This window comes from Nocardiopsis suaedae, assembly GCF_027706745.1.
GTDB classification, from domain to species: domain Bacteria; phylum Actinomycetota; class Actinomycetes; order Streptosporangiales; family Streptosporangiaceae; genus Nocardiopsis_A; species Nocardiopsis_A suaedae.
The window spans coordinates 1-84,750 of the sequence record NZ_JAQFWP010000026.1 but is presented as its reverse complement, the minus strand read 5'-3'; the positions used below and the strand labels follow the sequence as shown (position 1 = coordinate 84,750).

Annotated in this window: 73 protein-coding genes and 1 riboswitch; of the genes, 36 read left to right on the top strand and 37 right to left on the bottom strand. The window is 72.7% G+C overall.

Annotated elements, in window-relative coordinates:
* Positions 1–70: 70 nt before the first annotated feature.
* Together O4U47_RS15450 and O4U47_RS15445 are read right to left on the bottom strand one after the other, a co-directional pair.
* Complete coding sequence (locus O4U47_RS15450) at positions 71–712, bottom strand: hypothetical protein (protein WP_270678561.1); 642 nt, start codon at positions 710–712, stop codon at positions 71–73.
* Positions 713–745: 33 nt separating this feature from the next.
* A complete protein-coding gene (locus O4U47_RS15445; RefSeq protein WP_270678560.1) occupies positions 746–1,414 on the bottom strand; it encodes a hypothetical protein in 669 nt (222 codons plus the stop codon).
* Between the two features lie 267 nt (positions 1,415–1,681).
* On the opposite strand from O4U47_RS15445, the gene O4U47_RS15440 reads away from it, so the two are divergent.
* Positions 1,682–2,746, top strand: coding sequence for a glycerophosphodiester phosphodiesterase family protein (locus tag O4U47_RS15440; RefSeq protein ID WP_270678559.1), 1,065 nt, complete (start codon positions 1,682–1,684; stop codon positions 2,744–2,746).
* On the opposite strand, the gene O4U47_RS15435 is transcribed toward O4U47_RS15440, so the two are convergent.
* On the bottom strand, positions 2,709–3,947 hold the full coding sequence (locus O4U47_RS15435; protein ID WP_270678558.1) for an MFS transporter: 1,239 nt from the start codon (positions 3,945–3,947) through the stop codon (positions 2,709–2,711). The two genes, O4U47_RS15440 and O4U47_RS15435, sit on opposite strands and share 38 nt — an antisense overlap.
* 188 nt (positions 3,948–4,135) lie before the next feature.
* Between O4U47_RS15435 and O4U47_RS15430 the strand changes: the two genes are divergently transcribed.
* Together O4U47_RS15430 and O4U47_RS15425 are read left to right on the top strand one after the other, a co-directional pair.
* On the top strand, positions 4,136–4,603 hold the full coding sequence (locus O4U47_RS15430; RefSeq protein WP_270678557.1) for a MarR family winged helix-turn-helix transcriptional regulator: 468 nt from the start codon (positions 4,136–4,138) through the stop codon (positions 4,601–4,603).
* Positions 4,604–4,667: 64 nt separating this feature from the next.
* The gene (locus tag O4U47_RS15425) at positions 4,668–5,186 is read left to right on the top strand and encodes a GNAT family N-acetyltransferase (RefSeq protein WP_270678563.1); all 519 of its coding nucleotides are present in this window, start codon (positions 4,668–4,670) and stop codon (positions 5,184–5,186) included.
* Positions 5,187–5,229: 43 nt separating this feature from the next.
* Here the strand turns inward: O4U47_RS15425 and O4U47_RS15420 are convergent, their stop codons facing one another.
* The 6 genes from O4U47_RS15420 to O4U47_RS15395 form a co-directional block, all read right to left on the bottom strand.
* Positions 5,230–5,742: a hypothetical protein gene (locus O4U47_RS15420; RefSeq protein ID WP_270678556.1), complete on the bottom strand. Its 513-nt coding sequence runs from the start codon at positions 5,740–5,742 to the stop codon at positions 5,230–5,232.
* A 1,132-nt stretch (positions 5,743–6,874) separates the two neighbouring features.
* Positions 6,875–7,786, bottom strand: a complete 912-nt coding sequence (locus O4U47_RS15415) for a MinD/ParA family ATP-binding protein (RefSeq protein WP_270678555.1) — start codon at positions 7,784–7,786, stop codon at positions 6,875–6,877.
* 48 nt (positions 7,787–7,834) lie between these two features.
* Positions 7,835–9,160, bottom strand: a complete 1,326-nt coding sequence (locus O4U47_RS15410; RefSeq protein ID WP_270678554.1) for an EsaB/YukD family protein — start codon at positions 9,158–9,160, stop codon at positions 7,835–7,837.
* Between the two features lie 69 nt (positions 9,161–9,229).
* The gene (locus O4U47_RS15405) at positions 9,230–10,201 is read right to left on the bottom strand and encodes a TNT domain-containing protein (RefSeq protein ID WP_270678553.1); all 972 of its coding nucleotides are present in this window, start codon (positions 10,199–10,201) and stop codon (positions 9,230–9,232) included.
* 184 nt (positions 10,202–10,385) lie between these two features.
* On the bottom strand, positions 10,386–10,691 hold the full coding sequence (locus tag O4U47_RS15400; RefSeq protein ID WP_270678552.1) for a pore-forming ESAT-6 family protein: 306 nt from the start codon (positions 10,689–10,691) through the stop codon (positions 10,386–10,388).
* Positions 10,692–10,812: 121 nt separating this feature from the next.
* Positions 10,813–11,142, bottom strand: coding sequence for a WXG100 family type VII secretion target (locus O4U47_RS15395; RefSeq protein ID WP_270678551.1), 330 nt, complete (start codon positions 11,140–11,142; stop codon positions 10,813–10,815).
* A 554-nt stretch (positions 11,143–11,696) separates the two neighbouring features.
* Between O4U47_RS15395 and O4U47_RS15390 the strand changes: the two genes are divergently transcribed.
* From O4U47_RS15390 to O4U47_RS15380, 3 genes are read left to right on the top strand one after another with little or no spacing between them, the layout of a single operon-like run.
* Positions 11,697–12,035 carry a DUF6507 family protein gene (locus O4U47_RS15390; protein ID WP_270678550.1) on the top strand — a complete coding sequence of 113 codons (339 nt, stop codon included), beginning with the start codon at positions 11,697–11,699 and terminating at the stop codon, positions 12,033–12,035.
* Positions 12,036–12,079: 44 nt separating this feature from the next.
* Complete coding sequence (locus tag O4U47_RS15385; protein WP_270678549.1) at positions 12,080–15,070, top strand: DNA/RNA non-specific endonuclease; 2,991 nt, start codon at positions 12,080–12,082, stop codon at positions 15,068–15,070.
* Positions 15,071–15,080: 10 nt separating this feature from the next.
* The gene (locus O4U47_RS15380) at positions 15,081–15,533 is read left to right on the top strand and encodes a hypothetical protein (protein WP_270678548.1); all 453 of its coding nucleotides are present in this window, start codon (positions 15,081–15,083) and stop codon (positions 15,531–15,533) included.
* A 546-nt stretch (positions 15,534–16,079) separates the two neighbouring features.
* On the opposite strand, the gene O4U47_RS15375 is transcribed toward O4U47_RS15380, so the two are convergent.
* The 3 genes from O4U47_RS15375 to eccCa are packed head-to-tail and all read right to left on the bottom strand — an operon-like array spanning position 16,080 to position 21,535.
* The gene (locus tag O4U47_RS15375; RefSeq protein WP_270678547.1) at positions 16,080–17,165 is read right to left on the bottom strand and encodes a DUF6177 family protein; all 1,086 of its coding nucleotides are present in this window, start codon (positions 17,163–17,165) and stop codon (positions 16,080–16,082) included.
* A complete protein-coding gene (locus tag O4U47_RS15370) occupies positions 17,162–17,551 on the bottom strand; it encodes a hypothetical protein (RefSeq protein ID WP_270678546.1) in 390 nt (129 codons plus the stop codon). Before O4U47_RS15370 ends, O4U47_RS15375 begins: the two co-directional genes overlap by 4 nt.
* A gap of 30 nt (positions 17,552–17,581) precedes the next feature.
* Positions 17,582–21,535 (bottom strand): type VII secretion protein EccCa, encoded by a 3,954-nt coding sequence (gene eccCa / locus O4U47_RS15365; protein WP_270678545.1) that lies wholly within the window; start codon positions 21,533–21,535, stop codon positions 17,582–17,584.
* A gap of 110 nt (positions 21,536–21,645) precedes the next feature.
* On the opposite strand from eccCa, the gene O4U47_RS15360 reads away from it, so the two are divergent.
* Complete coding sequence (locus O4U47_RS15360; RefSeq protein ID WP_270678544.1) at positions 21,646–22,596, top strand: hypothetical protein; 951 nt, start codon at positions 21,646–21,648, stop codon at positions 22,594–22,596.
* 28 nt (positions 22,597–22,624) lie between these two features.
* On the opposite strand, the gene O4U47_RS15355 is transcribed toward O4U47_RS15360, so the two are convergent.
* On the bottom strand, positions 22,625–23,755 hold the full coding sequence (locus O4U47_RS15355) for a tetratricopeptide repeat protein (protein ID WP_270678543.1): 1,131 nt from the start codon (positions 23,753–23,755) through the stop codon (positions 22,625–22,627).
* A 144-nt stretch (positions 23,756–23,899) separates the two neighbouring features.
* On the opposite strand from O4U47_RS15355, the gene O4U47_RS15350 reads away from it, so the two are divergent.
* Both O4U47_RS15350 and O4U47_RS15345 read left to right on the top strand, forming a co-directional pair.
* Positions 23,900–24,922 carry a serine hydrolase domain-containing protein gene (locus O4U47_RS15350; RefSeq protein ID WP_270678542.1) on the top strand — a complete coding sequence of 341 codons (1,023 nt, stop codon included), beginning with the start codon at positions 23,900–23,902 and terminating at the stop codon, positions 24,920–24,922.
* A gap of 21 nt (positions 24,923–24,943) precedes the next feature.
* Positions 24,944–25,387, top strand: coding sequence for a DUF3592 domain-containing protein (locus tag O4U47_RS15345; RefSeq protein ID WP_270678541.1), 444 nt, complete (start codon positions 24,944–24,946; stop codon positions 25,385–25,387).
* 7 nt (positions 25,388–25,394) lie between these two features.
* On the opposite strand, the gene otsB is transcribed toward O4U47_RS15345, so the two are convergent.
* Together otsB and O4U47_RS15335 are read right to left on the bottom strand one after the other, a co-directional pair.
* On the bottom strand, positions 25,395–26,204 hold the full coding sequence (otsB, locus tag O4U47_RS15340) for a trehalose-phosphatase (protein ID WP_270678540.1): 810 nt from the start codon (positions 26,202–26,204) through the stop codon (positions 25,395–25,397).
* Positions 26,204–26,503, bottom strand: a complete 300-nt coding sequence (locus tag O4U47_RS15335) for a DUF3263 domain-containing protein (RefSeq protein ID WP_270678539.1) — start codon at positions 26,501–26,503, stop codon at positions 26,204–26,206. Before O4U47_RS15335 ends, otsB begins: the two co-directional genes overlap by 1 nt.
* Before the next feature lie 235 nt (positions 26,504–26,738).
* Here O4U47_RS15335 and O4U47_RS15330 point away from each other — a divergent pair, with 235 nt between their 5' ends.
* Positions 26,739–27,977 carry a S8 family serine peptidase gene (locus tag O4U47_RS15330; protein WP_270678538.1) on the top strand — a complete coding sequence of 413 codons (1,239 nt, stop codon included), beginning with the start codon at positions 26,739–26,741 and terminating at the stop codon, positions 27,975–27,977.
* 259 nt (positions 27,978–28,236) lie between these two features.
* Complete coding sequence (locus O4U47_RS15325) at positions 28,237–28,827, top strand: GrpB family protein (protein ID WP_270678537.1); 591 nt, start codon at positions 28,237–28,239, stop codon at positions 28,825–28,827.
* Here O4U47_RS15325 and O4U47_RS15320 read toward each other — a convergent pair.
* Positions 28,799–30,235, bottom strand: a complete 1,437-nt coding sequence (locus O4U47_RS15320) for an alpha,alpha-trehalose-phosphate synthase (UDP-forming) (protein WP_270678536.1) — start codon at positions 30,233–30,235, stop codon at positions 28,799–28,801. The two genes, O4U47_RS15325 and O4U47_RS15320, sit on opposite strands and share 29 nt — an antisense overlap.
* A gap of 234 nt (positions 30,236–30,469) precedes the next feature.
* Positions 30,470–30,612, top strand: a riboswitch (SAM riboswitch).
* A gap of 13 nt (positions 30,613–30,625) precedes the next feature.
* Here O4U47_RS15320 and thrC point away from each other — a divergent pair.
* The 5 genes from thrC to O4U47_RS15295 all read left to right on the top strand — a co-directional run bounded on the left by thrC (position 30,626) and on the right by O4U47_RS15295 (position 35,856).
* The gene (thrC, locus tag O4U47_RS15315; RefSeq protein WP_270678535.1) at positions 30,626–31,900 is read left to right on the top strand and encodes a threonine synthase; all 1,275 of its coding nucleotides are present in this window, start codon (positions 30,626–30,628) and stop codon (positions 31,898–31,900) included.
* An 88-nt stretch (positions 31,901–31,988) separates the two neighbouring features.
* Positions 31,989–32,264 (top strand): MoaD/ThiS family protein, encoded by a 276-nt coding sequence (locus tag O4U47_RS15310; RefSeq protein WP_270678534.1) that lies wholly within the window; start codon positions 31,989–31,991, stop codon positions 32,262–32,264.
* 297 nt (positions 32,265–32,561) lie between these two features.
* Positions 32,562–34,193, top strand: coding sequence for a chaperonin GroEL (gene groL / locus O4U47_RS15305; protein WP_270678533.1), 1,632 nt, complete (start codon positions 32,562–32,564; stop codon positions 34,191–34,193).
* 357 nt (positions 34,194–34,550) lie between these two features.
* Positions 34,551–35,141, top strand: coding sequence for a septum formation family protein (locus O4U47_RS15300; RefSeq protein WP_270678532.1), 591 nt, complete (start codon positions 34,551–34,553; stop codon positions 35,139–35,141).
* A 13-nt stretch (positions 35,142–35,154) separates the two neighbouring features.
* Complete coding sequence (locus tag O4U47_RS15295) at positions 35,155–35,856, top strand: maleylpyruvate isomerase family mycothiol-dependent enzyme (RefSeq protein ID WP_270678531.1); 702 nt, start codon at positions 35,155–35,157, stop codon at positions 35,854–35,856.
* A gap of 55 nt (positions 35,857–35,911) precedes the next feature.
* Here the strand turns inward: O4U47_RS15295 and O4U47_RS15290 are convergent, their stop codons facing one another.
* The gene (locus O4U47_RS15290) at positions 35,912–36,490 is read right to left on the bottom strand and encodes a dihydrofolate reductase family protein (protein WP_270678530.1); all 579 of its coding nucleotides are present in this window, start codon (positions 36,488–36,490) and stop codon (positions 35,912–35,914) included.
* A gap of 93 nt (positions 36,491–36,583) precedes the next feature.
* Between O4U47_RS15290 and O4U47_RS15285 the strand changes: the two genes are divergently transcribed.
* On the top strand, positions 36,584–37,168 hold the full coding sequence (locus O4U47_RS15285) for a TetR/AcrR family transcriptional regulator (RefSeq protein WP_270678529.1): 585 nt from the start codon (positions 36,584–36,586) through the stop codon (positions 37,166–37,168).
* A gap of 139 nt (positions 37,169–37,307) precedes the next feature.
* On the top strand, positions 37,308–37,898 hold the full coding sequence (locus O4U47_RS15280; RefSeq protein WP_270678528.1) for a phospholipid scramblase-related protein: 591 nt from the start codon (positions 37,308–37,310) through the stop codon (positions 37,896–37,898).
* A gap of 19 nt (positions 37,899–37,917) precedes the next feature.
* On the opposite strand, the gene O4U47_RS15275 is transcribed toward O4U47_RS15280, so the two are convergent.
* Positions 37,918–38,877, bottom strand: a complete 960-nt coding sequence (locus O4U47_RS15275; RefSeq protein ID WP_270678527.1) for a R2-like ligand-binding oxidase — start codon at positions 38,875–38,877, stop codon at positions 37,918–37,920.
* A gap of 137 nt (positions 38,878–39,014) precedes the next feature.
* Between O4U47_RS15275 and O4U47_RS15270 the strand changes: the two genes are divergently transcribed.
* Positions 39,015–39,251, top strand: a complete 237-nt coding sequence (locus O4U47_RS15270; RefSeq protein ID WP_270678526.1) for a hypothetical protein — start codon at positions 39,015–39,017, stop codon at positions 39,249–39,251.
* 28 nt (positions 39,252–39,279) lie between these two features.
* Here O4U47_RS15270 and O4U47_RS15265 read toward each other — a convergent pair whose 3' ends face one another.
* The 4 genes from O4U47_RS15265 to O4U47_RS15250 all read right to left on the bottom strand — a co-directional run bounded on the left by O4U47_RS15265 (position 39,280) and on the right by O4U47_RS15250 (position 41,257).
* On the bottom strand, positions 39,280–39,729 hold the full coding sequence (locus tag O4U47_RS15265; protein ID WP_270678525.1) for a hypothetical protein: 450 nt from the start codon (positions 39,727–39,729) through the stop codon (positions 39,280–39,282).
* A gap of 113 nt (positions 39,730–39,842) precedes the next feature.
* Complete coding sequence (locus O4U47_RS15260; RefSeq protein WP_270678524.1) at positions 39,843–40,097, bottom strand: hypothetical protein; 255 nt, start codon at positions 40,095–40,097, stop codon at positions 39,843–39,845.
* Positions 40,098–40,450: 353 nt separating this feature from the next.
* Complete coding sequence (locus O4U47_RS15255; RefSeq protein ID WP_270678523.1) at positions 40,451–40,825, bottom strand: CD225/dispanin family protein; 375 nt, start codon at positions 40,823–40,825, stop codon at positions 40,451–40,453.
* Between the two features lie 108 nt (positions 40,826–40,933).
* A complete protein-coding gene (locus O4U47_RS15250; protein WP_270678522.1) occupies positions 40,934–41,257 on the bottom strand; it encodes a hypothetical protein in 324 nt (107 codons plus the stop codon).
* 221 nt (positions 41,258–41,478) lie between these two features.
* Between O4U47_RS15250 and O4U47_RS15245 the strand changes: the two genes are divergently transcribed.
* The 4 genes from O4U47_RS15245 to O4U47_RS15230 all read left to right on the top strand — a co-directional run bounded on the left by O4U47_RS15245 (position 41,479) and on the right by O4U47_RS15230 (position 47,485).
* Entirely contained in the window at positions 41,479–42,345 is an 867-nt protein-coding gene (locus O4U47_RS15245; protein ID WP_270678521.1) for a hypothetical protein, read from the top strand.
* A gap of 436 nt (positions 42,346–42,781) precedes the next feature.
* Positions 42,782–43,165, top strand: coding sequence for a cold-shock protein (locus O4U47_RS15240; RefSeq protein WP_270678520.1), 384 nt, complete (start codon positions 42,782–42,784; stop codon positions 43,163–43,165).
* A 144-nt stretch (positions 43,166–43,309) separates the two neighbouring features.
* Positions 43,310–44,128 (top strand): DUF3027 domain-containing protein, encoded by an 819-nt coding sequence (locus O4U47_RS15235; protein ID WP_270678519.1) that lies wholly within the window; start codon positions 43,310–43,312, stop codon positions 44,126–44,128.
* A gap of 219 nt (positions 44,129–44,347) precedes the next feature.
* Positions 44,348–47,485, top strand: coding sequence for a sacsin N-terminal ATP-binding-like domain-containing protein (locus tag O4U47_RS15230; RefSeq protein WP_270678518.1), 3,138 nt, complete (start codon positions 44,348–44,350; stop codon positions 47,483–47,485).
* Between the two features lie 153 nt (positions 47,486–47,638).
* Here O4U47_RS15230 and O4U47_RS15225 read toward each other — a convergent pair whose 3' ends face one another.
* Both O4U47_RS15225 and O4U47_RS15220 read right to left on the bottom strand, forming a co-directional pair.
* On the bottom strand, positions 47,639–49,135 hold the full coding sequence (locus O4U47_RS15225) for a DUF7059 domain-containing protein (protein WP_270678517.1): 1,497 nt from the start codon (positions 49,133–49,135) through the stop codon (positions 47,639–47,641).
* Complete coding sequence (locus O4U47_RS15220; RefSeq protein ID WP_333563650.1) at positions 49,119–49,379, bottom strand: DUF2530 domain-containing protein; 261 nt, start codon at positions 49,377–49,379, stop codon at positions 49,119–49,121. Before O4U47_RS15220 ends, O4U47_RS15225 begins: the two co-directional genes overlap by 17 nt.
* A 303-nt stretch (positions 49,380–49,682) precedes the next feature.
* On the opposite strand from O4U47_RS15220, the gene O4U47_RS15215 reads away from it, so the two are divergent.
* From O4U47_RS15215 to thpR, 4 genes are all read left to right on the top strand, one after another.
* Positions 49,683–51,149 (top strand): NCS2 family permease, encoded by a 1,467-nt coding sequence (locus O4U47_RS15215; protein ID WP_270678515.1) that lies wholly within the window; start codon positions 49,683–49,685, stop codon positions 51,147–51,149.
* Between the two features lie 165 nt (positions 51,150–51,314).
* On the top strand, positions 51,315–51,830 hold the full coding sequence (locus O4U47_RS15210; RefSeq protein WP_270678514.1) for a MarR family winged helix-turn-helix transcriptional regulator: 516 nt from the start codon (positions 51,315–51,317) through the stop codon (positions 51,828–51,830).
* 146 nt (positions 51,831–51,976) lie between these two features.
* Positions 51,977–53,230 carry an MFS transporter gene (locus O4U47_RS15205; protein ID WP_270678513.1) on the top strand — a complete coding sequence of 418 codons (1,254 nt, stop codon included), beginning with the start codon at positions 51,977–51,979 and terminating at the stop codon, positions 53,228–53,230.
* Positions 53,231–53,271: 41 nt separating this feature from the next.
* A complete protein-coding gene (gene thpR, locus O4U47_RS15200) occupies positions 53,272–53,844 on the top strand; it encodes an RNA 2',3'-cyclic phosphodiesterase (RefSeq protein ID WP_270678512.1) in 573 nt (190 codons plus the stop codon).
* A gap of 83 nt (positions 53,845–53,927) precedes the next feature.
* On the opposite strand, the gene O4U47_RS15195 is transcribed toward thpR, so the two are convergent.
* Positions 53,928–54,659, bottom strand: a complete 732-nt coding sequence (locus tag O4U47_RS15195; RefSeq protein WP_270678511.1) for a 3-keto-5-aminohexanoate cleavage protein — start codon at positions 54,657–54,659, stop codon at positions 53,928–53,930.
* Between the two features lie 112 nt (positions 54,660–54,771).
* Between O4U47_RS15195 and O4U47_RS15190 the strand changes: the two genes are divergently transcribed.
* Positions 54,772–55,878, top strand: coding sequence for a hypothetical protein (locus O4U47_RS15190; RefSeq protein WP_270678510.1), 1,107 nt, complete (start codon positions 54,772–54,774; stop codon positions 55,876–55,878).
* Positions 55,879–57,651: 1,773 nt separating this feature from the next.
* Here the strand turns inward: O4U47_RS15190 and O4U47_RS15185 are convergent.
* The 3 genes from O4U47_RS15185 to O4U47_RS15175 all read right to left on the bottom strand — a co-directional run bounded on the left by O4U47_RS15185 (position 57,652) and on the right by O4U47_RS15175 (position 61,234).
* Positions 57,652–58,647, bottom strand: coding sequence for a glycerophosphodiester phosphodiesterase family protein (locus O4U47_RS15185; protein WP_270678509.1), 996 nt, complete (start codon positions 58,645–58,647; stop codon positions 57,652–57,654).
* A gap of 94 nt (positions 58,648–58,741) precedes the next feature.
* Positions 58,742–59,872, bottom strand: a complete 1,131-nt coding sequence (serC, locus tag O4U47_RS15180) for a phosphoserine transaminase (RefSeq protein WP_270678562.1) — start codon at positions 59,870–59,872, stop codon at positions 58,742–58,744.
* A 246-nt stretch (positions 59,873–60,118) separates the two neighbouring features.
* Complete coding sequence (locus tag O4U47_RS15175; protein ID WP_270678508.1) at positions 60,119–61,234, bottom strand: citrate synthase 2; 1,116 nt, start codon at positions 61,232–61,234, stop codon at positions 60,119–60,121.
* Positions 61,235–61,282: 48 nt separating this feature from the next.
* Between O4U47_RS15175 and pdxH the strand changes: the two genes are divergently transcribed.
* The 3 genes from pdxH to O4U47_RS15160 all read left to right on the top strand — a co-directional run bounded on the left by pdxH (position 61,283) and on the right by O4U47_RS15160 (position 65,247).
* Complete coding sequence (gene pdxH, locus O4U47_RS15170) at positions 61,283–61,945, top strand: pyridoxamine 5'-phosphate oxidase (RefSeq protein ID WP_270678507.1); 663 nt, start codon at positions 61,283–61,285, stop codon at positions 61,943–61,945.
* A 175-nt stretch (positions 61,946–62,120) separates the two neighbouring features.
* A complete protein-coding gene (locus tag O4U47_RS15165; protein ID WP_270678506.1) occupies positions 62,121–62,828 on the top strand; it encodes a metal-dependent transcriptional regulator in 708 nt (235 codons plus the stop codon).
* Between the two features lie 160 nt (positions 62,829–62,988).
* On the top strand, positions 62,989–65,247 hold the full coding sequence (locus O4U47_RS15160) for an ATP-binding SpoIIE family protein phosphatase (protein WP_270678505.1): 2,259 nt from the start codon (positions 62,989–62,991) through the stop codon (positions 65,245–65,247).
* A gap of 83 nt (positions 65,248–65,330) precedes the next feature.
* On the opposite strand, the gene O4U47_RS15155 is transcribed toward O4U47_RS15160, so the two are convergent.
* Together O4U47_RS15155 and O4U47_RS15150 are read right to left on the bottom strand one after the other, a co-directional pair.
* Positions 65,331–65,498: a hypothetical protein gene (locus O4U47_RS15155; protein WP_017622757.1), complete on the bottom strand. Its 168-nt coding sequence runs from the start codon at positions 65,496–65,498 to the stop codon at positions 65,331–65,333.
* Between the two features lie 42 nt (positions 65,499–65,540).
* The gene (locus O4U47_RS15150) at positions 65,541–66,683 is read right to left on the bottom strand and encodes an acyl-CoA dehydrogenase family protein (protein ID WP_270678504.1); all 1,143 of its coding nucleotides are present in this window, start codon (positions 66,681–66,683) and stop codon (positions 65,541–65,543) included.
* 312 nt (positions 66,684–66,995) lie between these two features.
* Here O4U47_RS15150 and O4U47_RS15145 point away from each other — a divergent pair, with 312 nt between their 5' ends.
* Together O4U47_RS15145 and O4U47_RS15140 are read left to right on the top strand one after the other, a co-directional pair.
* Complete coding sequence (locus O4U47_RS15145) at positions 66,996–69,050, top strand: MFS transporter (RefSeq protein WP_270678503.1); 2,055 nt, start codon at positions 66,996–66,998, stop codon at positions 69,048–69,050.
* Positions 69,051–69,180: 130 nt separating this feature from the next.
* Entirely contained in the window at positions 69,181–70,323 is a 1,143-nt protein-coding gene (locus O4U47_RS15140) for an acetyl-CoA C-acetyltransferase (protein ID WP_270678502.1), read from the top strand.
* Here the strand turns inward: O4U47_RS15140 and O4U47_RS15135 are convergent.
* The 4 genes from O4U47_RS15135 to O4U47_RS15120 all read right to left on the bottom strand — a co-directional run bounded on the left by O4U47_RS15135 (position 70,307) and on the right by O4U47_RS15120 (position 76,056).
* On the bottom strand, positions 70,307–71,521 hold the full coding sequence (locus O4U47_RS15135) for a winged helix-turn-helix domain-containing protein (RefSeq protein ID WP_270678501.1): 1,215 nt from the start codon (positions 71,519–71,521) through the stop codon (positions 70,307–70,309). The genes O4U47_RS15140 and O4U47_RS15135 overlap by 17 nt on opposite strands.
* A 246-nt stretch (positions 71,522–71,767) precedes the next feature.
* Positions 71,768–73,717 carry an acyl-CoA dehydrogenase family protein gene (locus O4U47_RS15130; protein ID WP_270678500.1) on the bottom strand — a complete coding sequence of 650 codons (1,950 nt, stop codon included), beginning with the start codon at positions 73,715–73,717 and terminating at the stop codon, positions 71,768–71,770.
* A 173-nt stretch (positions 73,718–73,890) separates the two neighbouring features.
* Positions 73,891–75,327 carry a sensor histidine kinase gene (locus tag O4U47_RS15125; protein ID WP_270678499.1) on the bottom strand — a complete coding sequence of 479 codons (1,437 nt, stop codon included), beginning with the start codon at positions 75,325–75,327 and terminating at the stop codon, positions 73,891–73,893.
* Entirely contained in the window at positions 75,328–76,056 is a 729-nt protein-coding gene (locus tag O4U47_RS15120) for a response regulator transcription factor (protein WP_270678498.1), read from the bottom strand.
* Between the two features lie 336 nt (positions 76,057–76,392).
* Here O4U47_RS15120 and O4U47_RS15115 point away from each other — a divergent pair, with 336 nt between their 5' ends.
* Positions 76,393–77,181 (top strand): exodeoxyribonuclease III, encoded by a 789-nt coding sequence (locus O4U47_RS15115; RefSeq protein WP_270678497.1) that lies wholly within the window; start codon positions 76,393–76,395, stop codon positions 77,179–77,181.
* Between the two features lie 36 nt (positions 77,182–77,217).
* Positions 77,218–78,138, top strand: coding sequence for a ribokinase (locus O4U47_RS15110; RefSeq protein ID WP_270678496.1), 921 nt, complete (start codon positions 77,218–77,220; stop codon positions 78,136–78,138).
* A gap of 186 nt (positions 78,139–78,324) precedes the next feature.
* On the opposite strand, the gene O4U47_RS15105 is transcribed toward O4U47_RS15110, so the two are convergent.
* Positions 78,325–78,951 (bottom strand): YceI family protein, encoded by a 627-nt coding sequence (locus O4U47_RS15105; RefSeq protein WP_270678495.1) that lies wholly within the window; start codon positions 78,949–78,951, stop codon positions 78,325–78,327.
* 1,017 nt (positions 78,952–79,968) lie between these two features.
* Here O4U47_RS15105 and O4U47_RS15100 point away from each other — a divergent pair.
* Positions 79,969–80,823 (top strand): hypothetical protein, encoded by an 855-nt coding sequence (locus O4U47_RS15100; RefSeq protein WP_270678494.1) that lies wholly within the window; start codon positions 79,969–79,971, stop codon positions 80,821–80,823.
* Between the two features lie 224 nt (positions 80,824–81,047).
* On the opposite strand, the gene argS is transcribed toward O4U47_RS15100, so the two are convergent.
* A complete protein-coding gene (gene argS, locus O4U47_RS15095; RefSeq protein ID WP_270678493.1) occupies positions 81,048–82,784 on the bottom strand; it encodes an arginine--tRNA ligase in 1,737 nt (578 codons plus the stop codon).
* Between the two features lie 22 nt (positions 82,785–82,806).
* On the bottom strand, positions 82,807–84,204 hold the full coding sequence (locus O4U47_RS15090; RefSeq protein ID WP_270678492.1) for a hypothetical protein: 1,398 nt from the start codon (positions 84,202–84,204) through the stop codon (positions 82,807–82,809).
* Positions 84,205–84,750 lie beyond the last annotated feature (546 nt).

Sequence of the window (84,750 nt, the reverse complement as noted above, 5' to 3'; positions counted from 1 at the left end):
CGGGGTTGTGAGCCACAGACCCGAGACTCAAGATCCAAGAAACACGCCCTAGGCGCCCGGCAAGGGCCCTCTACAACTGGTAGTAGGGGGCCCATCGGCCTTCGTAGAACAGCCTGCCGTTGCCGCTCACGGCGAGCGCGATGACGGCGATCGATGCCCCGAGCCCGGCCGGGTTCATGAGGATCAGGTTGAAGGGGATCGGAATGCAGGACACGACCACGAGGGTCCACATGAACACCTTGCCGGGCCTTCCGGCCCTGATACCCAGCCAGAGGTGGAAGAGGCCGACCGCCAGGATCACCGCGCCGAAGATCAGCATGACCGCTCGATCGTTCTCCATGTCCATCGACTCGGCGAAGTCGTAGGAGAAGAACACCCCGAGCCCGAGGCCGGTCAGGATGAGCCCGAACACCAGCGGGATGGCGGCCAGGACGTACATGATGATCTGGATCGCCGTGACCGCGCCGGGGCGCTTCTTCGGGGGAACGCTGTAGGCGCCATAGGGCGCGCCCTGCGGCGCGTACCCAGGGGCGTACTGGGCGCCCGGCGGGAGCCCGTACCCGGGAGGCAGGGCCGGAGCCGGGGGTGGGGCGAACCCCGGCCGCTGGTGCGGTGCGTACCCGGGCTGCGGCGTCGGCGCCTGGGATCCGTCGGGGCGGAGCGGCTCGTAGCCGCCCCCGGGCGGAGGGGGAGGCGAGGATGGGGGCTGCACCTGTCGTCCCTTCGTCAGCGGCGGTCGTGGTGGCTACGCCTGGTAGTAGGGGGCCCATCGGCCTTCGTAGAACTGCCTGCCGGTGCCGCTGACGGCGAAGCAGATGAGCATGATCTCCAGCCCGAGCGCGATCGGGTTGATGGAGATCAGGCTGAAGAACGCCCCGATCGCGTTGAGGACGACGACGGTCCACATGACCCACTTGCCGGGGTGGCCGGCCCTGAAGCCCATCCAGGTCCAGAAGGCCCCCATGGCCAGGACCACCACGCCGAAGCCGGCGACGAACGCGGGTGCCGAGCCCTCCATGTCCATCTCATCGGCGAAGTCCCCCGAGAGGAGGCTCCCGACGCCGATGCCCGTCATGGCCAGCCCGATGAGGAGGCTGAAGGCCGCGCTGATGAAGATGAACACCTGGATCGTCGTCACCGTTCCGGGGCGCTTCTTCAACGGGAGGCCGTTCGGCGCGCCATAGGCGTAACCGGCGCCGTACCCGGCACCCGGGTACTGCGCGCCGGGAGGAAGCCCGTACCCGGGCGGCGGAGGCGGGGGCTGCTGCGGCGGAGGGCCGTAGCCGGGCTGTGGGGGGCCGTACCCCGGCTGCGGCGGCGGCCCGTACCCGGGCGGGGGCGGGGGAGCCTGGGTGCCGTCGGGGCGGAGCGGCTCGTAGCCGCCGCCGGGCGGAGGTGAGGATGGGGGCTGCACCTGTCGTCCCTTCTGGAATCGCGGTGGGGGATGCAAAGGGTGGGATGGTCACGTGTGAGTGACCGGTTCGAATCTATCGGTGACCGCCGACGCCCTGGGCGCCCCACCGGCCCCGGGTCCGCAACCGGTCAGCGCCCGACGCCCGCCTCGGCTCGCTGCCACCCCCTTCGCCGTCCTCGTCTCCCTCCGCGGCCGGTCGCCGGGACTTCAGTCCCGCTTCACCAGAGGCCCATGCGCCGGTCGCGCACCGCGCCGACCATGTGCCCCATGTACGCACGCCTCCTCACGGCCGCCACGGCCATCGCATCAGCAGCGGTCCTCTCCGCCCCCGGCGCCGCCCAGGCGGCGCCCGGCCCACCCGCCTCCCACCGCCACTTCGACCTGCAGGCGCACCGCGGCGGGCTGGGGCTCGTCGTGGAGAGCACCCTGCCCGCCTTCGAGAACGCCCTGCGGATCGGTGTGAGCACGCTGGAACTGGACGTGCAGATCACCAAGGACGGTGAGGCCGTCGTCACGCACGACCGGCAGATCAGCGGGGACAAGTGCCAGGACACCGGGCCCGCGCGGCCCGGGGACCCGCAGTACCCCTACGTCGGGCGGTACATCAAGGACCTGACCCTGGAGCAGGTGCGGACCCTGGACTGCGGCTCGCAGACCCTTCCGCGGTTCCCGGAGCAGCGCGCCGCGCCGGGGGAGCCGATGCCGCTGCTGAGCGAGGTGTTCGACCTCGTCCACCGGTACAAGGCCTACAAGGTGGCCCTGAACGTCGAGACCAAGGTCGAGGCGGGCGCCCCGGAGGAGACCGCGCCCAGGGAGGAGTTCGTCCAGGTGGTCGCCTCCGAGGTGCGGTCGGCCCGGATGCTCCGGCAGGTGACGGTTCAGAGCTTCGACTGGGGCGCGCTGATGCGGATGCACGAGGTCGAGCCGCGGCTGCCGCTGGTCGCGCTCACCAACCGCGACTTCCTGGAGACCGGTGAGCCGGGGGCCTCGCCGTGGCTGGGCGGGATCGACATCGACGACTTCGGGGGCGACCCGATCGCCGCCGTCGACTCGTTCGGCGCGGACGCCTTCTCCCCGGTGCACGGGTTCCCGCAGGACGGGACGGTGGACGACCCGGACTACGAGCCCTACGTGACCGGGGAGATGGTCGACCGGGCCCACCGGCGCGGGATCGAGGTGATCCCGTGGACGGTGGACGACGAGGCCACCATGCACAAGCTGATCGACGACGGCGTGGACGGGCTGATCACCGACTACCCGGACCGGCTGCGGTCGGTCATGGCCGAGCGCGGGTTCAAACTCCCGAAGAGGTACCCCGCGCCGCGGCCGTGACCTGGGCGTCCTCCTCGGGCCGCCCCCGGGCGTCCGCCGGTGCGCCCGCTCCCCGCGCCTCCCTCCGGTCCATCCGGGCCGAGAGGGCCGCCAGGACCAGTGCTCCGGCGGGGAGCAGGGCGCCCGCCCAGTTCGGCGAGGTGTAGCCGAGCCCGAGGTCGATCACGAAGCCGCCGAGCAGGGCGCCGATGGCGTTGCCGAGGTTGAAGAAGCCGATGTTGATGGCCGAGGCCAGCGTCGGCGCGCCCGAGGCCTTGTCCATCACGCGCTTCTGCAGCGGCGGCACGGTCGCGAAGCCGAAGGCGCCGATCAGGAAGACGAACACGACCGAGGCCGCCATGCTGTGCGCGCCCCACGTGAACCCGAGGAGGGTGAGGCTCAGCGCCGTCAGGGAGGTGTACAGCAGCGGCATCAGGGCCTTGTCGGCGAAGCGGCCGCCGACCGTGTTGCCGGCCACCATCCCGACGCCGAAGGCGACCAGGACCCAGGTGACGGCGGCGGGGGCGAACCCGGCGACCTCGGTGAGCATGGGCGCGATGTAGGTGATCGACACGAAGACGCCGCCGAAGCCGAGCACCGTCATCGCCATGGCGAGCAGCACCTGGGGACTGCGCAGCGCCGCGACCTCGGGCATCAGGCGGGGGCCCACCGGCTTGGGCGTGCGCGGGACCAGGGCCAGGACCCCGGCGAGGCCGACCACGCCCAGCAGGGCGATGGCGCCGAAGGCGGCACGCCAGCCGACGGACTGGCCCAGCAGGGTGCCCGCGGGGACGCCCACCACGTTGGCCACGGTCAGGCCGGTGAACATGAACGCGATCGCGGCGGCCCGGCGGTGCGGGGCGACCAGGTCGGCGGCGACGACGGCGCCGATGCCGAAGAAGGCGCCGTGGGTGAGCGAGGCGACCACGCGGCCGGCCAGGAGCAGGCCGAAGGCGGGCGCGAGCGCGGAGATCAGGTTGCCCGCCACGAACAGAGCCATCAGTGCGGCGAGCATCGGCTTGCGGCCGATACGGGTGCCCAGGGCGGTGGTGAGGGGCGCGCCGAGGAAGACCCCGGTGGCGTAGACGGTGGCCATGTGGCCGGCGGTGGAGACGGGCACCCCGAAGTCCTCGGCGACGCCGGGGAGGAGCCCGGTGACGATGAACTCGGTGGTGCCGATTCCGAAGGCGCCGATGGCGAGCGCCCAGAGGGCGAGCGGCATGGTCGGGGTCCTTCCGGTGCGGATGCGCGGGCGGGCGGTGTGCCGTAGGGGGCACCCGACGACATTAGATGCACGCGCGGATTACTTGCAAGCGCGGACTAAATGAGTGCGCGCACCATCGGCCTGAGCCGTCAGTTGCCGACGGGGCTATCCTGGGGGGCGGTCACCGAACGCGCGGGAGGCAGGCGATGGGGAGCGAAGCCGTGGGGGCGGCCCTGAACGTCGGCGGGACGGCCCTGGCCCAGGGGTGGTGCGCGCTGTCGCTCCTGCACGGCACCATCGAGTCGCACGTGGAGAAGGCGCTCCAGGCGGGGCACGGACTGAGCGTGCGCGAGTTCTCGGTCCTCGCGACGATCAGCGAGCGCGGCGGGGCGAAGATGCGGATGAACGAAGTGTCGAACGCGGTCGTGCTGAGCCAGAGCGCGACCACGCGCCTGGTCAACCGCCTTGAGGACCGAGGGTTGCTGCAGCGGGTCATCTGCCCGGACGACCGGCGCGGCATCTACACGGCCATCACCGACGAGGGGCGGGAGCTCCTCGGGCAGGCGCGGCCGACCAATGAGGCGGCCCTGGAAGAGGTCTTGGCCGAGGCCGAGAAGAACCCTGAGCTGGCCCCGCTCGTCCAGGCCCTGCGTGCGCACCGGACCGGCCTCTGAGAGAGGATCGGCCCCCATGAGTCCGATGACCTCCGGCCCGAACCCGACGCCCCCTCAGAGACGAGTGACGCGGCTCCTCGAACCCGGGGACGCCGCCGCGCTGGCCGAGCACCTCACCGAGAGCCGCGCGTTCTTGGCGCCGTGGGACGCGCTCCGCGATGACCGCTACTTCACCCCCGAGGGGCAGCGCGCGCAGATCGAAGAGGCGCTGAAGGGGTACGGGGCGGGGACGGCGGCCCCGTTCGCGATCCTCGGGGACGACGGCTCGGCGGTCGGCAGGATCAACCTCAACGGGATCACACGCGGGGCGTTCCAGTCGGCGTCGATCGGTTACTGGGTGTCGAAGAGCCACAACGGCAGGGGACTGGCGACCAGGGCGGTGGCCGAGATGAAGGAGTACGCCTTCGGGGCACTGGACCTGCACCGCCTCCAGGCTGAGACGCTGCTGCGCAACACGCCGTCCCAGCGCGTGCTGAAGAACAACGGATTCACGCCGTACGGGGTGGCCCCGCAGTACTTGAAGATCGCAGGCGAATGGCAGGACCACGTCCTGTTCCAAGCGCTCAACCCGGAGGCGGTGTAGCGCGGCTAGCGCAGCGGCATTCGGGGGCGACGGGGCCGGTGCGTCAGAACCGCCCCGTGTAGTAGTCGCGGTGGGACCAGGTCGCGACGGCGATCGAGACGGCCAGTGCGGCTCCGACCAACTGCCCGCCGGTCGCTTCGCCCGTCCCGATGCTCAAGAAGAAGTTCAGCACGCCTGATGCGGCGGACAGGCCGTAGGTCACGACGATCGCCCACATGACCCACGGCCGACGCGTGGTGGCCTTGGCGCCGAGCACGAACTGCCACACGGCCCAGGCGGCGAGTACCACGGCGAGCATGAGGAACATCCCGGCCCAGGAGTCCCCCTGCGCCGTACTCGGGCCGCTGGACTCGAAGGAGAAGAGCAGGCCGAATGCCAGGGCACCGACCGAGGTGAGGCTGGCGAGGATGAAGATGACGACCCGTGCCGCCTTTAGCCGCCCGGGAACAGGCGGCTGGGAAGAAGCGTCGTACGGCGACCCGTAGTAGGGCGGATAGGCCCCGTTGTGCGGCGGCGCGGGGTAAGGCTGCCCAGGATGAGGCTGCTGCCCGTGCATGCCGCCCGGATACGGCTGCCCATGCGCGGCACCGGACTGATCCTGCGGGACGCCCTGTGGAGGCGCCATAGACGGCGGGGCCATCTGGGGAGGCTGCTGGCGGGGCGGCTGTTGCTGTGACCCGTGCTGCCACTGGGCACCTCCGCCGTTCGCGTCTCCACCAGGAGCGGGCGTGCCAGGGGGATGGGGATTCATGATGGTTCCTCGGTCACTCGCGTGCTTGCGGCCGACGAACGAACCTACATGCGTTGCGCCCGATACGCGCAGAACAACCATCGCCGAGCGTGACGTCCTCCAGGTCATGGACCGGGCCGGGCGCAATGGCCACAACCGGCAAGGCCGTCCGCCGCGTGATGGCACCCACGGATTCAACCGCCGCGCGAGCGCCTCTTCGCGACCACGCGGAACAACCTGACGGCCCCTCGCCCCACGCGTGATGAAGGGAGTTCGGCGAGAGCCATCAACTGCTCCTCATAGCCGCCTGCCACTCCAGCCGGACCACGCGTCGGAGGAGGGACGGACGCCGCCGGGGCAGGCGGTTCTGCTTCAGAGGGCTTGGCCTCCCGCTTCGCCTCTCTCCTCGCCTCCTTCTTCGCGTCCCGCTCCCGCTGCGCCTTCGCCTTGTCGGGCTTCGGGGCGGACTCCCGCCTCGCGCCTTTCGCGCTCCTCTTCTTCCGCTTCTCCTTCTTGCGGTCCGCCTGCTCACCATCGGCCGGGGGCGCGCTCGGCCCTTCCAGGAACGAGCGCGCGGCATCCGATCCCGCCACGACCGTGGGACGCGCAGGCGGGCGCGGCCCCGGCGGCCCTGACGGTCGCGGCGGCCCCGGCGGGTCGGGCGGTCCGGCCTGTGGGGCGGATGGCCTTTGCGGGGGCCGCTGTTGCCGGGCCGACGGCGAGGGCGGACCGGTCTGCGGAGGAGCGCCGTTGCGCGGGGGCCCTGCGGGCTGCCCGCGGCCTCCAGACGGGGGAGCGCTTTCCGGCGGCGTCGGCCGTTCCTGAGGGGGCTTCGGCCTCGACCTCCAGAGCGGCTCCGGTTCTGGCCGAGGCGCCGCCTGTGGCGGCGGGGCCTGGTGATTCTGTGCCTGGGACCGGTTCCACCCCTGTCGGGGGTCTCGCGGCGGGGGAGTGTCCGTCATCGCACGGCCCTCTTCAGTGCTTCGAGCGCGATCGTGGTCGCGGCCGCATGGGTGGACGCGGCGAGACGCCGCGGCTGCAGGCCGTCCGTATAGGCGAGGTGCCTGTCGTAGCCGATGCGCACGACCTCCGCACCGCTCTTGCGCAACACCTCCGCCGCGCCTTCGTGGTCGAAACGGGGATCTTCGTCAGGGGACTGCTCCACCAGCACCACGACGATCCTCTCCGGCAGAGACGCGTCCCCCTGGGTGGTCATCCAATCGAATCCGCGGCCGATGTCCGCGGCGCCCTCCGCCGTCGCCGGAGCGACGAGCACATGGGCGTGGGCGCTCGCCTGGGCCGCACGGTTGAAGCCGTCGAACACGTCGGCCCCGCGGTCGATCAGCGTTACCCCGAAGTAGCGGGTGATCGGCAGCAGGGTCTCCTGGAAGGCGTCGGCGTCCAGGGCCGTGGCGTCGGGGCCGCTGTGCACCGCGGGGAGCATCCACAACCGGTCCCGCACATGCGCCAGGTGCGGTGTCAGCTCCTCGAACGACGAAGCGGAGACGCGCCTGCGCGCGACCTCGCCCAGTGACGACGACGGGGTGACCCCCAGCCTCCGCGCCAGCGAGTTCGAGCCGGGCGTGATGTCGAGGGTGAGCACCCGGTCGTGCCGGTAGTGCGCGAAGACCGACGCGAGCAGCGCCGTCACCGTGGCCTCGTCCGCACCGGCGCGCGGTCGGGTGACCACGATCCGGCGTCCGGTGGTGATCGCCCGCTGCAGGGTCTCGCCCGTCGCGAGGTGGGCCGCCGCGTGGTCGGACGGCAGGAAGGGGAGCGCGAGCCCGCGGCCGATCCGGCGCAGGAACGGGTCGCCGTGGCGCCCAGGACGGGCTCCGGCCCCGCTCGGCGTCTCGGTGCGGGTGTTCACGGCGCTCCTCCGATCGGCTCCGGCCGGACTCTGTCCGGGCTGTTCGGGTCAGAAGGTCGACAACAGGCGTTCATAGGTGCCGAGCGCGCCGATCGCGACCGGGATGCACACCACCACCGCCACCGCCTCCAGGCGGCCCGCGTTGCGGCGCAGCATGGCGCGGGTGTGCTCGGCGGGGTCGGCCGCCAGCACCGCCACCGGGACGACGAGGGCGACGGCGATCAGCGCCACCCCCGGCAGCGGCGCCCAGGGCACCGCCTCGGTCAGGGCGGCGGCGAGCGCCACCGCGGCGGCCGTGCCCGCCGCCAGCAGCGGGGCCTTCTCCGTCACCAGGGGGAACATGCGGGACCGGCTGGCCAGCACGATCGCGAGCAGGGCGGAGAGCACCAGCGTCCACGGGGACGGGCCGCTCGCCAGGCCGTAGCCGGCCACCGCGGCGGCCACGCCGACGGCGGCGACGGCCACCACCATGCTGCGGTGCGTGTCGACGAGGGCGGTGCGCACGTCCTCGCGCGCGACCTCCTCGCCGCCGCTGCGGCGGTCGTCGAGCACGGTCAGACCCGAGAAGGCGAGGGCGGCCCGGAGCAGCACGCTCACCGCCACGACGCTCGCGACGGCGCCGATGGCCGACGCCTCGGCGAAGTCCAGGCCGAAGGCGAGGCAGCCGATCCACAGCGCGGACAGGGCGAGGGCGACCGCGCCGCCGACGATGCCCCCGCGCCCCAGGCCCGAGGTCAGGCCCAGGATCAGCAGGATCAGCGACGCGACGACCGCCGGGAGCGCCCACCACGCCCACTCGGGCAGGCCGTACTGGGCGACGGCGTTCCAGGCGGCGAGGGTCGTGAACACGCCGCCGCTGAGCGTCAGGGCCGTGCCGAGCGACGGCTTCGAGGCGGAGCCCAGGACGGCGCCGGAGCCCACGAGCAGGCCCGCCAGGACGGCGAGCACGGAGGTCGCCGCGACCGTCGGCAGGGACGCGCGCATGATCAGGCCCGCACCGGCGAACAGCACCACGACCGCCGCCGTCGCCGTCCAGCGGGCGGCCGCCGGGGACCAGTACGAGGGGTGGGCTTCGAGGGCGCGGCCCACCGCCTCGGGGACCTCGTGGACGATGGGCGCGGGCACCGGGTCGTCGGCGCGGATGAGGCGCAGGACCGCGCCGTCGGAGATGCCCCGCTCGGCCAGGGAGGCCCCGCCGTCCAGGAGGTCGCCGCCGACCGTGCTCAGGTGCCGGGGCAGGGCGGGACCGTCGGGGGCGTCGCCGAGCATGCGCAGGACGTCGGGCATGAGCGCGCCGATGGGCTCGTCGGCCGGCAGGACGGCGTCGACCCTGCGGCGCTCGCCCACGAGCGTCACGCGGCTCCACGTGGTCATCGCGGTCCTTCTCCACAGTTCTCGTCGGCGGTGGTCACGGCGTTGCCGCCCGGCGGTCGCGGCGCGCCGTCACGCGGGGACCTCCTCGGCCTCGACGCGCTCCAAGTAGCCGTTGCGGAGGAGCCAGCGGATGCTCGGCAGCTCGGGGGGCTCGGAGAAGCCGCCGGGGTCGATCCGGAAGCGCAGCCCGCCGCCGGGGCCGTCCTCCGAGCGGGGCGAGTGCGACGCCGAGACCTGGAAGGGGTAGGTGACACGGTAGCGGTGGTAGGTGTCGGGGGAGCCGTCGGCCCGGACGAAGTCGGGGAGCCCGCGCTCCTCGAAGGGCAGGCCGTCGGGGAACACGAGCGACCCGCTCTCGTGGCCGAACGCGTCGACGAGCTGGCCGCGCTCCAGGGTCACCTTGGTCGACTCGCCTCCGCCGGACAGGCCCTCCTCCGCGGTGGAGACGAGGGAGTCGCCGAGTTCCTGGGCCTCCTGCCGCTCCTGCGCCGAGAGCGTCCGGGGCGCGGAGTCCTGGATCACCAGCTCTTGGAACAGCCAGCGCGCGGCCTCGTCCTCGGACTGGAACTCCACGCCCGTGCGGCCCTGCTCGTACTCGACGATCCCGGCGGAGATGTAGCCCTCCTCCTCGGCGGTCAGGAGGAAGTAGGAGTCCACCTCGCCCGGGTCGGGGCGCGAGTCGCCGGGGAGCACGTACATGGCGGGCGGGATGTCGGAGGCGTCCAGCTCGGTGCGGAGCATGTCGAAGGTGACCTCGCTGCCGACCCAGTCGGCGGGGAAGGGGGCCGAACCGACGGCGGGGGGACCGGCCGCTTCGCGGGCCTGTTCCTCCTCCTGGGACTGGAGCTGGCTCTGCAGGTAGGACCAGCCGACCGAACCGGCGCACCCGACGGCGGTGAGGACCAGGCCGGTGATGAGCTTGGTGATGTGCTCGTCGAGGCGGCGCCTGCTGCGCTGGGGGCCGAAGACGACGGCCTCCCGGAGCCGTTTGCGGCGGACCGCGATGGACTCCAGGAGTTGGCTGTCGTAATCGCGCGCCACGGGGAGGGGTCCTTCTGTTCGTCGCGTCGGGCGGGGCGGAGGCGCATGCGGCGCTCACGGGGTGATGCGGGGGTGGAGACGCCGCTGCGGCCTCCCGCACCGTAGCGGAAGGCCGCGACAAGGAGCGATCCGCCCTTAAGGCTCGGTGGCCCGGGGGCCCTGGTCACCTTGGGCGGGCGGCGACTCAGATGGACTGCACGGCCGAGGATGCGCGGCCGAGCGCGGTCTGGGCGGTGCCGTCGTTCTCCTCCAGCGTCGTGCGGACGAGCCGGATGATGTCGCGGACCTCGTTGGCGGCGTTGTGCCACTTGAGCTCTTTGGCGCTGTACTCGTCGGAGACGCCGGTGGCCTCGAAGTCGGCCATGGCGCTGGAGACGTCGGTGTCGCGGTCGCCGATGATCTGCTCCAGGCGGGCCATCACGGTGTGGATGTTGCCCTGCGCCTCTTGGGAGGCGCCCATGTCGTAGCTGTTGCGTCCATTGCCGCTCATGGCGTGGTGCTCCTAGGCGAGGTCGGGATGGCGGTGGAGGGGGCGGGGCCGTCGAGTCCGCCGGTGAGGTGTCGTGTCCGTCGGCGCGGTGACCTGGTGGTCCTGGTGCCTGCTCGGACGCCTACTTGAACTTCGCGGCGTCGAAGTTGGCGGTGGACATGTTCCGGTTGGCGTCGTCGGCCATGCCCTGGGCACCCGTGCGGAAGGCGCCGTCCATGCCGCGCTGGCCTTCGTTGATGGAGCCGAGGCCGGCATTGAGGTCGGCGGTGATCTGCTCGGAGCGCGCCTTGAAGGAGTCGAAGGCGGCCTTGCCCGCACCGTTGAACTTCCCGGCCAGCGGTTCGGCGGCGGAGATCAGCTGCTGGATGAGCCCGCTCAGCTCGTCGGTCGAGGTGGAGGTACGGCTGGCCAAGGTCGTCAGGGTCTGGTCGCCGACGTCCCAACGTGACATGTGTTCGGTCGCTCCTCACGTCATCGCAGCTCATCGGGTCGATCCACACCGAGGACGAACCCACGGCCCCGAGTCGCGCACGTTTCGGGCATCCCGCATCCCGTAGGGGAGCCCTCACCTTTCGTGGTCAAGCATAGGCATAATGCGGGACGCGTGGCAGACGGGGGCACAGGCCGCATCAGGGACACAGTGGGGGCACTCGGGATGAAGTTTGAGCTGGTCGGGGAGGGCGAAGCGCACCGTGAAGCAACATCACCCGCTCCGCGGGAAGCCGACGAGCTTCCAGATGAGGAGCATCAGCCTCAACCTCCAGAGCAGCCGATTGTCTCTCGCGTTCCAGAACAGGTCCTGACCAGCATGAATGACGCCATAAGCGAGATGATGACCTCTCTCGCGCAGCTCGACGCGAGTGTGGCCCGGTACCAAGCGGGGTTGGCCGAAACCGGTCGGACGGAGCCTGCGCAGCCTCCGGCCGACTTCCGTGCGCACCGGTTCGGACGGCCGCGATCGAGGCCGGACGGCGGAGACGTCACCCCTGACACGGAGGTAACGCAATGAGCGGCTGGGACATCGATCCCGTCGGGGTCAGCACCGTCCTTGGCAAAGTCGGCGCGGTCATGGGAGACGGAAGCGGAGACGGGCTCACCGGCTCGACGAACAACGGCCTCACCTCGCTGTCCGACGCCATGAGCGCGTCCGGGAGCGGGGTCGTCAATACGGCGGTCAGCGAGCTCTTCGACCAGATCAGCAACCTGAGCCAGCAGATGACGTCGAAGACCGTCAGGGCGACCGTCGGATGCAGCGAAGCCGTACAGGCCTACATCGACGGAGACACGGAGATGGCCGAGCGGGCCCAGAGCCGTGTCGGCGGTACGACCGGCATCGAACTCTGACCGAGCCCCTCTCCCGCGCCCATCGACTGTTTACAGGGAAGGCCATGGAAGCACCCCCAACCTCCGGTACCAGCGGCTCCGGCACCACCACGATGCAGCACATGAACCTGGACCCTGGGACGCTGATCGTTCCGGAAGCGATTCCGATTCCGGGAACGGCCCCTGAGGTCTTGTCCGATGCGGCTTCCGGTACGGGCTCGGCTGGGGCGGGGATCGAGTCCGCAGGGCAGGACATCAAGAGCGTCTGGCAGGCCCTGGCGGGTGTGTACACCGCTCCGGAGTCGGATCGGCTCCTCAGGGCGGCGAATCCGATCGCGGACCTGGGGGGCGAGATCGGCGGAATGATGGCCGCCGCCGCGGGGGCCCTCCAGAAGTTCTCGGAGGAGGCGGATCGGCTCAAGGGGCAGTTGCTCGAACTGCGTGGGACGGCTCAGGAGTTCGTCGACGGTGCCGGTGATGACTGGAACGACGATAGTGACCTCGTCGACGAGAACGTCAACCTGAAGGTGCAGGCGAACCGCCTTGTGACCTCGTTCCAAGAGGCGGAGCGCGAATGCGCGAATGCGATTACGGGCTTGTTCGGGGGGACGACGTTCGTTCCCGTCGACGGCGATGCGCAGGAGAAGGACGGCGTCATCGAGTACGGCGTCACCATGGACTCCGCCTTGAACGAGGTTCCTGAGTACAGCGCCTTTGTCTATTCCGACACCTGGCAGTTCTTGGGCGGGTTGACGCGTGGTTTGTCGGAGACCGCCGGGCCCGGGATGGCGATGACCCTGGGCGCGACGTTTCTCGCTTCCACGGGTTACTACCACCCGGAGAACGGGTGGACGATGGACCACTGGGAGGCTTTGGGTAATAGGGGTGAATTCTACACGGACTTCGCCATCGAGGTCGGGACCAAAGCGGGTAACAGTTTGGGCATCGGGTTCGAAGAGGGAACCCTGTACCCGTCGCGTTGGGGCCTGGACGTCATGACCACGCATTATCGGGACCAGGCTCACGAGTTCTTTCCGTGGACGGAGTTGGACGACGATCCCGGTCATGCGGTCGGTGTTGGCCTGGGTAACACAGGCATGGCTGTGGCTGGTGCTGCTGCGGGGAGAGCGCTGTCGCTAGGAAAGGTGGCCTCCGTCGCTACGGGCGTCGGCAAGAAGATTCCGGGCGTGGATGTCGAACATATCCTGGGGACACGGCTCCAGGGGCGTGTACAGTCCCTGGTGCCCCAGCTGCGAAGTGGAACCACGCCGCCCACGTGGGGTGGTCAGACACAGTGGGAGAACGGGTCGACTTCGTCGTCCGGCAGCGGGCCGGGGAGCGGTCAGCAGCCCGGGGCGGAGAACATCTCGTCCTCGGTTAACCAGCTCGATAACAAGGTCGAAAACTCGCAGCCGAACGGGAACCAGCCGCAGAACCCCCTGCCCCAGGGGCAGGGGACTGCGGACCCGCAGCATAAGGGCACAGGTGCGGCACACAGCACTCCTGACTCTGCCGACGAACGGAGTGACCGCTCAGTCTCAGATGATCGCTCGCACATAGGTGCACCATCTCCTCAGACCTCCGTCGACAGGCCGTTCGTTGCGACGAGTGAAAGTCCCAAGAGTTCATTCAATGCTGATGATCAGGAGAGGGCGGATGTTCCGAGTGTTGAGGAACGCCAGTCGCCCGACCCTGTGTTCGGCGACCGAGAGGAGTTGGGAAGGAAGACTGATGACACCGTCAGCGTCGGAGATGTAGAGCGCTTCGAACAATATCGTCGGGAGACAGGTGACATTGTTCAGGCGATGAAGTACGAAGCGCAGGACAGTAAGGCGCAGGAGGCTGAGTCCAGCCAGGTTTTCGAGTATGACCATGAGCCATCTAAGGTCGCTGCCGATGCCCACGGAGTACAGGCTGTTGATGGAGGGAATGGTTATAATTATTCCAGTGCAGTAAATGAAGGCGGGGCAATCACGGGAAGGGGGGAACCGCCATATTCGTCCTCTGCTTCGGTATCATCGGCTGGATCTATCCCGCATTCATTCCACGAACCTGGTGATCAAGGTCCGAATCACTCTGCTTTCAGTGACGATGAGTGGGAGGATGATGGCGTCCGTCAGGCAACAGGTGAAGTGCGCCTTCTTGGCGCTCAGCCTGATGCGGAGAAGTTTGTGAGTGAGCAATGGGAATATGTGGACGAAGCTCGAACATCGGCAAGAGTGGATCAGTATGTTTCGGTTTCGTCGACTTCGGAAAGTCACCTCGCCCCGACTGCTCGGCAGGCGTTCGGGCAGATGCCATTGAAAACGAGATTGGATCCTTATACTTCATTTGAAGTACATGACAGAAGGGGGCGCTATCGAGGAACCTTTATCACCGCTGCGGAGGGGGAGATCGTTGAGGTGCATGCTCCTTCCGGAGTTAAAGGGAAACCATGGAACCCGGACTTGAAAAACCCTCTCCCCAACGTTAAATACGTCGTCGACGACACTAGGATCTATATTACTGGAGATAATGGCATTCCTGTATATACAACGGATGTGGGAGGGCTTGAGCGGATCAACAACGACCGTGGGCCTGAGCAGAGCAAGATTGGAAACGAAGGAGAAGGGGAATTTGAAGAACTGAATAGAAAAATCCTTTCCGATTTTGAAGAAGAGCATGGAAGGCGTCCTGTATCCGGTGAGGTGGAGCTCTACGAGATAGAAGAATTTGACGGGGGTCATCTTATTGCAACTGAATGGAATGGGGCTGGAGACAGAATCAACCAAGTTTCAATGCGATCGTCCCTTAATCGAATACTGGGGGGAGATGCCAATGCTTTGAATAACTATAGAAAACTCGAAATGCACTGGGAGGAGATCGTTGAAGCGGAGCCTGGTGCTAAAATCATCCCACACATCTTTTGCGAAGTGGGCGAGAAGAGCTTCACTGATCCAGCCCGAAGGGCGCGTGTACCTGATAGAATCTATGTGATGTACGAAGTAGAGATCAAGGGGGAGAAGCGGGTAGGCGGGCCCGTCTTGTACGTCAATACACCTCCGAAAGTGAAATAGGAGAAAGGGGTTGCCTGCAGTGGTCTATCGCGGACAGTTTGGCATTGGAGAAGAGAAGGAACTTGTTGAAGAGGCAGTCCGGGTTCTTGCTCGTGGTCTTCCTGAAGGATGGTCGGAGGTAAAATTTCGAGCGGACGCCCTGCATGGATACATGGAAACCTACGGCATCGTCACTATGGAAGATGGAGGCCAAAAAGAATTCAACGGTAACTTCGTAATTTTGAAAGTCCTTCATGATCTTCGCGTTGGAATGTACATGCAAGATAAGGGGACTTGGTATTCAATGAGAATCCTGCTTGATGGCAACGGAAAGTACAGCGTTAATTATAATTACAACTACGCCCCGCGGTTCAATGTGCCACCGACCAATCAGACCTACCTCGAAGACCTGAAGTACTTTCCGCGCGAAGAAGAGCAGATCCCTGGCTGGCTCAAAGAAATGCGAACTGAACGGAGTTCGTAGCCGAGGACGCCTGCAAAGTCCGCACGGGCCACGGGCCGACCAACCTCACCACGTTGCGCAGCCTGGCCGCGCTACTGCTCTCCACGCTGGGGCGTCCGACCATCCCTGATGCGATCTGGTGAGTCTCCTACGGATGCTTCACTCGCCCGCTCGATCTCATCGGGCTCGCCTGACCAGCGAAAACTAAGACGATCAACGACTTTGAATCAGCCCTGGGGGTATGCCGAAGGAGTTGGGAGGGTGATAAAGGCGAAAGGCGAAACAGAAATATTCCGGGGAAGTATACCCCTGGTTGCTAGATTGCATGATCTACGAAACGGTATGTATGAGGAAGGAAAGGGGGTATGGAATGGTAGTTGAAGTTAAGAATGATGGACGTTACTCAACTAAATATAATTATGAATTTAAGTCTAAATTTAATAATGAACCCGTCGTTGCGACATATCTGGAGGATCTCCAGCAGTACCCAAGGGATAATGATCTGATTCCGGATTGACTGCGGGAGATGTTGTAGGACTCTAGAAGTATTGATATATGAGTTAGCCCTCACCGTTTTCCGTCGCTGCTGAAGCTGGGAGCCATGAGGTGACTGGTCAGTTCTTGGAGTGAACTGAGCGCCCTCTTCGGATCGGTCTCGTTCAGGGGGTACCAGACGGCGGTACGATCCTCCGGGCCAAGCTTGATGCCTGGTACCGGAGCCGACATCGCGTGCTCTAGACCCATCTCCTCCACTGGCGCATGACCGATGGCCGTGCCGAACGGCTTCGGGGCTCCCATCCAGCGGGGTTCGTAGGTCAGGTCCGCCCGTCCTGGGAGGGTGTTCACCACCAGCGTCCTGATCAAGCGCTCCGCTGCAAGCAGCTCCACTGCCCGCATCAGGTCGTCGTGGGGGAACGGCTCACCCGGTGGCACTGCGACTGCTAGGGACAGGGTTTCGAGAAGCCCTGTCCGTGTGCGCTTCACCGTCAGCGGGCCGATGAACGGACGCTCTGCCCCATGTGGTCCCGCCACGAACAGTCGGGACGCCTTCGGCGCGCGCTTCTTGCACAGCTCGGTGACCGCTTCGCGGTCCCACGCCCTCACCGCTGGTTCGTTGGTGCTCCAGCCGGCGGGGAGGTCTCCCGTCAGGGTGGAGACGAGTGTTTCGGTCCCCCCACCGAGTACGAGGTCCTCGCTGGCCGGGTGTTCGACCGTCAGGTCAAGGAGGACGTGTGTTGCGTTGGAGTCAGAGGACTGGGCAGCATCGGTCTGGAAGCCTTCGACGGGGGTGACGGGGCCGGTCGTCTGGGAAATGGGCCTGAATCCCTTGGCCTCATCCCACTCCAGCGGCAGGCCGTTCACGCCGTCGAAGTGGCCCCGCTCCGGGTCTTCCACCACCCAACGTGCCCCTGGCCCGCTCAGCAGGGCCCACAACGGGTGCGTCAACCGGGACGTCGGCGGCGTCAGAACCTGGATCGCCTTTCGCTCCGCCCCGAACACCGCGATCGCGTCCGCGATCCACGACGTCAACGGCACCACCGGGCGCTCCATCTCGATCACCACGGCCTCCTCCGCCCTCCGGTCCACCGACGGGTGGTGCTCGGGTGCGTCGTCCTCGACCCTGGCGATCAGGTCGGCGGCGTTGAAGCTCACTGGTCGACTCCCGTCTCCTCAGAGGTCACGTCACTTCCGCTGGACATCCAGATCACCCCGCCCAGCCTCCGCGCGATTCCCTCGGCGAACGCGTCCGACAGCCACTTCGCCTCCGGCATCCTCGTCCGCGTCTCGATCCACCAGAAGGGGGAGGGAAGGCCGTCCGCGATGCCCTCTTTCAGGAGGCGGTCGGCCTCCCCGGCCACGTCCACCTGCTGTGTCGGCTCGAACGCCACCAGGGACCGGCCCTGCCGGTCCGCGATCTCGACGATCGTGCCCCCGCGCCGCGTCCGCAGCCGCAACTGCGGGTCGATATCGCTGATCGCCCCGAGGATGTCCCGGTTCTTCGGGAACTCGGGCACGAGAATGACCACGTCGTAGCTCATGGAGGACTGCTTCCTGATCGGGCACCGGACTCACTGGCCGTCGGCACGCAGTGCCGTCTGCATCAGCTGTGGGGACTTCCCCCGCCGGATCCACTTGCCCCGGCCCGGCGGCTGCGCCTCGGCGTAGATCCTCGGGAAGATCTGGCCCTCGCCCCTGTCGCCCGACATCAGCAGGGCGCTCGTGCCGATCTCCCGCATCGACTGGACGAGCGGGTCGTACATCCCCCTGGCCGCCCCCGCCACCCTGCGGGCCACCACGAAGTGCAGCCCGATGTCCCTCCCGTTCGACACGAACGGCACGAACGGCGCCAGCGGCTTCTGCCCGGCGGTGGTCAGCAGGTCGTAGTCGTCCACCAGGACGATGATCCTCGGGCCCTTAGGGCTGCTCTCCGCCTCCAGGTCGGCGTCGTCGGGGAGGCGCTCCTCCAGCTCCTTGGCGACGCCCCCGGCCAGCCCCGCACACACACGTGCGTTGCTCGCGTACCCGCCCATGTACGGCTCCGGCACCACGTTCTTGAGCGTCCGCCTCGGGTCCATCACCGCGAAGACCAGCTCCTCCGACGAGTACCGCTCCACGAGCCCCTCGGCGATGTGCCGCAGCAGGTTCGTCTTCCCGCACTCGCCGTCGCCCAGCGCCAGAAGGTTCTGGTCCTCGTTGAACAGGTCCAGCCCGACAGGGGAGAGGTGCTTCTCATCCAGGCCGATGGGGACGGTGCGGGGGAACTGCGAAGCGGAAGGCAGATCACGGGTGCGGAGGAGACGCGGCAGGACCCGCACGTCCGGAGCAACCGTGCCGCCCCACGCCCCCGCCACCTCGCGCGCCGTCTTCTCCACGGCCTCCCCGAGGTCGAAGGCGTCCATCTTCCCGTCGATGCGCGGCAGCGCCACCTGGCCGAACAGCTTGCCGTCGGTCAGCGCGCGCCCCGGAGTGTCCGCCGGGAACGTCTCCGCGAGCTTCCGGTCCACCGTGGAGTCCGACGGGTCGTTCAACCGCAGTTCGACCCGCTGCCCGAACGTCGACTGCACCGCCATCCGCACGTCGTTCCACCGCAGCATCGCCGCCACGACGTGCACGCCGTACCCGCCCCCGCGCTGCAGGAGCTCGTTCACCAGCTCGTCCAGCTCCTCGAAGTCCTTGCGGATCGTGCCGAAGCCGTCGATGACGAGCACGACGTCCGCGGCGGGCAGCTCCGGCACCTCGCCGCGCGCGTGCATGCGGCGGAACCGCTCCACCGAGTCGATCCCGCGCTCCCGGAACACCTCGGCCCGGTGCTCCAGCATCCCCCGCACCTCTTCGACGGTGCGCCGCACGCGCTCCCGGTCGAGGCGCCCGGCCACACCGCCCACGTGGGGCAGCTCCGCCAGCGCCTGGAGTCCGCCGCCGACCATGTCGAGGCAGTACACCGCGGCCTGCTGCGGCGTGTGGGTGAGGGCCAGGGACGTCACCAGTGTCCGCAACAGGTTCGTCTTGCCGGTCTGCGGCCCGCCGATGACGGCGATGTGGCCGCCCGCCGCCGTCAGGTCCAGGTTCCACACGCCCTGCCACTGCTTCGACGGGTCGTCGAGAAGGCCGATGGGCGGGTGCATCTGCTCGTGGGCGTCCGGCAGCCGCAACCCCTCGGGACCGGGCGCGGGCGCCCCTGAGAGCGCGTCCAACGGCGTCGCAGCGGGGAGCGGGGGAAGCCACACCCCGCGCACCGGCGTGCCGTGCCGGGACAGTTGCCCGACCATCACGTCGAGCAGGGACGGCCCCGTCGAGCGCTCGGGCATGGCGGGCGCGGACTCCACCGGGCCGGGGGCGTCGGCCGAAGCGGTGTTGTACGCCTCGAAGGGCTTGACCGTGGGCGCCTTGTCGTCGTCCTCCGAGGCGGAGGGCAGCGTCCCCTTGAACGGCCCCGAGACGTACCCCGCCTTGAAGCGCTGGTAGACGGTCGTGTCCACCTTCAAGTACCCGAAGCCGGGCAGCGCCGGCAGGTGGAAGGCGTCGGGGGCGTCGAGGACCGTGCGGCTCTCTTCCTCGGAGAAGGTCCGCAACCCCAGGCGGTAGGAGAGGTAGGTGTCCAGCCCCCGCAGCTTCCCTCCCTCGATGCGCTGGCTCGACAGGAGCAGGTGCACGCCGATGCTGCGGCCGATCCGCCCGATGGACAGGAACAGCTCGATGAAGTCCGGCCGCGCGGTCAGCAGCTCGCCGAACTCGTCGATGATGACGAACAGGTGCGGCAGCGGCGGCAGGTCCGGGTTCTTGGACCGCAGGAACGCGTAATCGCCGATGCCCGCCACGTTCCCCGCGTCCTTGAGCACCTGCTGGCGCCTTTGGACCTCGCCTGACAGGCTCGCGTAAGCGCGCTCGATCAGGGCGGTGTCGTCCTCCAGGTTGGTCATGATCCCGGCGACGTGCGGCAGGTCCTCGAAAGGCGCGAACGTCGCCCCGCCCTTGTAGTCCACCAGCACCATCGACAGGTCGTCCGGGGCGTGCGTGGACGCAAGCGCCAGCACGAGCGTGCGCAGCAGTTCGCTCTTGCCGGATCCGGTCGCCCCGACGCACAGCCCGTGCGGCCCCATGCCGAGCTGGGCCGCCTCCTTCAGGTCGAGCACGAGCGGCTGCCCCATGCCGTCGAAGCCGATCGGTACGCGGAGGAACGCGCGTTCGCTGCGGGACGCCCACAGCCTGGGGACGTCCATCGCCCCCGGGTCGCCGATCCCCAGCGCCCCGGTGTAGTCGACGGCCCCGGCGTCGGCCTCGGCCTCTTCGGCGGCCTCGGCCGAGAGCCGCAGCGGCGCGACCATCCGCGCCAGCCCGTTGAGCTGAGCGGGGCTGACCGGATCGACGGTTCCGGACGCGGACACCGGGGCGTCCGGCCGCAGGTCCGTGACGGTGGCCGTGTCGCCGTCGACGGTGATGCGCAGCGACACGTCCCCCGGCTCGTCCACCTGCCGCTCGACCAGGTGCAGCACGGTCGCCCCCAGCGCCGACGGAACGATCGCGTCGTCGGGCCGGGCGAGCTCGCGGGCCACCCCGCCGTGGGTGTCGTGCACGACCAGCAGCCTCCGCATGGACGCGTAGGCCTCCTTGCGGCCCATGCCCCGGCGGATCTCCCCCGCGAGGTCCGTGCGCGCGCGCAGCTCGTCGGCGAGCAGGGCCCCGAGCTCGGACGGGTCCGGTGCGATGAGCCGGGTGCCTCCGTCGGCGACGTGCGGGAGCCACTTGAGCCACGCCCAGTCGTCCGCCGCGTCGGACGGGTAGGCGGCGGCGATGACGAGGTCCTCCGGTGCGTGGAAGACCGCGGCCTGAACGCCCAGCGCGCGCACGACCCGCAGCACATCCTCGCGCTCCCCGACGATGCTGATGTTGCCCGCCCGGTCCAGGGGAACGGTCAGCGGCATGTCCGGCGCGGCCTCGAAGCGCCGGATGACCGCCGACGCCTCCGACGCCATGAACGGGTCGGTGGGGGTGAGGGCGCTCCCCCGGTCGGCGAGCTGCAGCGGCCGTGCCGGCACCTCGCCCGTCCCGAGCCGCACGCGGAGGAAGTCGCGGTCCCTGCGCCGCCGCTCCCACAGGCGGGCCGGGTCGCGCACGATGTCGTAGAGGGCCTCCGGCGGCGGCGCCAGGAGGCGGGCCTTGGTGCGGACGGAGCGCTCGGCGGCGCTGAGGTCGTCCCGCAGCTCCTCCAGGTATTCGAGGTACAGCTCGCGCTGGTTGCGCCGCTGGCGCCCGGCCTGGCCGCGGCGGGAGAAGAACATGCCCAGCGCCGCGATGAGGGCGACGACGAGGATGACGGCGCCGAAAACGATGAACGCCGGGTTCCGCATCACCATCATGATGGTGAGCGACGCCATCATCCCGACCATGGGCAGCACCGTCATGAGCGGGCTCTGCTGGGCGTTGCCGTCGGGAAGCGTCGGTGGCGCCTCGACCTCGCGCGGCTCCTCGGGAGCGGGCGGGTGCACGGTCCTGGCCGGGCGGTGCACGATGCGGGTCGTCACCGGCACTCCTCTCGAAACGGGCTCACCGCGCGCTTCTATCACGGTGTGAACATCCCTTGACGCAGCGGATCCTACGGGACGGGTCCCCCCATCTTGAGAAAGAGGAAGCCATGTCCGCTTGGGCGCTGAGGCCGGACCAGCAGCACGAGCTGCTGACGGAGATCGCATCGGAACTCGTGGCCGGGGCCCCTGGCGGGTGGGAGGCCGTCCGGCTGGTCTGCGGCGGGCTGGGGTACGCGGAAGAGGTGCGGGCCGACGCGGTGGTCGCGGGCGAGCGCGTGGAGGTGAAGGTGTCCGTGCTCGCCCAGCTGGATCTCCAGAAGCTCCGGCGCGGGATGCACCGTGACGGGCGCGGGACGTGGTTCACGCTGAAGCTCCGGGTCGTCCCGCCGGGCAGGTACGAGGCCACGTACGACTACGACTCGGCCCCGGCCCACTTCGATCCCCGGAGCGTTGAGGAACTCGCTCCTGAGGAGCTGCGGCGCTTCCCGCGCGACCCTGACCAGGTTCCCGTGTGGCTGGGCGGCCAGGCGGCGGAGGGCGCCGCCGTCCGGCGCGCCGCGCAGGGGCAGGCCGACCGGCTGCTGGTGGTCGACTGGGACGACGTGCGGCCGGAGTCGGCCGCGTCCAGGACCGGCCTCATGCGCGAATACCTGCGCCGCGCCGCGCTCTGGCGGCGGCTGCTCCAGGCCGGAACGTGGCCGTTCTTCGATGTGGCGGAGATCGTCGCCCCCGCGGTGGCCGTGGACGAGGACGTGCTCCTGCGCCTGGAGAGCGAGCTCATCGGGCGCGAGCTGCCGCCCCAGGTGGTGAAGACCGCCCTGTGGTCGGTGAAGTTCGAGGCCGTGCTGGCCTCCGGCGCGCCGACGCCCGGCCTGCCGCACATGTTCGCGCCCCTGACGGCCCTCTACGAGCGCGGCGGCGGCTTCACCCTGGACCCCACCGGCATGATCGACCTGGGCGGGCCCGCCGTCCGCCGCGGCACCCTGCTCGACCACCACTCGCACGAGCCGGTGATCACCGTCGACCCGGACGAACTGGACCGGGTCGACGGCGCCTGAAGGAGGGAAGGGCGGAGACGCCGGGGGCTCAGGAGCCGGGGTGGTCGGCGGGCGTCTTGTGCTCGGGCGGGAGCATGCCGTGCCAGTACTCCGCCTCGTCCCTCTCGCCGCATATGCGCAACGCCTGGACGAGGTACCGCACGGACTGCCAGTCGTACCGCCGCGCCAACGCGCGCAGGTGGGGGAGCGCCTCCGTCGCCTTGTCCTGCTTCAGCAGCGCGAACCCGAGCCCCTTCGTGCCACCGCGCATCCCTGCTTCATGGGCGCGGGTGAACCAGTGCTCGGCTTCCATGAAGCGGCCTTCCCGGAAGAGGTGGGCGCCGAGTACCAGCGCTGCCCGCTGGGCCCCTTTCCCCCAGGCCCACTCCAGCCAGTTCTCGGCCATATCGCCGTCGCCGAGGCGGATCAGCGCCTCGCCGAGACGGAGGCCCGCCCGTACGCCCCCCTGCCGGGCCGCCTTCTCCAACCATGGCTTCGCCGTCTCGGGGGCACCCCTTTTGAGCATGCTCTCGCCGAGGGCCGCCATCCCCTTGGCCCAGCCGCCCTCGGCGGAGACGCGGAAGTAGTACTCCGCCCGCTCGGGTTGGCCCAGGTGGTCGTCGAGCACCAACCCGAAGTGGAAGGCCGACGTCACATGGCCGGCTTCGGCGGCGGGAAGCAGCCAGTCGTGCGCCTCCCCGGGGCGCTTCATCCTGAGCAGGATCGCCCCCGCGTTGCTGTTGCCGTCGAAGTTGCCCGCATTCGCCGCGCGCTGGGCCCACTCGAGGGCCTCTTCCAAGCGCATGGTCTCCGTCAGCACCGAGCTCATATCGACCATCGCGGGGACGTCGCCGGCCTGTGCCGCGGGGAAGTACCACTGCTCGGCCTCGTCGAGCCGACCTAGGAACTGCAGGCACAGGCCGGTGTAGCGCAGCGCCTCAAGGGTGCCCGAGGTGGATGCTTCCCGGAGCCACGGGAGCGCCTCCTCGTAGCGCCGCTGGAAGAACAGGAACTTGCCCAAGGCCAGCTTGTAGAAGGCACTCGTGCCGTCGAGCTCCACCGCCTTGCGGAAATAGGGCTCGGCCTCGTCGTCGCGCCTCTCCTCGGAGAGCCGCACGCCTTCGGCGTGCGCCTCCCGGGCCGAGCGACCGTCGGGGATGGGGGGAGGGGATCGGTCCATTGGGACAGTCTGCCGGAAGCGCCGGGAACGGCGTCCTTCGTGGTTTCGGTCCAGGTCGGGAACGGATTCGGTGCCCTCGCGGGGTGACGGGCGTCCCACCAGGGGGTATCGCCTGACCTGGGGAGTGGGTACGAGGGGGGTCCTATGCGCGACGGCGATTGGGTGGCCGAGACCGGAGCCGACATCCGGGGAGTGCTCAAGGTGATGGTCGACGCCGGGTGGCTGCCCGGCGGCGCGGCCGTGGTCGGTACCGGGAGCATGTGGGAGTTCGTCGCCGTCGGCGGCGTGACTGAGGGCGGGGACAACGTGCAGGCCGCGCCCGACGTGCTGTACGACGTCGCCAGCCTCACCAAGGTGATGGCCGCCTGGCCGCTGGCCGGCAGCGCCGCGGCGGAGGGGATCCTCTCGCTGGACACGCCGCTGGGGAAGTACGTGGCCGGGGGGCCGTACGCGGGCGGGGAGGTCACCGCGCGGCAGATCCTCACGCACACCTCCCGCCTCAACCCGGTCGCGTGGCTGGAGTGCTATGTCGGCACCGACAGGGACCTCGCCGAGTCGATCCTGGCCGAACCCCTGGAGGAGGAGGGGTACCGCTATATCGACCGCGGCTTCATCCTCCTCGGGCTCATCCTCGAACGGCTCCTGGACACCCCGCTGGACCTGGCCGTCTCCACCCTGTGGAACGCCGCCGGCATGACCGCCACGACGTACGGCCCGCTGCCGCGCTCGCCCGCGGTCGCCCCCACCGAGTGCCGCATACCCGGCGCCGCCCCCGTCTGGGGTGTGGTGCACGACGAGGCGGCCGGGCTCATGGGCGGCGTCGCCGGGCACGCGGGGGTGTTCAGCACCGCCATCGATCTGGGCGCCTACGCGCGCGAGCTGCTGCGCAGCGCCGCAGGGGAGGAGGGCTGCCTGCTGCCGCCCCACTATGTGAGGCAGAGCTGGCGTCCGGCCGTGCGGGTCGCCGACGGCGTCTCCCGGGGCCTCGGCTGGCTGGTGGGTGACGACGGTGTGGTCTACCACCACGGCTATACGGGAACTAGCCTGTACCTCCAGCCCGAGACCGGAAGGTACGTGGGTCTGTTGACCAACTCCGTGCACTTCGGCCGCCGCCGCACCGGCCTCGACGACCTGCGCGCGGCGGTGCGTGCCTGTTTCGGGGAGTAGAGGAGGAGAAGGAGCGGGGATTTGGGCGGGAACGGCTCTGTCATCGGCGCACTGTTCATGGTCCTCTTCCCGCTCTTCTTCGCGGGCCTGGGGGCCTGGCTGCTCTACGACGTCCTGCGCGTGAGGCGTGACGGGGTCCGCGTTCCGGGCGTCGTCGGCGGCCACCGCATCCACCTGCATGTGCGCGCGGGCGAGAGCGGCGTCGGGGCGTCGGCGACGACGGCGGCCCGCTTCTCCTTCCGTACCCGGGAGGGGAAGGACATCGAGGCGGTGCAGCGGATCCGCGTCACCACCAACCTCATGCGCACCGGCCGCCAGGTCACCGTCGCCTACGACCCGGACAACCCCGCGCGCGCGGAGATCATCGAGGCGCGGTCGCAGATCCTCGGTGCGGCGCTGTTCCTGGTGGTGGGACTGTTCCTGTTGGCCGGGGCCCTGCTGTTCCTGCCGTCCTACCTGGGGTAGCCGCGGTTCAGGGCAGCAGGCCCTCCAGCAGCCCGGCGACGCCTTCTGGACCGTCGACCACGAGGTCGGCCTGCTCGGCCAGAGCCGGAGCCTCCGACGAGCCGCTGCACACCGTCACCCCGGGCACCCCCTGGGTGCGCAGGTCCCGGACGGCCGCGAAAGCGGGCAGGTCGCCCAAGTCGTCACCGGCGTACAGCACCGCGCCGGGCCGCACCCGGTCGGCGAGGGCGGTCAGCGCCGCCCCCTTGTCCATGCCCGGGGGCCGCAGTTCGATCACCATGCGCCCCGGCTCCACCGCGAGTCCCGCGCGCTCCGCGAGCAGGCGCAGCGGCTCGCGCAGGGCATCGAGCGCTTCGGCCGGACGGGCCGCGCGGCGGGTGTGCACGGCGACGGCCTTGCCCTTCTCCTCCACGTGCACCCCCTCGCCCAGGGGGCCGAGGTCCGCCAGCAGCTCTGGGAGCGCGGCGCGCGCCTCTTCCAGGCCCGGCACGGCTCCGGGGCCGGTGAGCCCCCCGTCCTCCCAGCGCTCCAGGCCGTAGTGGCCGAGCACCACGATTCCGGGCACACCGTCCAGGCCGCCGTACTCCACGGCGGTCTCCGCGGGTCGTCCGGTGACCACCGCCACACCGGCGACCCGGGGAGCGAGGGCGCGCAGCGCCGCCAGCGCGCGGGGGTGGGGACGCGCGTCGCGCGGGTCGGGCACGATCGGTGCCAGGGTCCCGTCGAAGTCGAAGGCGAGCAGTGCCGCGGACGGCCGGGCGGCGATCGCGCCGAGCGCGGCCGCGCCGTCGGAGGTGCGCGGGCGGGGCAGCACCATTACAGGCGGATGCCCAGGCGGCGGGCGGTGCGCTGGCGGCGCCGGTCGGCGCGCAGGCGGCGTACCCGCTTGACGGTCATGGGGTCGAAGGCGAGCGCCTCGGGGCGGTCCACCAGGCCGTTGAGCAGCTGGTAGTAGCGGGTGGGGGAGAAGCCGAACTCGTCGCGGATCGCCTGCTCCTTGGAGCCTTCGAGCTTCCACCACTGGCTCTCGAAGGCGAGGATGCGCCGGTCGCGCTCGGCGAGGGCCGGCGCGCCGTCGGTTGAGGGGTCGGATGGTTGTTCCCGGATTTCCGGCATTGCACGCCTCCTCTTCGGGATCGGCGCGAAACATCGTAGCGACTCCTCCCGGGCCCGACGCAGGGGACCGCGCAGGTTCGGCCTCGGGGGTAAGGAGCCTCTCACCGAAGGCCCATTCCGTTCGCATACACGTGCGAAGCTGGCAGAATTGCCCGTGTGCGCGGCCCTGACCAGCGCTTCGGCGGCGGAGCGCCGCGCCGGCCTCGCAACCGGACACGTCACGGGGGGACACTCCATGCGCACCAGCCACGCCGGCTCCGGCCTGTGCGCGCTGCTGCTGGCCGCCGGCGCGGTGGCCGCGCCGACCGCACCGCCAGCGTGGGGCGACGCGCTCATCGACCAGTGGGGGCTGGAGGCCCTGGGCGCCCGCGACGCCTGGGACGCGGCCGAGGAGCAGGACGAGGGCCGCGGGCGCGGCGCCACGGTCGCCGTGGTCGGCACCGGCGTCGACGCCGAGAACCCGAATCTCGGCGGCGAGGTGACCGTGGGCACCGACTTCTCCGGCGCCGACGGCGACGGCGCGGACGGGTCCTCCACCGCCGTGGCCGCCGTGGCCGCCGCCACCGGGTACGGCGTGGAGACCCACGCCCGGTTCATGGGCGTGGCCCCCGACGCGGACGTCCTGTCGGTGCGGGTGGCCCCCGAGGGCGGGAGTGCCGAGGACGGCGACGCCCTGGAGCGCGGCATCCGCTACGCCGCCGACGAGGGCGCCCAGGTCGTGGCGGTGGCCGACGGCGTCGCCGGGGGGCAGGACCTCGACGGCGTCGCCGAGGCGGTGGCCTACGCCGTGGGCGAGGGGACGATGGTGCTGCTCCCGGCGGGCGACCCGGCGGCCCAGGCGGCGTCGGCGTCCGAGGGGGCGCTGGCCGTGGGCGCGGTGGACCGCGACCTCGCCCCGGTACAGACGGCGCCGACGCAGGCCGCGGGGACCCAGGCCGCGGAGGGGCAGGGGCAGGGCGGCGCGCCGGACCTGTCCGCCCCGGGCGACGACGTGGAGGCCCCGGCGCCCGGAGGCGGCTATGAGCGGTACGGCGGGACGGGCGTCGCGGCCGGTTTCGCCGCCGGTGCGGCCGCGCTGGTGCGCGCGGACTTCCCGCAGCTCCGCCCCGAGCAGGTGGCCGAGGCGCTGACCGCGTCGGCGCGCGACGGGGTGGTGGACGCCCCCGCCGCCGTGGAGGAGGCGGACGCCGCCGCCGAGGACGTCCCGCTGTACAACGAGGACCTGGTCGCCGAGGACGAGGGCCTGCCGGTCCCCGGATGGGCGCTGTGGACCGTCGGCGGGGTGCTCGTGCTGGTCGTGCTCGTGGCGCTGACGCTGGTGCTGCGCCGCACCTCGAAGAACCCGTACGACCTGCCCCGGCGCGGGCGGGAGGCCGGTGGCGGGGGCGCCGGGGAGGGCGCGGAGGCCGAGCCCGCCGCGGCCGGACGCCCTGCGGGCCGCCGCCGCAAGGGCGCGGGCCGCCGGAGGAGGTAGGCGGTTCCACCCCCTCGAGACCCGGGCGCCTCGGGCGGTCCCGGGCGACGAGTGTGCGCCTCTGGCCACTCCCGTGCGCCCAGTGTGCACTTTCCTGCACGCTGGATGCCTGGCCCGGCGGCCGCCACGAACGCGGGTGACCCCCCGCCCATCCCCGCCGCGGGAGGGCTACCACGGATCCCGTCCCCGGCCGAACACGGTGCGTGGACCCGGGGGCGCCCGGGTTGACGATCACGGCGCAGGTCATGAGACTTCCGGCATGTCCCCCTCCCACGAATCCCCCGAACGGCTCCCTGTGCGCGGTGAAGCGCGCGGCAGCCACTTCGACCGCTCGTTCGGCCGCGGTGACGAGCGGGTCGTCCTGACCGCCCACGACCCCAAGTGGCCCTACCTGTTCCAGCGCGAGGCCGAACGGGTCCGCGAGGCCCTCGGGCCCGTCGCCGTGGCCGTGGAGCACGTCGGCTCCACGGCCGTGCCCGGCCTCGCCGCCCGGCCCTGTGTCGACCTGCTGCTCCTGGTCGGCGACCCCGCGGACGAGGGGGCCTACCGCCCTGCCCTGGAGAAGGCCGGGTACGTCCTGCACTACGCCGAGCCCGACTTCCACGACCACCACGTCTTCAAGGGGCCGGGCGTCAGCAGCACCCTGCACGTGTTCGCCGACGGCCCCGAGCCCCGGCGCATCCTGGCCCTGCGCGACCGGCTCCGCGCCGACACGGAGGACCGCGAACGCTACGAGCGGGCCAAGCGCGACCTCGCCGAGCGCCACGGGGACAGCGTCCAGGACTACGCCGAGGGCAAGACCGGGGTGATCGAGGAGATCCTCAGCCGAGCGCCCGAAGCTGGTCGGTGAACCACCGCTCGGGCGGGAGCGCCGACGCCCGCTCCACCAGGCGGGCGCAGCGCGCCGAGCGCTCCGCCTCCGGCATGGTCAGGGCGGTGTGCAGGGCCTCGGCCGTCTCGGTGACGTCGTAGGGGTTGACCATCAGGGCGTCGTCCGACAGTTCGTCGGCGGCGCCCGCCTCGGTCGAGAGCACCAGCGCGCACCCGTCCCGGGACACCGTCGGCCCCTCCTTGGCCACCAGGTTCATCCCGTCCCTGACGGGGTTGACCAGCAGCACGTCGGCCATGGTGAACGCGGCCAGGGAGCGCGGGAAGTCGTCCTGCACCTCCAGGATGAGCGGCGTCCAGTCGGCGGTGCCGAACTCGTCGCCGATCTCCTTGGCCAGCCTGCGGACCTCCTCGGTGTACTCGCGGTACTCCGGCACGTCGGTCCGGCTGGGGTAGGCGAACGCCAGGTGCGTGACGCGCCCGTGCCACTCCGGCCGGGTGCGCAGCAGCTCCCGGTAGGACTCCAGGCCGCGGACGATGTTCTTGGACAGCTCGGTGCGGTCGACCCGGACGATGAGCCGCCGGTCGCCGACCCGCTCGCGCAGCGCCGCCGCGCGCTCGGCCACGTCCGGCTCCGCCACGCGCTGCCGCAGCCCTTCGGCGTCGGCCCCCAGCGGGTGGACGCCCACACCGATGATCCGGCCGCCGTACTCGACGGTGCGCCGCACCATGTCGACCTCGGCGCGCAGGAACTCGGCGCAGCAGCGCAGGAAGGCGTCGGCCCAGCGCGCGCTGAGGAACCCGAGGTGGTCGGCGCCGAGCATGCCCTCCAGCACCTCGCGGCGGACCCCGGTGGGCAGCATGCGGAAGTACTCCGGCGGCGCCCAGGGGGTGTGCGAGAAGTGCGCGATCCGCAGGTCGGGCCGGCGTCCGCGGAGCATCCGCGGCAGCAGCGCCAGGTGGTAGTCCTGCACCGCCACGCGCGCGTTATCCGCCGACCCGGTCAGCAGCGCTTCGGCGAAGGCCGCGTTGTAGGCCCGGTAGTCCTCCCAGCGGCGCTGGAACGCCGCGTCGAAGACGGGCTTCGACGGCGTCTCGTAGAGCATGTGCTGGACGAACCACAGGGTGGAGTTGGCGATGCCCGTATAGGCGTTGTCGAAGACGTCCTGGGGGACGTCGATCATCGTGACCCGCAGCCCGCCCAGGTCGGTGGTGCGGTCGATGCGCCCCTCGGGGGCCTGGGCGGCGGCGGTCCGGTCGGCGTCGGACAGCGCCGCGCACACCCACAGGGTGTCGCCGTGCTCGGCGGCGGCGCTCAGACCGGAGACCAGCCCACCGCCCCCGCGCCGGTGCGTGAGCGCCCCGGCGTCGTCGACCGAGTAGGACACCGGTCCTCTGTTGGATGCGACGAGGATCTGTGCCTTGTCCACCAGAACGTTCACCTCTCGGGAAAGCCGGTTCGGGGTGATGGGGTGATGTAGGTGTCGCCGTGCGCGGCCGGGCGCAAACCCTCCGGCGGTCCTCCGGGGCGGTGCCGGTGTGTGGCGTGCGCCATGGGTGTAATCCGGGTCACCATGGATGGAAAACCGGTCGGACCGTCCGTTACAGTCGTGAGCGGATTCCCAACCGAATCCGTCGACAACCGTGTGACCACAACCGAATATCGCTCATCCAGAGGGGTGGAGGGACCGGCCCTGCGAAGCCCCGGCAACCATCCCGGCTCGATGCGCTCGTGAAATCCGCGAGGCGGCCGGGGCAGGTGCCAACTCCGGCCTGGGGCCAGATCGGTCGCCAGGGAAGATGAGAGGAGAAGCCTCGCAATGGCGATCAGCGCCCCGGAAGCCACGACTGCCGAGACCCCCGCCGCCCGCCCCTTCGGTCCCGCGGCCGCCCTGGCCTGCCGCGAGTGCGGCGAGCGCTACGAGCTCGGCCCCCGCTTCGCCTGCGAGTTCTGTTTCGGCCCCCTCGAGGTGGCCTACGAGTTCGGCGCCGTCACCCGCGAACGGATCGCGGAAGGCCCGAACAACATCTGGCGCTACGCGCCGCTGCTGCCGGTCCCCGGGAACGTGGCCGAGCTGCCCAACATGAACCCCGGCCTGACGCCGCTGGTGCGCGCCGACCGCCTCGCCGCCGAGCTGGGCATGGAGGCGCTGCACGTCAAGGACGACTCCGGCAACCCCACCCACTCCTTCAAGGACCGCGTGGTGGCGATGGCCGTCGAGGCCGCCCGCAACTTCGGGTTCACCACCCTGTCCTGCTCCTCCACCGGCAACCTCGCCGGCGCGGTCGGCGCGGCCTCGGCGCGCGCGGGCTTCCGGTCCTGCGTGTTCATCCCCGCCGGGCTGGAGGAGGCCAAGGTCGTCATGGCCGCCGTCTACGGCGGCCGCCTGGTCGCCATCGACGGCACCTACGACGACGTGAACCGGTTCTGCTCGGAGCTGATCGGCGACCCGGCGGGCGAGGGCTGGGGGTTCGTCAACGTCAACCTGCGGCCCTACTACGCCGAGGGCTCCAAGACGCTGGCCTACGAGATCGCCGAGCAGCTCGGCTGGCGGCTGCCCGAGCAGATCGTCATCCCGATCGCGTCCGGCTCCCAGCTCACCAAGATCGACAAGGGGTTCCGCGAGCTCATCGCGCTGGGCCTGGTGGAGGACCGCCCCTACCGGGTCTTCGGCGCCCAGGCCTCCGGCTGCTCCCCGGTCGCCCGCGCCTACGAGGAGGGCCACGACGTCATCCAGCCGGTCAAGCCGGACACCATCGCCAAGTCGCTGGCGATCGGCAACCCGGCCGACGGCCCCTACGTGCTGGACGTGTGCCGCCGCACCGGCGGCGCGGTCGGCCGCGTCGGCGACGACGAGGTGGTCGACTCCATCGCGCTGCTCGCCCGCACCGAGGGGGTCTTCGCCGAGACCGCCGGGGGCGTGACCACCGGCGTGCTGCGCAAGCTGCTCGCCGAGGGCGCGATCGACCCGGGCAAGGAGACGGTCGTGCTGAACACCGGCGACGGCCTCAAGACCCTGAACGCGGTGGACGCCGGCGTCACCGCCACCATCCGGCCGTCCCTGGACGCCTTCCGCGAGGCCGGGCTGGACTGAGACGGGTCCGACACCCGCCGACCCCGCCGCCCCGCCCGGCGCCCCGGGCGGGCCGGCCGCACCACCGACACCGAGGAGTACCCGCACCATGAGCGTGAGCGTTCGCGTCCCCACCATCCTGCGCACCTACACCAAGGACGCCGCCCAGGTGTCCGCCGAGGGCGCGACCCTGAAGGACGTCCTGGCCGACCTGGACGCCAACCACCCGGGCATCCGCGCCCGTATCCTGGACGACTCCGGCAAGATCCGCCGCTTCGTCAACGTCTACGTCGGCGACGAGGACGTGCGCTTCGCCGAGGGCCTGGACACCGCGACCAAGGACGGCGTCGAGGTCTCGATCATCCCGGCGGTCGCGGGCGGCTGACCCGCCCCCGCCCCCTGCGAACGGGCCGCGTCCGGCAGTGCCGGACGCGGCCCGTTCATGTGCGGTTTGACCTGGGGCTCATCGGGAGAGGATCCCTCTCCGGGGCCGTTTGCACTCGCCATGGGGGAGTGCTAAAAAGGGGATCGTTAGCACTCCGATGATCGGAGTGCTAACCAGGATCGAGACGATGAGGCCGCGGGCGCCGGCGGCCGGACAGCCGGCGGACCGCGGTCGTCCGTCGCGGGCGTCGTGCTCGTTCCTTCGCGTATCAGCCCGTCCCGGGAGGACAGGAAGTCTATGGCAGCCAAACTGATCGCGTTCGACGAGGAAGCCCGTCGCGGCCTTGAGCGCGGCATGAACACGCTCGCCGACGCGGTGAAGGTGACGCTCGGCCCCAAGGGCCGCAACGTCGTTCTGGAGAAGAAGTGGGGCGCCCCCACCATCACCAACGACGGTGTCTCCATCGCCAAGGAGATCGAGCTCGAGGAGTCGTACGAGAAGATCGGCGCCGAGCTCGTCAAGGAGGTCGCCAAGAAGACCGACGACGTCGCGGGTGACGGCACCACCACCGCCACCGTCCTCGCCCAGGCCATGGTCAGCGAGGGCCTGCGCAACGTCGCCGCGGGCGCCAACCCGATCGGCCTGAAGCGCGGCATCGAGTCCGCCGTCTCCCGCATCAGCGAGGAGCTGGCCAAGCTCTCCAAGGACGTGGAGACCAAGGAGCAGATCGCCTCCACCGCCTCCATCTCCGCCGGCGACGCCCAGATCGGCGAGGTCATCGCCGAGGCGATGGACAAGGTCGGCAAGGAAGGCGTCATCACGGTCGAGGAGGGCCAGACCTTCGGGCTGGAGCTCGAGCTCGCCGAGGGCATGCGCTTCGACAAGGGCTACATCTCGCCCTACTTCGCCACCGACCTGGAGCGGATGGAGACGGTCCTCGAGGACCCCTACATCCTCATCGTCAACTCCAAGATCTCCAACAACAACGAGTTCCTTCCGGTCGTCGAGAAGGTCCTCCAGGCGGGCAAGCCGCTGATGGTGATCGCCGAGGACGTCGAGAGCGCCGCCCTGCAGACGCTCATCGTCAACAAGATCCGCGGCACCTTCAAGTCGGTCGCCGTCAAGGCCCCCGGCTTCGGCGACCGCCGCAAGGCCCAGCTCAGCGACATCGCGGTGCTGACCGGCGGCCAGGTCGTCACCGAAGAGGTGGGCCTCAAGCTGGAGAACACCGAGCTGGAGATGCTCGGCCGCGCCCGCAAGGTCGTCGTCACCAAGGACGAGACCACCATCGTGGACGGCTCCGGCGACGCCACCGCGATCCAGGGCCGGGTCAACGAGATCCGCAGCGAGATCGAGCGCACGGACTCCGACTACGACCGCGAGAAGCTGCAGGAGCGCCTGGCCCGCCTGGCCGGCGGTGTCGCGGTCATCAAGGCCGGCGCCGCCACCGAGGTGGAGCTCAAGGAGCGCAAGCACCGCATCGAGGACGCCGTCCGCAACGCCAAGGCGGCCGTCGAGGAGGGCATCCTGCCCGGCGGCGGTGTGGCCCTGCTGCAGGCGGGCGTCCCGGCCTTCGAGAAGCTGGACCTGTCCGGCGACGAGGCGATCGGCGCCGACATCGTCCGCCGCGCCATCGAGGCCCCGCTGAAGCAGATCGCGATCAACTCCGGCCTCGAGGGCGGGGTCGTCGCGGAGAAGGTGAAGAACCTGGAGGCCGGCGTCGGCCTGAACGCCGCCACCGGGGAGTACACCGACCTGTTCAAGGACGGCGTCATCGACCCGACCAAGGTCACCCGCTCCGCCCTGCAGAACGCGGCCTCCATCGCCGGCCTGTTCCTGACCACCGAGGCCGTCATCGCCGACAAGCCGGAGAAGCCGGCCGCCGGCGGCGGCGACCCGACGGGCGGCATGGGCGGCATGGACTTCTGAGTCCCCGCCCCGGCCTTCCGGGTACGCGGCGAACAGCCTGCGACGAGAAGGGCGGTCTCCCGGCCACCGGGGGGCCGCCCTTTCGCGTGCCCGCCCTCAACCCCCCGATGATCTCGGCAAAAGTGCTGTCGAAACCGCAGGAATGACAGCACTTACGTCGAGATCATCGCGGGCTGCGCCCGAGTGCCGTCACCCTCTGCACCATCGCGGACACGGGGGGAAGTTCCCGGGTGGACCGGGGAACCCCGGGGCCCATCGGGGCGTCGGAGCGGTCGGTGCCCCGCAGGCGCAGGCCCTGGCCCCCGCCGCGCCCCTTCGGGGGCATCCCCCATCGATCACCCGATTTGGAGTACCCCCATGTCCATCCGTTTCGCTCCGACCGCCAAGAAGGCCGTCGCCGGGCTGGCGATCGCCGGTGCGGTCGTCTCGGCTTCCGGATGCGGCGCGATCCTGTCCAACCTGCAGGAGGCCACGCAGCGGGCCGAAGACCAGGGGAGCGACTCGGTCCCGTCGGAGCCCACCACCCCCGCCGAGGAGCCGGTGGAGGAGGACACCTCCCTGGAGTCCCCGCCGCCCGCCGAGGAGGAGGACGTGGCCGCCTTCGACATCGCCGTGGGCGACTGCCTGAACGACGAGTCCATCCAGGGCGAGGTCTCCGAGGTCCCCCTGACCGACTGCTCGGCGCCGCACGACTCCGAGGTGTACGCCTCCACCATCTCCGCCGAGTCGGAGTGGCCCGGCGACCAGGCCATCACGGACGAGGCCGACCAGTTCTGCCTGGACGAGTTCGCGACCTTCATCGGCGTGCCCTACGAGCAGTCGGTCTACGACTTCAGTTACTACACGCCCACCCGGGAGGCCTTCGAGCAGTTCGACCGGGAGATCTACTGTGTGGTCTACAGCCCCGGCGAGCAGACCACCGGCACCTTGAGCGGTGCCGCATCCTGAGGAGGCCTCCGGTATGGAGATGAAGGAGATCGAACAGGCCACCGAGCGCCTGGTGCGCACGGCCGAGCGGCTCTCCCCCGAGGAGATCGCCGCCCCGTCGCTGCTGCCCAGGTGGACCCGGGGCCACGTGCTGGCCCACGTGTCCCGGAGCGCCGACGCGGTCTCCGGCGTGCTCGAAGCGGCACGCGAGGGGCGCGAGGCGGCCTTGTACCCCAGCGAGGAGGCCCGGGAGGCCGACATCGACGCGGGGGCGCCGCGGCCCGGCCCCGAGCAGGCGGCGGACCTGCGCACCTCGTCCGACCGGTTCGCCGCCGCGGTGGCGGCGATGCCGCAGGAGCGGTGGGGCTTCGAGGTCCGGCACCGCTCGGGCCGGGTGTTCAGCGCCGCCGAACTGGCCGGGATGCGCATCCTGGAGCTGGAGTACCACCACGTCGACCTGGACACCGGGTACACGCCCGGCCACTGGCGGGAGGACTTCGTCGACCGCGAGCTGCGGTCGATGGTCGAGCGCCTGGCCGGAGCCGAGCTGCCGACGGTGGAGATCGCCGACGTGGGCACCATCGGCCGGGGCCCGGCCGGCCTGCGCGCCGACGGGCCGCACGCCGCCCTGCTGGCCTGGCTGGTCGGCCGGTCGGGCCCGGACGGGCTGACCGTGACCCGTGACGGCGAGCGTGTGGGCTCGGAGACCCTGCCCGAGCCGCCGCCCCTGGCCTGAGCGGCCGGAGCGGAGCACCTCAGAACAGCGCGCGGGCGCAGAGGGGGCAGCGAGGTCAGCCGCGCCGGAACAGGGTGTAGTCGGCGCCGCTGTCGAACACCTTGCGGAAGACGGGCCGGAATTCGGCGGGGGAGAACTCCGCGCCGGAGAAGAGCGGCTTGCCCGCCCCCGCCATCACCGGGTAGCGCTTGAGGAACACCGCGTCGATCTCCGGGTACAGGGCTCCGGCGAGCGTCGGCCCTCCGATGAGGCAGATGCCCAGTTCGCCGTCCTCCTCCTTGAGCTCGCGGACGGCCTCCCGCGGGTCGCCGGAGATGATCTGGACGTCCGGGTCGGGGCTCTCGGTGATCGTGGTCGAGGCGACGTACTGGCGCATGTGCGCGAAGGGGCTGGTGACCCCCTCGTCCAGGGCGAGGCGGTAGGAGCCGCGCCCCTGGAGCAGGGTGTCGAAGTGCCGGTTCCCCAGGCCGTCCCGGCCCAGCGCGGCCCGGACGTGCGTGGGAACCAGCTCCGGGTACGCGTCGAAGTGGAACGCCCCCGTGTCCTCGGCGGTGGGGAAGAAGCCGTAGGACCCGTCGGGGCCGCAGGCGAATCCGTCGGCGGTGGCGGCGACGAAGTAGGTCAGTTCACGCATGGGCGCTCCTCGGGACCGGACCGGACGATGACCACTCCATGTATAGTGCTCCAGATGTAGTGGTTGCAAGCCGGTTCTTCGAGGAGGCCCCGCATGGTCCGCAATCCCGAACGCCGCGCCGCGCTCCTGGACGGCGCCCTCGCCGTCCTCGCCGAGCAGGGCGCCCGCGGCCTGACGTTCCGCGCGGTCGACGCCGCCGCCGGGGTTCCGGCGGGCACCGCCTCCAACTACTTCTCCGACCGGGACGATCTGCTCACCCAGGCGGGGGGACACCTCTACGTGCGCTTCGCCCCCGACCCGGAGGAGGCCGAGCGCGCCATGGCGGGCGCCTCCACCGCCGAGGACGTCGCCGGGCTCATGCGGTGGCTCCTGGGGCGTATGCGCGACAACCGCACGGTGTACCTGGCCCTGCTGGAGCTGCGGCTGGAGGCCACCCGCCGCCCGGCCCTGCGCGAGACGCTGACCCGCCGCATCCGCCAGGACCTGGAGGAGAACGTGCGCGGGCACCAGGAGGCGGGCCTGCCGGGCGGGCGGAGCGAGGTCGTCATGCTCTACCTGGCGATGACCGGCCTGGTCGTCGAGCACCTCACGCTGCCGGGCGTGCTCGACGGAGAAGGGGACGTGGACGCGCTCGTCGGCGCCCTGGTCCACCGCATCCTGTCCGGCGCCGGGGAGTAGGGCAAAAGCGAGGGGGAGACGGGTGGGGGTGCGTGGCGGAGCCGCGGCGGTTGAGGGTGACGGGCGGGCCGCACGCGAATTGAGTGGATGTGCCGGATTCCTCGGAACCGGGTGGCCCGCGCGCGCGTCGAAACCCTTCGTGGACCTGTTCAACACTGTGCCGATCGTGGTGAAGCAGCCCAAGCGCTTCTTCGTCGACGAGTCGGAGTACTACTGCTACGACGCGCACGGGCGGCTCGCCGCCCACATCCACGAGGTGGGCCTCAGCGGCGGTATGAAGGCGCTGCGGTTCGTCGCGGAGAACACCGCCGGGTTCGCCCGCAAGCTCATGGTGAACGACGCCTGGGGGCAGCCGCGGCTGTACATCGAGAAGTCCTGGGCGATGTTCACCGCCACGACGACCATCGCCTACCCCGACGGTCGGCCGATCGGTTACATCGACCAGGACTTCAAGCTGTTCAAGGCCAGCTTCCGGCTGCTCGACGCCTGGAAGCAGCCGGTGGGCACGGTCCGGGGGAACTTCGGCGCCTTCGAGTTCCAGATCCTCGACAACAACGAGCACGAGGTCGGGCGCGTGGACCGCAACTTCCCCAACCTCGGCGAGTTCTTCACCGCCGCCGACAGCTACCAGGTCTGGCAGCGCTACCCGAGCCTTCCGGACCCGCTGAAGACGCTTGCGGTGGCGTCGGGCATCGCGATCGACCTGGTGCTGCTGGAGGGCAAGCGCTGATCCGGGGCCGTTCGGCGCCCTACTCCAGGCGCGCCATGGCCTGGCGGTCCTCCTCCCCGAACCGCTCCTCCAGCTCCTCGGGGGAGGCGTCCAGGTCGATCCGGGCCAGCGGTACCCCGCGCGCGGTCTCGATCGCCCCGAGCCGCCGCAGCGCCCGGTCGGTGGCGTACTCCAGGAGCTCGCCCTGGGGCAGCTGGTACTGCTGGTCCTCGTCGTCGGCCATGGGCTGGTCGTCGCGCTCCACGGTGGCCTTCAGGTGCGGGAGCAGCTCGTCCAGCCGCCCGGTGACCACCGGCCACAGGGAGTCGTCGGCGGCGACGTGGCGGCGGCAGGTGAAGGTCCCCCAGGCCATGTGGCGGCGCTCGTCGTCGCCGATGCGGCGGATGATCGCGCGCATCCCCGGGAAGATGCCGCGGGCGGTGCAGATGTGGTTCCAGGCGTAGTAGCCGGTCAGGGCCAGGGCGCCCTCGATGACGTGGTTGTAGGTGACCGAGGCGCGCACCTGGTTGTGCGGGCTGGGGTCGTCCAGGAGCGCGTTGAGGGAGGCCGGGAGCTCCTCGTAGAACAGGGCGCGGTAGCCCTCGTTGCGGTCGACGTGGGCGTGCAGGTCGTGGGTGACGCCCAGGGCGTCCAGCCAGAGCCGGAACGCCTGCACGTGCTTGGCCTCTTCGAAGGCGAACTGGGTCAGGTACATCTCGTCGCCCAGCCGCCCCTCGGCGGCCATGGCGCGCACGAACGGCTGGATGTCCTCGGTCACCGCCTCCTCCCCCGCGGCGAACTGGGCGCACAGCCGCAGGATGCGCTCCTGGGCCTCGTCGCTGAGGGACTTCCAGTCCTCGGCGTCCCGGGTGAGGTCGATGGCGGCGGGGTCCCAGAACTTCGCGTTCCCCTTGGCGAAGAGCCGGAGGGGGAAGGAGTCCCAGTTCAGACCGCCGCCGCCGATGGATCTGAAGCCGGTGCGCCCGGAGGGCTCGGCCATGGGGGTGCCTCCTGTGGTCGGGGTCACCCTCATGATTGGACGCGGCGCGGTCCCGTGTAAACCGTGCGCGGCGGATTTTCCCGGTCGGGAGCGGTACGGTGCTGGGGCACCCGACCTTTGGACCAGGAGACGACGACGTGTTCTGTGGCGACCCCGGGGCGCCGGGCTATGCGGCGTGCGAGCACCAGATGACGATCTTCGCCATCGCCTCCACGATCCCGGCGATGCTCGCGATGGTCCTGATGGTGGCCGCGTTCGCCACCCCGGCCATGCGTGTCGACCCCGCGCTGCGCACGCGCACCCTGACCTACGCGGTGATGGGCTGGGCCATCGCCGGCGGCACCCTGCTCATGGGGGCGCTCCCCTCGCTGTGAGGCGCCGGCGGCGCCGGGGCCCACGGCCTCACGCCGTCCCCGCCGCTCCCAGCGCGATCACGAACGGCACGATGAACAGCAGGGCGAAGAACAGCACCATCGCCACGATGCCGCCGATGGTGGCGATCCAGGAGTACTTGGTGAAGCGCCGTGCCTTCTCCGCGTCCTGCTTCTCCACCATGGCCAGGATGCCGAAGACGACGCCGACGATGCCGACGGGCGAGGCGCACAGCATCAGGCTGAGCGCGCCCGTGACGAGTGCGGCAATCGCCCCGCCCCGGGTCTCCTCGACCTCCGGGTTCACCATCGGCGGGCCATAGGGCACGGGCGGCGGCCCGACGGGCTGCTGGCCGTACCCGGGGGACTGCTGCCCGTAGGGGTATTGCGGCTGGCCGCCGGTCGCGTAGCCGGGCGGCGGTCCGTACCCGCCGGGGTGCTGCTGCGGGTCGTTCTCCTGGCCCGGCCATGGTGCGTTCATCGGGTGCCCCTCTCGGATCGGTCGTGCTCGGCGGTGCGGGCTCGTCTCCACTAGGACGGCGGGGACGGCCCAGACGGTTCACTGTTTCCGGTGAAGGCGGTCCGGGGGGAGCGTCAGGCGGTCAGCGCGGCCACCAGGGCGGCGACGGCCAGTGCGATGAAGGCGAGCAGCAGCAGGTAGCCGAGGTTGCAGGCCCAGGTCCGGGCGATGTTGCGCTCGACGGCCTCGGCGTCGCGGCGGCCGGCCAGGGCGAGCAGGCCGAAGACCAGGCCCGGGACGTTGGTCAGTACGGCCAGGATCGGGAACCCGAGCAGCAGCCCGAGCGCGGGGAAGGCCAGGGTGAGCATGGCGCACAGGAGTGCGGCCACGGCGGCGCCCGTGCGCGGCGGAGGGCCCGAGGGCGGTGCCGGGACCGGAGGGCCGGGCGGTGCTGCCGGGGCCGCCATGGGGGGCGCGGGCGGCGCCGTCACCGTGTGGGCCGGGCCGGGAGGCGGCGCCGACGGCGGGCCCGGCCGGGCCAGGGGCCCCGGGGCGGGCGGCGGGGCGTTCCCGGGTGCCGGGTTCGGCCCGGAGTCCTCCCAGAAGCGCTCGATCGCCGAGCGGTGTCCCTGCACGGCCGTTCCCCCTCCCCCGGTACGCCGTCGTGGCGGGCGGCGGTCTCCCCCCACGATAACCGCGGCGGCGGGTGGGCCCACGGCGTCCCGTCCCCGCGGGCCGTCGCTCAGTACCCGACCGGCACCGGGACGGCGTCCTGCACCCACGACCCCGCCTGGGTGAACAGCCACAGCGTCAGCACGGCCATGACGGTGAACATCACCGCGGCCGCGCCCAGGCAGTACCAGGAGTACCGGGTGAGGACCTCGGCCTGGTCGCCCCGGCCGCGGTCGCGCACGGCGAACACGATGCCGACGATCCCGAAGATCCAGTTGCCGCAGCACAGGAAGGTCAGCGCGTGCAGGATGAGCGCCATGGTGGAGCTGGAGCCGCCCCCGGTCGCCGGGGCGCCGTCCGCGGGGGAGTCGGCGGTCCGCTCGGCGGACGGGGCCCGTTCGTCACGGGGGGACGCGGCACCGGGCGGCAGCTGGGGTTCGCTCATGGCGGCCGGGCGATCCTCTCTGGCGTCGGGGGCGTCTGCAGCCTAGCCGCCGCCGCTCCCGGCGGCCATGCGGGCGCCCCCGTGCCCGGTGCCGCGCCCGAGGACCGGTCAGCCGAAACGCACGTCGACCGAGCGCACCCCGTACAGCGGCGGGATCCACTGGCTGTCGTCGCGGCCGGAGTCCAGCGGCACCCCCGTGCAGTCGGGGCCGGGGTAGAAGACGTAGTCGGCGGCGGGCTCGGCGTCGGCGAAGCTCACCATCCGCTTGTCGGGGAGGGTGTGGCAGCCCCCGCCTTCGAGCAGGGTGTGGCCCAGCCCCGGGGCCGAGTACAGCTCCAGGGCGCCGGTGCCGCCGTCCGCGGCCGCGGGGGCCGCGGTCGCCAGCAGCCCGGTCAGGGCGGCGGCCAGGACCGCCGTTCGGCGTGCGCGCATGCTCTGCCTCTCGGTGTCGCGGGTGGTGCCGGCGGGTCGGCGGCACCGCGGGTCCGCCCGTGCGCCCGGACGGGACGGGCGGGGCGCGGTCCCATCTATACCCTCCGGAGGGCGACCGTGTGGCCACTTTCGGTCACTGACTCGCCGCCGAAGTGCGCGGTCCTGAATCCGTTCTCCTCGGACGGGGCGCGTCCGGGGGCCGGGCGGTGCACCATGTGTCCATGATCGAGCGGCCCGAGCGCGTGGTGCTGGACTATCTGTCAGAGGTGGGGGACGCCGCCTACGGCGTGGTCCCCTCGCGGCGGCGTGCCGCGTTCCTGGGCGAGGTGCGCCACCGGGTGGACGAGGCCTGCCGGAAGGAGGGGGCCCACACCGTCGACGACGTGCGCCGAGTGCTGGAGGCCATCGGCGACCCCGTCGAGCTGGTGCGCGCCGAGGTCTCCTCCCGGGGCGGTGACGACGGTCCCGATGCGGAGGGCGGGGAGGAGCCGGACCCGGGCGGGGAGGAGCCGGACCCGGGCGGCGGGGAGGGCGGCGCCGCCTCGTCGGTGTTCCGCAGGCGCACGCCCCCGCCGTGGCGGGGCGGCCCCGACCGGGGGTGGCTGGGGGCGCGGGCCGGGACCGCCCGCGTGGTGTCCGTCCGGCCTGAACACGGCGCCCCGATCGCCACCCTCCGCGACTGGGGGACCCCCGGCCGGGGGCGGAGCCGGCGCTTCTCCGGCACGGTCGCGGCGTTCCGCGAACACCCGTCCGAGCTCCTCGTGCTCGTTCTGTACGCGGCGAGCGCGCTGGCGGACCAGTCCGCGTTCCTGTGGGTCGTCGGGGGAGTGATGGTGGTGCTGAGCCGGGTCTGGCCGCGCCGCGACAAGTGGGTGCTGGTCGGGGCGCCCCCGGCGGCCACCCTGGTCGCCATGGCGTTCTGGCGCGGCGACGCGCCCTACGTGGACCAGATCGTGCTGGAGTCGCTCACCTCGACGGGGGTGGTCGGGCTGCGGGCGGCCGCGGCGGCCTGCGCGGTGTACCTGGCGGCGCGGATCGGCCCGGCTGCGCACCGTTCGGGTCATCGCCGGTTAAATCCTCCGGAATAACCTCCTTGACCAGGGGTTTCGCGGGCGTGGCGGGTTCGGGGCGCGGGTAATTGTGAAGGTGCGCGCCCGGAGTCCGGCGCCGGTCGCAGGCCCGGGGCGCAGAGGGATTGACACCGCCCCGGTCCCGCCGGGTCCCGTCCTGAACTCCGCAACCAGCGGTGGCGGGGGCGGTCGTCAAGGAGAGGCCCGGAGATCCGCGTCCGGGCCTCTCGCATGGGGCCGGGCTTGGCCGGATATGGCCCAACGGGTTTATCGCCTTTTCGAGGAATGTGCGGCCTTCCGTCCCTGCCTCGACCGCTTCGTCGAGCACTAGCCTGGAAAGCCCCCTATGGAAGGATGGGCCCGAGAGGCCGAGCGGACTTTCGCCCCCACGAGGACGGGCGGGATTCCCCGGCCTCGCTCGTTAGGGTCCTACGGCGAGAGCGTGAGGTCACACGTGCCCACCGGCAAGGTCAAGTGGTACGACGGCGACAAGGGATTCGGCTTTCTCACCCGCGACGACGGCGGTGAGGTCTTCGTGCACTCTTCGGCGCTGCCCGCGGGGACCACGTCCCTGCGCGCCGGCCAGCGGGTGGAGTTCGGCGTCGTCGAGGGGCGCAAGGGCGCCCAGGCGCTGCAGGTCAAGCTGCTCGACGCGCCGCGCTCGGTGGCCAAGGCGATGCGCAAGAAGCCCGACGAGATGGTGGTCATCACCGAGGACCTGATCAAGCTCCTGGACGGCGTCTCGGCGACCTATCGGCGCGGCAAGCACCCCGACCGCAAGGAGGCCGCCAAGATCGCGCAGGTCCTGCGGGTGGTCGCCGACGACCTGGAGGCCTGAGCCGTTCCGCGGGCGCCGTACTGTGGCGCCCGCCACAGATCGCCGGGGTAGGGGGGAGGAAAGCCCCTGTACCTCCCCAATCCGACGTAACGGTCGTCTATCGAGTCGGTGTCGTGGCCTCGGCGGTGGTTCCCATCGGCGAAGATGGGGAGTGTGAGCCCTAGCCGTCGTAACCCCGCACCAGACAAGGCATGCATCGAGGCGGTCGACCTCGCGCGGGCCGCCGCCGTGGAGATCGCCCGTCCGGAGTGGGTCGGCGATCACCTGTCCGCGTACGTGGAGGGCGACCGCCTGGTCACCCACCTGTTCGAGAGCCGCGACCCCGCCTACCCGGGATGGCACTACGCCGTCACCGTGGTCCGCGCGGCGCGCGCCAAGGCCGTCACCGTCAACGAGGCCGTGCAGCTCCCGGGGCCCGAGGCGCTGCGTCCGCCGGAGTGGGTGCCGTGGAAGGAGCGCCTGCGCCCGGGTGACCTCGGGGTGGGCGACCTGCTGCCCACCTCCGCCGACGATGAGCGGCTGGAGCCCGGCTTCGCGCACGCCCCCGCGGACGCCCTCGAAGAGGAGGCCGACGACCGCACCGCCCCGTGGGAGCCGGGGCTGGGCCGCCCCCGGGTGCTGTCCCGGGAGGGCCGCGACGCCGCCGCCGACCGCTGGTACAACGGCGACGCCGGGCCGCGCAGCCCGATCGCGTCGGCCGCCCCGGCCACCTGCGCCACCTGCGGCTTCATGACGCCCCTGGCGGGCGGCCTGCGCCGGATGTTCGGCGTGTGCGCCAACGAGTTCGCCCCCGACGACGGCCGGGTCGTCTCCTACGACCACGGCTGCGGCGCCCACTCCGAGGCCGTCCGCGAGGCGGTCCGCACGGACCCCGCCCCCGCACCCGTCGTGGACGAGCTGGGCTACGACCACATCGTCTTCGACGACACCACCGAGCTGGAGCTGGTCTCCTCCGAGGGCTGACCGCCGCGGCCCGCCCCGCACCGTCGCCCCCTCGTTGATCTCGGGGGGAAAGGACCTTACAGGCGCGGTTTCAGCGTCTCTTTTCCCGAGATCAACGAGGATTTGGGCGTGCCCCGGATGAGGCGGTCGGGGGGCCCGGCGGGCATGCCCGTAAAACCCTTCCGACGGTCCTCCCGCGGTCGCGTACCGTAGTGCCGCACCCACTCGGGAGGAGTCCCCATGCCCGCCAGGCAGACCGATCCGTTCGGTACCGCGGAGCTGCGGCGCCGCGTGCTCGACGGCTGGGCGGCCGCGCCCGCGCGGTTCCGTGAGGACGCCAACGCCGAGGAGGACCACGCGCTCGGCGGCTACAAGGACCGGGCCGTCGTCGAGCTGGCCCAGAACGCCGCCGACGCCGCCGCGCGCGCGGGCGGCGCGGGACGCCTGCTGCTGCGCCTCGACGGGGACGTGCTGACCGCCGCCAACTCCGGGGCGCCGCTGACCGCCGACGGCGTGGAGTCGATGTCGACGCTGCGGGCCTCGGCCAAGCGCGACGGCGAAGGCGAGGGGGCCGTCGGACGCTTCGGCGTCGGCTTCTCCGCGGTCGCGGCCCTGTCCGACGACGTCACCGCCGCCTCGACGGACGGCGTGGTGCGCTGGTCGCGTGCGCTCGCCCTGGAAGAGGTGCGCGCCGGGCTCACCGGCCCCGGCCGTGCCGACCCCGGCCTGGAGGAGGAGGTGGAGCGGCGCGGCGGTGACCTGCCGCTGCTGCGCCTGCCCTTCGCCGCCGTACCCGAGGGGCCCGCGGCCGCCGTCCCGGAGGGGTACACCACCGCCGTCACGCTGCGCCTGCGCGACGACGACACCCGTCGGCGCGTCGCCGAGCTGCTGGACGGCACGGGGGAGGCCCTGCTGCTGGCCCTGCCCGCCCTGGCGGAGGTCCGCGTCGAGGCCGACGGCCGCCCCGTCCGGGTCCTGCGCAGAGCGGCCGCCGAGCCCTACGAGGCGCCGGACACCGTGGACGCCGAAGGCGCGGCCGGGTCCGCCGACGTCGTCACCACCGTCGAAGAGGGCGGTGCCGAACGCACCACCCGCTGGCGCACCGTCACCCGCACCGGCGTCTTCGAGCCCTCCCTGCTGGCCGACCGCCCCACCGAGGAGCGCTCCCGCCTGGGGTGGACGCTCACCTGGGCCACCGCCGTCGCCGACGACGGGTCCGCAGGGCTGCCCGACGGCGTTCCCCGGGTGGTGCACGCCCCCACCCCCAGCGACGCCGAACTGGCCCTGCCCGCCCTGCTCATCGGCTCCTTCCCGCTCACACCCGACCGGCGCCGGATCGCCGAGGGCCCCGCCGCCGAGGCGCTGGTGGCCGAGGCCGCCGAGGCCTACGCCGCGCTGCTGTGCGGGCTGGAGCCGCGCGCCGCCCTCGACCTGGTGCCGCTGCCCTCCCTGGGCCATGGGCCCTTCGACGGGCACTTCCGCGCCGCGGCGGCCAAGCCGCTGCAGGAGGCACCGTTCCTGCGCACCGTGTACGGCCGCCCCGTGCGCCCGCTGGACGCGGTGCTCGTCGAGCCGGGGCCGCCGGTCGCCGAGGTGCTGGCGGAGGCGCTGCCGACCGCGCTGGGGCCGGACGCCGACGCGGGCCACCCCGCGCTCGCCCAGCTCCGGGTGCGCCGTCTGGGACCGGCCGAACTCGTCGACCTGCTGGCCGACCGGGACGCCGAGCCCTCCTGGTGGGCGGGGCTGTACCGGGCGCTGCGCACCTCCGCCGGCCGCGGCACCGACCTGGACGAGCTGGGCGCGCTGCCGGTGCCGCTGGCCGACGGCCGCCTCGTCCGGGGGCCACGCGGTCTGCTGCTGCCCTCAGGCGGGGCCTTCGGGTCGGGGGCCCTGGACCCCGCCGCCCTCGCGCCGCTGGGCGTGAGGATCGTGCACGCCGCGGCGGCCGACTCGCTTCTGTCGCGGCTCGGGGCCGTCGAGGCCGGGGAGCAGGCGGTGCTGGACGACCCGGCCGTTCGGGCCGCGGTCGGCGAGTCCCTGGACGCCGACGACCCCGAGGCGGTGAGCGGACCGGTGCTGGAGCTGGTCGCGGCCGCCGGGGTGGGCACGGGGCCGGACGCCGACCGCCCCTGGCTGGCGGAACTGGCCCTGCGCGACGACGAAGGGGCCTACAGCGTCGCGGGGGAGCTGCTGCTCCCGGACAGCCCGCTGCGCGGGATCCTCGCCGACGACGCCCCCTTCGGCGTCGTCGCCCCGGAGCTGGTGGAGCGCCACGGCCGCGCGGTGCTGGCCGCGGTGGGCTGCCTGGACGGCTTCGCGGTGCTGCGCGCCGAGGACGTCACCCTCGGGGAGGCGCTGGAGGAGTCCCTCGACGAGTTGCCCGTCGACGGGCTGGAGGAGTGGGCCGAGGACGCCGTCCGCCGCGCGGGGGAGGAGGACCTGCCGCCGACCGTTCCGGAGCTGACGGCGGTGGCGGACCTGGAGTTCGTCCGCCCCGACCGCTGGGAGCGCGCGCTGGACCTGCTCGCGGGCTCCCCGGCGCGCCGCGCCGTCACCGAGCCCGCGCGGCTGCTGCTGGAGGGCGGCCGCGCCGCCGACGTCCCCTCCTACACGGCCTGGTGGCTGCGGACCGGGGCGAGCATCGGCGGGCACCGCCCCGGGGACCTGCGCCTGCCCGGCGCCGACCCGGTGCTGGAGGGGCTCTACGAGCCGGCGCCGGAGGGGCTCGACCCGGAGCTGGCGCGGGCGGTGGGCGTGCGCTCATCGCTGGAGGAGCTGGTGGCCGACCCGGACGGCCCGGACGACCTGCTGGAGCGGCTGGCCGACCCGGAGCGGCACGTGGAGCACACGGCGCTGCGGCGGATCTGGTCGGCGCTGGCCCGGGTTCCGGCGGACCGGGTGGTGCCGCCGGAGCGGGTCCGGGCGGTCGCGGGCGGCGCCATCGTGGTGGCCGACGCCGAGGACGCGGCCGTGGTGGACGCCCCCGACCTGCTGCCGCTGGCGGAGGGGCGGCCGCTGCTGCCCGCACCGGCCGCGTCCGCCGAGGCGCTGGCCGACGTGCTCGACCTGTCGCTGCTGTCGGAGGCGGTCGAGGGCCGGGTGGAGTCCTCGGGCCGGGTGCGCCCGGTGCCGGACGAGGTGCGCCTGTTCGCCCCGGAGGGGGCGCTGACCTACGTGCACCACGACACGCTGCTCGTGGACGGCACCGAGGTGGAGTGGCGGGTGGCCGAGGGGACGCTGCACGCCTCCACCCCGGAGGGGCTGGCGCGGGCCCTGTGCTGGTCGGTGGGGACCTGGGCGCGCCGCCACCTGGTGGCGGCGGTCCTGCGCGCCCCGGACCGCGCCCCGTTCCTCCTGGCCGAGGCGGACTTGGAGTAGGGCGGCGACGGGGCGGAGCGGGCGGTTCCCCGCGATGATCTCGACGAGAGTGCTGCCAAATCCGCCGGAATGACAGCACTTTCGTCGAGATCATCGGTGAGGGGGCCGCCGCCCGGCCGGGGTCCTTGAGCGGGGTACCTCGGGGGCGGCCCTTTACCGTGCGACGCGGAAGAAGCCCTCGGCGATCAGGGAGCGCAGGACGTCCGGGGCGTCCTCGCGGACCCGGGCAGGGTCCTGTTCGATCAGTTGGGCGATGGCGTCCAGCAGCGGCCCCACCGGCATGGTGCCGTCGCACACCCCGGCCAGGGCCGCCTCCACCGTGCCCACCTGGGCGGCGCGGTGCAGGCCGTTCTCCTGGCGCAGCACGATGCGCTGCGGGTCGGGCGCCCCCGGCACCCCGATGCGCTCCTCCACCACGCCCGGGGCCAAGGCCACGTGCGTGGACAGCAGCGCGGCGTCGGTGAGCCGGTGGGCGGTCATCGCGCCGTCGACCACGCCGGGCAGGTACGGCCCGACCGGCTGCTCGATCTCGTGGCGCAGCTCCTCCACCCGCACCGCCGCGTCCTGGGCGCCGTCGTTGCGCAGGCAGATCCAGCCGAAGCCGACCCCCTCCACGCCCTCGCGCTCGAAGTAGTCCAGCCAGGCGTCATAGCGGCGGGTGTACTCCGGGCTGCCGTGCTCGCAGGAGTCGCGCAGCCACAGCTCCACGTACTCGGCCGGGTCCTGCACGTCGCGCTGGACCACCCAGCCCGAGCAGCCGGTCCCGGCCACCCAGCCGCCGACCCGGTCGCGCCAGTCCTCCCCGTCCACGTGCAGCCAGTTGCCCAGCAGCTGGCACCAGCCGCCGTCGGTCAGGTGGTCCGGGGCGCGGCGCACCAGCTCGGCGCAGAGGGCGTCGCCGCCCATGTCGGACTCGCGGTAGGTGTACCGGGCCGGGTCGGGCGTGATGACGAACGGCGGGTTGGACACGATCAGCCCGAAGCGCTCGTCCTCGACCGGGTCGAAGAGCGAGCCCTCCCGCATCTCGGCGCCCTCCACGCCGGACAGGGCGCAGCTCATCTCCGCCATGCGCAGCGCGCGCGGGTTGAGGTCGGTGCCCACCACCTCGGTGGCGCGCGAGGCCAGGTGGAGCGCCTGGACGCCGCAGCCGGTGCCCAGGTCGAGCGCGCGCTCGAAGGGCCCGTCCACGATCAGCTTGGAGAGGGTGGCCGACGCGCCGCCCGACCCGACGACGTGGTCGGGGCGCGGCACGCCCTGCCCGGGGCGCACCGTCGGGTCGCTGACGACGTAGCCGGGGCGGCCCTCCTCCAGTTCCCACGGACCGAGGTGGACCAGCGCGCGCACGTCGCCGTCGGCGACCGACAGCAGGCCGTGCTCGGCGAGTTCGTCGACCGGCAGCAGGGCGCGCGCCGACTTCTCGGAGATGGGCTCCTGCAGCCACCACAGGCGCAGCAGCAGTCCCAGCCCCTCCTCGCCGCCGGTGGAGCGCAGCGCGGGCACGAGCTGCTCGCGCGCCAGGGCGCGGGCGGCCGTGCCGCCGAGGCGGTCGCGCACACCGGAGACGGTGTAGTCGGCGTCGATCAGGATGCGCCGGAGCCGGTCGGCGAGCCGGCGCGGGAACGGGCGGAGCGATTCAGGCACGGGGCCCATTATCGGGTTCCTCGGAAGCGTCCGCACGCTCCCGTCCGCGCCGCTCCTCTGCGGCCGCGCGCTTGCCCAGCAGATGGGGGACGTAGAAGTAGCCGAACACGCCCAGGGCGATGCCGACCGCGCAGACCCAGATCCACCACCGCTCGCCGACGGCGAGGCCGTCGCCGCGGACCAGCAGAACGACGAGGGCGATCGCCCAGGCCAGCGTCCCGAGGGCGGTCGGGATGCGGTAGTCGCTCTCCATGACCTCGGGATCGGGGCGTCGTGGTGTGCGCACGTCCCCAGGCTAGAACACGGCGCCCGGCGGGCGCGCCCGTCGCGCGGCCCCGGATCCGGGCGCAGGACGGGGAGAGGCGGGCGCGGTCGAAGGGGGCGCGGGGGAGAGGCGGGTCACACGCGCACCGTGCGAACCCCTGCCGCTGCGGTTGCCTCGGAGGAATCTACGAATCCGTTCACGCCTGAGATGTCCGCATTCGTGTGAATATGCAACTAATCTGGTTCCGTCCGGCAACCCCGCCGCCATCACCGAGATGCCAAGGTCGAGCGAGTGAACGCAACACCACCCCCGGCGCCCTCCGCCGCAGACGAGTCCTCCGCCTCCCCCGGGAAGCCCGGTCGGATCGACCGGTACTTCCAGGTCACCGCCCGCGGTTCCACCTTCGCCCGGGAGATCCGCGGCGGCCTGGCCACCTTCTTCGCGATGGCCTACATCATCGTGCTGAACCCGCTGATCATCGGGACCGCCCCGGACGCCGCCGGGGACGAGCTGGGCATCGCCCGGGTCGCCGCCACCACGGCGCTCGTCGGCGGCGTGATCTCGATCCTCATGGGCATCGTCAGCCGCTACCCCTTCGCGGTCGCGGCCGGGATGGGCCTCAACGTGATCGTGGCCTACTCGCTCGCACCGCAGATGACCTGGGCCGACGCCATGGGCCTGGTGGTACTCGAAGGCCTGGTGCTGCTGGTGCTGGTGCTCACCGGCTTCCGCACCGCCGTCTTCCGCGCCATCCCCGCCGGCCTCAAGACCGCCATCGCCGTCGGCGTGGGCATGTTCCTGGCCTTCGTCGGCTTCGTGAACGCCGGGTTCATCACCCGCGTGCCCGACGCCGCGAACAGCACCGTCCCGGTCCAGCTCGGCGACGGCGCGCTGTCCGGCTGGCCCATCGCCGTGTTCGTGCTCGGGCTGGCGCTGACCATCGCCCTCATGGTGCGCAGGGTCAAGGGCGCCATGCTCATCGGGATCGGCGTGGCCACCGTGGTGGCGATCATCGTCGAGGCGACCGCCGCCCCCGAGGGCTGGTCGCTGACCGCCCCCGCGGTGCCCGCCGGGCTCGGCGACGTGCTCTCGGTGCCCGACTTCAGCCTGGTCGGCGAGTTCAACCTGTTCGGCAGCTTCGCCGATATCAGCGCGGTGATGGTGATCCTGCTGGTCTTCACCCTGCTGCTGGCCGATTTCTTCGACACCATGGGCACCATGGTCGGCGTCGGCGGCCAGGCCGGGATGCTCGACGAGGAGGGCAACCTGCCGCGCGCCCGCGAGGTGCTGGTGGTCGACGCCATGGGCACGCTCGCCGGCGGCGGCGCCTCGGCGTCGGTCAACACCGTGTTCGCCGAGTCCTCGGCGGGCGTGGGCGAGGGCGCCCGGACCGGCATCGCGCCCGTGGTCACCGGCCTGCTCTTCCTGGCGGCCACCCTGTTCGCGCCACTCGTGGAGCTGGTGCCGTTCGAGGCGGCCACCCCGGTGCTCATCATCGTCGGGTTCATGATGATGACCCAGGTCACCAAGATCGACTTCTCCGACCCGGGGATCGGCATCCCGGCGTTCCTGACCATCGCCGCGATGCCGTTCACCTACTCGATCACCAACGGGATCGGCATCGGGTTCATCACCTACACCTTCATCCGCACGGTGCAGGGGCGCCCCAAGGAGGTCCACCCGCTGCTGTGGGTCGTCTCCGCGGCCTTCCTCGTCTTCTTCTGCCTGGAGCCCATCGAGGCCCTGCTCGGCCTGTAGCGCACGGCCGGGGTAGGCTGCCGTGCCCGCCCGACGACCCGGTCCGCGGGGGCGCCGCCGTTGCGGCGCCCCGGCGGACGCCGTGAGGGAGGCCGCCCCGGGGTCCTGACCTCGGGGGAAGAGGTGGGCGTGCGATTTCGTTAGCAAGAGTAATGAGCCCCGCTAATGAGGAACCCCGACCCCGTCGAGAAGATGGACCAGCAGACACCCGCCCCGGAGCCCCCGGAGCACGCGGACCGTCCCGCCCCGCCCGAACCGGAGCCGAGCACCCCCGGGCTGGAGGCCGACCTGCGCGTGGCCGTGGGGCGGCTGGCCCGGCGGCTCCGGGCGCAGCGCCCGGACACCTCGCTGTCCCTCGGACAGGGGGCCGTCCTGTTCGCGCTCGCCCGGCACGGCCGGATGACCCCGCGGGCACTGGCCGACCACGAGAAGGTGCAGCCGCCGTCGATGACGCGGATCATCGGCGCGCTGGAGGAGCGCGCGCTGGTGCGCAGGGAGCCGCACCCGCAGGACCGGCGACAGCACCTGGTGGACCTGACGGAGCAGGGGCGGGCCCTGGTACGCCAGGACACGAGGCGGCGGGAGGCGTGGCTGGCCCAGAGGCTGGCCGAGCTGGAACCGGGGGAGAGGGAGACGCTGCGGGAGGCGGCGGAGATCCTGGACCGGCTGAGCCGGAGTTAGGCGGCCCCCGGGACGGTTCCGGCGTTCCCGAGGCGTCGCCCGAGGGGCTCGGCGACGCCGCGGACGGCTCGGACGACGGCGGGCGCGCCGAGGCCGGCGCCCCTGACCCCGACACCGCACCCGATCCGCGCCGCCGGGGCCCAGCCATGTTCCGCTCCCTCGCGATCCGCAACTACCGCCTCTTCGCCGCCGGTCAGGTCGTCTCCAACACCGGCACGTGGATGCAGCGCATCGCACAGGACTGGCTGGTGCTGCAGCTCAGCGGCGGCAGCGGCATCGCCCTGGGCGTCACCACCGCGCTGCAGTTCCTGCCCATGCTGCTGCTGGGCCTGTGGGGCGGCACCATCGTCGACCGGGCCGGGAAGCGGCGGCTCCTCATCGCCACCCAGGCCGCCATGGGCGTCCTCGCCCTCGGCCTGGGCGTGCTCGCCACCGCGGGCGCCGCCCAGGTGTGGCACGTCTACGTGTTCGCCGTCGGCCTGGGCCTGATCACCGTGCTGGACAACCCGGCGCGGCAGACCTTCGTGGTGGAGATGGTCGGCCACCGCGACCTGCCCAACGCCATCGCTCTCAACAGCGCCAGCTTCCAGCTCGGCCGGGTGGTCGGACCGGCCGTGGCGGGGCTGCTCATCGCCGCCGTCGGCAGCGGCCCGGTCTTCCTCATCAACGCCGCCTCGTTCGCCGCGGTGCTCACCGGGCTGTGGCTGATGCGCCCCTCCGAGCTGCACACCACCGAACCGGCCCCGCGCGCCAAGGGGCAGACCCGGGAGGGCCTCCGCTACGTCGCCGGGCGCCGCGACCTGGTGCTGCTGCTGGCGATGACCGCGTTCCTGCAGATGTTCGGCTCGAACGTGCAGAACCAGATCGCGCTGATGACCAACAACGTCTTCACCGCCGGTGCCGCGGCCTTCGGGGTGTCGGCGGCGGCGCTGGCGGTGGGCGCCCTGGCCGGGGCGCTGCTGTCGGCCCGGCGGGAGCGCCCGCGGCTGCGCACCGTGCTCATCGGCGCGTTCGCCTTCGGAGCCACCGAGGTGGCCGCCGCGCTCGCGCCCGGCTACACGTCCTTCACCCTGGCGCTGCTGCCGATGGGCATCGCCTTCCTCACCTTCACCGCCACCCAGAACGCCTTCTTCCAGCTCAGCGTCGACCCGCAGCTGCGCGGCCGGGTCATGAGCATGTACATGCTGGTGTTCCTGGGCATGGCACCGATCGGCGCGCCCATCGTCGGGGTCCTGGCCGACACCTTCGGCCCGCGGGTGAGCCTGGCGCTCGGCGGCGTCGTCACCGTGGTGGTGACGGCGGTGGTGGGCGCCCTGCTGGCCCGCCGCCTCAAGGCCCGCGTGCGCCTGACGCGGGACCGCCCGTTCATCTCCGTCGCCCGGGACCCGGTGGGGGCCTAGAACCCCTTTTCTCCGGGGCACCCGGGTGCCAGGCTTGCGGTATGCGCCTGTTCATCGCGGTGAACCCTCCCGAGGACGTGCTGGACGAGGTGGAGGCGGCCGTCGCCGCCGCGCTCGGCGTCCAAGAGGACCCGGGCCTGCGCTGGTCCAGGCGCGACGACCGGCACATCACCCTGCTCTTCCTCGGTGAGACCGACCCCGCCCGCCTCCCCGGGCCGGACGGGCTGGAGAAGGCCTTCGCCGCCGAGCTCGCCCGCCACCGCCCCGAACGGATCTCCCTGCGCGGCGCCGGGACCTTCCCCGGGGACGACGGCGCCGCCACCGTCCTGTGGGCCGGTGTCCAGGGTGAGCGGGGTTCGCCTCTGGCGCGGCCCGCCGCCGGTCTGCGCCGGGCCGCCCGTGCGCACGGCGTGCGCGTCGAGCGCCGCCCGTTCGTGCCGCATCTCACCCTGGCCCGCAGCCGCCGCCCCACCGACCTGGCCGGACTGCGCACCGCCCTCACCACCGCCCTGGCCACGACGTTCTGGGAGGCCGGTGAGGCACACCTGGTGGAGAGCCTCCGGCGGGACGGGGAGTACCGGTACCGGACCGCCGCGACGTGGGCGCTAGGCTGAAAACGCCATGAGCATGCTGACCAACAACAGAAAGCAGCGCTGGCTGCTGCCGACGGTCCTCGCGGCGATCATGCTGATCGTCGTCATCGGCGCGCTCGCGGGCTGACCCGCTCCACCACCGCCGCCACCAGGGCCGCGTTGTCCCGCGCCTGTCCGCCGTCCGGCCCGAGCAGCGTGTCCTCCAGGCCGATGCGCACGTCGTGCCCGGCCGCGACCGCCGCCTCCAGCACCGGCCAGGCCGCCCCGTCGGCCCCGTGCACCAGCCGCGGCAGGCCGACGCCCGCCCGGTCCAGCACCGCCCCGATCCGCTCGACGTCGCTCAGCGCCCGCTCCGGGTCGGCCGCGTCCGGCTCCACCAGCACCCGGTCGAACTCCACCGCCGACCCGAGCGCCGCCAGCAGCCGCGCCGCCGCGACCGTGGCCAGCCCCGCCTCCACCCGCACCCGGCGGTCCGCCAGCAGCCGGGCCACCTCCACCGCCCCCGGCTCGTGCAGGTCCACCGTCGCCGAGTCCGGCAGCGCACCCCACCGCTGCACCAGGTCGTAGCGGCGCCACGGGTCGGGCTCGGCGGTGAGCGCGGTGGTCACGCTCACCGCCACCTCCGGGAGCTCGGCGCGCAGCCGCTCCAGCAGGGGGGTGAGCACCTGCGGCTCCAGCGCCTCGGCGCCCGAGCGGTCCCGGGGGTGGACGTGCACCTCGTCGGCGCCGGCGGCCACCGCAGCTGCGGCGTCCAGGGCGACCTGCTCGGCCGAGACCGGCAGCGCCGGGTGCGCGCCGGGGCGGCGGTCGCCGTTGAGGCAGGCGACGATCCTCATGGGGGCCTTCCTTTCCGCCGACGGTGGTAGCCGGAGCATGCCCCGAACCGGCCCGGTCCTCACCCGGGGCGGCCGCGGGAACGGGCGTCCCCGGTGATGGCAGGATGGCGGCATGCACCACCGCTCAGCCGCGGCGGCCTGCGCGCTGCTCACCGCGGCGGCGGCGACCGCCGCCGTCCCCGCCGCACCGCCCGCCGCACCGCCCGCCGCGGCGGCGGCCGTGCCCATGGCCCCGTCCGAGGCGACGGGAGGGGCGAGCCCCGAGCCCGGCGCGTCGTCCTCGGTGCCCGAGGGGACCGGGGAGGTCTTCACCGTCTCCGACCCCCGCATCTCCGAGTCCAGCGGCATGGCCGCCTCGGCCCGCCACGAGGGCGTGGTGTGGACGCACAATGACAGCGGTGAACACGCCCCCCAGGTCTTCGCCGTCGACGGGGACGGGGAAACGGCGGCCACCCTGACCCTGGGCGGTGAGGGCGTGGAGCTGCGCGACTGGGAGGCCGTGGCGGTCGCCGAGGTCGGCGACGGGGAGCCCGCCGTGTACGTGGGGGACATCGGCGACAACTTCCAGGGCGGCTGGCCGAGTATCCGCGTCTACCGGTTCACCGAGCCCGAGACCCTCGCCGATGCGGCGGTCACCCCCGAGGTGTTCACCTTCACCTACGCGGACGGCGGCCGGGACGCCGAGGCGATGATGGTCGACCCGCGCGACGGCCGGCTGTACGTGGTCAGCAAGGAGGTCGCCGGAGGGGTGTACGCCGCCCCCGAGACCCTCGACCCGGACGGCACCAACACCCTGGAGCGCGTGGACTCGGCGCCGCTGTACGCCACGGACGCGGCCTTCTCCCCGGACGGCTCCCACTACGCGATCCGCACGTACTGGGGCGTGACGTTCTACGACGCCTCGGAGGGCGTGCCCGGCAAGAGCGTGGGGCGGGTCGGCCTGCCGGAGTCCGAGCAGGGCGAGTCGCTGACCTATGACGGGACGTCGGTGCTGGTCGGTACCGAAGGGGTGCAGAGCCCGGTGTGGGAGGTGCCGATCCCGGAGCACATGCGCGGGGCCGGTGCCGACGGAGAGGGCTCCCCCTCGGAGGAAGCATCGCCGGAACCGGACGCGGCCGCCGAGACGACGGGTCCAGGCGCCTGGACGTTCATCCTCACCGGCGCCGGTGTGGCCGCGGCGGTCATCGCCGGAATCGTGCTCCTGGTCCGCAAGGCGTAACCCCCACGGTGAGGGGCGGCGACGGAACAGCAGGTCCCCCTCATGGACTCCGGCCGGGCGGCGGGTTGCGGGAGTGCCGGGTAGATGGCGGCGACGACGAAGGTCAGCGGGCCTAGCGGTAGCGCTGTCGGCCGTACGGTGTGTGCGTGGTCACCGGAGTTGGCGGCGACGGCAGAAGTGGGGCGGTTCCCCGGGCCTGTCTGCCGGGCGCCGGGCTGCTCGCGGTGCGGGTCGGCGGGCGGCTCGGCTGGTGCCCCGCTCCGGGCCTCGGCCGGGCGGCGGGCCGCCGGGGCGCAAGGTGACCAGTAGCAACGACGGCACCAGCCGGTACCCCGCTCACGGACCCCAGCCGTCCGCCGGGCCGTCGGGGTGCGGGGGGATAGCGGCGACGAGCAAGGTGGGCGGCCCTACCTGCGACGCTGTCGGCCGCTGGGCGTGTGCGTGGTCACCGGAGTTGGCGGCGACGGCAGAAGTGGGGCGGTTCCCCGGTCTTGCCTGCCGTCCGGCGGGCTCCTCGCGGTGCGGGTCGGCGGGCGGCTCGGCTGGTACCCCGCTCCGGGCCTCGGCCGGGCGGCGGGCCGCCAGGGTGCGGGGTAGCCCGCGCGAGGGGGCTGGGGGCCCGCCAAGGTCGGACATTCCGGGTGTACCGGGTGCAGGGAGCAGGGTTCAGCGATCCTGCGTCGTGAAAGAGGCGCTTTGGCGTGATCGGGTGGCGGATCCGCCACGCAGGATGGCCCCAGGCCGCCCGTGGCGCCCAGAAAGCGGGTTACGGTCCGGCCCCTACCCGCTCGGTGTCCTATTCGTCCGGTTTTCGGGGCACTGAGACCCCTTCCGTGCCCTGTTCGACGACCGGGGTGGCGGCGCGGGCGGCGGGGGTGCGCGGTCATCGCGATTCCAGAACGCGTTCTGCCTCCGAGAGGGCCCCAAACGGCACGCCTGAGCCGTTTACTGTCCCGGTCGCCACCGTGTGTAGCCGATATCGGCCCGAAGTGGGCCCCGAGTGCTCGGCGGGAGCGCCCAGGCACCCCTGGGCCCACTCCGATGTTCGACGTGATCCCCTCATATAGGCACGAACCGGGCATTCCATTTCCAGAACCTGTTCTGGAAACGCCGACTTCGCGCGCCCGGGGCCCGCGCGGGTGTCGCTGAGCGCGCTTCGCGGTCCTCCCGCCCCTTAACGCGGAGTGTTTGCCCAGGTCAGAACCCTGTTGACTTCGGAGTGGGCCCGACGGGGGCGGGTCCGGGCGCCGGAGAGTGCGAACCATGGCCCCGATGTCTCACCATGCGGGAGATTCCCGTCGGAGGGGAGGGGTGCACGTTGGTTGAGACAGCGCCCGGCAGCCGCCACGAACGCGAACAAGACCCACCTTCGCGGCCAGGCAGCCACCCGGACCGGAGATGCCCAGAGGAGGGTGCACGTCACCCGGCCCCCTCACCCCGACAGGTGAGACCCCCGGCCCTGAAACCGGGCATACCGGACCCCTTCACGCCTGTTGGCCGATCGAGCGCGGCGAACGAACCACCCGGAGGGTGATCGCGTGGTGAAAGCACCACCCCCGCTGCCCTCGGCCCACCCGCCCGCACCGCGAGGAACCCGGCGGGCGGCAAGCAGGCCCGGGGAACCGCCCCGCTCACGCCGTCGCTGCCCATCACGGTGACCACGCACCCACCCGACGGCCGACCGACCAGCAGATAGAGCCGCCGGCCTCGCCGTCGCCGCCGACAACGGTGACCACGCACGGACCGGGCGGCCGCAAGGGCCGCTGACCGCGCTCAGCCCTGCTCGGCGTGGATCTCGCGGGCCAGGAAGGCGTGCCGGGAGAAGTCGGTGAACACCCCGTCCACCCCGGCGGCGAAGAACGCCGCGTACTCGGCGGCGAAGGACCCGTACGCGCCCTCTCCGCCCTCGGACCGCAGGTCGGACGGGAGGAAGCGGTTCTCGCTGCGGAAGGTGTAGGGGTGCACCAGCAGCCCGGCCTCGTGCGCGGCCTCCACCAGCCCGGTGGGCGCGCCCAGCGAGCCGTCCTCCTCGCGTGCCACCACCATGCCCTTGTCCGGGCCGATGGCGTGCGCGAACGACGCGACCTCGGCCAGCCCTTCCCCGCTGGTGAACCGGTGCCACGGCTCGGCGTCCTCCATCAGGAAGACCAGCGGCACCTCCAGGCCGGCGAGCTTCTTCAGGCTGCCGCTCTCGAAGGACTGCAGGAAGACGGGGACCTCCGGCTCGGGCCCGGCCAGCCCGTGCTCGCGCAGCGCCGCCGCCAGCGGCTCCTCCAGCCCCAGCCCCGCCGCCTCGTGGTGGGCCGGGCTCTTGGTCTCCGGGTAGATCCCGACCGGGCGCCCCAGCTCCGCCGTCATCTCCTTTGCGAGCGCGATGATCTCCTCCAGCGTGGGGACCGCGAACTCCCCGTCGTAGGAGGCGTTGTCCGGCCGCACGTCCGGGATGCGCTCGACGGCGCGCAGCGTCTTCAGCTCCGCCAGGGTGAAGTCCTGGGCGAACCAGCCGGTGTGCTCGACCCCGTCGACGGTGCGGGTGGTGCGCCGGTCGGCGAACTCGGGCCGACCGGACACGTCGGTGGTGCCGCCGATCTCCGGCTCGTGCCGTGCCACCAGGACCCCGTCGGCGGTGGACACCAGGTCGGTCTCGATGAAGTCGCCGCCGTGCCGCGCCCCCAGCCGGTAGGAGGCCAGGGTGTGCTCGGGCCGGTGGGCCGGCGCGCCGCGGTGGGAGACGATGGCGGTCTCGGGCTGCCGCTTGTTCCTGCGCACTGGGCGATCCACTCCCGGCCTGGGGCTCGTCGGAAAGAGAAGAGGGGGCCGGCCCGGAGCGGGCCGACCCCCATGTGTACCGGGTCCGACAGGCCTAGGCCAACTCGCCGACGACGTGCTCGATGCAGGAGGTCAGCGCCTGCACGTCGGACGGCTCGATCGCCGGGAACATGCCGATGCGCAGCTGGTTGCGGCCCAGCTTGCGGTAGGGCTCGGTGTCCACGACGCCGTTGGCGCGCAGCGCGGCGGCGACCTTGGCGGCGTCCACCGAGTCGTCGAAGTCGATGGTGCCCACCACCTGGGAGCGCTGCGCCGGGTCGGCGACGAACGGCGAGGTGTAGGAGGTCTTCTCCGCCCAGGTGTAGAGGGTCTGGGAGGACTCGGCGGTGCGGGAGACCGCCCAGTCCAGGCCGCCCTGGGCGTTGAGCCACTCGATCTGCTCGGCGAGGAGCAGCAGCGTGCCCACCGCGGGGGTGTTGTAGGTCTGGTCCTTGGGGGAGTTGTCGATCGCCGTGGTGAGCGAGAAGAACGCCGGGATGTAGCGCCCCGAGTCGGCGATCGCGGCGGCGCGCTCCAGCGCCTTGGGGGACATGATCGCGATCCACAGCCCGCCGTCGGCGGCGAAGCACTTCTGCGGGGCGAAGTAGTAGACGTCCGTCTCGGCGATGTCGACCGGTAGGCCCCCCGCGCCGCTGGTGGCGTCCACCAGGACCAGGGAGTCGGCGTCGGCGCCCGCGGGGCGCCGGATCGGGGCGGCCACACCGGTGGAGGTCTCGTTGTGGGTGAGCGCGTAGGCGTCCACGCCCTCCTCGGCGCGCGGCTCGCCGTGGGTGCCGGGGTCGGTGGAGATCACCGTCGGCTCACCGAGCCAGGGCGCGCCCTTGGCGACCTTGGCGAACTTGGAGGAGAACTCGCCGAAGTCCAGGTGCTGGGAGCGCTCGCGGATCAGGCCGTGGGCGGCGATGTCCCAGAACGCGGTCGTGCCGCCGTTGCCGAGCACCACCTCGTACCCCTCGGGGAGGGAGAACAGCGACGCGAGCCCGCTCCGCACCCGCCCGACGAGGGACTTGACCGGCTTCTGCCGGTGCGAGGTGCCGAAGTAGGCGGATCCGGAATCGGCGAGGGCCTTCAGTTGCTCGGGGCGCACCTTGGACGGGCCGCACCCGAATCGTCCGTCTGTGGGCAGCAGGTTCGCGGGAATCTGAATGTCGCTCACCCGGGTCATGGTAGTGGCCGCGCCCATTGAGCCGCAGGTGAGGGGTGCACCTAGCGGGTCCGCGGCCCGCCGCGGGCCGGAAATCCGCGCCCTGACCACCGGATGTGAATCGGTGTTAATCCGCGATTCCCGCGGACCCTCCGGAGGAATGGAGGAGAAATGTCGGAATCGGCGGCGGGGCGGGGAGGGGCCCCGGAGCGGGCCCCACGGCGGCCCCCGGGGCGGCGCCGTGCGCGGCCCCTCACGCCCGGCGGTTCAGACCCCCTGGGCGAGCGCCTCCTGGGCCCCGGCGACGTCCTCCAGGGGCCGATCGGCCGGTCCGGTGTACTCGGCGCTCGGCCGCACCAGCCGCCCGGTGAGCCGCTGCTCCAGCACGTGCGCCGACCACCCGGCCAGGCGCGCGGCCGTGAACATCGGCGTGAACAGCTCGGAGGGGATCCGCGCGAAGTCGAGCACCACCGCCGCCCAGTACTCCACGTTGGTCGCCAGCACCCGGTCCGGCTTGCGCTCGGCCAGCTCGGCCAGGGCCGCCTCCTCGACCGCGGCCGCCGCCTCGTACCGGGGCGCGCCCAGCTCGCGGGCGGTGCGCCGGAGCACCCGGGCACGCGGGTCCTCGGCCCGGTACACCCGGTGCCCGAACCCCATCAGCCGCTCCCCGCGGTCCAGCACCCCGCGCACGTAGGACCGGGCGTCCCCCGCCTGCTCGGCCCCGTCGAGCAGGTGCAGCACCCGGGCCGGGGCGCCGCCGTGCAGGGGGCCCGACATCGCCCCCACCGCCCCGGACATCGCCGCGGCCGCGTCCGCCCCGGTCGAGGCGATCACCCGGGCGGTGAACGTGGAGGCGTTCATGCCGTGCTCGGCCGCCGACGTCCAGTAGGCGTCCACCGCCCGCACATGGGCGGGGTCCGGGTCGCCGCGCAGCGCCACCATGAACCGCTCCACCGCGGTGGCGCCCTCGGCGGCACGGGCCTCGGGCACCTCGGCGCCCCCGCCCGAGGCCGCGCGCGCCGCGCGGGCGATCACCGACAGCGCGGCCGACGCCACCCGCGCCATGTCCTCCCGGGCCTGCGCGGGCTCGGTGTCCAGCAGCGGGGACAGCCCCATGCGCGGGGCGAACGCCGCCAACGCGGCTTGAACGTCCACCCGCACGTCCCCGGTGCGCACCGGGGACGGCGGCGCCTCGGCCGGGGGCAGCCCCGGGTCCAGGGCGTCGTCGACCAGCAGCCCCCACACCCGGCCGTAGGTCACCTTCCCCACCAGCCGCTCGATGTCGACCCCGCGGTAGCGGAGGGCGCCGCCGTCCTTGTCCGGTTCGGCGATCTCGGTCCGAAAGGCCGTGACTCCTTCGAGCCCGGGTCTGAACTCGGTCATGGCGCCATCCTTTGCGCTCGACGGGCGAACCGTGGAGGATGCACGATCGTGAGCAATTGTGACCCGGCTGAGCTGCGTGAACCCTATTCCGGTGCACCTTTGGGACGCTCCGCGCTGCCCGATGACCCGATGGACCTGTTCGACCTGTGGTTCTCCCAGGCCGCGGAGGCGGGGCTGGCCGAGCCCAACGCGATGGTGCTGAGCACCGTCGACCCCGGCGGCGCGCCGCGCTCGCGCACCGTGCTCCTGAAGGGCTTCGACACGTCCGGGCTGCGCTTCTTCACCAACCGCCGCTCCCGCAAGGCCCGCGCGCTGGAGCGGGAGCCGCGGACCGCGGTCCTCTTCCCCTGGCACGCCATCCGGCGCCAGGTCTCCTTCATCGGGCGCGCCGAACCGCTCGGGGACGCCGAGAACGACGCCTACTTCCGGTCGCGTCCCCGCGGCTCCCGCATCGGCGCGTGGGCGAGCGCGCATCAGTCCTCCCCTGTCACCGACCGTTCCCAGCTGCAGGAGCGGTATGCCCACTGGGAGGCGGTCTGGAAGGACGAGGAGGAGGTGCCGCGCCCCGAGTACTGGGGCGGCTACCGGATCGTCCCCCAAGAGGTCGAGTTCTGGCAGGGCGGGTCGGACCGCATGCACGACAGGTTCCGGTACCTGCGCACCGGTGAGGGCTCCGGCGGGCACTGGGTCGTCGACCGCCTCTCCCCGTGAGCGCGAGCCGCCGCACACGGGGCCCACGGCCGGAACACGCCCCGTTCCGGACGCTATGATGTAAGCCATCGGCAGGCTGTGCGACTCCGCCCGGAGCGGGGAATCCGTCGCCGCCGACCGGTGTTGAGAGTTCTGCGGCGGCCGGCTCTCAACGGCCGACGAGGGGAGGAGAGCGTTGACCGCACACGGGCTCATCGACACCACGGAGATGTACCTGCGTACCATCTTCGAGCTTGAGGAGGAGGGCATCGTCCCGCTCCGCGCGCGCATCGCGGAGCGCCTGCACCAGAGCGGCCCCACCGTGAGCCAGACGGTGGCCCGGATGGAGCGCGACGGCCTCCTGCGGGTGGAGAACGACCGGCACCTCGTGATGACCTCCGAGGGCCGCCGTCTCGCCATGCACGTCATGCGCAAGCACCGGCTCGCCGAGCGCCTCCTCGTCGACGTGATCGGCCTCGCCTGGGAGGACGTGCACGTGGAGGCGTGCCGCTGGGAGCACGTCATCTCCGAGGCCGTCGAGGAGCGCCTGGTGAGGCTGCTCAACGCGCCCTCGGTGTGCCCGCACGGCAACCCCATCCCCGGCCTGGACGAGCTGGGCCTGGACGACTATTCGCCCGAGCCGTTCTCCGACGACTCCATCGCCCCCATGACCGAGATCGCCAACGGCGCCGAGACCACGGTCACGGTCCGCCGGATCAGCGAGCACCTGCAGACCGACACCGAGGTCATGCGGGAACTGAAGGAGGCCGGAGTGCGCCCGGGCGGCGAGGTCCGCCTGACCGCCACCGAGGACGGGGTGCGGGTGCTGCCGAACTCCGGCGACGGTACGGCGGGGGAGCTCTCGCGGGAGGTCGCCGGCCACGTCTTCGTCGCCAAGCACTGACCGTGCCCGGGCGCGGCGGACGGAGCGCCCCTGTCCCCGAAATGTCGCGTTGCTCTGCGGATTTGCGCCCTGTGGGGCTATGCTCGGGCGAAAGCGGGGGCGATCCGGAGAACGCGCGGGTCGGCACGGTGCGGATCCTTGACGGCAAGGTGGCGGCTGAATGAAGCGGTGGGGGGAAGCCTTTTACGACGACAGCGCGATCACCGGGGAGACGGTCGTCGAGCAGGCGCGGATCGCCGTCATCGTGGCCGACCGCTTCAGCCACCTGCGCTACTGGAACGCCTACGCCCGCCGCCTGTTCGGCTTCACCGGGCGCGCCGACCCGATCGGCGCCTCCCTGCTCGACATCGGCGTGCACGAGTCCGACCGCGAGCGCGCCTCCCAGCTCGCCCGCCAGGTGCTGCGCGGCCGCACCTGGGAGGGCACCTTCGCCGTGGTGCGCGCCGACGCCGCCTGGATGCACGTGCGCGCCCAGGCGGTGCCGATGTGCGGCGAGGACGGCGCCGTCGAGGGCATGGCCATCTTCGCCTACGAGGCGATGCGCAGCGGCCGGGTGGAGGAGCAGTACGGGCTGCTGGAGCGGATCGGCGCCCGGCTGGCCGGGTCGCTGCAGTTCGACGGCGCGCTGAAAGCCGTCGCCGAGACCCTCGTCCCCCAGTTCGCCGACCACTGCTTCATCGACCTCTACGACCACGACCGGCTGGTGCGCCGCGTGTCGGTGCACGCCGAGGGCTGGTCGCCGCCCCCGGGCACCTGGCCCGACGTCGGCCAGGAGGTGCGCTACCCCGAGCGGCACTTCGCCGCCCGCGCCATGCGCCGCCTGGAGACGGTCACCGCGGGCGACCTGCGCCACCCGCCCGGCATGGTGGACGAGCGCTCCGCCCGCGTGGCCGACCAGGTGGGCCTGGCCTCCGCGGTGGCCGCGCCGCTGCGCGCGCGCGGAGAGCTGCTGGGCGTGCTCACCCTGGCCCTGTCCCGGCTCACCCCCCGGGACAAGACCGACTACGACGGCTTCGACTGCGACCTGGCGGGGGCGGTCGCCTCCCGGGTGGCGCTGGCCATCGACAACGCCCGCCTCTTCGAGGAGGAGCGCAGCACCGCGCTGGCCTTCCAGCACAGCCTGCTGCCCCGCTCGTTCCCGCCCTTCGACGGGCTGTCCATCGCCCACCGGTACGTTCCGGCCAAGCCGCTGGAGGCGCACGGGCACGGCATCCAGACCCAGGTCGGGGGCGACTTCTACGACGTGGTCCCGCTGTCGGCCGGGCGCGTGGGCATCGTCGTGGGCGACGTGGAGGGCCGCGGCCCGCACGCCGCCGCCGTGATGGGGCAGCTGCGCGCGGCGCTGCGCGCCTTCGCCCAGGCCGACCGCGAGCCCGCCGACATCCTGCGCGAGCTGGACGAGTGGGTGCGGCGGCTGGGCCGCCCGGACGGCACCGGCGGCACCTGGGTGCCCAGCGTGAGCTGCCTGTACATGGTCTACGACGCCTGGTCCCGGCAGCTGTCCTACGCCAACGCCGGGCACCAGCCGCCGCTGCTCATCGCCGACGGCGAGGTGTGCGAGCTGGCCCTGGAGGTCACCGACTCGCTGCTGGGCGGCAAGGCCCGGGGCGTCCCCTACGACGAGGCCGTCTACCACCAGGCCGACCTGACCCTCCCGCCCGGCGCGGCGCTGCTGCTCTACACCGACGGGCTGGTGGACCGCCGCCCCGTGGGCGGCGAGGCCGACCCCCGGCGCTCCCTGGAGCGGCTGCACGAGCGGGTGTACCGGGTCGCCGACCGGGACGTGGAGCGGATCGCCGACACCGCGCTGGCCTCGGTGCCCGGGGAGACCGACGACGACACCGCGCTGCTGGTGGTGCGCACCCACCCCGAGGAGCTGTCGCTGCGGGAGGAGAGCTACCCGGCCGAGGCGCCCACCGTGGCCGAGGCGCGGCACCTGGCCGCCTCCACCTTCGCCGAGTGGGGGATGGACCCGGGCCAGGCCGAGCTGGCCTGCCTGCTCGTCTCCGAGATCGTCACCAACGTGGTCATCCACGCCACCCCGCACCCGGTGCGGCGGGAGTTCACCACCGAGGGGGTGCGCGACTCGGGGGCCGAGGCGGCGGGCTTCGGCGCCGGGGCCGAGGACACGGCCGAGGACTTCTCCGAGGACTGGTCGGACCTGCTGGAGGAGCTGGCCGAGGAGGACCCCGGCGAGCCGGACAGCACCTTCTGGCTGCGGCTGCGCCGCGGCGCCGAGTCGGTGTGGGTGGAGGTCTTCGACAACGACCTGCGGCTGCCGCGGATCCGCAGCGCGGGCGCCGACGACGAGGGCGGGCGCGGGCTCTACCTGGTGGACCAGCTCGCCGCGCGCTGGGGGTCGCGGCCCACGCCCACCGGGAAGGCCGTCTGGTTCGAGATCCCGATGAAGGCCGAATAGCCCCGCCTCCGCCTCGTTGACCTCGGGGGTTTCGCCCCTGAAACCGCGGTGGTAGGGGCGTTCTCCCCGAGATCAACGCGGGGTCAGCGCCAGGACCAGGCCCACAGCAGCAGCACCAGGAAGATGAAGAAGACCACGATCCCCCCGGTCGTCCAGGGGATGTGCATCCGGGGGCGCAGCTTGCGCACCCCGATCACCAGGAGGACGACCAAGAGGCCGAGGACGATCAGGCCGTCCCATGCACCGGTCATGCCGCCGACCCTTTCACTGTGGGGGGTGTGCCGCCCGCGGCGTCACAGGCCCAGCGACCGGCCCACGATCTCCTTCATGATCTCCGTCGTGCCGCCGAAGATCGACTGGATGCGGGCGTCCTGCCACGCCTTCGCCACGGGGTATTCCATCATGTACCCGTACCCGCCGTGCAGCTGCAGGCACCGGTCCATCACCTTGTTGGCCAGTTCCGAGCACCACCACTTGGCCTTGGCGGCGTCCTCCACGGTCAGCTCGCCCCGGTTGAGCAGGGTGATCGCCCGGTCCACGTAGGTGCGCGCCAGGTCCACCTCGGTGGCCAGCTCGGCCAGCACGAACCGGGTGTTCTGGAACCGGGAGATGGGCCGCCCGAAGGCGGTGCGCTCCTTGCAGTACGCGATGGTCGCGGCGAGCATCTGCTCGGCCCCGGCGGTGGAGGCCACCGCGATGGACAGCCGCTCCTGGGGGAGGCGCTCCATCAGGTGGACGAAGCCCTGGCCCTCCTCGCCGAGCAGGTTGGCGGCGGGCACCCGCACGTCGGTGAAGGACAGCTCGGCGGTGTCCTGGGCCTTGAGCCCGATCTTGTCGAGGTTGCGGCCGCGCTCGAAGCCGGGCATGCCGCGCTCGACCGCCAGCAGCGAGATGCCGTGCGCCCCGGCGTCGGGGTCGGTGCGGGCCACCACCACGACCAGGTCGGCGTTGATGCCGTTGGTGATGAAGGTCTTCTGGCCGTTGAGCACGTAGTCGCCGCCGTCGCGGACCGCGGTGGTGCGGACCCCCTGCAGGTCGCTGCCGGCGCCCGGCTCGGTCATGGCGATGGCGGTGATCAGTTCGCCGCTGCTGAACCCGGGCAGCCAGCGCCGCTTCTGCTCCTCGGTGGTCAGCTCCACCAGGTAGGGGGCCATCACGTCGTTCTGCAGGGTGAAGCCGAGCCCGCTGGCGTGGGCGCGGCAGATCTCCTCGGAGACGACCGCGTTGAACCGGTAGTCCTTCACCCCGCTGCCGCCGTACTCCTCGGGCACCCCCAGCCCGAGCAGGCCCACCTTCCCGGCGGCGGTCCACACCTCGCGCGGCACGATGCCGTCGCGCTCCCACTGGCCGTGGTGCGGGACGACCTCGCGCGCCAGGAACGCGGCGACCGACTCGCGGAAGAGGTCGTGCTCCTCCTCGAAGATCTCCCTCTGCATGCGCGTGCTCCTCCTCGGGGGCGGGGCCGGGCGGCCCAGACGATGGCACCACGGTAACCGAATCGCGTTCGGTTTTACAGCGCGGGCCGTCGGCCCGCCGCGTCCTCCGCAGCGGTGGAGCCTTCGGCGGCCGTGGCCCCCTCCGCCTTCGGCGGGACACCGGTCGGGCGGGACACCGGTCGGGGCGCTGAGGGTGCGCCGGGCCCGGCCCGGATCCAGGTCTGTGGGCCCAGAACCAAGGCACCGTAAAGTCCGCACCGGCGCCGGGGCGGCGGCGTGCGGGGCCGCCCCGGCGCGGTCCACCCTCGGGGCATGGGCAGGCACGAGGCACCGTCGCGCACCCGCGGCCGCCGGGGCGAGGGCGCGCCCCGGCTCGCGGTGATCCTGACCGCCCTGCTGCTGGCGGTGATGCTCGCCGCCCTCGACCAGACCATCGTGGCCACCGCCCTGCCGCGGATCGCCTCGGACCTGGGCGGTCTCAGCCACATCTCCTGGATGGTCACCGCCTACCTGCTGGCGGTCACCGCCTCCACCCCGCTGTGGGGCAAGCTCGGCGACCTGCTCGGCCGCAAGTGGGTGCTGGTCACCTGCCTGGGCGTGTTCCTGCTGGGCTCGGCGCTGTGCGGCACCGCGCAGAGCTTCGTGGCGCTGGTGCTGTTCCGCGCGGTGCAGGGCATCGGCGGGGGCGGGCTGATGGTGCTGGCCCAGTCGGTCATCGGCGACGTGGTCCCGCCGCGCCGCCGCGGCCGGTACATGGGCCTGTTCGGCGCGGTGTTCGGGGTGGCCAGCGTCGCCGGGCCGCTGATCGGCGGGTTCATCGTGGACCACCTGTCCTGGCGGTGGGTGTTCTACGTCAACCTGCCGCTGGCCGCGGTGGCGCTGGTCGCGCTGGTGGCGGCGCTGCCCCGGGGCGGCGGGCGGTCCACCGTCCGGATCGACTACGCGGGCATCGTGCTGATCGCCCTGACCGCCGTCTGCCTGGTGCTGGTCACCTCCTGGGGCGGCAACGAGTACGGCTGGGCCTCCCCGCAGATCCTGCTGCTGCTCCTGGCGGCGGCGGTGTGCGGCACCGGGTGGTGGCTGAGCGCCCGCCGCGCCGCCGATCCGGTGCTGCCGCTGGGGCTGTTCTCCAGCCCGGTGGTGGTCATCGGCGGCCTGGTCAGCTTCGCCGTGGGCTTCGCGATGATGGGCGCGATGACCTACCTGCCGCTGTTCCTGCAGATCGTGCACGGCTACACGCCCACCGAGTCGGGCCTGCACCTGCTGCCGATGGTGGCGGGCATGCTCATCTGCTCGATCGGCAGCGGGCAGCTGGTCACCCGCACCGGCCACTACAAGCTCTACCCGGTGGCCGGAACGGCCCTGGTGGCGGTCGCGCTGTACCTGCTGTCCACGCTCCGGCCGGAGACCGCCTACCCGGTGATGAGCCTGTACCTGTTCCTGATGGGCTGCGGCCTGGGGCTGACCATGCAGGTGGTGGTGCTGGCGGTGCAGAACGCCGCCGCCCAGCGCGACCTGGGGGCCGCCACCTCGGCGGCGACCTTCTTCCGGTCCATCGGCGGCTCCTTCGGCGCCTCCGCCTTCGGCGCGGTCTTCGCCGCCCAGCTGAGCGGCAACATCGCCGACCGGCTGCGCGGGGTGCCGGTGCCGCCCGGCTTCGACCCCTCAGCGCTGGAGTCCAGCCCGGACGCGCTCGCGCAGGCGCCCGAGGCGGTCCGTACCGCGGTGCTGGCGGCCTACTCGGACGCGGTGGACACGGTGTTCCTGTACGCGGTTCCGGTGGCGGCGGCCGCCTTCGTGCTGTCGCTGTTCCTGCGGCAGGTGCCGCTGCGCACCACCATCGGGACGCCCGACCTGGACGAGGCCGTGGCACCGGTGCGCGCCGAGGGGCCCGACCGGGGCGTGCTGGGCGCGGCCGAGCGGGCGGTGTACCGCGCCTGCGGGGTGCGAGGCGCCCGGGAGATGTACTCCAGGCTGGCCGGTTCGGCCCACCTGGACCTGTCGCCCGGGGCCTGCTGGGTGCTCACCCACCTGGCCGAGACCGGGCCGCTGGCCCCCGGCGAGCTGGAGGAGCTCTCGGGGGGCGAGGTGGCCCCGGCGGCGGGGATCCGCGGCGAGCTGGAGTCGGCCGGGCTGCTGGAGCGGGCGGAGGAGGGCGAGGCCTGGCGGCTCACCGCGCAGGGCCGGGACGCCGCCCGCCGCCTGTTCGACGCCCAGGAGGCGGCCCTGCGCGACCTGGTGCGCGGATTCGGGCCCGACGCCGCCCCGGATCTGGCCGCCGAGCTGCACCGGCTGGCCCGCAGCACGCTCGGCGACGAGGAGGACGCGGATCTGGCGGGGGAGGAACCGGGCCGCAGGCCGCTGTGACCCTCTCCGACCCGCACTCGCCTGCGGTGTGGGCCCCAACCGGCACCCCGGCGCTGGGCGCCGCGGGCAAAACCGAATATGGTTCGGTAAGAACCGTTGGAACGTCCCGCGCCACCCCCTGGAGGACCGCATGGCCGAGGCATACATCGTCGGGGCCGTCCGCACCCCCGTCGGCACCAAGAAGGGCGCGCTCGCCGGGGTGCACCCGGCCGACCTCGGCGCCCACGTGCTCAAGGAGCTCATGACGCGCACCGGCGCCGACCCGGCCGCCGTCGAGGACGTGGTCATGGGCTGCGTGAGCCAGGTCGGCCCGCAGTCGCTCGACCTGGCCCGCACCGCCTGGCTGTCGGCCGGCCTGCCCGAGACCGTCGCCGGGGTGACCATCGACCGCCAGTGCGGCTCCTCCCAGCAGGCGATCCACTTCGCCGCCCAGGGGGTCATGTCCGGAACGCAGGACCTGGTGGTCGCCTCGGGTGTGGAGAACATGGGCATGGTGCCCATGGGCTCCAGCGTCAAGTACGCCCTCGACGAGGGGCTGCCGCTGTTCGGCGACGGCTGGACCGGGCGCTACGGCGCCCAGGAGATCTCCCAGTTCCGCGGCGCCCAGCTGATGTGCGAGAAGTGGGGCTTCAAACGCGCCGAGCTGGAGGAGTTCGCGCTGCAGAGCCACCAGCGGGCGGCGGCCGCCCTGGAGGCCGGGCGCTTCGACGCCGAGACCGCGCCGCTGGCCGGGGTCGAGCGCGACGAGGGCGTGCGCCCCGACACCACCCTGGAGAAGATGGCCGGGCTGGACCCGCTGCGCGAGGGCTGGGAGCTGACCGCCGCCGTGGCCAGCCAGATCTCCGTAGGCGCCGGGGCGGTGCTGATCGCCTCCGAGAGCGCCGTCGAGCGGCACGGGCTGACCCCGCTGGCGCGCATCGTGCAGCTCTCCCTGCTCGGCGACGACCCGGTGTACATGCTCACCGCGCCCATCCCGGCCACCCGCCTCGCGCTGGAGAAGGCGGGCCTGACCATGGACGACATCGACGTCACCGAGATCAACGAGGCCTTCGCGCCGGTGCCGCTGGCCTGGGCCCACGAGCTGGGCGCCGACATGGCCGCGGTCAACCCCAACGGCGGCGCGATCGCCCTGGGCCACCCGCTGGGCGCGACGGGCACGGTGCTGATGACCAAGCTCGTCCACGAGCTGCGCCGCACGGGCGGCCGCTACGGCCTGCAGACCATGTGCGAGGGCGGCGGCCAGGCCAACGTGACGATCATCGAGCGTGTGTGACGCCGTCCTCCAGGCCGAGCCAGGAGGCCATCGACTCCAGCTCGGCCTGGAGGGCCGCTGAGGTCGCGGCGGGCGCGTCCGGCTCCAGCGTGGTCCGGCGCGCCAGCAGCCGCCCCGCGGCCCGGTCGGCCTTCAGGTCGACCCGGGCCACCAGGCGGTCGCCCAGCAGGAACGGCAGCACGTAGTACCCGTGCACCCGCTTGGGCGCGGGCACGTAGATCTCCAGCCGGTAGCGGAAGCCGAACAGCGCCTCGGTGCGGTTGCGCTCCCACACCAGCGAGTCGAACGGGCTGAGCAGCGCGCGGGCCTCGACCCGCCTGGGCACCCGGGCGTCCCGGTGCAGGTAGGCGGGGGCGTCCCAGCCCTCCACCCGCACGGGCACCAGCTCGCCGGAGTCGACCAGGTCGGCCACGGCGGCACGGCCCGGACCGGACTTCAGCCGGAAGTAGTCGCGCAGGCAGGGCTCGGTGGCCACACCGTGGGCGCGCGCGGCGATGCGCACCAGCTCGCGGCGGGCGTCGTCGGGGTCGGGGTCGGGCGCCGTGTGCACCTCGGGCGGCAGGACCCGCGACACCAGGTCGTAGCGGCGCTCGAACTGGGGGGTGCGCCCGTCGGCGGTGATCTCGCCGCACCAGAACAGGTACTCCAGGGCGCGCTTGACCAGCGACCAGTTCCAGCCCCAGTGGTCCTTGGGGCGCGGCGCGTCGTGCTCCAGGGCCGCCTCGATCTCCCGGGAGGTGGCCGGGCCGTGCCGCTCGACCTCCTCGCGGACCGCCTTGACGAGGTCGCCGTGGTCCACGGCCACCTCCCGCATGGCGCCCCAGGCCTCGTCCCGGGCGCGCGCCATCCGCCAGCGCAGCAGCCGCTGGGTCTCCGGCGGGACCAGGCTGGCCTCGTGCGCCCAGTACTCCACCAGGCGACGGCCCCCGCGCCGGGTGGCGGCGCGGTCGGGCAGCTCCCGGTCGTAGGGGCCCAGCCGGGAGAAGAACGGCAGGTAGTGGCTGCGGGAGAGCACGTTCACGCTGTCGATCTGCACGACGCCCACCCGGTCCACGACCCGCTGCACGTGCCGCATGGTGGCCGCCCCGGAGGGGCGCCGGTCGGTGAAGCCCTGAGCGGCGAGCGCGATGCGCCGGGCCTGCGCCTTGGACAGGACGGAGTCGCGGCGCGGATGGGGAGCGGGGGGCGTTTCGTACATGAGTGCTAACGTACTGGTGGTAGCCGTCGCCGCGCCACCCGGACGGCGGGCCGCCGGATGCCCTCCCCGCGATGATCTCGACAAAAGTGCTGTCAAAACCGCCGGAATGACAGCACTTCCGTCGAGATCATCGCGGAGGGTGCCGCCCGGGCACCCCCACATCGATCACCCGGACCGCGAGGAGCCCGCCGGACGGCAGGCAGGCCCGGGGAACCGCCCCGCTCACGCCGTCGCCGCCCTCGGCCGTCAGCCCATCGTGCGGTGCTGGTCCTCGGCCTCGGACGGGCCGGGTGTGGCCGGGGCGATCATCGGTCCGGGCACCGACGGGTCCAGGACGCCCTCCTCCAACCAGGTGTAGCGGTCGTCCATCACCCGCCGCGCCAGCTTGCCGTCGGTGGAGTCGGAGTTGTCCCACAGCTCGGCGAAGTGCCGCTCCACCCGCAGCCGGGACTGGCGGCAGAAGGCGTCGGCCAACTCCATCCCGGCCGTGCCCCGGCCGCCGTCGCCCTCCTGGTCGGCGTCGTGCTCGTGGCGGGCGCGCACCACCGCCGCGCTCATCGCGAACAGCTCGGCGCCGATGTCCACGATCCGGGCCAGGAACGCCTGCCGGGTCTCCATGCCGCCCTGCCAGCGGGACATGCCGTAGAAGGTGGAGCGCGCCATCCGCCGGGACGCCCGCTCCACGAAGCGCAGGTGCCCCGCCAGCGGGCCGAAGTCGGCGTAGGACCCCGGGCGCTGGCCCTGGCCCACCACCAGCGTCGGCAGCCAGGAGGCGTAGAACCCGCTCGCCTTGGCGAAGGCGCGCGCCTTGGCCTGCGGGTCGGCGGACGGGTCCACCAGGTCCCCGGCCACGGACAGGTGCGCGTCCACGGCCTCGCGGGCGATCAGCAGGTGCATGATCTCGGTGGAGCCCTCGAAGATGCGGTTGATGCGCAGGTCCCGCAGCATCTGTTCGGCGGGCACCCCGCGCTCGCCGCGCGCCGCCAGCGAGTCGGCGGTCTCGTACCCGCGCCCGCCGCGCACCTGCATCAGCTCGTCGGCGATCTCCCAGGCCCGCTCGGACGCCCACAGCTTGGCGATCGCCGCCTCGATGCGGATGTCCTTGCGCCGGTCGTCGGCCATCTGGCCGGACAGCTCCAGCATGGCCTCCATCGCGTAGGTGGTGGCGGCGATGAACGCGATCTTCTTGGCGACCTCCTCATGGCGGCCCACCGGGCGCCCCCACTGCACCCGCTCGCGCGCCCACTCGCGGGCGATCCGGGTGGACCACTTCCCGGCGCCCACGCACATCGCCGGGAGCGACAGGCGTCCGGTGTTCAGCGTGGACAGGGCGATCTTGAGCCCCTGGCCCTCCTTGCCCACGAGGTTGCGCGCGGGCACACGCACCTGATGGAACCGGGTGACGCCGTTCTCGATGCCGCGCAGCCCCATGAACCGGTTGCGCCGCTCGACGGTGATGCCCGGGGAGTCGCCCTCGACGATGAACGCGCTGATCCCGCCGCGGTGCCCGTCGCCCTCGGGCACCCGGGCCATCACCACCAGCAGGTCGGCGACCACCCCGTTGGTGGTCCACAGCTTCACCCCGTCGAGCAGGTAGGCCTCGCCGTCCTCGGTGGGCACGGCGGTGGCCTGCAGCCGCGCGGGGTCGCTGCCCACGTCGGGCTCGGTCAGCAGGAAGGCGCTGATGTCGGAGGCGGCGCAGCGCGGCAGGAAGGCCTGCTTCTGCTCCTCGGTGCCGAACATCGCCACCGGCTGGGGCACGCCGATGGACTGGTGGGCCGAGAGCAGCGCGCCGAGCGCGGGGCTGACCGACCCGACCAGGGTGAGCGCGCGGTTGTAGTGGACCTGGCCCAGGCCGAGGCCGCCGTAGGCGCGGGGGATCTTCATGCCGAGCGCGCCCAGCTCCTTCAGGCCGCGCACCACATCGTCGGGGATGCGCTCCTCGTGCTCGATGCGCTGGGCGTCGATGGTGGCGCAGAAGTCGCGCAGCCGCGTGAGGAACCGCTCGCCCTCCTCCTCGGCCGCGGCGTCCGGCCGCGGGTAGGGGTGGATCAGGTCGAGCCGGAACCGGCCCAGGTAGAGCTCCTTGCCGAAGCTGGGCAGGCGCCACTCGCTCTCCCGCGCGGCCTCGGCGACCGCCCGTGCCTGCCGTTCGTCCGCTCCGGTCGCCTCGGGGCGGCCGTTGACCGTGGTCATCTCGGGGATCACCTCGCAGGTGGATGGAGAGTCGGACCTCCATCCGACCCCTACCCGCGGGTAGGGGTCGGCACGCCTCGCTCCGGGGCCCACCACGGCCGAAACCCCGCCTCCTCGTTGATCTCGGGCGAAACGACGCTAAAAAGGCGCTGGTAGGGGCGCTTTTCCCGAGATCAACGCGGGGCCGGCGCGGCTCCGTCGGCGTCCCGGCCGGCCCCCTCCGGCGCGAAGGGGAAGCGCACCGTGACCTCCGTGCCCGCGCCCGGGGCCGAGGTGATGCCCGCGTCGCCGCCGTGCGCGGCCGCGATGGCCGCGACGATGGACAGCCCCAGGCCGCTGCCGCCGCCGGGTGAGCGGATGCCCCGGTGGAACCGGTCGAAGGCGCGGTCCAGGTCCTCGTCGCCCATCCCGGGCCCCGAGTCGCGCACCCGCAGCGCCGCGTACGGCCCGGCCGTGCTCAGCCGCACCTCCACCGGCGTGCCGTCGGGGGTGTGCTCGGCCGCGTTCGCCAGCAGGTTGGCCACGACCTGCCGGAACCGGGCCTCGTCCACCCGGCACTCCAGCTCCTGCGGGGTGTGCAGCTCCACCGGGCGCCGGGGGTGCACCACCCGGTGGTCCTCGACCATGTCGCCGACCACCCGCACCAGGTCGCAGGAGTCCAGGTGCAGCGCGCCGGTGCGGTCCAGCCGGGCCAGCTCCAGCAGCTCGGCGACCAGGGTGCCCATCCGCTCGGCCTCGTCCTCGATGCGGCGCATCGCTCCGGACAGCTCCTCCTCGGGGATGGCGCCCTGGCGGCACAGCTCGGCGTAGCCGCGGATGGTGGTCAGCGGGGTGCGCAGCTCGTGCGAGGCGTCGGCGGCGAACGCCCGCACCCGCTCCTCCGAGGCGCGCTGGGCGGCGAAGGCCTGCTCCAGCCTCCCCAGCATGGTGTTGATCGCCGACGCCAGCCGCCCCACCTCGCTGCCGCCCTCGGCCACGGGCATCCGCGCCGACAGGTCGGGGCCGGTGGAGATGCGGTCGGCGGTGGTGGCCATGCGGTCCAGCGGGTCCAGGCCGCGCCCGATCAGCCACCGCCCGGCCAGCAGCAGGCCGCCCAGCAGCAGCACCGCGGTGACCAGCTGGGTGAGCACCAGGCTCCAGGAGTACTCCTCGCGCTCGTCGGTGGGCACCGCGGTGACCATCAGCGCCTCGCCGCGCTGGCGCACCGTGGCCCGGTGCGGCGGCACGGCGGACTCGCGGCCGTCCAGGTCGAAGACCTCCTGGGACAGGGCCAGGCGGCGCAGCTCGGGAAGCGGCACCTCCTCCATGCGGTCCAGCACCACGTCGTCGCGCTCCAGGTCGCCGTAGACCTGGTTCACCCGGCCGGTGGAGCGGTCCAGCAGCACCACCAGGTAGGGGGAGGGGCTGGGGGCCTCCACGCCCACCGGCGGGGTGTCGTTGTCCAGCCGCACCATGGCCCGCTCGGCGGCCAGCACCACCTGGTCGTCGATCCGGTCGGTGATGTACCCGCGCAGCGTGACGAAGCCGACCGCGAGGGTCACCAGCAGCCCGGCGGCGGTGACCGCGACCAGGCCGACCAGCAGCCGGAAGCGCAGCCGCCCCGGAGCCATCTAGGCGCCGTCCGGGGACTGCAGCACGTACCCCACGCCCCGGCGGGTGCGGATCAGCGGCGGGCCCAGCGGGTCCAGCTTGCGGCGCAGGTAGCTGACGTAGGTCTCGACGATCTGCGACTGCCCGGCGTAGTCCCAGCCCCACACGTTCTCCAGGAGCTGGTGCCGGGTGACCACCTGCCCGGCGTTGTGCACCAGGTAGGCGAGGAGCCGGAACTCGGTGGGGGACAGCTCCACCGGGACCCCGGCGCGCTCCACGCTCCACTGGCGGTCGTCCAGCACCAGGTCGGCGTAGCGCAGCTGGCCGCTGTGGTCGCGCACGGCGGCCCCGGCGCCGGCCGGGTCGCGGCGGGCGCGGCGCAGCAGCGCGCGGATCCGGGCGATCAGCGCCTCCACCGAGAACGGCTTGGTGACGTAGTCGTCGCCGCCCAGGGTCAGCCCGGTCACCGTGTCGGCGGGGGTGTCCCGCGCGGTCAGGTAGATCACCGGCACGTCGTCGCCGTCCTCCCGGAGCTTGCGGCACACCTCGAAGCCGCTGATGTCCGGGAGCAGCACGTCCAGCAGGATCAGGTCGGGGCGGGCGCGGCGGGCCGCGGCGAGCCCGGCCTCGCCGTCCTCGGCGGCGTCGACGGCGAAGCCGTGGAACTGGAGCGCCGCCCGGACCAGGTCGCGGATGTTCGGCTCGTCGTCGATGACGAGGATGCGGTGGGCGGGGGCGTCGTCGGTCATGGCTCGCTACCTCGGTGGGGCCGCACGGGTTCGGGTCCGGTCCCCCATGATGCCGCAGGTGCGGGGCGTCGACGGCGCGCGGCGGGAGGGGAGGGCGCGTGCGGGGCGGAGGTGAACCGGCGGCCGGGGCCGCGCGTCGTATGGGGCGGAGGGAGTGCGCCCCCGCGGCGCACGGACCGAACGGGCGGGCGGGGCCGGTGCGGAGGACGGCCGCACCGGACCCGCCCACTGCCCGAACTATGGCAGCGCGGGGGCGCCTTGTCGTCCCCGACACACATCCGCCCCGCCGTTCTGCCGCATCCGGCCATGTCCCACCCGCGCACTAGGCTGGTCGCCGTGCGAATCGCTACCTGGAACGTCAACAGCATGAGGGCCCGCAAGGACCGGGTCGCGGCCTGGCTGGAGCGCAGCGACGTCGACGTCGTCGCCGTTCAGGAGACCAAGTGCCGCGAGGACCAGTTCCCTGCCGGGGTCTTCACCGAAGCCGGATACGAGGTCGCCCACTACGGCCTCTCCCAGTGGAACGGCGTCGCGATCGCCTCGCGCGTCGGACTGGACGACGTGCTGACGTCGTTCTCCGGGCAGCCCGGCTGGGGCGACCCCGAGCAGGTCGAGGCGCGGGCGATCTCCGCCGTGTGCGGGGGCGTGCGCGTGTGGAGCCTGTACGTGCCCAACGGGCGGGAGATCGACGACCCGCACTACGACTACAAGCTGCGCTGGCTGGAGGCGCTGCGCGCGGACGGCGCGGCGCGCCTGGCCGAGGACCCGCAGGCGCAGATCGCGTTCTGCGGGGACTTCAACGTCGCCCCCGAGGACGACGACGTGTGGGACATGGAGGCCTTCGAGGGCAAGACGCACGTCACCGCCAAGGAGCGCTCCGCCTTCACCGCCCTGAACGACGCCGGGTTCACCGACGTCGCGCGCGCCTCCACCCCCGGGCCCGGCGTGTACACGTTCTGGGACTACCAGAACCTCTCCTTCCCCAAGAAGAAGGGGATGCGGATCGACTTCGTGCTCGCCTCGCCCGCACTGGCCGAGCGGGTGTCGGGCGCGCGGGTCGACCGGGAGGAGCGCAAGGGCAAGGGCGCCTCGGACCACGCCCCGGTCATCGTCGAGACCGACTGAGGGGCCGACCTGCCGGACCTGGGTAGAGTCGGCTCCGTGACATCGACATCGGCATCCGGAAACGTCCCGCGCATCGCGGTGTACGGCAGCATCAACATGGACCTGGTCGCCTACGTGCCGGTGCGTCCGGCCAGCGGGGAGACCGTGGCGGGCACCGAGTTCCGCCAGGTCCCCGGCGGCAAGGGCGCCAATCAGGCGATCGCCGCGGCGCGGGCCGGCGGGGACACGGCCTTCCTGGGGGCCGTGGGCGACGACCCGTTCGGCGTGCAGATGCGCAGCGCCCTGGTGGACTCTGGGGTGGACGCCTCCGAGCTGCGCACCGTGCCCGGCGCGTCCGGGGTGGCGCACATCGTGGTCGAGGGCGACGGGGCCAACTCCATCATCGTGGTCCCCGGCGCCAACGCCGCGATGACCGGGATCACCGGGGCCGAGCGGACCGTGCTGGCCGGGTGCGACGCCCTGCTGCTGCAGCTGGAGCTGCCGATGGAGGGCGTGGTCGCCGCGGCCCGCGCCGCCCGCGAGGCGGGGGTGCGCACGGTGCTCACCCCGGCCCCGGCCCGGGAACTGCCCGACGAGCTGCTGGACCTGGTCGACCTGCTGGTGCCCAACCAGCACGAGGCGGCGGCGGTCACCGGCGAGGAGGACCCGCGCCGCGCCCTGGAGGCGCTGCTGCGGCGGGTGCCGGAGGCGGTGGTCACGCTCGGCGGGGACGGGTCGCTGCACGGTGAGCGCGGCGGCGAGCCGGTGCACGTGCCCTCGCGCCCGGTCGAGGCGGTGGACACGACCGCGGCCGGGGACACCTTCTGCGGCGCGTTCGCGGTCGCCCGCGCCGAGGGGCGGGGCCCCGAGGAGAGCATGGAGTTCGCAGCCGCGGCGGCGGCGCTGTCGGTGCAGCGGCAGGGCGCCAGCACGTCGATGCCGCGCCGCGCGGAGATCGAGGCGCTGCTGGCCGGATAGGGCCGCCGCCGGGGCGAGGACCGGGCCGGATCGCGGCCCTGCCCGTCCCGGCCCGTCGGCCGCCTGTGCGGCGCCGTGTCCGCATCCGGCCGCTCCGCGCCGGTCGGGGATGGGCCCCGTGCGCGTCGTCCGCGGTCGGCGGGCGCGGCCGACGGGGCCGTGCGGAGGCGGTGCCGTCCTGCGCGGCTACGCGAAGTGGCCGATCTGGCGGAGCCATTCGGTCGGATCGGCGTTCTGGACCCGGACTTCCAGGACGATGTCGACGGTGTCGCCGATGACGCGGGCGCCCCACGCGGTCGGGCCCACGTCGGCGATGCCGAAGTCGGACAGCGTGATCGAGCCGTTGGCGGCGAAGAAGTGCGCGTGGATCCCCTCGGGGTCCTGGAGGTCCGGGGCCTCGCCGCCCCACTGGCAGTCCAGCTCCAGGGGCCGGGTGGTGCCGTGCAGGGTCAGGTCCCCGTACATCCGGAAGGCGTTGCGCCCGCGGCCGCGCGGTTCCAGCGCGGTGGAGGTGAAGCGCATCTCCGGGTGGGCGTCGGTGTCGAGCAGGTCGGGGGAGCGCAGGTGGGCGTCCCGGGCCTGCACACCGGTGTTCAGGCTGGCGGTGCGCACGGTCACGTCGACCTTGGACGCGAGCGGGTCCTCGGCGACGGCGACGGTCCCCCAGGAGTCGCCGAAGGTGCCCTGGACGCGGCCGAAGCCCAGGTAGCGCGCGACGAAGATGATGCAGGAGTGGGCCGGGTCGACGTACCAGGTCCCCGGCTCCGGTTGCGGCGGCCGCGCGTCGGGCGGCGGCCCGGCATCGTGCACCATGTCTGATTCCCCCTATTAACGCCGTTTTGCCGGGTTACAGGCTAAACCCCGTGGGCGTGTGGCGCCCGGCACGCCCGGCGGGTGTCGGGTGCGCCTACCGACCAACAGGTATCGGCTGGTGCTGTCGGTGCGCTTTCGCCTCCCTTCCATTTGTTCCCCCTGGTGTGCGCTCTTGTCGCGTTGATCACACGGGAGCGGACGGATCGTGTCGGAACGTCCCTGGACGCGGGGGATGGGGGAGTGCGGAGGCGGATGGGTAGGGTGGGCCGGGTATCGCGGAGTGAGAGCGGTTCTTTACAGTTCCTCCCGGACCCCACTCCCCAGCGCCTTCCCGGGCCGTCACGTTCGGCCCTCCCCACCCCGGAGCGCGTGATCCCCATGACCGGAGACCCCACCAGCCTGTTCGACCCCGGCGACCCCGACGGGAACGGCGACCGCGCCGTGCCCGGTGAGCGTGGTGCGCGGGGCGAGCACACTGCGCCCACCGCGCCGGGCGGCCCCGGCGCGCCCGCGTCGGGCGGCCGTCCGCGCGGTGGTGCGGAAGGGGCGCCCGCCGGCGGTTTCGCCTACGACGTCCCCGTGTACGATGTCCCGCTCGGCCCGCCTGGAGGCGGCCCCGATGCGGCCGCCGCGGGCGGCATGCGCGCGGGCGTGCCCATCGAGCCGCAGGGCATGCAGGGCGCGCACGGCGCCCACGCGGCCCACACCGCTCATGGTGCGCACGGCCAGGGGGACGGTGGCCGCGGTCAGGGGCGGCGCGGTGACTTCCCCTATGAGGTCCCGCGGGGAGAGCCCGGGCGCGCGCCCGCCGCCCCGGCGGCACCCGAGGTCACCGCCCCGGCGGCCCCGGCGGGGACCGACGAGACGACGGCATTCGGGCCTGCGCCGTCGGGTGGCGGGATTCGGGGTGCTGTTCCTGGTGCGTCGCCGGGTGGTTCGCACCGTGCCGGTGCGCGGCCCGGACCCCCGGAGGGGTACGGCGGTCCTGCCCACGGGGGCCCAGCGGGGGACGAGACGATGGCGTTCGACGCTCCCTCGTCTCCTTCGTCGGGTGAAGCGCCCGGTACGGCCCCGCAGCCGGACATCCCTGAAGACGATGCGCTCCGAAGCCTCTGGTCCGTCGGCGGTCCCGGTGCAGGCGACGCGGGCTCCGCACCGACCAGCGCGTTCGACGCCGGTTCCGCCGCGCCCGCCACGGGCGTCCTGCCTCCCCTCCACGAAGGCGGCCCGGACGCTGGGCCTCCCGCCGACGGCCCCGCCCCGCAAGAGCCCTGGGACGGCATCGGCGACACCGGAGAGCACGAGCTCTGGGACGGCGACGAGCAGATGTCCCGGTCCGAGCGCCGCCGGATCGAGCGGCGCCGCTCGCGCAACCGGAAGGTCGCCGCGGGCGCGGTGACGGCCGTGCTGGCCGTCGGCGCCCTCACCGCGGTCGGCGCCGGGCTGTCCAAGGCCCAGCCGGACGTCGGCGTGGACGACCCCCCGGCCCCCACCGGCATGCCCGACGCGGAGACCACCGGCGGCGGGGGCCCATCAGGAAGCGGCGGCATCGACGCTCCGGCCGCGTCGTCGGAGGCGCGGACCGGGGTGTCGGCCGGCGCCGGGGGCGCGCCCGCGGCGCCGGACTCCGACCGGCCCGACACGGACGGGGGCGGGGCCGCCCCGGACCGGGGCGGCGACCGCGGCCAGGAGGACGGCGACCGGTCCGAGCGCCCGACGCGGGAACCCGGGCCGCCGACGGAGCCGCCCGGTCGGCCGACCCCGGACCCGGAGCCGACCGGCCCCGAGCCCACCGAGTCGCCGGAGCCGCCGCCCCCCGACCCCGAGCCGAGCGAGTCGCCCGATCCCGGGGCCCCGAACACCCGGCCGTAGGACTGCGGACGACCGCGTCCGCTGCGGGCCGGGGCGGGCGTGCGCCGCGTCCGGCACGCGCCGGTCAGGTCGCCGGCGACCACGGCCCGGACCGGGACGCACCAGGAGGTGCGGCCGGGCGGGAGGCGGGGACGGACGGGAACAGCAGGAAGGGGAGGGACCGCGCCGCGGCCCCTCCCCTTCCGTGTTCCGGTTTCCGGGTGTCCCGGTCCCGGGCGTCGGCCCTACATCTGCTCCGGCGCGCGCACACCCAGCAGGTCGAGGCCCTGCACCAGGATGCGGAGCGCCGCCGCGCACAGCGCCAGCCGGGACGCGCGCCGCTCGTCGGTGTCGGCGGTCAGCACCGGGCAGTGCTCGTAGAACGCCGTCAGCTCCTGCGCCAGGTCGAACAGGTACCCGCACAGCCGGTGCGGCTCCAGGTTGTCGCCGACCAGCGCCACCGTCGGGCCGAAGCCCAGCAGCCGCAGCGCCAGGTCCCGCTCGGCCTTCTCGCCGATGGTGATCGCCCCGGCGGCGGCCTCCTCCGGCGCCACCCCGCCCTTGCGGAAGATGGACCGCAGGCGCGCCTGGGCGTACTGCAGGTAGGGGCCGGTGTTGCCGGTCAGGGCCAGCATCCGGTCGAAGTCGAACACGTACTCGGTGTCGTGCGACACCGACAGGTCGGCGTACTTGACCGCGCCGATGCCCACCTCGCGGGCGATGTGCTCGCGGGTCCCGGCGTCCAGGTCGGGGCGGTTCTCCTCGACCACCGCCGAGGCGCGCTGCACCGCCTCGTCGAGCAGCTCCATCAGCCGGATCGGCTTGCCGCTCCGGGTGCGCAGGATCTTGCCGTCCGAGCCCAGCACGTTGCCGATCTGCACGTGGATCGGCTCGGTGCCCTCGGGCACCCACCCGGCCTTGCGGGCGGTCTCCCACACCATCCGGAAGTGCAGGTTCTGCGGGGCGCCGACCACGTACAGGACGCGGTCGGCCTCCAGCTCGCGGGCGCGGTAGCGGATGGTGGCCAGGTCGGTGGTGGCGTAGCCGTAGCCGCCGTCGCTCTTGCGGATGATCAGCGGCACCGGCTTGCCCTCGCGGCCCGTGTAGCCGTCGAGGAAGACGCACAGCGCGCCCTCGCTCATCACCGCCAGGCCCTGGTCCTCGAGCTCCTGGCAGACGCCTTCGAGCATGGCGTTGTACATGCTCTCGCCGGCCAGGTCGGCGTCGGTGAGGGTGACCTCCAGGGTGGAGTAGACCCGGTTGAAGTAGGCCTTGGACAGCTCGATGAGCTCACGCCAGATCTCCAGCGTGCCCTCGTCGCCGGCCTGCAGGGACACCACCCGCTTGCGGGCGCGCTCGGCGAACTCCTCGGAGCCGTCGAACTTGGCCTTGGCGGCCTGGTAGAAGGCGTTGGGGTCGCTCTTGAGCAGCTCGGCCTCGGCGGAGGTGTCGCCGACGTCGAGCAGGTGCTCGATGAGCATGCCGAACGGGGTGCCCCAGTCGCCGACGTGGTTCTGCCGGATGACGTTGTGCCCGAGGAACTCCAGGGTGCGGGCCAGGGCGTCGCCGACCACGGTCGTGCGCAGGTGCCCGACGTGCATCTCCTTGGCGACGTTGGGCGCGGAGTAGTCGATCGGGATGTTCTGCCGCCGCTGCAGGGGGGTCCCCAGGCGGGGGTCGCCGAGCAGGGCGTGGGCCTGCGCGGCGATCCAGTCGTCGCGCAGGGTCAGGTTCACGAAGCCGGGGCCGCTGATCTCGACCGCGCGGCACAGGTCGTCGGCGTCCAGGTGCTCGACGATCTGCGCCGCGACCTCTCGCGGCTTTCGCCCCAGACGCTTGGCCAGCGCGAGCGCGGCGTTGGCCTGGAAGTCGGCGAACTGGGACGGACGGATGACGGGGTCGGCGTCGGCGTACTCGGGGCCGAAGGCGGCACCGAGGGCGGACTGGACCCGTTGCGCGAGGATCTCTTGCGGGTCGGCCATGTGCAAAGCCTACCGACAGCGCTCACCTGTATCGCCTGACCTGCACTGACGCGCTCAGGGGCGGGGTGCGGGGGCCGTCGGCGGGGTTCGACGGCGGGCGCGGCGGGCGCCGGGCGGTGCGCCAGAAGGCCCACCAGGCGGCGGCGGTGACCAGCCCGACGGCGGCGTACCAGGGCGCCCGCCACCAGGCCGGGGGAGCGTGCGCGGAGGGCGAGGCGCCGTCCGGCGGCGGAACGGGATCGGGGTGTTCGCCTCCGGCCGTGAGGGACCACACCAGGAACGCGTCGCCGACCGGGACGGCGCCGCCGAGGTAGCGGCGCTGCCCGCCGAGCTCGACCGGCATGCCCAGCGCCTCGGCGAAACCGGTGAGCGCGGCGGCCGTGGCGGTGTCGCCGTAGACGACGGCGTCGCCGAGGGCGACCGTGCTCGACGACGCCGAGAGGCCCAGGACGAGCGGGCCGGAGTCGACGTCGCCGGGGGAGTCGTCGCCGCGGGGGTATTCGCGCACCCCGGGCAGCGGGCCGTGGGGGGAGGCGAACCCCTCCTGGAACGCCGCCCGGTCGCGGGCGGCCCACGCCGGGTCGATGTCGGGGAGGAAGCGCAGCAGCACCGACTGCGAGCTGCCCCGGGCGACCTCGGCGGGGGCGCCGGTGGCGGCGTCGACCCGGTGCGGGAGGAGGCCGGTGGCCGGGTCGGTGCGCTCGGCCACGGCGTCCTGCCAGTCGGCGAGGACGGTGTCGTGGGCGCCGGTGCCGCGCACCCGGGCGTCCCTGGCGAGCGCGGCCGCGGCGACCACGCTGTCCACGGGCCAGGCCTGGCCGGGGTAGGCCTCCAGGAAGGGGGTGCCCCGGTCGAGGGAGGCGGCGAAGGCGTCGCGGAGTTCGGCGGTGTCCTCCTCCAGGCGGGCGGCCTCCTCGGGTGCGGCGTCCGGCCCTCCGGCGAGCTCGACGATGCGGACCCGCAGGTAGGTGCTCCAGCCCGCGTGGAAGACGCCGTAGGCGGGGTCGGCGTCGGCGGGGAAGGGGGCGGTGCCGTCGGGGGAGTCGAGCCGGTCCAGCGCCCACCGGGCCTCGCGCAGTGCCGTGTCGCGCCGGGCGGGGTCGAGGGTGCCGGTGTTGGCCTGGGCGAGGCCGTAGAGGACGTGGGTGAAGAAGTACCCCTCGGGGAAGAGCGCCTGCATGTCCTCGCCCGCGCCGCCGCGGAGGGCGGAGCGCAGGAAGGCGAGCCGTGGAGCCGCGTCGGCGGCGACGGCCTCGGGGGTGCGCTCCAGCGGCGAGGGGGTGTGCGACCGCACGGCGGACACGGCGGCGAAGGCGGTCACGGCGAGCGCGATGAGGAGCACGGTGCCCACCGCGGCCAGCCGCGCGGAAGAATACCGGCGACCGACACGAGGAGAGCCCGGGGAGGCGGAGGGAGCCATGCGGTCGATGCTAGAGGGCGACAGCCCCGGCCCACCCCCGGAGCCCCGGCCCGGACTCCCGTCGTGGACTCCCGGACTCCCGTCCCGGAGTCCCGCACTCCTGGAGTCCGGCACTCCCGGAGTCCCGCACTCCCGGAGTCCCGGCCTGTCCGGCCGTGGAAGGCCCCGCCCCCGAGGCTCCAGCCGGGCGACGGGCCGCCGGACGACAGCAACGACGGGGCCAGCCGGTACCCCGCTGATGGGCCCCGGCCGTCCGCCGGGCCGCCGGGGTGCCGGGTGGAGGGCGGCGACGAGGCAGGTCGGCGCCCCTACCTGCGGGTCGGTCGGCCGTCTGGTGTGTGCGTGGTCGCGGTGTTTGGCGGCGACGGCGGAAGCGGGGCGGGTCCCCGGGCCTGCTTGCCGGGCGGCGGGTTCCTCGCGGTGCGGGTGGGTGGCGCGGCCAGGAAGGTGAGGCTTGTTCGCGTTCGTGGCGGCCGCCGGGCCTGTGCCCCGCTCCTCCAGGGGCGAGGGGCGCCAAGATCCGTCCGGCGGCCGGCCCACGGGGCA

Coding starts and splice junctions, on each gene's coding strand:
- O4U47_RS15440 (WP_270678559.1), top strand. CDS start 1,682: ATGTACGCACGCCTCCTCACGGCCGCCACGGCCATCGCATCAGCAGCG.
- O4U47_RS15435 (WP_270678558.1), bottom strand. CDS start 3,947: ATGCCGCTCGCCCTCTGGGCGCTCGCCATCGGCGCCTTCGGAATCGGC.
- O4U47_RS15430 (WP_270678557.1), top strand. CDS start 4,136: ATGGGGAGCGAAGCCGTGGGGGCGGCCCTGAACGTCGGCGGGACGGCC.
- O4U47_RS15420 (WP_270678556.1), bottom strand. CDS start 5,742: ATGCACGGGCAGCAGCCTCATCCTGGGCAGCCTTACCCCGCGCCGCCG.
- O4U47_RS15410 (WP_270678554.1), bottom strand. CDS start 9,160: ATGACCACGTGGAGCCGCGTGACGCTCGTGGGCGAGCGCCGCAGGGTC.
- O4U47_RS15400 (WP_270678552.1), bottom strand. CDS start 10,691: ATGAGCGGCAATGGACGCAACAGCTACGACATGGGCGCCTCCCAAGAG.
- O4U47_RS15395 (WP_270678551.1), bottom strand. CDS start 11,142: ATGTCACGTTGGGACGTCGGCGACCAGACCCTGACGACCTTGGCCAGC.
- O4U47_RS15390 (WP_270678550.1), top strand. CDS start 11,697: ATGAGCGGCTGGGACATCGATCCCGTCGGGGTCAGCACCGTCCTTGGC.
- O4U47_RS15385 (WP_270678549.1), top strand. CDS start 12,080: ATGGAAGCACCCCCAACCTCCGGTACCAGCGGCTCCGGCACCACCACG.
- O4U47_RS15370 (WP_270678546.1), bottom strand. CDS start 17,551: ATGAGCTACGACGTGGTCATTCTCGTGCCCGAGTTCCCGAAGAACCGG.
- O4U47_RS15360 (WP_270678544.1), top strand. CDS start 21,646: ATGTCCGCTTGGGCGCTGAGGCCGGACCAGCAGCACGAGCTGCTGACG.
- O4U47_RS15355 (WP_270678543.1), bottom strand. CDS start 23,755: ATGGACCGATCCCCTCCCCCCATCCCCGACGGTCGCTCGGCCCGGGAG.
- O4U47_RS15350 (WP_270678542.1), top strand. CDS start 23,900: ATGCGCGACGGCGATTGGGTGGCCGAGACCGGAGCCGACATCCGGGGA.
- otsB (WP_270678540.1), bottom strand. CDS start 26,204: ATGGTGCTGCCCCGCCCGCGCACCTCCGACGGCGCGGCCGCGCTCGGC.
- O4U47_RS15335 (WP_270678539.1), bottom strand. CDS start 26,503: ATGCCGGAAATCCGGGAACAACCATCCGACCCCTCAACCGACGGCGCG.
- O4U47_RS15330 (WP_270678538.1), top strand. CDS start 26,739: ATGCGCACCAGCCACGCCGGCTCCGGCCTGTGCGCGCTGCTGCTGGCC.
- O4U47_RS15325 (WP_270678537.1), top strand. CDS start 28,237: ATGTCCCCCTCCCACGAATCCCCCGAACGGCTCCCTGTGCGCGGTGAA.
- thrC (WP_270678535.1), top strand. CDS start 30,626: ATGGCGATCAGCGCCCCGGAAGCCACGACTGCCGAGACCCCCGCCGCC.
- O4U47_RS15310 (WP_270678534.1), top strand. CDS start 31,989: ATGAGCGTGAGCGTTCGCGTCCCCACCATCCTGCGCACCTACACCAAG.
- groL (WP_270678533.1), top strand. CDS start 32,562: ATGGCAGCCAAACTGATCGCGTTCGACGAGGAAGCCCGTCGCGGCCTT.
- O4U47_RS15300 (WP_270678532.1), top strand. CDS start 34,551: ATGTCCATCCGTTTCGCTCCGACCGCCAAGAAGGCCGTCGCCGGGCTG.
- O4U47_RS15295 (WP_270678531.1), top strand. CDS start 35,155: ATGGAGATGAAGGAGATCGAACAGGCCACCGAGCGCCTGGTGCGCACG.
- O4U47_RS15290 (WP_270678530.1), bottom strand. CDS start 36,490: ATGCGTGAACTGACCTACTTCGTCGCCGCCACCGCCGACGGATTCGCC.
- O4U47_RS15285 (WP_270678529.1), top strand. CDS start 36,584: ATGGTCCGCAATCCCGAACGCCGCGCCGCGCTCCTGGACGGCGCCCTC.
- O4U47_RS15275 (WP_270678527.1), bottom strand. CDS start 38,877: ATGGCCGAGCCCTCCGGGCGCACCGGCTTCAGATCCATCGGCGGCGGC.
- O4U47_RS15265 (WP_270678525.1), bottom strand. CDS start 39,729: ATGAACGCACCATGGCCGGGCCAGGAGAACGACCCGCAGCAGCACCCC.
- O4U47_RS15255 (WP_270678523.1), bottom strand. CDS start 40,825: ATGAGCGAACCCCAGCTGCCGCCCGGTGCCGCGTCCCCCCGTGACGAA.
- O4U47_RS15250 (WP_270678522.1), bottom strand. CDS start 41,257: ATGCGCGCACGCCGAACGGCGGTCCTGGCCGCCGCCCTGACCGGGCTG.
- O4U47_RS15245 (WP_270678521.1), top strand. CDS start 41,479: ATGATCGAGCGGCCCGAGCGCGTGGTGCTGGACTATCTGTCAGAGGTG.
- O4U47_RS15235 (WP_270678519.1), top strand. CDS start 43,310: ATGGGGAGTGTGAGCCCTAGCCGTCGTAACCCCGCACCAGACAAGGCA.
- O4U47_RS15230 (WP_270678518.1), top strand. CDS start 44,348: ATGCCCGCCAGGCAGACCGATCCGTTCGGTACCGCGGAGCTGCGGCGC.
- O4U47_RS15225 (WP_270678517.1), bottom strand. CDS start 49,135: ATGGGCCCCGTGCCTGAATCGCTCCGCCCGTTCCCGCGCCGGCTCGCC.
- O4U47_RS15220 (WP_333563650.1), bottom strand. CDS start 49,379: ATGGAGAGCGACTACCGCATCCCGACCGCCCTCGGGACGCTGGCCTGG.
- O4U47_RS15210 (WP_270678514.1), top strand. CDS start 51,315: ATGAGGAACCCCGACCCCGTCGAGAAGATGGACCAGCAGACACCCGCC.
- O4U47_RS15205 (WP_270678513.1), top strand. CDS start 51,977: ATGTTCCGCTCCCTCGCGATCCGCAACTACCGCCTCTTCGCCGCCGGT.
- thpR (WP_270678512.1), top strand. CDS start 53,272: ATGCGCCTGTTCATCGCGGTGAACCCTCCCGAGGACGTGCTGGACGAG.
- O4U47_RS15195 (WP_270678511.1), bottom strand. CDS start 54,659: ATGAGGATCGTCGCCTGCCTCAACGGCGACCGCCGCCCCGGCGCGCAC.
- O4U47_RS15190 (WP_270678510.1), top strand. CDS start 54,772: ATGCACCACCGCTCAGCCGCGGCGGCCTGCGCGCTGCTCACCGCGGCG.
- serC (WP_270678562.1), bottom strand. CDS start 59,872: ATGACCCGGGTGAGCGACATTCAGATTCCCGCGAACCTGCTGCCCACA.
- O4U47_RS15175 (WP_270678508.1), bottom strand. CDS start 61,234: ATGACCGAGTTCAGACCCGGGCTCGAAGGAGTCACGGCCTTTCGGACC.
- O4U47_RS15160 (WP_270678505.1), top strand. CDS start 62,989: ATGAAGCGGTGGGGGGAAGCCTTTTACGACGACAGCGCGATCACCGGG.
- O4U47_RS15155 (WP_017622757.1), bottom strand. CDS start 65,498: ATGACCGGTGCATGGGACGGCCTGATCGTCCTCGGCCTCTTGGTCGTC.
- O4U47_RS15150 (WP_270678504.1), bottom strand. CDS start 66,683: ATGCAGAGGGAGATCTTCGAGGAGGAGCACGACCTCTTCCGCGAGTCG.
- O4U47_RS15145 (WP_270678503.1), top strand. CDS start 66,996: ATGGGCAGGCACGAGGCACCGTCGCGCACCCGCGGCCGCCGGGGCGAG.
- O4U47_RS15140 (WP_270678502.1), top strand. CDS start 69,181: ATGGCCGAGGCATACATCGTCGGGGCCGTCCGCACCCCCGTCGGCACC.
- O4U47_RS15135 (WP_270678501.1), bottom strand. CDS start 71,521: ATGTACGAAACGCCCCCCGCTCCCCATCCGCGCCGCGACTCCGTCCTG.
- O4U47_RS15130 (WP_270678500.1), bottom strand. CDS start 73,717: ATGACCACGGTCAACGGCCGCCCCGAGGCGACCGGAGCGGACGAACGG.
- O4U47_RS15125 (WP_270678499.1), bottom strand. CDS start 75,327: ATGGCTCCGGGGCGGCTGCGCTTCCGGCTGCTGGTCGGCCTGGTCGCG.
- O4U47_RS15120 (WP_270678498.1), bottom strand. CDS start 76,056: ATGACCGACGACGCCCCCGCCCACCGCATCCTCGTCATCGACGACGAG.
- O4U47_RS15105 (WP_270678495.1), bottom strand. CDS start 78,951: ATGGTGCACGATGCCGGGCCGCCGCCCGACGCGCGGCCGCCGCAACCG.
- O4U47_RS15100 (WP_270678494.1), top strand. CDS start 79,969: ATGGCGTTCGACGCTCCCTCGTCTCCTTCGTCGGGTGAAGCGCCCGGT.
- argS (WP_270678493.1), bottom strand. CDS start 82,784: ATGGCCGACCCGCAAGAGATCCTCGCGCAACGGGTCCAGTCCGCCCTC.
- O4U47_RS15090 (WP_270678492.1), bottom strand. CDS start 84,204: ATGGCTCCCTCCGCCTCCCCGGGCTCTCCTCGTGTCGGTCGCCGGTAT.